General features: G+C 71.0%; 107 protein-coding genes and 1 pseudogene (2 of these 108 cut by a window edge). 68 read left to right on the forward strand and 40 right to left on the reverse strand.

The genetic code is table 11. From position 1 onward, the window contains the following. The 6 genes from ACZ55A_RS26410 to ACZ55A_RS26435 form a co-directional block, all read right to left on the reverse strand. Window positions 1-515 carry the start of a lasso peptide isopeptide bond-forming cyclase gene (locus ACZ55A_RS26410; RefSeq protein WP_468844744.1) on the reverse strand. The gene continues 1,321 nt to the left of window position 1, outside the view, so 515 of the gene's 1,836 nt are visible here — the first part of the coding sequence; the start codon lies at window positions 513-515; the stop codon falls past the left edge of the window. Between the two features lie 33 nt (window positions 516-548). Continuing rightward, window positions 549-683 (reverse strand): lasso RiPP family leader peptide-containing protein, encoded by a 135-nt coding sequence (locus tag ACZ55A_RS26415; protein WP_468844747.1) that lies wholly within the window; start codon window positions 681-683, stop codon window positions 549-551. Between the two features lie 345 nt (window positions 684-1,028). Continuing rightward, entirely contained in the window at window positions 1,029-1,913 is an 885-nt protein-coding gene (locus tag ACZ55A_RS26420) for a carbohydrate ABC transporter permease (RefSeq protein WP_468844749.1), read from the reverse strand. Further along, window positions 1,910-2,821: a carbohydrate ABC transporter permease gene (locus tag ACZ55A_RS26425; protein WP_468844752.1), complete on the reverse strand. Its 912-nt coding sequence runs from the start codon at window positions 2,819-2,821 to the stop codon at window positions 1,910-1,912. The genes ACZ55A_RS26420 and ACZ55A_RS26425 overlap by 4 nt, the downstream gene beginning before the upstream one ends. Window positions 2,822-2,843: 22 nt before the next feature. After that, complete coding sequence (locus ACZ55A_RS26430) at window positions 2,844-4,262, reverse strand: extracellular solute-binding protein (protein WP_468844754.1); 1,419 nt, start codon at window positions 4,260-4,262, stop codon at window positions 2,844-2,846. Further along, window positions 4,259-5,236 carry a GNAT family N-acetyltransferase gene (locus ACZ55A_RS26435; protein WP_468844756.1) on the reverse strand — a complete coding sequence of 326 codons (978 nt, stop codon included), beginning with the start codon at window positions 5,234-5,236 and terminating at the stop codon, window positions 4,259-4,261. The genes ACZ55A_RS26430 and ACZ55A_RS26435 overlap by 4 nt, the downstream gene beginning before the upstream one ends. A gap of 247 nt (window positions 5,237-5,483) precedes the next feature. Between ACZ55A_RS26435 and ACZ55A_RS26440 the strand changes: the two genes are divergently transcribed. Together ACZ55A_RS26440 and ACZ55A_RS26445 are read left to right on the forward strand one after the other, a co-directional pair. Then, window positions 5,484-6,368, forward strand: a complete 885-nt coding sequence (locus ACZ55A_RS26440) for a glycerophosphodiester phosphodiesterase (RefSeq protein ID WP_468844758.1) — start codon at window positions 5,484-5,486, stop codon at window positions 6,366-6,368. Between the two features lie 446 nt (window positions 6,369-6,814). Beyond that, window positions 6,815-7,951: an acyltransferase family protein gene (locus ACZ55A_RS26445; protein ID WP_468845061.1), complete on the forward strand. Its 1,137-nt coding sequence runs from the start codon at window positions 6,815-6,817 to the stop codon at window positions 7,949-7,951. Between the two features lie 271 nt (window positions 7,952-8,222). On the opposite strand, the gene ACZ55A_RS26450 is transcribed toward ACZ55A_RS26445, so the two are convergent. Both ACZ55A_RS26450 and ACZ55A_RS26455 read right to left on the reverse strand, forming a co-directional pair. Beyond that, window positions 8,223-8,711: a RidA family protein gene (locus ACZ55A_RS26450; RefSeq protein ID WP_468844760.1), complete on the reverse strand. Its 489-nt coding sequence runs from the start codon at window positions 8,709-8,711 to the stop codon at window positions 8,223-8,225. 162 nt (window positions 8,712-8,873) lie between these two features. After that, a complete protein-coding gene (locus tag ACZ55A_RS26455; RefSeq protein WP_468844762.1) occupies window positions 8,874-9,566 on the reverse strand; it encodes a spheroidene monooxygenase in 693 nt (230 codons plus the stop codon). 150 nt (window positions 9,567-9,716) lie between these two features. Between ACZ55A_RS26455 and ACZ55A_RS26460 the strand changes: the two genes are divergently transcribed. After that, complete coding sequence (locus tag ACZ55A_RS26460; protein ID WP_468844765.1) at window positions 9,717-10,343, forward strand: TetR/AcrR family transcriptional regulator; 627 nt, start codon at window positions 9,717-9,719, stop codon at window positions 10,341-10,343. A 153-nt stretch (window positions 10,344-10,496) separates the two neighbouring features. Here the strand turns inward: ACZ55A_RS26460 and ACZ55A_RS26465 are convergent, their stop codons facing one another. From ACZ55A_RS26465 to ACZ55A_RS26475, 3 genes are all read right to left on the reverse strand, one after another. Beyond that, window positions 10,497-11,540: an alpha/beta hydrolase gene (locus ACZ55A_RS26465; protein ID WP_468844767.1), complete on the reverse strand. Its 1,044-nt coding sequence runs from the start codon at window positions 11,538-11,540 to the stop codon at window positions 10,497-10,499. 163 nt (window positions 11,541-11,703) lie between these two features. After that, complete coding sequence (locus ACZ55A_RS26470) at window positions 11,704-13,386, reverse strand: bifunctional 3'-5' exonuclease/DNA polymerase (protein ID WP_468844770.1); 1,683 nt, start codon at window positions 13,384-13,386, stop codon at window positions 11,704-11,706. Between the two features lie 160 nt (window positions 13,387-13,546). Continuing rightward, on the reverse strand, window positions 13,547-14,665 hold the full coding sequence (locus ACZ55A_RS26475) for a winged helix DNA-binding domain-containing protein (protein ID WP_468844772.1): 1,119 nt from the start codon (window positions 14,663-14,665) through the stop codon (window positions 13,547-13,549). Between the two features lie 359 nt (window positions 14,666-15,024). Between ACZ55A_RS26475 and ACZ55A_RS26480 the strand changes: the two genes are divergently transcribed. The 7 genes from ACZ55A_RS26480 to ACZ55A_RS26510 all read left to right on the forward strand — a co-directional run bounded on the left by ACZ55A_RS26480 (window position 15,025) and on the right by ACZ55A_RS26510 (window position 20,184). After that, a complete protein-coding gene (locus tag ACZ55A_RS26480) occupies window positions 15,025-15,408 on the forward strand; it encodes a rodlin (protein WP_468844775.1) in 384 nt (127 codons plus the stop codon). A gap of 364 nt (window positions 15,409-15,772) precedes the next feature. After that, complete coding sequence (locus ACZ55A_RS26485; protein ID WP_468845063.1) at window positions 15,773-16,006, forward strand: chaplin; 234 nt, start codon at window positions 15,773-15,775, stop codon at window positions 16,004-16,006. 275 nt (window positions 16,007-16,281) lie between these two features. Then, window positions 16,282-16,569 (forward strand): hypothetical protein, encoded by a 288-nt coding sequence (locus ACZ55A_RS26490; protein WP_468844778.1) that lies wholly within the window; start codon window positions 16,282-16,284, stop codon window positions 16,567-16,569. Between the two features lie 333 nt (window positions 16,570-16,902). Next, window positions 16,903-17,286: a rodlin gene (locus tag ACZ55A_RS26495; RefSeq protein ID WP_468844781.1), complete on the forward strand. Its 384-nt coding sequence runs from the start codon at window positions 16,903-16,905 to the stop codon at window positions 17,284-17,286. 480 nt (window positions 17,287-17,766) lie between these two features. Further along, the gene (locus ACZ55A_RS26500; RefSeq protein ID WP_468844783.1) at window positions 17,767-18,147 is read left to right on the forward strand and encodes a rodlin; all 381 of its coding nucleotides are present in this window, start codon (window positions 17,767-17,769) and stop codon (window positions 18,145-18,147) included. 144 nt (window positions 18,148-18,291) lie between these two features. Further along, window positions 18,292-18,927 (forward strand): chaplin, encoded by a 636-nt coding sequence (locus tag ACZ55A_RS26505; protein ID WP_468844785.1) that lies wholly within the window; start codon window positions 18,292-18,294, stop codon window positions 18,925-18,927. Window positions 18,928-19,338: 411 nt separating this feature from the next. Further along, complete coding sequence (locus tag ACZ55A_RS26510; RefSeq protein WP_468844787.1) at window positions 19,339-20,184, forward strand: nitrilase-related carbon-nitrogen hydrolase; 846 nt, start codon at window positions 19,339-19,341, stop codon at window positions 20,182-20,184. Between the two features lie 18 nt (window positions 20,185-20,202). Here the strand turns inward: ACZ55A_RS26510 and tatA are convergent, their stop codons facing one another. Both tatA and rpsN read right to left on the reverse strand, forming a co-directional pair. Further along, a complete protein-coding gene (gene tatA / locus ACZ55A_RS26515) occupies window positions 20,203-20,400 on the reverse strand; it encodes a Sec-independent protein translocase subunit TatA (RefSeq protein ID WP_468844789.1) in 198 nt (65 codons plus the stop codon). Window positions 20,401-20,623: 223 nt separating this feature from the next. Then, window positions 20,624-20,929: a 30S ribosomal protein S14 gene (gene rpsN, locus ACZ55A_RS26520; RefSeq protein ID WP_468844791.1), complete on the reverse strand. Its 306-nt coding sequence runs from the start codon at window positions 20,927-20,929 to the stop codon at window positions 20,624-20,626. Between the two features lie 159 nt (window positions 20,930-21,088). Here rpsN and rpmG point away from each other — a divergent pair, with 159 nt between their 5' ends. From rpmG to ACZ55A_RS26560, 8 genes are all read left to right on the forward strand, one after another. Further along, a complete protein-coding gene (gene rpmG / locus ACZ55A_RS26525) occupies window positions 21,089-21,253 on the forward strand; it encodes a 50S ribosomal protein L33 (RefSeq protein WP_468844794.1) in 165 nt (54 codons plus the stop codon). A gap of 8 nt (window positions 21,254-21,261) precedes the next feature. Next, entirely contained in the window at window positions 21,262-21,516 is a 255-nt protein-coding gene (locus ACZ55A_RS26530) for a type B 50S ribosomal protein L31 (protein ID WP_468844796.1), read from the forward strand. Continuing rightward, complete coding sequence (locus tag ACZ55A_RS26535; protein ID WP_468844799.1) at window positions 21,516-21,695, forward strand: hypothetical protein; 180 nt, start codon at window positions 21,516-21,518, stop codon at window positions 21,693-21,695. The genes ACZ55A_RS26530 and ACZ55A_RS26535 overlap by 1 nt, the downstream gene beginning before the upstream one ends. Continuing rightward, complete coding sequence (locus ACZ55A_RS26540; protein ID WP_468845065.1) at window positions 21,695-22,843, forward strand: CobW family GTP-binding protein; 1,149 nt, start codon at window positions 21,695-21,697, stop codon at window positions 22,841-22,843. Before ACZ55A_RS26535 ends, ACZ55A_RS26540 begins: the two co-directional genes overlap by 1 nt. 65 nt (window positions 22,844-22,908) lie before the next feature. Further along, on the forward strand, window positions 22,909-23,145 hold the full coding sequence (gene rpsR, locus ACZ55A_RS26545) for a 30S ribosomal protein S18 (RefSeq protein WP_468844802.1): 237 nt from the start codon (window positions 22,909-22,911) through the stop codon (window positions 23,143-23,145). A 176-nt stretch (window positions 23,146-23,321) separates the two neighbouring features. After that, window positions 23,322-23,639 (forward strand): metalloregulator ArsR/SmtB family transcription factor, encoded by a 318-nt coding sequence (locus ACZ55A_RS26550; RefSeq protein WP_468845067.1) that lies wholly within the window; start codon window positions 23,322-23,324, stop codon window positions 23,637-23,639. Beyond that, a complete protein-coding gene (locus ACZ55A_RS26555; RefSeq protein ID WP_468844805.1) occupies window positions 23,636-24,118 on the forward strand; it encodes an SRPBCC family protein in 483 nt (160 codons plus the stop codon). Before ACZ55A_RS26550 ends, ACZ55A_RS26555 begins: the two co-directional genes overlap by 4 nt. Window positions 24,119-24,223: 105 nt before the next feature. Next, complete coding sequence (locus ACZ55A_RS26560; protein ID WP_468844808.1) at window positions 24,224-24,463, forward strand: DUF397 domain-containing protein; 240 nt, start codon at window positions 24,224-24,226, stop codon at window positions 24,461-24,463. Window positions 24,464-24,661: 198 nt separating this feature from the next. On the opposite strand, the gene ACZ55A_RS26565 is transcribed toward ACZ55A_RS26560, so the two are convergent. Further along, complete coding sequence (locus tag ACZ55A_RS26565) at window positions 24,662-25,144, reverse strand: ATP-binding protein (RefSeq protein WP_468844811.1); 483 nt, start codon at window positions 25,142-25,144, stop codon at window positions 24,662-24,664. Between the two features lie 313 nt (window positions 25,145-25,457). On the opposite strand from ACZ55A_RS26565, the gene ACZ55A_RS26570 reads away from it, so the two are divergent. The 6 genes from ACZ55A_RS26570 (at window position 25,458) to ACZ55A_RS26595 (ending at window position 31,715) form a co-directional block, all read left to right on the forward strand. Then, entirely contained in the window at window positions 25,458-26,321 is an 864-nt protein-coding gene (locus ACZ55A_RS26570) for a helix-turn-helix domain-containing protein (protein WP_468844814.1), read from the forward strand. Between the two features lie 83 nt (window positions 26,322-26,404). Next, the gene (locus ACZ55A_RS26575; RefSeq protein ID WP_468844816.1) at window positions 26,405-27,862 is read left to right on the forward strand and encodes an aldehyde dehydrogenase family protein; all 1,458 of its coding nucleotides are present in this window, start codon (window positions 26,405-26,407) and stop codon (window positions 27,860-27,862) included. Window positions 27,863-28,559: 697 nt separating this feature from the next. Further along, complete coding sequence (locus ACZ55A_RS26580; protein ID WP_468844818.1) at window positions 28,560-29,117, forward strand: DinB family protein; 558 nt, start codon at window positions 28,560-28,562, stop codon at window positions 29,115-29,117. A gap of 70 nt (window positions 29,118-29,187) precedes the next feature. After that, a complete protein-coding gene (locus tag ACZ55A_RS26585) occupies window positions 29,188-29,829 on the forward strand; it encodes a PadR family transcriptional regulator (RefSeq protein WP_468844821.1) in 642 nt (213 codons plus the stop codon). 132 nt (window positions 29,830-29,961) lie between these two features. Next, window positions 29,962-30,930 (forward strand): ATP-binding cassette domain-containing protein, encoded by a 969-nt coding sequence (locus ACZ55A_RS26590; protein WP_468844823.1) that lies wholly within the window; start codon window positions 29,962-29,964, stop codon window positions 30,928-30,930. Next, window positions 30,927-31,715 carry an ABC transporter permease gene (locus tag ACZ55A_RS26595; protein ID WP_468844826.1) on the forward strand — a complete coding sequence of 263 codons (789 nt, stop codon included), beginning with the start codon at window positions 30,927-30,929 and terminating at the stop codon, window positions 31,713-31,715. Before ACZ55A_RS26590 ends, ACZ55A_RS26595 begins: the two co-directional genes overlap by 4 nt. A 112-nt stretch (window positions 31,716-31,827) precedes the next feature. Here ACZ55A_RS26595 and ACZ55A_RS26600 read toward each other — a convergent pair whose 3' ends face one another. The 3 genes from ACZ55A_RS26600 to leuE all read right to left on the reverse strand — a co-directional run bounded on the left by ACZ55A_RS26600 (window position 31,828) and on the right by leuE (window position 34,713). Further along, window positions 31,828-33,243: a glutamate decarboxylase gene (locus tag ACZ55A_RS26600; RefSeq protein WP_468844829.1), complete on the reverse strand. Its 1,416-nt coding sequence runs from the start codon at window positions 33,241-33,243 to the stop codon at window positions 31,828-31,830. A gap of 16 nt (window positions 33,244-33,259) precedes the next feature. Continuing rightward, window positions 33,260-33,883, reverse strand: a complete 624-nt coding sequence (gene wrbA / locus ACZ55A_RS26605; protein ID WP_468844832.1) for an NAD(P)H:quinone oxidoreductase — start codon at window positions 33,881-33,883, stop codon at window positions 33,260-33,262. 161 nt (window positions 33,884-34,044) lie between these two features. Continuing rightward, a complete protein-coding gene (leuE, locus tag ACZ55A_RS26610; RefSeq protein ID WP_468844834.1) occupies window positions 34,045-34,713 on the reverse strand; it encodes a leucine efflux protein LeuE in 669 nt (222 codons plus the stop codon). A 115-nt stretch (window positions 34,714-34,828) separates the two neighbouring features. Between leuE and ACZ55A_RS26615 the strand changes: the two genes are divergently transcribed. After that, window positions 34,829-35,587 (forward strand): MerR family transcriptional regulator, encoded by a 759-nt coding sequence (locus tag ACZ55A_RS26615; RefSeq protein ID WP_468844837.1) that lies wholly within the window; start codon window positions 34,829-34,831, stop codon window positions 35,585-35,587. Between the two features lie 180 nt (window positions 35,588-35,767). Here the strand turns inward: ACZ55A_RS26615 and ACZ55A_RS26620 are convergent, their stop codons facing one another. Then, on the reverse strand, window positions 35,768-36,136 hold the full coding sequence (locus ACZ55A_RS26620) for a YbjQ family protein (protein ID WP_468844840.1): 369 nt from the start codon (window positions 36,134-36,136) through the stop codon (window positions 35,768-35,770). A gap of 195 nt (window positions 36,137-36,331) precedes the next feature. Here ACZ55A_RS26620 and ACZ55A_RS26625 point away from each other — a divergent pair, with 195 nt between their 5' ends. Further along, entirely contained in the window at window positions 36,332-37,048 is a 717-nt protein-coding gene (locus ACZ55A_RS26625; protein WP_468844842.1) for a DedA family protein, read from the forward strand. Between the two features lie 97 nt (window positions 37,049-37,145). Next, complete coding sequence (locus ACZ55A_RS26630) at window positions 37,146-38,858, forward strand: threonine/serine exporter family protein (RefSeq protein WP_468844845.1); 1,713 nt, start codon at window positions 37,146-37,148, stop codon at window positions 38,856-38,858. A gap of 127 nt (window positions 38,859-38,985) precedes the next feature. On the opposite strand, the gene ACZ55A_RS26635 is transcribed toward ACZ55A_RS26630, so the two are convergent. After that, entirely contained in the window at window positions 38,986-39,477 is a 492-nt protein-coding gene (locus ACZ55A_RS26635; RefSeq protein ID WP_468844848.1) for an inorganic diphosphatase, read from the reverse strand. 86 nt (window positions 39,478-39,563) lie between these two features. Here ACZ55A_RS26635 and dacB point away from each other — a divergent pair, with 86 nt between their 5' ends. The 6 genes from dacB to folE all read left to right on the forward strand — a co-directional run bounded on the left by dacB (window position 39,564) and on the right by folE (window position 47,515). Beyond that, a complete protein-coding gene (gene dacB, locus ACZ55A_RS26640) occupies window positions 39,564-41,135 on the forward strand; it encodes a D-alanyl-D-alanine carboxypeptidase/D-alanyl-D-alanine endopeptidase (RefSeq protein ID WP_468844851.1) in 1,572 nt (523 codons plus the stop codon). Window positions 41,136-41,579: 444 nt separating this feature from the next. Beyond that, a complete protein-coding gene (locus ACZ55A_RS26645; protein WP_468844853.1) occupies window positions 41,580-42,722 on the forward strand; it encodes a zinc-dependent metalloprotease in 1,143 nt (380 codons plus the stop codon). 190 nt (window positions 42,723-42,912) lie between these two features. Further along, entirely contained in the window at window positions 42,913-43,920 is a 1,008-nt protein-coding gene (gene tilS / locus ACZ55A_RS26650) for a tRNA lysidine(34) synthetase TilS (protein WP_468844856.1), read from the forward strand. Window positions 43,921-44,005: 85 nt separating this feature from the next. Continuing rightward, window positions 44,006-44,545: a hypoxanthine phosphoribosyltransferase gene (hpt, locus tag ACZ55A_RS26655; protein WP_468845070.1), complete on the forward strand. Its 540-nt coding sequence runs from the start codon at window positions 44,006-44,008 to the stop codon at window positions 44,543-44,545. Window positions 44,546-44,780: 235 nt separating this feature from the next. Next, window positions 44,781-46,793 carry an ATP-dependent zinc metalloprotease FtsH gene (gene ftsH / locus ACZ55A_RS26660; RefSeq protein WP_468844859.1) on the forward strand — a complete coding sequence of 671 codons (2,013 nt, stop codon included), beginning with the start codon at window positions 44,781-44,783 and terminating at the stop codon, window positions 46,791-46,793. Window positions 46,794-46,909: 116 nt separating this feature from the next. Next, complete coding sequence (gene folE / locus ACZ55A_RS26665; RefSeq protein WP_030414981.1) at window positions 46,910-47,515, forward strand: GTP cyclohydrolase I FolE; 606 nt, start codon at window positions 46,910-46,912, stop codon at window positions 47,513-47,515. A gap of 47 nt (window positions 47,516-47,562) precedes the next feature. Here folE and ACZ55A_RS26670 read toward each other — a convergent pair whose 3' ends face one another. After that, complete coding sequence (locus tag ACZ55A_RS26670) at window positions 47,563-48,678, reverse strand: alpha/beta hydrolase (RefSeq protein ID WP_468844861.1); 1,116 nt, start codon at window positions 48,676-48,678, stop codon at window positions 47,563-47,565. Between the two features lie 141 nt (window positions 48,679-48,819). On the opposite strand from ACZ55A_RS26670, the gene ACZ55A_RS26675 reads away from it, so the two are divergent. From ACZ55A_RS26675 to ACZ55A_RS26700, 6 genes are all read left to right on the forward strand, one after another. Further along, a complete protein-coding gene (locus ACZ55A_RS26675; RefSeq protein ID WP_468844864.1) occupies window positions 48,820-50,667 on the forward strand; it encodes a phosphatidylglycerol lysyltransferase domain-containing protein in 1,848 nt (615 codons plus the stop codon). A 136-nt stretch (window positions 50,668-50,803) separates the two neighbouring features. Beyond that, window positions 50,804-51,742 carry a dihydropteroate synthase gene (gene folP / locus ACZ55A_RS26680; RefSeq protein ID WP_468844866.1) on the forward strand — a complete coding sequence of 313 codons (939 nt, stop codon included), beginning with the start codon at window positions 50,804-50,806 and terminating at the stop codon, window positions 51,740-51,742. Window positions 51,743-51,747: 5 nt separating this feature from the next. Beyond that, window positions 51,748-52,221: a nuclear transport factor 2 family protein gene (locus ACZ55A_RS26685; protein WP_468844869.1), complete on the forward strand. Its 474-nt coding sequence runs from the start codon at window positions 51,748-51,750 to the stop codon at window positions 52,219-52,221. Window positions 52,222-52,640: 419 nt separating this feature from the next. Then, on the forward strand, window positions 52,641-53,015 hold the full coding sequence (gene folB / locus ACZ55A_RS26690; protein WP_468844871.1) for a dihydroneopterin aldolase: 375 nt from the start codon (window positions 52,641-52,643) through the stop codon (window positions 53,013-53,015). Continuing rightward, on the forward strand, window positions 52,999-53,595 hold the full coding sequence (folK, locus tag ACZ55A_RS26695; protein ID WP_468844873.1) for a 2-amino-4-hydroxy-6-hydroxymethyldihydropteridine diphosphokinase: 597 nt from the start codon (window positions 52,999-53,001) through the stop codon (window positions 53,593-53,595). Before folB ends, folK begins: the two co-directional genes overlap by 17 nt. A 180-nt stretch (window positions 53,596-53,775) precedes the next feature. Further along, window positions 53,776-54,261, forward strand: a complete 486-nt coding sequence (locus ACZ55A_RS26700; protein WP_468844876.1) for a DUF3180 domain-containing protein — start codon at window positions 53,776-53,778, stop codon at window positions 54,259-54,261. A gap of 72 nt (window positions 54,262-54,333) precedes the next feature. Here the strand turns inward: ACZ55A_RS26700 and ACZ55A_RS26705 are convergent, their stop codons facing one another. After that, a complete protein-coding gene (locus ACZ55A_RS26705; protein ID WP_468844878.1) occupies window positions 54,334-55,563 on the reverse strand; it encodes an ABC transporter ATP-binding protein in 1,230 nt (409 codons plus the stop codon). Between the two features lie 174 nt (window positions 55,564-55,737). On the opposite strand from ACZ55A_RS26705, the gene ACZ55A_RS26710 reads away from it, so the two are divergent. The 4 genes from ACZ55A_RS26710 (at window position 55,738) to ACZ55A_RS26725 (ending at window position 59,586) form a co-directional block, all read left to right on the forward strand. Next, a complete protein-coding gene (locus ACZ55A_RS26710; protein WP_468844880.1) occupies window positions 55,738-56,472 on the forward strand; it encodes an ABC transporter permease in 735 nt (244 codons plus the stop codon). Continuing rightward, window positions 56,472-57,251, forward strand: a complete 780-nt coding sequence (locus ACZ55A_RS26715; RefSeq protein ID WP_468844883.1) for an ABC transporter permease — start codon at window positions 56,472-56,474, stop codon at window positions 57,249-57,251. The genes ACZ55A_RS26710 and ACZ55A_RS26715 overlap by 1 nt, the downstream gene beginning before the upstream one ends. Before the next feature lie 12 nt (window positions 57,252-57,263). Further along, window positions 57,264-58,229, forward strand: a complete 966-nt coding sequence (locus tag ACZ55A_RS26720; protein WP_468844886.1) for an ABC transporter substrate-binding protein — start codon at window positions 57,264-57,266, stop codon at window positions 58,227-58,229. A gap of 64 nt (window positions 58,230-58,293) precedes the next feature. After that, the gene (locus tag ACZ55A_RS26725) at window positions 58,294-59,586 is read left to right on the forward strand and encodes a hypothetical protein (RefSeq protein ID WP_468844888.1); all 1,293 of its coding nucleotides are present in this window, start codon (window positions 58,294-58,296) and stop codon (window positions 59,584-59,586) included. Between the two features lie 282 nt (window positions 59,587-59,868). On the opposite strand, the gene ACZ55A_RS26730 is transcribed toward ACZ55A_RS26725, so the two are convergent. Beyond that, a complete protein-coding gene (locus ACZ55A_RS26730) occupies window positions 59,869-60,363 on the reverse strand; it encodes a DUF1453 domain-containing protein (RefSeq protein WP_468844891.1) in 495 nt (164 codons plus the stop codon). A gap of 75 nt (window positions 60,364-60,438) precedes the next feature. Between ACZ55A_RS26730 and ACZ55A_RS26735 the strand changes: the two genes are divergently transcribed. Next, window positions 60,439-61,071, forward strand: a complete 633-nt coding sequence (locus ACZ55A_RS26735; protein ID WP_468844894.1) for a TetR/AcrR family transcriptional regulator — start codon at window positions 60,439-60,441, stop codon at window positions 61,069-61,071. Window positions 61,072-61,199: 128 nt separating this feature from the next. On the opposite strand, the gene ACZ55A_RS26740 is transcribed toward ACZ55A_RS26735, so the two are convergent. Both ACZ55A_RS26740 and ACZ55A_RS26745 read right to left on the reverse strand, forming a co-directional pair. Continuing rightward, on the reverse strand, window positions 61,200-62,342 hold the full coding sequence (locus ACZ55A_RS26740) for an NADH-quinone oxidoreductase subunit D (protein WP_468844896.1): 1,143 nt from the start codon (window positions 62,340-62,342) through the stop codon (window positions 61,200-61,202). A gap of 44 nt (window positions 62,343-62,386) precedes the next feature. Next, window positions 62,387-63,430, reverse strand: coding sequence for an SAM-dependent methyltransferase (locus tag ACZ55A_RS26745; protein WP_468844898.1), 1,044 nt, complete (start codon window positions 63,428-63,430; stop codon window positions 62,387-62,389). A 172-nt stretch (window positions 63,431-63,602) separates the two neighbouring features. Here ACZ55A_RS26745 and ACZ55A_RS26750 point away from each other — a divergent pair, with 172 nt between their 5' ends. Together ACZ55A_RS26750 and ACZ55A_RS26755 are read left to right on the forward strand one after the other, a co-directional pair. After that, window positions 63,603-64,811 (forward strand): sensor histidine kinase, encoded by a 1,209-nt coding sequence (locus ACZ55A_RS26750; RefSeq protein ID WP_468844899.1) that lies wholly within the window; start codon window positions 63,603-63,605, stop codon window positions 64,809-64,811. A gap of 74 nt (window positions 64,812-64,885) precedes the next feature. Further along, window positions 64,886-65,569, forward strand: a complete 684-nt coding sequence (locus ACZ55A_RS26755; protein ID WP_468844901.1) for a response regulator — start codon at window positions 64,886-64,888, stop codon at window positions 65,567-65,569. 80 nt (window positions 65,570-65,649) lie between these two features. Here ACZ55A_RS26755 and ACZ55A_RS26760 read toward each other — a convergent pair whose 3' ends face one another. Beyond that, a complete protein-coding gene (locus ACZ55A_RS26760) occupies window positions 65,650-66,759 on the reverse strand; it encodes a DUF5937 family protein (RefSeq protein WP_468844903.1) in 1,110 nt (369 codons plus the stop codon). Window positions 66,760-66,859: 100 nt separating this feature from the next. Between ACZ55A_RS26760 and ACZ55A_RS26765 the strand changes: the two genes are divergently transcribed. Further along, entirely contained in the window at window positions 66,860-67,096 is a 237-nt protein-coding gene (locus tag ACZ55A_RS26765) for a hypothetical protein (protein ID WP_468844906.1), read from the forward strand. Here ACZ55A_RS26765 and ACZ55A_RS26770 read toward each other — a convergent pair. Continuing rightward, window positions 67,072-68,310, reverse strand: a complete 1,239-nt coding sequence (locus tag ACZ55A_RS26770; protein ID WP_468844909.1) for a threonine aldolase family protein — start codon at window positions 68,308-68,310, stop codon at window positions 67,072-67,074. The genes ACZ55A_RS26765 and ACZ55A_RS26770 overlap by 25 nt on opposite strands. A gap of 222 nt (window positions 68,311-68,532) precedes the next feature. On the opposite strand from ACZ55A_RS26770, the gene ACZ55A_RS26775 reads away from it, so the two are divergent. The 10 genes from ACZ55A_RS26775 to ACZ55A_RS26820 all read left to right on the forward strand — a co-directional run bounded on the left by ACZ55A_RS26775 (window position 68,533) and on the right by ACZ55A_RS26820 (window position 77,213). Next, a complete protein-coding gene (locus ACZ55A_RS26775; protein ID WP_468844912.1) occupies window positions 68,533-69,522 on the forward strand; it encodes a Rossmann-like and DUF2520 domain-containing protein in 990 nt (329 codons plus the stop codon). 11 nt (window positions 69,523-69,533) lie between these two features. After that, entirely contained in the window at window positions 69,534-70,760 is a 1,227-nt protein-coding gene (gene panC, locus ACZ55A_RS26780; protein ID WP_468845073.1) for a pantoate--beta-alanine ligase, read from the forward strand. Continuing rightward, window positions 70,757-72,562, forward strand: coding sequence for an L-aspartate oxidase (locus ACZ55A_RS26785; protein ID WP_468844915.1), 1,806 nt, complete (start codon window positions 70,757-70,759; stop codon window positions 72,560-72,562). The genes panC and ACZ55A_RS26785 overlap by 4 nt, the downstream gene beginning before the upstream one ends. Window positions 72,563-72,629: 67 nt before the next feature. Then, entirely contained in the window at window positions 72,630-73,700 is a 1,071-nt protein-coding gene (gene nadC / locus ACZ55A_RS26790) for a carboxylating nicotinate-nucleotide diphosphorylase (protein ID WP_468844918.1), read from the forward strand. Between the two features lie 5 nt (window positions 73,701-73,705). Then, a complete protein-coding gene (locus ACZ55A_RS26795; protein WP_030081646.1) occupies window positions 73,706-74,503 on the forward strand; it encodes a type III pantothenate kinase in 798 nt (265 codons plus the stop codon). Window positions 74,504-74,596: 93 nt separating this feature from the next. Then, a complete protein-coding gene (locus ACZ55A_RS26800) occupies window positions 74,597-75,238 on the forward strand; it encodes a hypothetical protein (protein ID WP_468844921.1) in 642 nt (213 codons plus the stop codon). 79 nt (window positions 75,239-75,317) lie between these two features. After that, window positions 75,318-75,497: a hypothetical protein gene (locus tag ACZ55A_RS26805; RefSeq protein ID WP_468844924.1), complete on the forward strand. Its 180-nt coding sequence runs from the start codon at window positions 75,318-75,320 to the stop codon at window positions 75,495-75,497. Window positions 75,498-75,686: 189 nt separating this feature from the next. Next, window positions 75,687-76,190: a BlaI/MecI/CopY family transcriptional regulator gene (locus ACZ55A_RS26810; RefSeq protein WP_468845076.1), complete on the forward strand. Its 504-nt coding sequence runs from the start codon at window positions 75,687-75,689 to the stop codon at window positions 76,188-76,190. A 9-nt stretch (window positions 76,191-76,199) separates the two neighbouring features. Further along, entirely contained in the window at window positions 76,200-76,718 is a 519-nt protein-coding gene (locus ACZ55A_RS26815; protein WP_468844927.1) for an amino-acid N-acetyltransferase, read from the forward strand. Window positions 76,719-76,874: 156 nt separating this feature from the next. Beyond that, window positions 76,875-77,213, forward strand: coding sequence for a histone-like nucleoid-structuring protein Lsr2 (locus ACZ55A_RS26820; protein ID WP_468845079.1), 339 nt, complete (start codon window positions 76,875-76,877; stop codon window positions 77,211-77,213). Here the strand turns inward: ACZ55A_RS26820 and ACZ55A_RS26825 are convergent. Beyond that, on the reverse strand, window positions 77,144-77,833 hold the full coding sequence (locus ACZ55A_RS26825; protein ID WP_468844930.1) for an SCO3374 family protein: 690 nt from the start codon (window positions 77,831-77,833) through the stop codon (window positions 77,144-77,146). The genes ACZ55A_RS26820 and ACZ55A_RS26825 overlap by 70 nt on opposite strands. 498 nt (window positions 77,834-78,331) lie before the next feature. On the opposite strand from ACZ55A_RS26825, the gene ACZ55A_RS26830 reads away from it, so the two are divergent. Beyond that, window positions 78,332-80,857, forward strand: coding sequence for an ATP-dependent Clp protease ATP-binding subunit (locus ACZ55A_RS26830; protein ID WP_468844933.1), 2,526 nt, complete (start codon window positions 78,332-78,334; stop codon window positions 80,855-80,857). A gap of 294 nt (window positions 80,858-81,151) precedes the next feature. Here ACZ55A_RS26830 and ACZ55A_RS26835 read toward each other — a convergent pair whose 3' ends face one another. Continuing rightward, window positions 81,152-83,779: an NACHT domain-containing protein gene (locus ACZ55A_RS26835; RefSeq protein ID WP_468845082.1), complete on the reverse strand. Its 2,628-nt coding sequence runs from the start codon at window positions 83,777-83,779 to the stop codon at window positions 81,152-81,154. Between the two features lie 2,055 nt (window positions 83,780-85,834). Beyond that, window positions 85,835-87,088 (reverse strand): annotated as a pseudogene (locus ACZ55A_RS26840) (NACHT N-terminal Helical domain 1-containing protein); the annotation flags it as partial. Between the two features lie 571 nt (window positions 87,089-87,659). Here ACZ55A_RS26840 and ACZ55A_RS26845 point away from each other — a divergent pair. Then, window positions 87,660-88,352 carry a M23 family metallopeptidase gene (locus ACZ55A_RS26845; RefSeq protein WP_468844936.1) on the forward strand — a complete coding sequence of 231 codons (693 nt, stop codon included), beginning with the start codon at window positions 87,660-87,662 and terminating at the stop codon, window positions 88,350-88,352. On the opposite strand, the gene ACZ55A_RS26850 is transcribed toward ACZ55A_RS26845, so the two are convergent. Next, complete coding sequence (locus tag ACZ55A_RS26850) at window positions 88,334-88,948, reverse strand: TetR/AcrR family transcriptional regulator (RefSeq protein WP_468844938.1); 615 nt, start codon at window positions 88,946-88,948, stop codon at window positions 88,334-88,336. The two genes, ACZ55A_RS26845 and ACZ55A_RS26850, sit on opposite strands and share 19 nt — an antisense overlap. A gap of 142 nt (window positions 88,949-89,090) precedes the next feature. On the opposite strand from ACZ55A_RS26850, the gene ACZ55A_RS26855 reads away from it, so the two are divergent. Then, a complete protein-coding gene (locus ACZ55A_RS26855; protein WP_468844941.1) occupies window positions 89,091-90,716 on the forward strand; it encodes an MDR family MFS transporter in 1,626 nt (541 codons plus the stop codon). Window positions 90,717-91,131: 415 nt separating this feature from the next. Here ACZ55A_RS26855 and cseC read toward each other — a convergent pair whose 3' ends face one another. The 5 genes from cseC to ACZ55A_RS26880 form a co-directional block, all read right to left on the reverse strand. Beyond that, window positions 91,132-92,436 carry a two-component system sensor histidine kinase CseC gene (cseC, locus tag ACZ55A_RS26860; protein WP_468844944.1) on the reverse strand — a complete coding sequence of 435 codons (1,305 nt, stop codon included), beginning with the start codon at window positions 92,434-92,436 and terminating at the stop codon, window positions 91,132-91,134. 8 nt (window positions 92,437-92,444) lie between these two features. Beyond that, the gene (cseB, locus tag ACZ55A_RS26865; RefSeq protein WP_468844947.1) at window positions 92,445-93,155 is read right to left on the reverse strand and encodes a two-component system response regulator CseB; all 711 of its coding nucleotides are present in this window, start codon (window positions 93,153-93,155) and stop codon (window positions 92,445-92,447) included. A gap of 9 nt (window positions 93,156-93,164) precedes the next feature. Further along, window positions 93,165-93,773: a hypothetical protein gene (locus tag ACZ55A_RS26870; protein WP_468845084.1), complete on the reverse strand. Its 609-nt coding sequence runs from the start codon at window positions 93,771-93,773 to the stop codon at window positions 93,165-93,167. 232 nt (window positions 93,774-94,005) lie between these two features. Further along, window positions 94,006-94,557, reverse strand: coding sequence for a SigE family RNA polymerase sigma factor (locus ACZ55A_RS26875; protein ID WP_127155366.1), 552 nt, complete (start codon window positions 94,555-94,557; stop codon window positions 94,006-94,008). A 919-nt stretch (window positions 94,558-95,476) separates the two neighbouring features. After that, complete coding sequence (locus ACZ55A_RS26880; RefSeq protein ID WP_468844950.1) at window positions 95,477-96,436, reverse strand: HhH-GPD family protein; 960 nt, start codon at window positions 96,434-96,436, stop codon at window positions 95,477-95,479. Window positions 96,437-97,053: 617 nt separating this feature from the next. On the opposite strand from ACZ55A_RS26880, the gene ACZ55A_RS26885 reads away from it, so the two are divergent. The 3 genes from ACZ55A_RS26885 to ACZ55A_RS26895 all read left to right on the forward strand — a co-directional run bounded on the left by ACZ55A_RS26885 (window position 97,054) and on the right by ACZ55A_RS26895 (window position 100,092). Continuing rightward, on the forward strand, window positions 97,054-97,602 hold the full coding sequence (locus tag ACZ55A_RS26885) for a pyridoxamine 5'-phosphate oxidase (RefSeq protein ID WP_468844952.1): 549 nt from the start codon (window positions 97,054-97,056) through the stop codon (window positions 97,600-97,602). A gap of 504 nt (window positions 97,603-98,106) precedes the next feature. Next, window positions 98,107-98,922, forward strand: coding sequence for a hypothetical protein (locus ACZ55A_RS26890; RefSeq protein ID WP_468844955.1), 816 nt, complete (start codon window positions 98,107-98,109; stop codon window positions 98,920-98,922). 183 nt (window positions 98,923-99,105) lie between these two features. Beyond that, window positions 99,106-100,092, forward strand: coding sequence for an NAD-dependent epimerase/dehydratase family protein (locus ACZ55A_RS26895; protein ID WP_468844957.1), 987 nt, complete (start codon window positions 99,106-99,108; stop codon window positions 100,090-100,092). A gap of 219 nt (window positions 100,093-100,311) precedes the next feature. Here the strand turns inward: ACZ55A_RS26895 and disA are convergent, their stop codons facing one another. Further along, window positions 100,312-101,436, reverse strand: coding sequence for a DNA integrity scanning diadenylate cyclase DisA (disA, locus tag ACZ55A_RS26900; protein WP_468844959.1), 1,125 nt, complete (start codon window positions 101,434-101,436; stop codon window positions 100,312-100,314). 125 nt (window positions 101,437-101,561) lie between these two features. Next, window positions 101,562-102,974 (reverse strand): DNA repair protein RadA, encoded by a 1,413-nt coding sequence (gene radA / locus ACZ55A_RS26905; protein ID WP_468844962.1) that lies wholly within the window; start codon window positions 102,972-102,974, stop codon window positions 101,562-101,564. A 245-nt stretch (window positions 102,975-103,219) separates the two neighbouring features. On the opposite strand from radA, the gene ACZ55A_RS26910 reads away from it, so the two are divergent. After that, entirely contained in the window at window positions 103,220-104,977 is a 1,758-nt protein-coding gene (locus ACZ55A_RS26910) for a BACON domain-containing protein (protein ID WP_468844965.1), read from the forward strand. A 123-nt stretch (window positions 104,978-105,100) separates the two neighbouring features. Here the strand turns inward: ACZ55A_RS26910 and ACZ55A_RS26915 are convergent, their stop codons facing one another. Continuing rightward, the gene (locus tag ACZ55A_RS26915) at window positions 105,101-105,964 is read right to left on the reverse strand and encodes a DUF3109 family protein (RefSeq protein ID WP_468844968.1); all 864 of its coding nucleotides are present in this window, start codon (window positions 105,962-105,964) and stop codon (window positions 105,101-105,103) included. A gap of 77 nt (window positions 105,965-106,041) precedes the next feature. On the opposite strand from ACZ55A_RS26915, the gene ACZ55A_RS26920 reads away from it, so the two are divergent. From ACZ55A_RS26920 to ilvD, 4 genes are all read left to right on the forward strand, one after another. Further along, on the forward strand, window positions 106,042-106,968 hold the full coding sequence (locus ACZ55A_RS26920) for a Ppx/GppA family phosphatase (RefSeq protein WP_468844971.1): 927 nt from the start codon (window positions 106,042-106,044) through the stop codon (window positions 106,966-106,968). A gap of 333 nt (window positions 106,969-107,301) precedes the next feature. Further along, the gene (locus ACZ55A_RS26925; RefSeq protein ID WP_468844974.1) at window positions 107,302-108,126 is read left to right on the forward strand and encodes a sugar phosphate isomerase/epimerase family protein; all 825 of its coding nucleotides are present in this window, start codon (window positions 107,302-107,304) and stop codon (window positions 108,124-108,126) included. Further along, a complete protein-coding gene (locus ACZ55A_RS26930) occupies window positions 108,123-108,752 on the forward strand; it encodes a TetR/AcrR family transcriptional regulator (RefSeq protein ID WP_468844976.1) in 630 nt (209 codons plus the stop codon). The genes ACZ55A_RS26925 and ACZ55A_RS26930 overlap by 4 nt, the downstream gene beginning before the upstream one ends. 206 nt (window positions 108,753-108,958) lie before the next feature. Continuing rightward, window positions 108,959-110,809 (forward strand): dihydroxy-acid dehydratase, encoded by a 1,851-nt coding sequence (gene ilvD / locus ACZ55A_RS26935; RefSeq protein WP_468844979.1) that lies wholly within the window; start codon window positions 108,959-108,961, stop codon window positions 110,807-110,809. A gap of 50 nt (window positions 110,810-110,859) precedes the next feature. Here ilvD and ACZ55A_RS26940 read toward each other — a convergent pair whose 3' ends face one another. Both ACZ55A_RS26940 and ACZ55A_RS26945 read right to left on the reverse strand, forming a co-directional pair. Then, a complete protein-coding gene (locus ACZ55A_RS26940) occupies window positions 110,860-111,777 on the reverse strand; it encodes an RNA polymerase sigma-70 factor (protein WP_468844982.1) in 918 nt (305 codons plus the stop codon). Further along, window positions 111,774-112,316: the 3' end of an NAD(P)/FAD-dependent oxidoreductase gene (locus ACZ55A_RS26945; protein ID WP_468844984.1), read on the reverse strand. 651 nt of this gene lie beyond the right edge of the window; the window shows 543 of its 1,194 coding nt (coding positions 652-1,194); the start codon falls outside the window, past its right edge; the stop codon is at window positions 111,774-111,776. The genes ACZ55A_RS26940 and ACZ55A_RS26945 overlap by 4 nt, the downstream gene beginning before the upstream one ends.

Below are 112,316 nucleotides of genomic sequence, written 5' to 3' on the forward strand. Positions count from 1 at the left end.
AGGACTCCGGACCACAGGGGCTGGTCGCTCAGCGGGGCCGGAACGAGTCCTCCGCAGGCCACCCGTACGGCCAGGGCCCGTTCGTCGATGCCGGCGCCGGTCATCGCGGCGAGTACGTCGGCCCGGTCGGCGGCCACCGTCAGGCCGTTCATCCGGGTGTGGAAGATCCGGTGCAGGCCGGTCACGCTGCCCTGGACACGGACCTGCCCGTCGACGGAGGCGATGACATGGCAGGAGCCGGGCAGGGCCGCCGCGAGTGCGTCCACGTCGGACACCGTCCGTACCCGCGCGGTGAGTTCGGACAACCGCGTGGCGGTGACCGGGCAGATCCCGATCACCGCCACTCGTACCGGGCCCGCCGTGGCCACCTGCACTGCGTCAGGTAACCACCGTCCCACCAGCCATGGCCGCCCTGATGCATGCGAGAGCACCCGCGGAGACGCCCAGGGCGCCGCCGCACGAGCCTCGCTTGCAGCCGCCGTGTCCGGCAGAACCACGAACCCAGCACCGGTCATCTATGCGTGCTCCTGAGAGTCAGCTGTCGACGGTCAGCCGCCGTAGTGGCCGAAGATGTCCTTGCCCCAGCCGATGAAGCCCAGGGTGTCCTCGCTGAACTCGCCGACCTCGACCAGCATCGGGGGCGCGTAGGGCTCCACGGTCGACAGCTCGGTCTGCTCTTCCATAACAGCCTCCTTTGGTGCAAAGCGGTAGTCATCCGACCACCCGCGCTCAACTTAACACCCGGGTAGGCGACTTGATCGAACTTTTTTACGATTCGGTGGAGGGGGTGGGGTGTTGGGGGGCGTGAGTGGGGAAACGCCGCAGGTGAGGGGCGTATTTAACTCTGAAGTTAAATGAACTGGGCGGCCGGTTCGGCGAGTTGCACGGCCGTCGTCAGGGGGAGGGAGGCGGCTTCTCGAGGCGTTTCCGGAGAGCCGGTGACGGCTGGAGCCGTCGAGGAGTGTCCGCGCCGCGGGGCCGTGGGGCGCGGCATCGGTGAGGAGCCGAGGCCGGTGTACCGGGAGCGGTCATTTCAGGCCGCTGAGCATCACGCCGCGAAGGTAGTGCTTCTGGAGCAGGAGAAAGAGCAGCAGGACCGGCAGGGTGCTCAGCACGAGGCCGGCCATCATGACCGGGACCATGCGGTCGGGGTCGAGATGGCTCTGGAGCAACTGGATTCCCACCGGCAGGGTCATCAGCCGCGGATTGGCGGTGGAGACCAGCAGCGCCCAGATGTACTCGTTCCAGGCGTTGACGAAGGTGAGCAGGGCCAGGGTCACGGCCACCGGCTTGGTCTGCGGCAGGACGATGCGCCACCAGACGGTGAATTCGCCGGCGCCGTCGATACGGGCCGCTTCGAGCAGCTCGTCCGGGATGGTGACCATGAATTGCCGCATCAGGAAGATACCGAAGCCGGAGACGAGGAACGGCAGTACGAGGGCGGCGAGGCTGACGGTGAGACCGGCGCCGCCGCGGCCCAGCAGATCGTTGCCGCCGGCGCCGGGCCAGTGCACCAGGATCAGAAAGTGCGGGATGAAGAAGAGGAACGGCGGGATCATCATCGTGGACAGCACGAGGCGGAAGAGGACCTCCCGGCCGGGAAAGCGGAGTTTGGCGAGTGCGTAGCCGGCGAGTGCGGACGTCAGCAGAATGGAGCCGGTGATCAGGGCGGTGGCGAGGACGCTGTTGCGGAAGAGCAGCGGAAGGTCCAACTGCTGTATCGCTCTGCGGTAGTTGGTGAGATCGAAGGCCTGTGGCAGGAAGCGGTAGGGGAGTCTGCCGAATTCGCCGGGTCCTTTGAACGAGGTCAGCAGCATGTCGAGGAACGGGATGAGGGTGAGGGCCGCACCGGCGGCCACCACGGCGTAGGAGCCCCAGGGGCGGTGGTGGCCGGGGCGCCCGGATCTGCTCATGATGCCTCGCCTTTCCGGCGGAAGAGCCACAGTTGCAGTGCGGTGATCACGGCAATGACCAGGAACAGCACGAAGGCGGCCGCACCGGCGATTCCCCAGTCGCCGTAGGTGAACGCCTGCTGGTACATCTCCAGGGCCGCGACATCGGTCGCACCGCCCGGTCCGCCGTCCCCCGTCATCACCTTGATCAGGGCGAACGACTGGAGCCCGGTGATGAACTGGGTGATACACACGAAGAGCAGGAACGGCCGGAGCAGCGGCAGTGTGATGCAGCGGAAGACGGTGCCGCGGCGGGCGCCGTCGAGCTCGGCCGCCTCGTAATAGGCCTCGGGAATCGCTTTCAGGCCCGCGGTCAGAATGAGGATCGCGGTGCCGAGGGAGGCCCATGCCTGCACCACGATGACGGAGGGCAGCGCGGTGCCGGGTTCCTGGAGAAAGGCGAGCGAATCGAGGCCGATTCCGTTGAGCAGCCCATTGATCAGGCCGCCCGGTTCGTACATGTACTTCCAGACGTTCCCCACCGCCACCACGGTCGTCACGAGGGGGAGGAAGTAGAGGGTGCGCCAGAACCCCTGGAAGCGAAGGTTGTTGAGACAGTTCGCAATGACCAGGGCGCCAAAGAGGGCGATGGCGACGGTGCCGAGGGCGTAGAGCAGCGTATTGGTGAGGACGGGGGTCAAGAATGTCGAGCCGCGGGCGAAGAGCTCGGTGAAATTCGCCATTCCGACGGGGTGGATATCGGCGAGGTCGAAACCGGCCCAGCGGGACTGGGCGAGCAGGGCCGCGAACAGCAGCGGCAGGGCGAGGAACACCGCGAAGAACAGCAGGGCCGGCGTCAGGAACAGATAGGCGAGGGCGGTCTGCCGCCGCCGTACCGCCCGGACGGGACCGCCGCCGGCTGGAGCCATGGGGCATCACCTCTCGAGGTGCTCACAAGGGCCGGGAGAGTTCCTGGTCGAGCTGTCCGGTGAGAGTTCCCAGCGCCGTATCGACCGAGGTGCGGCCCGTCCAGACCTCCTCGATGGTCCTGCGCAGCAGCGCCGTGACCTGCTGGGCGCGCGGACCGTTCGGTTCCGGAACGGCGTAGCGCAAGGCGTCGAGAAACGGGGCGAGGTTCCCCGCACCGGGGCCGGTCTCGGTGCCGGAACGGCGGCCGTGGTCCGCGTCCCCCAGCAGCGCCCGCATGTCCTCGGCGCGGCCGGTCATCGACCCGACCGCCACTTGCAGCGCGCTCATCCTGGACACCGCGACCCGCCGCCCCGATGCCCCTCCCGGCCGGGCGGCCGGCACCTTCACCGCGTTGAGCCAGTGCAGGAACTCCCACGCCTCCCGCGGATATCTGCTGCCGGCATTGACGCCCAGCAGAAAGCCGGTGGCCAGGGTGCCGCGGTCGGCAGTGGTCCGGCCCGGCACGGGCGCCACCCCCACATCGCGGTAGTCCGGCCCCATTGCGCTCCGCAGACTCGCCGTCCACCAGCCCGCGTTGACAGCCATCGCCACCCGGCCGGACGGAAAGGCCCTGAAGAGCGAGAGGCCCGGATCCGCGGCACCGCGGTCGATGAGCCGGCGCTCCAGGCCGAGGACCTCCCGCCCGGCCGCCGACCCGAGGGCGGCCCGCCGGCCGTCGGGGGAGAGCAGCGCGCCACCGCCCGCGGCCAGCAGGGCGAGGGTCTGCCCCACGACGGTCGAATCGTCGGCCCGGGACAGCCCGAACCCCTGCACCAGGGTGTTGCCGTGCCGGTCGCGCCGGGCCGTGCGGTACGCCGCGTCCTCCAGCTCCTGCCAGGTACGCGGCGGCTCCCCGATGCCGGCCGCCCGTAGCAGCCGCCTGTTGTAGTAGAGCGCGTAGGTCTGCACCTCGGTGGGGTAGCCGTAGACCGTGCCGTCCACGGATGACGCGGCCACGGCCGGCGCGGAGAAGTCCCTGCGGACCGCCCGTGCCACCTCGGGCGGCGCCGGCCGCAGCACCCCCGCCCGTACCAGCTGGCCGGCCCAACGGCAGGAAGGGTGGAGGATGTCGGCGCCCCGGCCCGCGGTCTGCCGCACCATGTACGTGGTCAGCAGATCGGCGAAGGTGACCGCGGTGGTGCGTACCTGGACCCGCGGGTGGGAGGCGTTCCAGCCGTCGACGGCGGCCCGTAACGCCGATCTGAGGGGTTCACTCGCGTAGTGCGTCAGCAGCGTCAGGGTGACGGGGGCACCGGACCGGCCCCCCTCGTAACCCTCGTCGCCGCCGTGGCCGTAGCCCTCCCCGTACGCCTCGCCACCAGGTGCCTCGCACCCCGCGGCGGCCAGCAGGGCGGCGCCCGCCGCGCCCGCGGCCCCGGCCGTGAACGTACGCCGCCTCACACCGCCTCCTCCCGCACCAGCACCGCGAAGGTCCGGGTCGTGGTGAACCCGCTGCTGCGGTACAGGTGCCCCGCCGGGGTCTGTTCGCCCGTCCACAGGAACCATGCCCCGTGCGCGCCGAGTGCCCGCATCCGTTCCAGCGTCAGATGCAGCAGGACCCTGCCGAGGCCGGCGCCGCGCAGCTCCCGGCGTACGCCGAAGGGCCCGAACCGCTCGGCCATACCGTCGTACGCCCCGTGCATGGCCCAGCCCGCCAGCCGCCCGTCCGGTGCCCGGGCGATGACGATGCGCTCCAGAGGGGCGCCGCCGGTCAGACACTGCCGGATCGCGCGGGCCCAGTCGGGGGTGAACTCCTCGGCGGCCAGCCGGACGAGGTCCACCAGATCGTCGTCGGACGGTGTCCCCCACCGGTACCCCTGCGCCGTCAGCGCCTCCTGGTGCCGGCGCACCGGGTCCGGCATCCGGTAGCCGACCAGTCCGCGGTCCATCGCCGCGGCCTCATAGCGGGTCCGGAAGCCCAGGCTCTCCAGCAGCCGGGCGGCCTGCGGGTACGCGGCCCGGTCCAGGCCGGGCAGCACGTAGTTGGGCGCGTACGGGGCGAAGCCCACCCGGGTACGGCCCTGTTGGCGCAGCCAGTCGAGGGCCTCGGTGAGCAGCCGGCGGCCCAGGCCCGTCCGGCGGTGCGGAGGATCGACAAAGAAGAAAAGGATCCAGCCATCCTTCGGCTCCAGATCGGTGCCGCTCAGCGGGGTGCGGCGGCGCACCGCGTAGGCGGCCCCCACCACCTGACCGCCGCTGTCGGCCACCCGTAGACCCTCGGGGTCGAAATTGGGATCGAGCAGGATCAGCGTGCGGAAACGGGCCGCGGTGATCGGGTCGTCGGGGGCGCTGCGGCACCAGGCCGCCAGCAGCGAGGGGCCGTCCCCGGGGCGGAAGGCCCGGAGGACGGGGTGCGGTCTGGGGGCGGCGGACACCTCCACTACGTACCGCAGCCACCGCCTCCCGGCCAGGGGAAGCGCCCGGATGGCGGGTACGCAGGGAGACCGTCCAGGCCCCCGCCGCCCTGCGGGTCACCCATGCTGACCTGGGGAAAGCCGGCAGTGGTGGGCCGCTGTGCGGGGCGCTCGGGTGGCTCTTCGCGTGGCGGGTGCGCCGGGACGAAGGCATGTTGAGGAAGAGACAGCCCGGCCGGCCGGCGGACGGGAACCTGGAGGCTCCCGCATGCTTCGGAGATCGTTGCGGATCCCCGCCGCCGGCGTCGCGTATCTGGTGACGGCGGCGGTGTCGTCGTCGGCGATGGCGTTCCGGCCGGAGGAGTTCACCGACAGCGCCGTCAGCCGCACCGTGCGGACCGCTTCCGCCGGCAGGCCGGCACTGGTGATCGCGCACCGCGGCGCCTCCCATTACGCACCGGAGAACACGCTGGCCGCCGTGGACGCCGCACACCGCCGCGGTCTCGTATGGGTGGAGAACGATGTGCAGCGCACCAAGGACGGCCGGCTGGTCGTCCTCCACGACACCACCCTGGAGCGGACGACGAACGCCGCGAAGGTGTTTCCCGGGCGGGCGCCGTGGCGGGTGGGGGACTTCACGGCCGCCGAGATCGCGCGGCTGGACGCCGGGAGCTGGTTCGGCAAGCGGTTCGCGGGGGAGCGGGTGCCGACCCTCGCCGCCTATTTGCGCCGGCTGGACCGCAATGGGCAGCGCCTTCTTCTGGAGATCAAGGCACCGAAGGAGTATCCGGGAATCGAGGCAGGCGTCGTCCGGGAACTCCGCGCACACGGTTGGCTGGATTCCGCCCATGTACGGAGCCGACTGGTGGTCCAGAGCTTCTCCGCCGCCTGCGTCAAGACCGTGCATGGACTTGTGCCCCAGGTGCGTACGGGAATTCTGGGAGCGCCCGGTGTGCGGCAACTGGCGCGCTATGCGCGTTTCGCCGATCAGATCAACCCCCGTCTGTCGGCGGTCAGTTCACGCTGGCTCGCGGCCGTGCACCGGCTGCGCGGACCGCACGGCCGGCCGCTGGAGGTCTATGTGTGGGACGTGGCGAAGAACACCAACACGCGGGCGGTGCGGGCGCGGGGGATCGACGGCGTTATTGAATAGGGGGGTGAACGCCGCGGATTGCGGACGGATTGCCCGGATAGTGTGGGGCATGATGGAGGGCCGCGGACGGCGGCGTGCGCACACAGCGGCTCATGACGGGTGAAGGAGCTGTGGAGGGCGGACGCGCGGTGTGTGGCCGCGACAGGCGGGGATTTACGGGATTCCCGCCGCGGAGCTAAGGTGCCTGAGATGTTCGACGCCGCCACCCTTCCCGTAAAAGAACAAAGACGCAGGATTTGGCTTTTGGGTTCCTATTTGCGGCCCGGTGCGGGCCAGCGTCCAGCCCCTCCCCTGGGTTTGCTCCGGGAGGCTCCTTGAACAACGACTTTGCGGCGTACGGCGGCGAACGGCGGGTGCCGCTTCCCCCGCCGCGACAGATGCCGCAGGACACGTCGGGCGGTGCGGGCGCACCTGCGCGCGCCGGGACGGGCGGTGCGACGGCGACCATGGCGCCGGCCACGGCCAACGCCCCGGCTCCGGCGCCCGTCTCGCACGCCAGGCCCAGAGGCCGCGCCAAGGTCCGGAACAGCGGCCGGGCCGCCACGGCCGATGCCCAGGCGAAACCGCGCGACGCATTCTTCGACAATGCGAAGTACCTGGCCATCGTGCTGGTGGCGATGGGGCACTGCTGGGAACCGCTGCGGCACGGCAGCCGTTCGGCGGCGGCGCTCTACATCACCGTCTACGCGTTTCATATGCCGGCGTTCATCATCATCTCCGGCTATTTCTCGCGCAGTTTCGATATGCGCAAGGACCGGCTGCAACGCCTCATCACCGGGGTCGCGGTCCCGTACATCCTCTTCGAAGTCGCCTATACGCTCTTCAAGAAGTGGGCGGACGACGATCCGGGCTATCCGATCAGCCTCACGGACCCGTGGTACCTGACCTGGTTCCTGCTGGCGTTGTTCATCTGGCGGCTGACCACCCCGCTGTGGAAGATCGTGCGGTGGCCGGTCCCGCTCGCGCTGACCATCGCCGTTCTGGCCTCCGTGTCACCGGACGTCGGCGACGGTCTGGACCTCCAACGGGTGCTCCAGTTCCTGCCGTTCTTCGTGATCGGGCTCTCGCTGCGGCCTGAGCACTTCAAGCTCGTACGCCGCAAGAAGGCGCGCATCCTGGCCGTACCGGTCTTCGCCGCCGCGCTGGTCTTCGCGTACTGGGCGGCGCCGCGGATGAACGCCGCCTGGTTCTACCACCGTGACGCGGCGCAGGAACTGGCCGCCCCGTGGTGGAGCGGTGCGGTGATGACGCTGGCGATGTTCGGCTGCTCGCTGGTACTTGTGGCCTGCTTCTTCGCCTGGATCCCGGGCCGCACGATGTGGTGCACGGCGCTGGGCGCGGGCACGCTCTACGGCTATCTGCTGCACGGCTTCCTCGCCAAGGGCTCACGCTTCGGGGACTGGTACGACAACCCCTGGATGCATACGCCCTGGGGCATGGTGCTGATCACCCTGATCGCGGGCGCCGTCGTCACGGTGCTGTGCACCCCGCCGGTGCAGCGGGCCTTCCGGTGGGCGATGGAACCCAAGATGACCTGGGCGTTCAAGAAGGACCCGGTCGGGGCGGCCCGCAGCCGGAGCTGACCGGCCGGAACCGAGCGGCGCGCCAGGGGCGCCCGTGCCACCGGGAGACCGGTGCACGGGCGCCTCTGCTGTGTACGGGGGCGGGGCGGGCGTACGGGAAGCCGACGGTGGCGTAGGGGACGTGGCGGACGTACGAGGGGCACGGCGGGCGTACGAGGGCGCGGCGGGCGTGCGAGGGCGTGGCCGGCGTACGAGGGCGCGGCGGGCTTACTACGCCCGACTCGCACGTATCGCCTACGAGGGCGACCGGCGCCCACCGCGGAGACGCGCCTCAGGGCGTGTCCTGGCGCACCACGGCGATGCCCTCGATCTCGACCAGTGCCTCCTCGTCCCACAGCCGGGTGGCGCCGATCACCGCCATCGCCGGGAAGTCGCTGCCGACCAGCCGCTTCCACACCCGGCCGAGGTCCCGGGCATGCCGGCGGTAGTCGGCGACATCGACGGCGAAGACCGTGAGCTTGGCCAGGTCGGACGGACCGGCCCCGGACGCCGCCGCGACGTCCAGCAGATTCCTCAGCGCGCGCTCGAACTGCTCGACGATGCCGTCCCCGACGATCCGGCCCGATCCGTCCAGGGCGGTCTGTCCGGCGAGAAAGACCAGGGTGCCCGGGGCCGCGCGGACGGCATGGCTGAAGCCGGTCGGCGGCGCGAGATGCGGCGGATTGATCCGCTCCAGGCCGCTGCCGTCCGCGCCGGACTCTCCGCGGCAGCCGCCGGGCTCCACCTGGTCCTCGCCACTCCTCGCTGCCTCAGCGCTCATCCGCCGACTCCCTTCCACCGCCAACGCGTCCCGGACCCAGCGATTGAAGCGCGTCCGGCTTGTCTTGGGGAAGCAGGTCGTCGACACGGCCGTCGCGCCGCCGAACCCCTCGGCCGTTGAAGGCCGTCAGTCCCGTCCGGCGAGATCCGGCGAGTTCCGGAGTCACCGGGGTATCGCGGCCGCCACCGGCTCCTGGCCGTCCAGCGTGCCCTGGGCGCCGTAGGGGCGGCAGCGCAGGAAGGCCGCTTCGTGGTGGAAGGGCTTCGCCTGGTGCGCCCTGACGGCCTCCTTGTGCTGGGGCTCGGCGGAGCCGTAGGCGTAGCGGCACATGGCCGAAACGCTCTGCCACAGGGAGAACGTGCCGACGAAGCGGGGCGGTCTGGCCAGCGCGACGGAGGTGACCAGCGCAGGATCCGCCGCGGCCCGCCCGGACGCCTGGGAATTGGCGCGCAGGAACGGCAGCGCCCGGCGCAGTCGCAGCCGGCCCAGGGTCAGGACCGCGACCGGGCCGTCCTCCTCGCTCAGCGCGGAGTCGGCGCCGGACTCGATCTCGACCGGCATCGGGCTCCATGCGCCGATGAGCCGCACCGGCTGCAACCGCACATGCCAGCCGCCGGCCAGCCGCCTCGCGAGCGGGCTCTCGGCGAGGAAGCGGTCCAGCGCCGCGTCGTCCTCCCACGAGGCGAGCAACGCGGCCCGGCCGGGGCGCAGTTTGGGTGGACCGGAGGCGATCGCGCCGGTGAGCATCGTTCGGGCATAGCGGAGGCCGGGAGTATCGCCCGGCCCCGGGCGTTCGCGGAGGACGGCGCGCACGGAGCGGACGCCGAGGTCGGCGAGGTGGACGGAAACGATCACGGTGAGCCCCCGTAGCTCGGCCTTACTGGACCATGAACAGAAGTTACTGGTGCGTATACCAAGTGGTACACGGCCTAGTATCCTTCATCGCGTGGACAATTGCGAGCCGAATGCGCCGACGAGAATGAGCCAGATCGCGAGGGGGACCGTATGAGCGGGATCGACCGGAGCCGCGCAGCGCGCGCCGAGACCAGGACGCGCATCGAGGACACCGCCGCCCGGCTGTTCGCCGAGCGCGGCTTCGCGGGTACGACCATCGGGGAGATCGCTGCCGAGGCCGGCCTGAGCAAACCGATGCTCTACCGCCACTTCGACTCCAAGCAGGAGCTGCACCTGGCCCTGCTGGAGCGCCACCGTGATGAGCTGGCCGCCGCGCCGATCCAGGAACTCCTGCACGGTGAGGGCGACTTGGACGCCCGGATGACGGCGATGTACGACGCCTGGTTCGGGTATGTGCAGAGCCACCCGTACACCTGGCGCATGATGTTCCGCGACACGACCGGCGACGCCGAGGTGCAGGCCTTCCATCGGGAGTTGCAGCGCAGACAGCGCGAGACGGACATCGCACTGCTCCGCGAGTTCGCGCCCGGCCTCCCCGAGGCCGAGCTGGAGCCGCTGGGCGAGGCGATCCGCAGTGCGCTCTACGGCCTCGCGCTGTGGTGGCTGGACCACCCCGACCGGCCCCGCGAGCCGCTGGTCGCGGCGATGGTGCGGATCACCCGTGGCCTGATCTCAACGGTCGAGGGCCCCGGTGGCCGCGGGCCGGCCGGGGCGTGACCAGTCGGGGCGTGACTTGTCGGGGCGTGACCGGCCGGTGAGTGACCGACTGGCGAGTGACCGACCGGCGAGTGGCCGGCCGGCGCAGGGCCGGGCGACCGGGGTCCCGCCACCTCCACGCCCGGTCGACCCAGCCCCCGCTCAGCCCCGCGTTCAGTCCACGGCGGCCGGACCCGCATCCGGCTGACCCACGCCCGGCCGCCCCGCGCCCGGCTGACCCGCACCCGGATACAGCGCCGTCCGCAAGTGCCCCGTCCAGTGCGCCGACATCTCCTGCGCGAGCCGGGTCCCCGGTGCGTACAGCTCGAAACCGTGCCAGGCACCGGGCACATTGCGGACCGTGACCTGGACCCCCGCGTCCATCAGCCGCCGCGCATACGCCAGCCCCGCATCCCGCAGCGGATCGAGATCGCAGACCAGGACATAGGCCGGCGGCAGACCCGAAAGGTCGGTGGCGCGGGCCGCCGCGGCGTAGGCGTCCGCCGCCGTCCCCTCAGGCAGATAGTGCGGCCACGACCGCCGGATCGTGCGCAGGCTGTTCACCCACGGGTCCGGCGCGGCATCCGCGTCCGCCGGGACCGGCTCCTCGGCGACCCGGTCGTCCAGGTCCGGGACGCACAGCGACTGATGGACGAGGGCCGGGCCACCGCGGTCGCGGGACATCAGCGCGACGGCCGCGCTCAGCCCGCCGCCCGCGGACTTCCCGGTCACGGCGATCCGTTCGGGGTCGATGCCGAGCTCGGCCGCATGCCGGGCCGTCCACTCCAGCGCGCGATAGCAGTCCTCCACCCCCGCCGGGTAGCGGTGCTCGGGGGCGAGGCGGTACTCGACGGTGACGGTGACGGCGGGCAGTTCCCGGCAGAGCCCGATGGCCGTCTTGTCCTGGCCCGGCAGCGCGCGGCCGAGGGCGTACCCACCACCGTGGAAGTGCAGCACGGCAGGCAGTACGCCCCCGTCGCCGGCGCCCCCGTCGCCCTCCGGGTGGTACACCTCGACCGTCAGCGCACTGCCGTCCGCCCGCGGAATGTCGTACCGCTCGCTGCGGATCCCCGAGCGGTCCGGCGGGGTCGCGGCCAGCATCTCGCGGAACCGCGCCCGGGCCGCCTCGATGTCCTTGAACGGATCGGAGTACGGCGGCAACGCGTCAAGAAACGGCGCGAGTTCAGGATGAACGGCTATTCCCGGCGGGAGTGGCATATGAGGTCTCCTGTGATCACGTAGGAGCCCTGCATTCTGCTCATCGCGACCCCTCCCCGCCATCACCGACACCACCTCACGGACACCGCTCCACGGACATCGCTTCACCGGCACCGCCTCACCGACACTGGTTCACCGGCACCCCCGGTCACTTCGCTTCCGGTCACTTCGCCTCCGCATAGCACTCCACCACCGCCGTCGTGAACGGGAAGCGGACCGGCGTCGGCCCGAAGGCGATCCGCCCCGCCGCCGCGGCCGCGGCGTCGATCGCCTCGGAGACCGCGGCCGCCTCCTGCGCGGGGCAGTGCACGATCACCTCGTCGTGCTGGAAGAAGACCAGCTCGGCACGGAGACCGCCCTCCCACAGCGAGCGGCGCAGCGCGGCCAGCATCAGCAACGCCCAGTCGGCGGCGCTGCCCTGCACGACGAAGTTACGGGTGAACCGGCCGCGGGCGCGGGCCGCCGCCGAGCCCGCCCCGTACCCCGCCGGCTGCTCCTCCTCCTGCGGCAGGCCCGCCTCGTCGGGCGGCGTCACGGACGCGGGCGGGCAGGTACGGCCCAGCCAGGTGCGCACCAGGCGGCCTTCCTCGCCCGCGCGGGCCGCCTCGTCCACGTAGGCCACCGCGGCCGGATAGCGGCGGCGCAGATCGGCCAGGTGCTTGAGGGCGTCGCCGGACGTCTGCCCGTAAATGGCGCCCAGCAGACCGAGCTTGGCCTGTGCGCGGTCGCCACCGAACGCGCGGGCCGCCAGATCCGCGTACAGATCCTCGCCACTGCCGGCCACCTCCATCAGTCCCCGGTCGCGGGAGACGGCAGCCAGCACCCGCGGCTCCATCTGGTCGGCGTCGGCGACCACCAGACGCCAGCCCGGATCGGCGCGCACCGCCTGCCGGATCACCTTGGGGATCTGTAGCGCGCCGCCGCCGTTGGCCGTCCAGCGGCCGGAGACCGTGCCGCCGGGCAGATACTCGGGCCGGAAACGGCCGTCGTGCACCCACTGCTGGAGCCATGACCACCCATGGGCGGTGTGCAGACGGTAGAGCTTCTTGTACTCCAGCAGCGGTGTCACCGCCGGGTGATCGATCTGCTGAAGCTCCCACTTACGGGTCGAGGTCAGGGAGATCCCGGCGCGGGCGAAGGCCTTGACGATGTCGTGCGGCAGATCGGGGCGCACCCGCTCGCCCGGTCCGAAGGCCCGCGACACCTCGTCCGCCAGCTCCGCCAGCCGCCGGGTCTCCAGCCCGCCCGGATAGCGCTCGCCCAACAGCCCGTCGAGCAGGGCACGGTGCACATCAGCCCGCCAGGGCACCCCGGCCCGGCCCATCTCCGTCGCGACCAGCATGCCCGCGGACTCGGCAGCCAGCAGCAACCGCATCCGCTCCGGATGCCCGGCCTTCTCCGTACGCGCCACCTGGCCGGCATAGACCTCCAGCAGCGCGGCCAGTTCGTCCGTGCCGGGCGGCAGCGGCACCGGGCCCCGCTCGAACAGGGACGGCTGGGTCTCGGCCGTACGCACCGGAGCGTCCTGCGGGACGGGCAGACCGTGCAGCCGCGCCCAGGCTGCGGCCAGCGAACGCGGCTGGCCCGACTGGCCCTCCTCATGGCCGATCAGCAGCGCTTCGGCGGCCTCCACGTCATAGCAGCGCTCCACCCGCACCCCCGCCGACAGCAGCCGGCGGTAGATCTCCGCGGTGGACCGCCACACCCACCGCTCGACCTCGGGACGCGCGCGCACCGCCTCGGCGAGAGACGGCTCCTGCACCACCGGCCCCGCGGGCCGGCCGTCCTCGGCGAGCGGGCAGAGACGAGCACCCCCGTCGCCCGTCTCCGCCACCGCCCATCTCATGCCTTGAGTCTTGCACCAGGGTCTGACAATCGCCCTGACCAGCAGATACGACACGAACTGCCGGATCTACGGGCCCGCCCCCGGTCCACGGCCCCGGCCCCGGCCCCGGCCCACGAGCTTGCGGGGCGGCGCGGGCCAGACGGGACTTTGCGGATACTCCCTAGCCCGTCCGCACCTCCAGCCGGCGTTCGCGCCCCGTGCAGCGGGCGAGATGGCCGGCCTCGGACTCCAGGCCGGACCGCGGTACCTCGCCGTGCTCCGCGAACAGCGTCACCGCCACCGTCTCCTCGGTGAACTCCCACACCCCGGCCACCCGGCCCTCGTACACCACCACCGGCGAGATCCAGCCCCCGGTCCGGCTCACGGCCTTGCGCCGGCCGGCCGCGATCAGACGGGTGTCGGACGTGCCGGGCCCCAGGACGAACTGGTCGAAGCCGGCCAGCAGCCGGACCTCCCGCGACGGCTTGGTCCGCGCCAGTGCCGCGGCGTCCTCGCTCCGTACGAACGCCCCGCCCTCGCCGTCCACCTCGACCTCCGTCAGCCGGTCGCCCAGCGCCTCGAACCAGCCGCGCAGCACCGCCTTACGGGTCGAGCCGCGCAGCAGCCAGGCATCGAACGCGGCGGGCGTCGCCGGGCCATGAGCAGCCAAATACGCGGAGATCACCGTCGGGACGGCCGTCTCCGGGTCGGGCACCCCGCGCCATCCGGGCAGCCATGACCGCGGCGAGGTGAAGGTCACGTGCTGCCCCCGGGGCGGCCCCTGGCACAGCCGCCCCGTCCAGGCGAGCGGTTTGAGGACGGTGCTCCACCCGGAGGACAACTGCTCGCCCAGCCCCTCCAGGCCGGGCCGTGCGAGCACCGCCTCGGTCAGCTCCTGTCGGGTCAGCAGCCGGCCGTCCAGGATCTCGTCGACGGCCTCCCCGAGGGCCGCCATCTGGTGCGGGGTGACCCCGAACGTCCGCTGCCAGGACGGCTTTTCCCAGGTCCGCGCGGCCCCCAGCAGCGCAAGATAGTCGGCGGCGCACCCGGCCGGCAGCAGATGCAGCGTGCCCCGCATCGCCCAGGTCCTGATCAGCGCACGCGCCGCGAGCGCCTGCGGCACGGCATCGGCGCGCGGGGCCTTCTGCCGTATGGCCAGGGCGAGTTCGGCAGCGGAGGTGACCTGCGCCTGTACGCCCGCCAGCCGCACGACGAGCTCCTCTGCCGAGGCGGTCGTCCGCGGCACCAGGCTCTGCTGCCGCAACCGCCAGGTCAGCACCTGTGCGTATGTCACCTTCATGACGCCATTGCACACGACGTCACTGACAACCGGCCGCGCCCGTAAGCGGGTTGAGTGGACAGGAAGGGGCAGCAGGGATGGACGGATGTGTGGCACACCTGCCTCAACCCCTGATCGCCCCCTGGCGCTTGAGGCATGATCCGCATGTGAGCGGGCCTCCTCGGTCAAAGGCCGGTACGAATTCTTCGTACCGGCCTTTGATCTGCCTGAATCGCTGCCGGAGTCGAAACACCGCCCGGATGCAGTGATATGTGTTTATGGTTGCGCGGCATATGGGTGAATGGGCGAAACCGCACCCTCAGAAGCGAGTTGACCAGTGCGCTCCGGATACGGGCACTCCGCTTCGAGAAGGGTAAATCGTGATCAAGAAGGTCCTGGCCACGACGGCTGTAGCCGCGTCCGTCGTCGGAATTTCGGCGACGGCCGCCCCCCAGGCGATGGCGATCGGCAACGAGCACGGCACGTCGACGGTCAACGGTAACGGAGCCAAGAGCGCGTTCGGCAACTCCGTCACCCACGGCAAGATGAGCCCGCAGCTGGAGCTCATCCAGGGTTCGCTGAACAAGCTCTGCATCGCCCTTGGTAATTTGAACCTTGGCCTCGCGCAGGACATCAACGTGCTGTCCTCGCGCCAGAACCAGCAGTGCACCGAGAACTCGACTCAGGCAAAGGGCGACGATCCGCTGTCGCACATCCTCAGCGACATCCCGATCCTGTCGGGGAACGGCGTCGGTAACCACTGAGCCGGCCATCGGCCGCAGGCCCGGACCGCCGGCTCTCACTTCCAGAGCGGTCCGGGGCCTGTGGCACCCCGTTGCGAAACGTAGGGGCGGAATTTCTCGATCCCCCTTTCGGTAGGAATTCGTATTCGGCGGATACCTCGTCTGTTCGAACCCCGGTGTTTTTTCCGCGTCGTATGCGCGGTGGCAATCTCTTGAAACGGTCTTGCACCCTTCGAGCGATTCCTCCGAAAACCTCCGGGCAAGGGTTTCGTCCACGAGGGTAAATCGTTACCAATATCGGCAACGGCGTTACGGGCGAGCAGATCACCGCCCGAGCGACACGACGGTCGTGTTCGCTACGGACCCGTTGCAGGAAGGGCTGAAAGTGAAGTACGCAAAGGTCGCAGCAGTCACTGCCGGCACGCTCATGGCGGTGGGCTCGGCGGCGCCGGCGTTCGCCGACGCGGGCGCCGCAGGCGGCGCCAAGAACAACCCCGGTGTCATCTCCGGGAACGTCATTCAGGTTCCGATCCACATTCCGATCAACCTGTGCGGCAACACCATCAACCTCGTTGGTCTGCTTAACCCGGCGTTCGGCAACACCTGCCTCAATCACTGACTCGAAGGAATTCGAGCCGTGTTCATGTGACCCGGCCCCGGTGCGCGGTCCCCTGCGCATCGGGGCCGGTCGCGATCCGTTTCCCGGTAGACCGGCGCAAAAATGCCCGCACTTTTCGGGTGGCCTGATATAGAAGGACGAAAATTCAGGGTTTCTCCGGGCCGAGGAACTCGTTAGTCCCGGTGAAAGCGATGATCCGAGCAGCGAAGTGATTTGCTCACGCGGCGCTGATGTCGCGGGACCGTCGAAGCACCGCCCGAGAAGGGACAGTTCAAGTGAAGTTCGCAAAGTCTGCTGCGGTTGTTGCCGGTTCCGTCATGGCGCTGGGGGCCGCCGCGCCCGCTTTCGCCGCCCAGCCCGGCGCGCCGACCATGAGCCTCAACGGCGGACTGACCGACGCGCTCAGCAGCGACCAGCTGGACGGCCACCAGCTCGCACCGCTGGTCAAGACGGTCAAGACCACCGAGGGCAAGGTCAGGTCGACCAATGCGAAGAAGGTGCTCCGTGGCGTCACCGGGGCGGCCAAGAAGGCGCAGCTGCTCGGTGGACTTCCGCTCAAGTAATTCCTGGCGTGCGGCGTCGCCGCCGGCGGGCGGGCATCGGTGCCGTCCGGCCCCGGATCGGCGACGCGGTCCGGACTGCACTGTCTCCCGGCCGGGCCCCGGTGAATTCGACGCGGCAGCGGAATTTCGCGGTATCCGGCCTCGGTGGTGGGGTTCGGCGAAGCCTCACCGCACCTCGGCGATTCCTCACCTCCGATGCCGGTGCTGGCCACGATGCCGATCGGTGAAACGGATCAGGGCGCCGCTGTTTGAGTGAATGAGAACAACCAAAATAATCCTTGTGAGTTGGGCAGATTGCCCGGCCCAAGGCATCCCGAAACACGAAGGACCAAAATGATCAAGAAGGCTCTGGCGACCGCAGCCGCGGCTGCGTCCATCGTCGGCGCGGCCGCCGCTGCCGCCCCCGAGGCGATGGCGATCGGTAACCAGCACGGAACGTCTTCCGTCAACGGTAACGGCGCCGCGCAGTACTTCGGCAATTCGACTACTTACGGCTACATGAGCCCGCAGATCGGCCTGATCCAGGGCTCGCTGAACAAGCCCTGCATCGCTCTGGGCAAGCTGAATGCCGGCGCGCTGCAGGACCTCAACATCCTGTCGTCGGCGCAGAACCAGCAGTGCACCGAAAACTCAACCCAGGCCAAGGGTGACGATCCGCTGTCGCACATCCTGGACAACATCCCGATCCTCTCGGGCAACGGCGTCCACAACCACTGACCGGCCCAGTAGCACCCGGGCCGCCCGGTCCTCCTTCTTCCGGGCGGCCCGGGTTTCTGCCGTCGGCGGCGTATGCAGAAGAACGACCGGCGGCGGAGCGAAAATGTTATTCGCTCGTGACTGAACTCCGGTGCACCGGATCGTTAGGAAGAGTGTGTGGAGGGAAGCATGCCAATGCCCTTGCGAGACTGATGGGGCTGCCAGGGCATTGGCATGCCGTCTGTAGCGAGCGCAGGGCCTGCGAAGCCGGTCACCGGGATCGCAGGCCCTGCTTCGTACAAGGGAATTGACGCGACGAGCCGACAAGTCGCATGGTCTGTATGCGAATTATCGCGACAGTGGTGGCAGCAGGCGCCGAGGGTGTCTTCGCGGAAGGCTGGTGCGAGCTATTCGGGTGATGGTGCGGAACTCAAGCCGTTGTGGCGGGTTGTTCAAATAGGGCTCCCGTATCGGGAGTTCCTTCTCCTGAAGGGTTTCGTGATGAACAAGATGATCGCGGGCGCGGCTGTGGCGGCGTCGTTGGTCGGCATTTCCGCTGCGGCCGCTCCGCAGGCCATGGCGATCGGTGACCAAGAGGGCACCAGGACGGTCAACGGCAACGGGGCGGCGTCGGTTTACGGTAACTCCACCACACACGGCAATCTGAGCCCTCAGCTCGGGCTCGTCCAGGGCTCGCTGAACCAGCTGTGCCTCGCTCTGGGCAAGCTGAATCTCGTCGGGCTGCAGGACATCAACATCCTGTCGTCGGCGCAGAACCAGCAGTGCACCGACAACTCGGTGCAGGCCAAGGGCGACGACCCGCTGTCGCACATCCTCGACGACATCCCGATCCTCTCGGGCAACGGTGTCGGCAACCACTGACGGCCAACGGCTTCGGCCGTATCACCGCTTGCGTCCCCGGGCGGTCGGCGCCGCGTTCGCGCTGCCGGCCGCCCGGCCGTGTGAGCACCACGGGGGGTGCGGGCGGCGAGCCCGTACGCAATGACTGCAGACGAGGAATGAGAGATGCGACAGAGCCTGAAGACGTGCGTGCTCGCCGCGGCGGCGGCGTCGGGAGTGCTCGGCGCGAGCGGCGGGGTGGCGTACGCGGACGCCGGTGCCGCGGGGGGCGCCAAGGACTCTCCCGGGGTGCTGTCCGGGAACTCGATCCAGGTGAGCGTGGACACCCCGGTCAACGCGTGCGGCAACTCCGTGGACGCGGGCGCGGCGCTCAACCCGGCCTTTGGTAACGGGTGCGCGACCGGCGGCGTACCCGTGCCGGCCGCCCGGCCCCCGCTGGCGGCGGCCCCGGGGGTGGCCTTCCGCAAGGCCCCGGAGCCGGACCAGCGCCGGGCTCCCGAGCCGGAGCACCGCCCAGGCCACCGGCCGGCCGCACACCGGGCCGCGCCCCCGGCCGCGCCCGCCCACAAGCCCGCCGCTCCGGCTGCCCACACACCCGCCCGAGTGCCCGCCCAGAAGCCCGCTCCGCACCCCGCGCAGGATCCACGGGTGGGAGCGGTGGCACGGGCCGGGGCGTCCGCGGGCTCCGCGCTGCTGGCCTCCACCGGCGCGGACGAGCTGGCCCTGCTGGCCGGCGCGGGCGGCGGGCTGCTGCTGGGCGGGGCGCTGCTGCTGCGCAGGTCCCGGACCCGGCGCAAATGAGTGGGAGTGGTCGAGGCTGCCCCGGGCCGCCCGGGGCAGCCTCGGGGCGCGTGGGGCTCGGCGGCCGGCCGAGCGGGTCCGGCGGGCCGCTCGGCCGGGGCCGCCCGGTCGAGGCGGCCGTCGGCATCGCCGGCCGCCTCGACCGTAGGCCGTCGTACCGCGTTCCGGCGGGCGGTGCTGCGGCTGGAAGCCGCCCTGCGGGGGTACGGCGGATCGTGCGGATCAACGTCTGAAAGCCCGGGTCAGGCACGGGAAGGATCGTTCTTTCGCTCATTGGTGGGACCCGGCTCCCGGGGCGTTTGAAGCGGCCGGAAACGGCCGCACCGCGGGGTCGTGCCGGTCTGCATCGCCTCTGGAAGAATGGCCATGAAAGCCGCAAATGAGTCGATGATGAGCCGATGAGGTGCGGACATGCTCATTGCGCTGGCGCAGACCGATTGTGTGCTGGGCGAGGTTCCGGAGAACCTCAAGATCGCCCATGAGCAGATCGAGCAGGCCGCGGCCCAGGCCGCCGACCTCGTCGTCTTTCCCGAACTGAGCCTGCACGGCTACCACTTGGGTGCGCTCAAGCGCGACGAGTCCATCGAGGCGAGCGATCCGCGGCTGCTGGAGCTGAGTACCCTCGGCCCCGACACGCTGGTCGGCTTCCACGAGCACACCAGCCTGCGCGCCTACAACACCGCGGCGCACTATACGGCCGGCACGCTGCTGCACGCGCACCGCAAGCTCTACCTCCCCAACTACCTGGCCTGGGAGGAGCGCAAGCACGTCAGCCCAGGGCAGTCCATGCGCGCGTACGAGCTGAAGCGGTCCAGGAGCGGCGGCCGGGGCGCGACCCTGGTGTGCAATGACGCCTGGCAGCCGGTGGTGCCCTGGATGGCGGTCCAGGACGGCGCGGAGGTGCTGTTCGTGCCGACCAACAGCGCGGCGAGCCTGGACCCGGAGGCGATGGACACCGGCCTGTACTGGGACACCCTGCTGTCCTATACGGCGCGGATGCTCCAGTGCTGGGTGGTCTTCGTCAACCGGGTCGGCAATGAGCTCGGCGCGACCTTCTGGGGCGGCTCACGGGTGGTGGACCCACGGGGAGCGGTGGTGGCGCAGGCCCCCAAGTGGGAGCCCTCGCTGGTCACCGTGGAGATCGATCTCGCCGAGGCGCGCCGGCAGCGGCGGGCCGTGCCGCTGGTCGCCGAGGCCCGGCTGGGGCTGATCGACCGCGAGGTGCGGCGGCTGATCGACGAGGGCGGCGACCACTGACAGTCGGGCCGCCGGGCGTCAGCGCCCGCCGGCGGACTCCGGGCGGGGCGCCTCGGCGGGCCGGTCGTCCTTGAGGGCCGTGGCCTCGGACTTGAGGATGCGCATCGAGCGGCCCAGGCCGCGCGCCATGTCGGGCAGCTTCTTCGAGCCGAAGAGCAGCACGAGGACGGCGAGGATCAGGATCAGGTGCCAGGGCTCGAAGGCGTTGCGGAGCATGAGCGCGCTCGCTTTCGTCGGGGGCCGGCGGACGTTCTGTCCAGTATTACCCGAACGGTCCGGCCGCCCGGTCCAGGGGGCGCCCCCGGGCCCGGACGGCTGATGGAGACGCCTGCCCTCGGGGTGGCCGGACTAACAGCTGGACTTGCGGAGCCTGGTGGCGTTGTGGCGGTGGGGCTGGCGGCTGGACTTGCGGGTGGCTGGTGGTGTTGCGGCGGCCGGACTACCAGCTGGACTTGCGGAGGCCCGGCAGATGCCCCGCGTGCGCCGGTTCGCGCAGCCGTACGCGGGAGAGGCCGAAGGTGCGGAAGCAGCCGCGCGGGCGCCCGTCGGCGCTGGCGCGGTTGTGCACCCGGCTGGCGTCGGCCTTCCGCGGCCGGCGGGACAGCCCGTGCTGGGGGGCGGTGCGCTCCTCCTGCGGGGTGTGCGGACTGCGGATGACGGCCTTGAGGACGGCCCGCCGGGCCGCGTAGCGGGCGACGGTCGCGCGCCGCTTCCCGTTCTTGGCGATCTTGCTCAGCTTGGCCATCAGGCCTGCTCCCTTCGGGCGCGGATGCGGGCCACAGCCGCCTCGATGCCGTTCGTGTCCACGTTCTTGACGCCCTTGACGCCCTTGGCGCTCAGCGTGAGCCGGGCGTGCCCTGGGGCAGCTATTGAAAATGGAAACCATTTCCGTATACTACCTCGCATGGCCCGCAACGAACTACGCCCGGTCGTCAAGCTCCGGTCCACCGCCGGCACCGGCTTCACGTACGTCACCCGCAAGAACCGCCGCAACAACCCCGACCGCCTGGAACTGCGCAAGTACGACCCGGTGGCCGGCCGGCACGTCACCTTCCGAGAGGAGCGCTGAGGACCGCCATGAAGCCTGGAATCCACCCCGCCTACGGGCCCGTCGTCTTCCGCGACCGGGCCGCCGACTACGCCTTCCTGACCCGCTCGACCGCGACCAGCGACAAGACCGTCGAGTGGGAGGACGGCAACACCTACCCCGTCATCGACGTCGAGATCTCCTCGGCGAGCCACCCCTTCTACACGGGCACCGCACGGGTGCTGGACACCGCGGGCCGTGTCGAGCGGTTCGAGCGCCGCTACGGCAAGCAGGGAGGGCGCTGATGGTTGGCGCAGCGCCGTGGTTGCGCATGCGCGAGCAGGCGCCGATGCCCGGCGTAGTGCCGTGGTTGCGCGTGCGCGAGCAGGCGCCGATGCCCGGCGTAGTGCCGTGGTTGCGCGTGCGCGAGCGGGCGCTGATGCGTGGCGTCGCGTCGCCGTTCGGTGAGCGCGGGGGATGCTGATGCAGCCGCTCAACGTCGTGCTGGTGGGCGGTCTGCACGCGGACGCGCGGCGGGCCGCCGTCGAGCACCTGCTGCGCTCCGTGCCCGGCAGTGTCGCCCTCCATCACGACCTCGCCTCGGCCGCCGACGGCACCGTACGGCGCACCGTCCGCGACACCGGCGGCACGCTCAACGCGGGCGAGGCGCCGCTGATCAACGACTGCGCCTGCTGTGCGCTGCGCGAGGACCTGGTGCCCGAGCTGGAACGGCTGGCCGCGGGCCGGACCTGCCGGCTCGCGGTCGTCGAGCTGTGGGACTCCGTCGAGCCCAGGGCGATGGCCGAGGTGATCACCGGCTGCGGCAGCGAGAACCTGACCCTGACCGGCGTGATCACGGCCGTCGACCCGGCGCTGGTGTTGCCTTACCTCGGGTGCGGTGACGACCTCGCCGAGGCCGGTCTGGCCGCCGCGGCCTCCGACCAGCGCACGGTCGCCGACACCTGGGCCCGGCAGCTGGAGTACGCGCCCGTACTGGCGCTCGCGACGGGGGAGGAGGAGGCCGACCCCGCCGACCTCGCACTGCTCGCCCAGCTGCACCCGACGGCCCGCCGAATACCGCTCGCATCAGGGGAGTTGGCGGCCGCGGCGATGGCCGGCTTCGATGTGGAGGCGGCCGCGGCCCGGCAGCACCCCGCCTGTGCGCTGCTGCCGCAGGAGGCCGACGAGGACGGTGTCGGCACGCTCGTGTGGCAGCGCACCCGGCCCTTCCACCCCGAGCGGCTCTACTCCGCGCTGGAGGACCTGACCTGCGCCGCCGCGCGCAGCCGGGGCCGGTTCTGGCTGGCCGACCGGCCGGACACCCTGCTGGCCTGGGACGCGGCCGGCGGTGCGCTGTGCGTGGAGAGTGCGGGGCCGTGGCTGGCCGCACTGCCGGACGCCGCCTGGGAGATGGTGCCGCCGGTGCGCAGGGCCGCCGCCGCGCTGGACTGGCACCCCGAGCACGGCGACCGCGCCCAGCACCTGGTCTTCACCTCGCCGGGCCTGGACCACGAGGGCCTGCGGTCCCTGCTGGAGTCCTGTCTGCTCACCGACGCCGAGTACGCGGGCGGCCCGTCCGCCTGGAAGAGCCTGCCGCCCGCCTTCGACGCCCTCCTCGACCCCGTTTCCTAGGCCCTGGCGTCGAACTCCCGCCTGCCCCGCGCCCCGCACACCCGTACATGGACAAGGACCTTCCCGTGCCCCGTCGCCACGACCCGCGCCGCAAGGCCACGCCCCGCCGCAATCCGCTGGACGCGGCGGGCATCACCTTCATCGACTACAAGGACACCGATCTGCTGCGGAAGTTCATCTCCGACCGCGGCAAGATCCGCAGCCGGCGGGTCACCCGGGTCACCGCGCAACAGCAGCGGCAGCTCGCCCGGGCGATCGAGAACGCACGGGAGATGGCCCTGCTCCCGTACGCGTCACGGTGACGGCCGCCGCTCGGTGGCCGACGGCCGTCCCGTGACGGGTAGGAGATTCCCTACGTTTGACGCGTAGGGAATCTCCTACATATCTTTGCGGTGTGAACGCCACTTCTGTACGGCATGACGACGCCGCCCCGTCCGCCCCGTCCGCCCCGTCCGCCCCGTCCGCGGCGGACCAGGACCTGGTCTTCGGGGCGCTGGCCAACGCCACCCGGCGCGAGGTGCTGCGGCTGCTGCGTGAGGGCGGCCCGCAGCCCGTCCAGGGGCTGGCGGAGCACTTCGCGATGCGCCGCCCCAGCCTGTCCGAGCATCTGAAGGTGCTGCGGGAGGCCGGACTGGTGAGCGAGGAGCGGGCCGGCCGGCAGCGGATCTACCGCCTGGAGGCCGCACCGCTCAGCGAGGTCCAGGAGTGGCTCGGCCCCTACGAGCGGTTCTGGCGCGCCAAGCTCGCGGGCCTGGGGGAACTGCTCGACCGCATCCCCGAGGAAGAGGCGCAATGAACACCCCAGCCTTCGAGGCCGCCGGCGACGATCCGGTGGACCTGACGACCCTCCGCGTCGCGCAATTCGTGGCGCACCCTCCTGGCAAGGTCTGGCGGGCGCTGACCGAGCCCGAGCTGATCGCCCAATGGCTGATGCCCGGCGACTTCCGGCTGGAGATCGGCCACCGCTACGAGATGGCCGGGCTGCCGCGGCCCGGCACCAACTTCTCCGGCACGGTCGTCGCCGAGGTGCTGGCCTTCGAACCGGAGCGGATGCTGCGGCTGCGCTGGCAGGACGCCGACGAGGGGCAGGGTAACCGGGCCGACTGGACGATCACCTGGACCCTGGAACCCGAGGGGAGTGGCACACGTCTCTTCCTCGTCCATGAGGGCTTCGACCCCGACGATCCGTACCAGGTGCAGGCGCACCGCATCATGGGCGGCGGCTGGCGGTCGATGGTGCAGGAGCGTCTGGCGAAGGTGCTCGACGAGCTGTGACCGCCCCGGCACCCGCTGTCGTGCACGTGCATCTGCGCATGCATTCGCACGTGAACGCCGCTATGATCCGGGGCAGTTGACACCATTTATCACCGGGAGATCCCAGTGCCCCACGCATACAACGGCATGGCCGCAACGGATCTCCACGAGGTGACATGGCAGAAGAGCAGGCACAGCAACTCCCAGGGCTCCTGCGTGGAGTTCGCCAAACTCCCCGATGGCGAGATCGCGGTACGCAACTCGCGCTTCCCGGACGGCCCCGCGCTCATCTACACACCGGCCGAGGTCCGGGCGATGCTGCTCGGCGTCAAGGACGGGGAGTTCGACCACCTCGTACGGGACTGAAGGCGCCTGGTGCAGGTGGCGCAGGTGGCGCAGGTGGCGCAGGTGGTCCTGTAGGGCCCGTAGGACCCCGTAGGGCTCTCGTGGGGCCCTACCGGCCCGAGGGAAGACGAGCGAGCGGCCGGGTGCCCGTTCCTCACGGGTACCCGGCCGCTGCTCACTCGCGGGATGGCCGGCCACGGCTCGCTCACATGCGGCCGGTCACGGCAGCCGGAAGAGCGCCCACACGATCTTGCCGTGGCTGACGCCGGCGAGCGGATGCCAGCCCCAGCTGTCGCTGAAGGACTCCACCAGGTACAGCCCCCGCCCCGACTCCGCGGCCGAATCGGCCTCCCCGGCCACCGGCGAACCGTCGCTCGGGTCCCGTACGGCACAGATCAGCCGCTGTGACCAGCGCATCAGATGGAGCCGGGCGGGCGGAGTGGTATCGGCGTGCTCCGGGGCGGCGAGGACCGCATGCCGCAGTGCGTTGGTGACGAGTTCGGAGACGACCAGGGCGACCGAGTCGAAGAGCTCGTCCAGCTCCCAGCCCTGCAAGGTCTCGCGGGTGAAATTCCGTGCGCAACGCACCGATTCATAGCGCGGAGGGAGCGTGCACGACACGGATCCGGAGACGGCCGGCGGGTCGACGGGAGGAAGGCCCTGCCATAACGGCTCGAGCATGGTCAAAACCTTGGTCCCCATGCGAGGCACTCCTGGCGTTCGCGGACGTCATGACCCTGGCCGGGCAGCCGGATCAGGCGGATCTTTCACGAGCGTGCATGCGTGCGACGCCTATGGTTCCCAATGTGCGAGACAGATGCAAGGGCAGATGCACGTGCACGTGCCGCGATTGCGGCAACTCGCTCCGGTTTACGGGGAATTATTGGCGTGGGTTCTTGTAAAGGCCTTGCGGGGGCCTCACACATCCGTAACCGGATGAGCACTCAACGAAGCCTGAACATGGCAGACTGCGGCCCACTGTTGGACTGGTGGGGGTCACAGGAGGGTCTGAGAGGTGTCCGCAAGTGAGTCGAGCGGGTCGGTGGTGCGGCGGATCCTGCTCGGGTCGCAGCTTCGCCGACTGCGTGAATCCCGCGGGATAACCCGCGAGGCGGCCGGCTACTCGATCCGTGCGTCGGAATCGAAGATCAGCCGCATGGAGTTGGGCCGGGTGAGCTTCAAGGCACGCGACGTCGAGGACCTGCTCATGCTGTACGGCGTCACCGACGCCCAGGAACGCGAGGCGTTGCTGTCCCTCGCACGCGAAGCCAACGTCGCGGGCTGGTGGCACAGTTACACCGATGTCCTGCCCAGCTGGTTCCAGACGTATGTGGGCCTGGAAGGAGCCACTTCCCTCATCCGCGTCTACGAAGTCCAGTTCGTACACGGCCTGTTGCAGACCGAAGCCTATGCCCAGGCCGTCGTCAGACGGGGCATGCCGGACGCCTCCGCGGCCGACGTCGAGCGCCGGGTCGCGCTGCGCATGGAGCGCCAGAAACTCCTCGTGGCCGAACGGCCCGCCCAGTTCCACTGCGTACTGGACGAAGCCGCACTGCGCCGCCCCTACGGCGAACGCCAGGTCATGCGCGAACAGTTGAGACATCTGATCGAGGTCTCCGAACGGCCCAACGTACGTCTTCAGGTCATGCCGTTCAGCCTGGGTGGGCACGCGGGCGAGTTCGGTGCGTTCACCATGCTCGGATTCCAGGAATCGGGACTGCCGGACGTCGTCTTCCTGGAACAGCTGACGAGCGCCCTGTATGTCGACAAGCCCGAAGAGGTCGCCCAGTACGGGCGGGTGATGGACCGCCTCCAGGAGGAGGGACCCAGCCCCGCAGAAACAAGGGATCTCCTTCGTGGTCTACTCCAACTCATGTGACGCGTCGGTAGGATGGCGGACCATCAGGAGTCAGCACCCCCCAATGCGGCGCCCTGAGCGCCCTTTCTCCAGATCGGGATGGCATGTCCTACTTCGACGAGTTGGCATATCAGTTCATCGACGGTGAGTGGCGCTCCGGAAGCGGCTCATGGGACATCGTCGACTTCAATCCTTACAACGGCGAGAAGCTGACCTCCATACCCGTCGCCACGGTCGAGGAGATCGACCAGGCCTACCGCGCCGCCGAGCGCGCCCAGCGGGAATGGGGCGCCGTCAACCCCTACACCCGGCGGCTGGTCTTCGAACGCGTGCTGCGGATCATCGACGACCGCGAGGCGGAGCTGTCCGAGGCGATCGCCGCCGAGGTCGGCGGCACGCTCGCCAAGGTGGGCTTCGAGCTGCACCTGGCCAGGGAATTCCTGCGCGAGGCGATCCAGCTGGCACTGCGCGCCGAGGGCCGCATCCTGCCCTCGCCCATCGACGGCAAGGAGAACCGGCTCTACCGGCTGCCGGTCGGCGTCGTCAGCGTCATCAGCCCCTTCAACTTCCCCTTCCTGCTGTCGATCAAGTCCGTCGCGCCGGCCCTCGCGCTCGGCAACGCGGTCGTCCTCAAGCCGCACCAGAACACCCCGATCTGCGGCGGCGGGCTGGTCGCCAAGATCTTCGAGGAGGCCGGGCTGCCGGCCGGCGTCCTCAACGTCGTGGTCACCGACATCGCCGAGATCGGCGACGCGCTGATCGACCACCCCGTCCCCAAGACCATCTCCTTCACCGGCTCGGAGAAGGTCGGCCGGCACGTCGCGACCGTCGCCGCCGCCAACTTCAAGCACGCGGTGCTGGAACTGGGCGGCAACAGCGCGCTGGTGGTCCTCGACGACGCCGACCTCGACTACGCCGTGGACGCCGCCGTCTTCAGCCGCTTCGTCCACCAGGGGCAGGTCTGCATGGCCGCCAACCGGGTGCTCGTGGACCGCGCCGTCGAGCGCGAGTTCACCGAGAAGTTCGTCGCCAAGGTGGCGTCCCTGAAGGTCGGCGACCCCACCGACCCGCAGACGCACATCGGCCCCCTGATCAACGAGGGCCAGGCCGAGGCCGTCTCCTCACTGGTCGACCGCGCCGTCGCCGAGGGCGCCTCGGCGCTGCTGCACGGGGAGGCCCGCGGCACACTCGTCGCGCCGAGCGTGCTCAGCGGCCTGCCGGTGGACTCCCCGCTGCTCACCCAGGAAATCTTCGGCCCCGTCGTCCTGCTGATCCCCTTCGACGGCGACGAGGAGGCCGTACGGCTCACCAACTCCACGCCGTACGGACTCAGCGGTGCGGTGCACACCGGCGACATCGAGCGGGGCGTGCGCTTCGCCAAGCAGATCGACACCGGGATGTTCCACGTCAACGACGCCACGGTGCACGACGAGCCGATCGTGCCCTTCGGCGGCGAGAAGAGCTCCGGCGTGGGCCGGCTGAACGGCGATGCGATGGTCGAGGCTTTCACCACCACCAAGTGGATCTCCATCCAGCACGGTCGGTCGCGGTTTCCGTTCTAGTTGGTTCGGTTGCGGGCTTCGGTCTGGTGGGCGTCGGTTCTGTTTTTAGTGGCCGCCGGTCCCGTTCTGTTGGGGCGATCGGTCCCGTTCTGGGGGTTGGCAGGTCCCGTTTTGGTCGGTCGTGGGCCTCGCTCCGGTCGGCTGGTCGGGCGTAGGCCTGGTTTTTCGTAGGCCTCGTTCTGGTGGGTCGTAGTGCTCGTCCTCGGGGGTGGCGGGGGCGGGTGTGGTTCCGGTGGCTGGGTGGTGGGGGCGGGTCCGGGCCGGCGTGCGGGGTGGGCGGGAGTTGTGCGGGGTCGGGGCGGGTGTGAGTGGTCTGCGCCGGGTGGGCGTGGGCGGGGGCTCTGGGCTGGGCGGGGCGCTTGGCGGAGTCGCTGTGGCGGGGCTTCGTGCTGCGGCTGGTGCCGCGTTCGGCTTTGTAGGGCGGCTGGTGCGTTCGTGGGCTTGGTGGTGACTGGGCGGGTGGATTGCCTGTGCCTGTTTGCCGTGTGTGCCTCCTTTCCTGTTTCGGCAACGATTACTTAGCGTAATCAGTTCCCGCGGAGGGTGACGGTATGTATGCGTGGCGAGAAAGGGGGAGGGGTGGGTGCGGGTTGCGGACAGGAGTTGTCCGCAAGGGGTCATAGCTTGAGGGGTGTCGGAAGGGCGGCGGCGGGCAACGGCCCGGTCGCTCAGGGGTGTTGGACGGAAGGTGGACGTTGTGCCTACTCATGTGCTTGCCGAGGCTCACGGGGACGAGACCGGTGCGCTGCTGGCCTTTCTGGAGGCGCAGCGGGGCGGGTTGCGGCGGGCGGTTCTCGGGCTGACCGACGGCCAGGCGGGCGAGCGGCCGAGTGCCAGTGAGCTGTCGCTGGCCGGGCTGGTGAAGCATGTCGCGGAGACCGAGCAGGGCTGGATCGAGACGGCACAGCAGCGGCCGCACTCCATCCAGCGGGACCAGGGCAACTGGCATTTGAGCTTCCAGCTGGCGGACGGCGAGACGCTGGCGGGGGTGCTGGAGTTCTGGGACGGTGTGGCGCGGCGGACCGAGGAGTTCATCCGGGCCGTACCGAGCCTGAACGACACCTTTCCGCTGCCCGAGGCGCCGTGGTTCCCGCCGGGGGCCCGGCAGTCGATGCGCTGGCTGCTGCTGCATCTGATCGGGGAGGTCGCCCGGCACGCCGGTCATGCCGACATCATCCGTGAGTCCCTGGACGGCAAGACGGCCTTTGTGCTGGTGGATGAGGAGCGCGCGGCCCGGGAGCGGCAGGCGGGTTGAGCCCGGGCGATGACCTGGGTGCGGCGACCTGGCCCCGACGGCGCGGGCCCGGCGCAATAACCTGGACCGCATGTCAGCGATCCGTCTCCTGGTGCTCGGCGCCGTACGGCAGCACGGCCGGGCTCATGGCTATCAGGTCCGCAACGACCTGGAGTACTGGGGTGCCCACGAGTGGTCCAATGCCAAGCCGGGTTCGATCTACCACGCGCTCAAGCAGATGGCGAAGCAGGGACTGCTGCGCGCGCATGAGACGGCGCCGTCCACGGCAGGTGGTCCACCGCGTACCGAGTACGAGATCACTGAGCGGGGCACGCAGGAGTATTTCGCCCTCCTGCGTGCATCCCTGACTGCCTACGATCAGAAGCCCGATGTGCTCTCGGCCGCGCTCGGCTTCCTCGTCGACCTGGACCGTGCGGAGGCCCTTGAGCTTCTGGAGGAGCGGGTGCGGGGGATCGAGGAGTGGCGCAGTGCGGTCACCGAGTACTACACGCCCGAGGAGGGGCCGGGGCAGCTCGGCCACATCGGCGAGATCATGAACTTCTGGGTCCACTCGGCGGACGCCGGTGCGGAGTGGACCCGCGGGCTCATCGAGCGGATCAAGGCCGGGGCGTATGTCTTCGCCGGCGAGGGGGAGCCGTTCGTCGGGGTGCTCGCGGAGGGGCAGGAGAACCCGTACGCGACGAAGGATCTGCATCCCGGGGACGGGCAGTGAGCGGGCGGGGCAAGCCGGGTGCATGGAGGCCGAGCTGAATCGCCCGGCTCGTTAATCAAGTTTGATTAGTGGGGTGGTCGGGGTTATCTTCGAGCCGAGTAGTCAAACTTGACTATCCTGGGAGGGGATGGCGTGACTGAGCGCGATGCCGCGATCGTCGTCGAAGAACTGCGCAAGAGTTACGGGAAGAAAGCGGCCCTGGACGGGCTCGATCTGACCGTCCGCTCCGGGACCGTGCTCGGAGTCCTCGGGCCCAACGGTGCCGGCAAGACCACCCTCGTACGGATCCTGTCGACCCTCCTGCGGCCCGACGGCGGCCGGGTCGAGGTGGCCGGGTTCGATGTCCGGCGCCGTCCGGACGAGGTGCGGCTGCGGATCGGGCTGCTCGGCCAGCATGCGGCGGTCGACGAGGAGCTCAGCGGGCGGCAGAACCTGGAGATGTTCGGGCGGCTCTTCCACCTCGGTGCGCGCCGGGCGGGGGCGCGCGCGGACGAACTGCTGGAGCGGTTCGGACTTGCCGACACCGGGCGGAAGGCGGTGGGCAAGTACAGCGGCGGTATGCGGCGCCGCCTCGATCTGGCGGCGTCACTGATCATGGCGCCGCGGATCCTCTTCCTCGACGAGCCCACGACCGGGCTGGATCCGCGCGGCCGTACGGAGGTGTGGAACGCGGTGCGCTCGCTGGTCGACGGCGGTACGACGGTGCTGCTCACCACGCAGTATCTGGAGGAGGCGGACCAGCTCGCGGACCGGATCGCGATGGTGGACGGCGGCCGGGTTGTCGCGGACGGGACACCGGACGAGCTGAAGACCGCGACCGGCGGTGACCGGATCGATGTCGTCGTGCGTGACGCAGGCCAACTGTCCCGGGCGGCCGAGGTGCTGGCGGCGGTTCCGGGTGCGGGTGCGGTCCGTACGGACGCGGACGCCCGCCGGATCGGTGCCGCCGTCGCCGGGCGGACGGCCGCGCTGACCGAGGCCGTACGAGCCCTGGACGCGGCCGGCATCGAGGCCGAGGACCTCGCGCTGCGGCGCCCCACGCTGGACGAAGTCTTTGTGCATCTGACCCGCGACAGTGCCGAGGAGGCCGCGACCGTATGAGCATGGCGTGGGCGGTTACCGATTCCTGGACGATGACCCGGCGCGGGCTGGCGCACTGGGCGAGGCAGCCGGTGCCGGTCGTGGTCGCCCTGGTCTTCCCGGTGATGATGCTGCTGATGTTCGGGTACTTCCTGGGCGGCGGCATGGCGGTACCCGGTGGGGGTGACTACAAGGAGTACCTGGTTCCCGGGATGTTGGCGCTCACCATGGCGTTCGGGCTCGAATCGACGATGATCGCGGTGACCCAGGACCTCGGCAAGGGGGTGCTCGACCGTTTCCGGTCGATGCCGATGGCGTCGTCCGCGGTGCTGGTCGGCCGCAGCGTGCTGGACATGCTGCAGTCCGCGCTGAGCCTGCTGGTGATGATCGGTGCCGGTCTGGCGATGGGCTGGCGCTGGCACGGCGGTGCGGGCAGCGCGCTGTACGCGGTGGGGCTGCTGCTTCTGCTGCGGTTCGCGATGCTGTGGATCGGTATACATCTGGGTCTGGTCGCGGGCCGGCCCGAGCTCGTCCAGGCGGTACAGATCCTGGTCTGGCCGGTGGGCTTCCTCTCCAACGCCTTTGTCTCCGCGGCGTCGATGCCCGGCTGGCTGGGGTCGGTCGCGGAGTGGAACCCGATGTCGGCGACGGCGGGCGCGGTACGTGAGCTGTTCGGCAACCCGCGCTGGGTGGGCGACAGCTGGGCGTCCACTCATGCCGGGCTGCTGGCCGTGGTGTGGCCGCTGGTGCTGCTCGTGGTGTTCTTCCCGCTGGCGGTACGGCGGTACCGGAGGCTGGGCTGCTGAGGCGGTGGGCCGGTGGGTCGGTGAGCCGCTGACGGGCGGGGCCGGGCCGGTGGGGCGCGCCGCCCGGCCCGGCGCCCCTTGCCCGGCCCCGTACGGCTGGGCGCGCCCGGCGTCAGTGGTGGAACGCCGTCGCGACGCTCTCCGGCCGTTCCAGCGGGCCCTGCTGTTCCCGTAGTTCCGTCAGGAGCTGTTCCAGGTCGGCGAGGAAGAGGTCGGCGAGGTCCTGCGAGAAGCCGTTGCGGCAGACGACCCTCAGGACGGAGAGGTCCTCGCGGTCGGGCGGGAAGGTGTAGGCGGGGAGCAGCCAGCCGCGTTCCTTCATGCGCCGGGAGACGTCGAAGACGTCGAAGGCCTTGATGTGGTCGGCGGTGGTGAAGGCGAAGACCGGTAGCTCGTCGCCGTGGGTGAGGAGCGTGAAGTCGTCGATGGCGCCGATGCGTTCGGCCATCGAGCGGGCCACGTCCCGGGTCGCCTGCTGTACGGCGCGGAAGCCGGCCCTGCCCAGCCGCAGGAAGGTGTAGTACTGGGCGGCGACCTGGGCACCGGGGCGGGAGAAGTTGAGGGCGAAGGTCGGCATGTCGCCGCCCAGGTAGTTGACGCGGAAGACCAGCTCCTCGGGGAGCGCCGTCTCGTCGCGCCACAGGGCCCAGCCGACGCCGGGGTAGACCAGGCCGTACTTGTGGCCGGAGGTGTTGATGGAGGCGACCCGCGGGAGCCGGAAGTCCCACATCACCTCCGGGTCGAGGAACGGCGCGATCATGGCGCCGGATGCGCCGTCCACGTGGACCGGGATGTCCCAGCCCTTCTTCTCCTGGACCTCGTCGAGCGCCGCGCAGATCTCGGCCACCGGCTCGTAGGAGCCGTCGAAGGTCGAGCCGAGGATCGCCACCACGCCGATGGTGTTCTCGTCGCACAGCTCCGCTGCGGAGGCGGCGTCCAGGTGGAAGCGTTCGCCTTCCATCGGGACCTGGCGGGCCTCGACCTCCCAGAAGTTGCAGAACTTCTCCCAGCAGACCTGGACGTTGGCGCCCATGACGAGGTTGGGCCGAGCCTTGCCCGGGTACCGGTCGCTGTTGCGCTGCATCCAGCGCCGTTTGAGGGCCATCCCGGCGAGCATGCAGGCCTCGCTGGACCCGGTGGTCGAGCAGCCGACCGCGGCCGAGGGGTCGGGGGCGTGCCACAGGTCGGCGAGCATCGCCACGCACCGCTTCTCCAGTTCGGCGGTGCGCGGGTACTCGTCCTTGTCGATCATGTTCTTGTCCCGGCACTCCGCCATCAGGACGCCGGCCTGCGGCTCCATCCAGGTCGTGACGAAGGTGGCGAGGTTGAGCCGGGCGTTGCCGTCCAGCATGAGTTCGTCGTGGACGAACTGGTAGGCGGTGTGCGGGGAGACCGGGCCGTCGGGCAGGGTGTGCCGCGGCGGGGAGGTCTCCATCCCGGCGACCGGGTCGGCCTCGCCGTAGAAGGGGTTGACCTGGTGTCCGGTCTGTTTGCGGTCGCTCGGTGATGCGCCTTTGTGGAGGGTCATCTGTCGCCTCTCCCCGTCAACTCTCTTGCGAAAGGCCGTGCTTGATGGCTTTTGTGAACTTCACGACGCGTTCGGCCTGGATACGGGCGGCGGTGCGCGCGTCGTCGTCGAGCGGGGTTTCCGGGCCGCCGACATGGGAGGTGCCGTAGGGGTTGCCGTCGGCGTACTTCGCCGGGTCGGTGTAGCCGGGGGCGATGAGGATGCCGCCGAAGTGGTGGATGGTGTGGTACAGCGCGAGCAGGGTGGATTCCTGGCCGCCGTGTTTGGTGGCGGAGGCGGTGAAGCCGCTGTAGACCTTGTCGGCGAGCCTGCCCTGCTGCCAGAGGCCGCCGAGGGTGTCGAGGTACTGCTTGAGCTGGGAGGTCACATTGCCGAAGCGGGTCGGGGTCCCGAAGATCACGGCGTCCGCCCAGAGCATGTCCTCGTGTGTGGCCTCCAGGATGTCGGCGGTGGCGGCGGCGTTGGCGGCCCAGGCCGGGTTGGCGTCGATGGCGGTCTGCGGGGCGAGTTCGGCCGTCCGGCGCAGCCGTACGTCGGCCCCGGCGTGCTCGGCGGCGTCCGCGATCCGCCGGGCGAGCTCGGCGACGGTGCCGGTGGACGAGTAGTAGATGACGGCGACATGGACGTCGTGCACGGGCATGGATCTGCGCACCTCCCTCCGGGAGCCCACGAGATCCGACAATACGTGCATAAGGGGCGTATGGCGTGCGGAGTGCGTCCGGGGGGTGGCGCCTGGTGCGCGTCGCCCGGGTGCCGCCCCGCCCGTCCGGCCCGTCCCCGTCCGGCCCGTCCTCGCGCCCCCTAGCCCGCGCTCGCCAGGGACAGCTTCGCCGCGAAGCTGAGGAACGCCGCGCCGGCGCCCGCGGACAGTCCCGCGGTCAGCCGCCGGCGGCGCCGGAAGGTGGCCGCCAGGAACGTCCCGCTGAAGATCAGGACCGACAGATAGCTGAAGCTGAACAGCTGCGCCCAGGCGCCCAGCGTCAGGAACGACAGCACCGGGTGGGCGTACGACGGGTCCACGAACTGCACGAAGAACGAGACGAAGAACAGGATCGCCTTCGGGTTGAGCAGACTGACCACCAGTGCCCGGCGGAACGGCCGCTCCGCGGTCTCCCTGGGCGCCGCGGGGGCGTCCTCGCCGGATCCCGCGGCCCGGCGCGCCTCCCGGCCCCGCCACAGCGCCCAGGCGCCGCGCAGCATCCCGACCGCGAGCCACGTCAGATAGCCCGCACCGGCGAACTTGACCACCGCGAACAGCACCGGGCTGGCCTGGAGCAGCGAGGCCACCCCGCCCGCCGACAGCGTCATCAGCACCGTGTCACCGCACAGCACACCGGCCGCCGCCCGGTACGCCACCCGCGGTCCGCGGCGGGCCGCCACCGAGACGACGTAGAGCGAGTTCGGGCCCGGCAGCAGAATGATCAGCGCAAGCCCCACCAGATACGTCGGCAGATCCGTTATCCCCAGCATGAGCGGCAGGATCTCACCGCCCGGCCGGCCCGCTCACCGGTTTTTCAGCATGCGGACTTGCACCTCACGTGACGTGAGGACACATCGTGAAGTGCGTACCGAGAAGGGAGCGGAAGTGAGCTATTCGGTAGGGCAGGTCGCCGCCCTCGCCGGGGTGACGGTGCGCACCTTGCACCACTACGACGAGATCGGGCTGCTGGAGCCCGGCGAACGCAGCCACGCGGGCCACCGGCGCTACGGCGACGAGGACCTGGACCGGTTGCAGCAGATCCTGTTCTACCGGGAGCTCGGCTTCCCGCTCGACGAGGTCGCGGCCCTGCTCGACGACCCGGACGCGGACCCGCAGGACCACCTGCGGCGCCAGCACCATCTGCTGACCGCCCGGATCGAGAAGCTGCAGAAGATGGCCGAGGCCGTCGAACACGCCATGGAGGCACGGAAGATGGGTATCAACCTCACGCCCGAGGAGAAGTTCGAGGTCTTCGGGGACTTCGACCCGGACCAGTACGAGGACGAGGTGCGGGAGCGCTGGGGCCACACGGAGGCATACCGGGAGTCGCGGCGGAGAACGGCCTCCTACACCAAGGAGGACTGGAAGCGCGTCATCGAGGAGCTCGACGCGATCCACGGGCGGATGGCCGACCTGATGTCGGCCGGCACCCCCGCCGACTCCGAGGAGGCCATGGACACGGCGGAGGACCACCGCCGCTTCATGTCGAGCTCGTACTACGACTGCACGCACGCGTTCCACACCTGCCTCGGCGAGATGTACGTCGCCGACCCGCGGTTCACCGCGACGTTCGAGAAGATCCGCCCCGGCCTCGCGGCCTACCTGAAGGACGCGATCCTCGCCAACGCCGCCCGGCACGCGTAGCGGCACGGCTGCGCTACGCGGGCGCTTCACGGGCGCTGTAGGGGTGCGGGCCCCGCCGTCCGCGGTTCCGGCAGGGCAGTTCCAGGCAGAGCAGTTTCAGGACTGCGGTTTCACGACGGCGGTTCAGGACTGCCGTTCTCACGACTGCCGTGTCACGCCTGCCGTGTCAGAACTGCCGTGTCAGGACTGCGGGGCCAGCACCACCGCGGTGCCGTACGCGCACACCTCGGTGCCCACGTCCGCCGCCTCCGTCACATCGAAGCGGAACATCAGGACCCCGTTCGCCCCGCGCGAGCGGGCCTGCTCCACCAGCCGCTCCATCGCCTGGTTACGGGTCTCGACCAGCGTCTTGGTCAGCCCCCGCAGTTCGCCGCCGACCAGCGACTTCAGGCCCGCGCCGATCTGGCTGCCGAGGTGCCGGGAGCGCACCGTCAGGCCGAAGACCTCGCCGATGACCCGCTGCACATGGAATCCCGGCACGTCATTCGTCGTCACGACCAGGACGTCGGACTGTGCGTGCTGTCCGCCGCCGTACTCATCGATGCCCATGGGCGCACCTCCTTGACGCCAGCATCACCCGGCCCCGCGGGCCCGGCCAGCGGTCGGGGAGCGGTCGGGTGGCGGTGCCGGTGCCCGCCTGGAACCGCGGGCGGTCGTCCTGCGTTGATAGTTTTGGGCCGCACCCGCGCCTGCATCCCCGTCGCTCGTACGATCCGGCGCCCTCGACCCAGGAGCCTTCACCCCGTGAATACTCTCGCGCTCGGCCCCCAGTGGCTGGACCCGGACTACCTGATCTCGACGTTCGGCCTGATCGGCGTCCTGGTCATCGTCTTCGCGGAGTCCGGTCTGCTGATCGGCTTCTTCCTGCCGGGTGACTCGCTCCTGTTCACCACGGGCCTGCTGGTGACGGCGGGCAAGCTGGACGTGCCGCTGTGGGCGGTGTGCAGTCTGGTCGTGCTCGCCGCCGTCCTCGGTGACCAGGCCGGCTACCTCTTCGGCCGCAAGGTCGGCCCCTCGCTCTTCACGCGCCCCGATTCCCGCCTCTTCAAGCAGGAGAACGTCGAGAAGGCGCACGAGTTCTTCGAGAAGTACGGCCCCAAGTCGCTGATCCTGGCCCGTTTCGTGCCGATCGTCCGGACCTTCACGCCGATCGTCGCCGGTGTGAGCCGGATGAACTACCGGTCCTTCATCACCTTCAACATCATCGGCGGCGCGCTGTGGGGCGCCGGTGTCACCGTGCTCGGCGCGCTGCTCGGCAACATCGAGTTCGTCCACAAGCACATCGAGATGATGCTGGTCGCGATCGTGCTGATCTCCGTGGTCCCGATCGTGATCGAGTTCCTGCGGGCGCGCGGCAAGGCGAAGAAGGCGGGGCCGGCGCCGGTCGCCCCCGTGGAGCCGGGCCGTCCGCACGGCGCCACCGCGGACAGCACCCGCCGCGGCCGGCACGCCAAGCGCTGACGCTCTTCGCCGGCGGCAGCTGGGGAGGCGGCGGGGCGCAGCGAAATGGCATCGTGTCCTTGACCACCCCCCAGGAGGCCAACAAGGAGCGAAGCCCGTGGCGTCGGACCCACCCGCACCGGAGCACGGCGGCGGATCCCCGGAGGACCGCAAGCCGGCATCGGACGAGGCGCACAGCGCCTTCACCCCACCGCTCGGGGTCCCTTACCCCCCGCTCCCTGAGGACGAGCACCCGACCTCCGAGTTCGCCCTCCCGGCCGGTCTGCGTCCGGAGGCGCCCCCCGAGCCGGAGGGCTCCGCGTTCGCGCCGCCCGGATCCACCACCGGTCAGACCCCGCTGCCCGCGCCGGTCGGCGCCACGGCCATGGGCCTGGCCTTCACCCCGCCGCACGGCATACCCGCCATCCGCCTGACCAAGGAAGCGCCCTGGCAGGACCGGATGCGCACGATGCTGCGGATGCCGGTGGGGGAGCGCCCGGTCCCCGAACGCTTCGGCGGCACCGAGGAGGAGACCGGCCCGGCGGTGCCCCGCGTCCTCGACCTGACGCTGCGTATCGGCGAGATCCTGCTGGCCGGCGGTGAGGGCGCGGAGGACGTCGAGGCCGCGATGTTCGGCGTCGCCTACGCCTACGGGCTGGAGCGGGTCGAGCCGACCGTCACCTTCACCCTGCTGTCGATCTCGTACCAGCCGTCGCTGGTCGACGACCCGGTCACGGCCAGCCGGACGGTCCGGCGCCGCGGCGTCGACTACAACCGGCTGTCCGCCGTCTTCCGGCTCGTCGACGCCATCACCTCCGACGGCATCACCCTCGAAGAGGCCTACCGCGGCCTCGCCGAGATCCGCCGTAACCGCCACCCGTACCCGAGCTGGGCGCTGACGGTGGCCTCCGGGCTGCTGTCCGGCGCCGCCTCGATGCTCGTCGGCGGCGAGCTGCTGGTGTTCGTGGCGGCCGCGGTGGGCTCGATGCTCGGCGACCGGCTGGCCTGGCTCGCGTCCGGCCGGGGGCTGCCGGAGTTCTACCAGTTCGTGGTCGCCGCGATGCCGCCGGCCGCGGTGGGCGTCGGCTTCGGTCTGGCGCACTTGGGTGTGCAGGCGTCCGCGGTGATCACCGGTGGGCTGTTCGCGCTGATCCCGGGGCGGGCGCTGGTCGCCGGTGTGCACGACGGGCTGACCGGCTACTACATCACCGCCGCCGCCCGTCTGCTGGAGGTCGGCTACCTCATCGTCGGCATCGTCGTCGGTGTGCTCAGCGTGCTGTACCTGGGTCTGCGGCTGACGCCGGGCCTCAAGCGGCTCAACCCCGAGGAGGCGCTGGGGGTCTACAACGAGCCGCTGGTGCAGATCATCGCGGCCATGCTGCTGGCGCTGGCGTTCTGTGTGCTGCTCCAGCAGGAACGTCACACCGTGGCCTTTGCGACCCTGAACGGCGGTGTGGCCTGGGTGGTGTACGGCGCCCTGGCCTATGTCGCCAAGATCAACCCGGTGCCGGCCACCGCCATCGCGGCCGGACTGGTGGGCCTCTTCGGCCAGTTGCTCTCCCGCTACCGCTACGCCTCCGCGCTGCCGTACGTCACGGCCGCCATCGGTCCGCTGCTGCCCGGTAGCGCCACCTACTTCGGCCTGCTCAACTTCGCCCAGGGGCACCTGCCGGAGGGCCTGACGTCGCTGGTCCAGGCCGCCTCGCTGGCGCTGGCCATCGCCGTCGGGGTCAACCTCGGCTCCGAGGTCGCGCGGCTGTTCCTGCGTGCGCCCGGCGCCCAGGAGGGCGGTGCGGGGCGCCGCGCCGCGAAGCGGACCCGCGGCTTCTAGGGCGGGCCCGGGAAACGCACGACGGGCGGCACCCGACTGGGTGCCGCCCGTTCGCGTACGAAAATCAGTGCGCGGATCCCGGCGTGCGGGGCCGTGAACGACCCCGCCGAGGTGCCGGGGCGTTACGTCAGTGGCCGCCCTGCGACTCGTAGCGCTTGTACGAGGCCTCGATCTCGGCCTCGGCCTCCGTGCGGCCGACCCAGTTGGCGCCCTCGACGGACTTGCCGGGCTCCAGGTCCTTGTAGACCTCGAAGAAGTGCTGGATCTCCAGGCGGTCGAACTCCGACACGTGGTGGATGTCGCGCAGGTGCTCCACACGCGGGTCGGACGCCGGGACACACAGCAGCTTGTCGTCGCCGCCGGCCTCGTCCGTCATCCGGAACATGCCGATGGCGCGGCACTTGATGAGGCAACCGGGGAAGGTCGGCTCGTCCAGGATGACCAGTGCGTCCAGCGGGTCGCCGTCCTCGCCCAGGGTGTCCTCGACAAAGCCGTAGTCGGCCGGGTAGCTGGTCGAGGTGAAGAGTCGACGGTCCAGGCGGATCCGACCGGTCTCGTGGTCCACCTCGTACTTGTTCCGCGAACCCTTCGGGATCTCGATGGTGACGTCGAACTCCACGGGTGGCTCCTCCATGATCAACACATACGTCTGGTGATTAAGTGTCCCCCACGCAGGTGTGTGGTGGCGAAAGGGGCTGGTCCGAGGTGCCGGAGACCAGATCGTGGCAGGTCAGATGGCAGTCGGTGCAGCGTTCCGCGCAGGCGGCGACGCGCACGGCGGTACGGTCCGCACGGACGGCGGCCGACGCCGCACGGCTGGCCTGGCAGGCCACGCCGCGCCACACCCAGCAAACCTGGCGGCTGACGGCGGTCTCCGCAGCCACCGGGCTGGCGGTCGCGATCGTCGCGGTGGCGGCGGCCGGCCCGTGGGACTCGGGTCAGCGTACGGCCGAGCGCACCGAGGCGGCCGTCGTGGACGGCGCCAGTGGCGAGCATCACGCCGCCCCGGCCCGCCCCGCGCCCAGCGCACCGCCCGTACTGCCCGCCCTCGGCGGCCCCGCGACCGGCGCCGCGGGCCGCGGAGCTCCGGTCCCCACCGACGCGGGGCTGGCCGACGCCCTCGACCCGCTGCTCGACGACCCGGCGCTGGGCCCGCTGCGCACCGCCTCCGTCCTCGACGTCGCGGCCGGCCGGGAGGTCTTCGGCGCCGGCCAGGACAAGGCGGCCACCCCGGCCTCCACGGTCAAGCTCGCCACCGCCGTCGCCGCGCTCTCCACCCGGGGCCCCGACCACCGCATCGACACCACCGTCGTCCTGGCCGGCAAGGACCGCATCGTGCTCGTGGGCGGCGGCGACCCCACCCTCACCGCCCGCGCCCCCCGGCCCGGCGCCGCCGAGCAGCCCGCGAACCTGCGCACCCTCGCCGACACCACCGCCCGCGCCCTGCGCCAGCGCCACCTCACCAAGATCAGCCTCGGCTATGACGCGTCCGCCTACACCGGTCCCGTCGAGCACCCCATCGGCCCCAACGAGAACATCGCCCCCGTCACCGCGCTGATGACCGACGAGGCGCGCCTGGACGACAGCGACCACGGACCCGCACCCCGCGAGTCCGACCCGGCCGGCGCCACCGCCCGCACGTTCGCCGACCTCCTCCACCAGCGCGGCATCACCGTCACCGGCGCCCCCACCACCGCCAAGGCCCCCCACCGCCCCACCCGCCTGGCCACCGTCCGCTCCCTCCCCCTCTCCGCGCTCGTCGAGCGGATGCTCACCTACTCCGACAACGACATCGCCGAGGCGCTGGCCCGCCAGACCGCCCTCGGCTCCCGGCAGCCGGCCAGCTTCGCCGGCGCCGCCAAGGCCGTACGCACCGCCCTCGCCCGCCAGCGCCTCCCGCTCGCCGGCGCGGTGTTCGCCGACGGCAGCGGCCTGGACCGCGCCGACAAGGTCTCCGCGGCCCTCCTCTCCCACCTCCTGCTACAGGCCTCCGCCCCCGGCCAGCCGGCCCTGCGCCCGGTGGTCACCGGCCTGCCGGTGGCCGCCTTCACCGGCACCCTCAGCAACCGCTACACCGGCCAGAGCGCCGGCGCCGGCGCCGTACGCGCCAAGACCGGCACCCTCACCGGCGTCAACACCCTCGCCGGCACCGTCGTCGACGCCGACGGCCGCCTCCTGGTCTTCTCCTTCATGACCTCCGGCACGACGGACCCACAGGGCGCGCAGCGGGCCCTCGACAAGTTGGCTTCGGCAGTGGCCAATTGCGGGTGTCGTTAGCCCCACGTTTTTGTCCGTCCCGCCGTGGTGGTTGCTCGCCGTTGCGCCTGGCGGCGGGCGTGGGTTGTCGGGTGCGGTGCCGCTCCTCCGGACTTCGTCCTGCGGCGCGGCCCCTCCCGTGGGTGGGTGGGAAAACCTGAGTGGGGGCGGGCGTTGAGTGTCCGGTTGCTGTGAATGGATCCATGAGCGTGCACCCGCCCGCCTACGTGCACCCCCACGGTCTTCTTTCCCCCCACCCACGGGAGGGGACGGGCCGGAGGGGCCTGGTGTGTGGACGTAAAGCGAAGCAGTCCACACACCAGGCCCCGGAGGACCGTCACCGCACCCGACAGCCCCGCGCAGCGGCACCGCCCGCCGCAGGCGCAACGGCGAGACGAGGCACGGCGGGACAGACAAGTACGTGGTCGGCTACCCCCTAGCGGAGCGGCCCCGTACGGTGAACTCATGACGAGCATCGGTGGGACCGAGATGGTCGACTGGAATCTCGCGGTTGCGACCGCGACCCGTTTCGTGCGGCCTGGGCCCGAGGTGAGCCGGGACGAGGCGCGGGCGATCGTCGCCGAGCTGCGCCGGCACGCCAAGTCCTCCGAGGCGCATGTGCGCGCGTTCACGCGGATGGCACAGCCTGATGCGCTGGGCGAGGTGCCGCACGACACCCCGGTCCTGGTCGTGGACCGGCCGGGCTGGATCAGGGCCAATGTGGCCGGGTTCCGGGCGGTGCTCAAGCCGCTGCTGGCCAAGATGGAGGAGCGCCGCTCGACGGTCCCCGGTGGTGCGGTGCTCGGTGCGGTCGGCGGCAAGGTGACCGGCGTGGAGCTCGGGATGCTGCTGTCGTTCCTGGCCTCGCGGGTCCTCGGGCAGTACGAGACCTTCGCCCCGGCCTCCCGTGACCTGCCGGCCGCGGCGCAGGGTGGCCGGCTGCTGCTGGTCGCGCCGAACATCGTCCACGTGGAGCGCGAGCTGGACGTGGAGCCGCACGACTTCCGGCTGTGGGTGTGCCTCCACGAGGAGACCCACCGCACGCAGTTCACGGCCGTGCCCTGGCTGCGCGACCACATCGAGGGCGAGATTCAGTCGTTCCTCTCCGAGACGGATATCGATCCGGGCACGCTGCTGGAGCGGCTGCGCGAGGCGGCCCAGTCGCTGGCCGGTGCCAGGCCGGAGGGCGAGGAGGACGAGGGCAGCCGCTCGCTCGTCGATCTCGTCCAGACGCCGGCACAGCGCGAGATCCTGGGGCGGCTGACCGCGGTGATGTCCCTCCTGGAGGGGCACGCCGATTACGTGATGGACGGTGTGGGGCCCGATGTCGTGCCGTCGGTCGCGGAGATCCGGGAGAAGTTCCAGAAGCGCCGGGCCAGCGGCGCCGGCCGGCTCGACCAGGCGCTGCGTAAACTGCTCGGCCTGGACGCCAAGCTGCGCCAGTACCGCGACGGGGAGCGGTTCGTCCGGGCGGTTGCCGAGGAGGTCGGCATGGACGGTTTCAACCGTGTGTGGACGTCGCCGAACACCCTGCCCACCAAACAAGAGATCGCCAAACCGGCGGACTGGATCGCGCGGGTGCACCGCAAGAGCGACGGGGCACCGTAGGCGAAGGTTGTGAGCCGGGCACGTCGCGTGGCAGAAGAGCGCCCCTTCAATCACCCGTCTGAGGGACCGTTACCAAGGGATAGGCGTGCAATGCTCGGGGAACCGCTCGCCTCTGTCACCATCTAGGCACTCTGTGTGACGAAAACGCCCTCACCGGCGAGGCTCCCCAGCTGAACGATTGGAAACGGACATGGGTCCCCATCCAGCGGTCGCCGCGATACGCCTGGCGGTCCGCCGCGTACTCCACGACGTGCTCAACCACCACTGCGCACAGGACCGGCACGAGCCCCCGCTCGTGCTCGTCGCGTGCTCCGGCGGCGCCGACTCGATGGCGCTCGCCTCCGCTCTCGCATTCGAAGCCCCCAAGCTGGGCGTCCGCGCCGGGGGCGTCACCATCGACCACGGCCTCCAGGAGGGCTCCGACCTCCGCGCCTCCGAGGTCGCCCTGCGCCTGCGGGCCCTGCGGCTCGACCCGGTAGAGGTCGTCGCCGTCACGGTGGGCCGCGAAGGCGGCCCCGAGGCCGCCGCCCGGGACGCCCGCTACGCCGCGCTGGACGCCGCCGCCGAGCGCCACGGCGCCAGCGCCGTCCTCCTCGGCCACACCCGCGACGACCAGGCCGAGACGGTGCTCCTCGGCCTCGCCCGCGGCTCCGGGACCCGCTCGCTCTCCGGGATGGCCGCGACCAGCGGCCGCGGCGGCCGCTACCGCCGGCCCTTCCTGGACGTCGACCGCCAGACCGCCCGTAAGGCCTGTCTGATCCAGGCGCTGCCCGTCTGGGACGACCCGCACAACTCCGACCCCGCGTACACCCGCTCCCGGCTCCGCCACGAAGGCCTGCCCGCCCTGGAGAAGGCGCTCGGCAAGGGCGTCGTCGAGGCGCTGGCCCGTACCGCCCAGCTCTCCCGTGACGACGCCGACGCCCTGGACGCCTGGGCGGCCGCGGCCGAGGGCACGGTCCTCGACGACACCGGCTCCCTCGATGTCGCCGCCCTGTTCGCGCTGCCGCCCGCGGTGCGCCGCCGTGTGCTGCGCCGGGCCGTGATCGGCGCGGGTTCCCCGGCCGGTTCGCTCTTCGCCCGCCACATCGAGGAAGTGGACCGGCTGATCACGGCCTGGCGGGGCCAGGGCGCCATCAACCTCCCCGGGCGGGTGGGTGTGCGACGGCAGGGTGGCAGACTTGTCATCCGGCAGGGCTGAGGCGAGACGCCGCCTTGCATCCGAAGTCTCACGACTGACGTGAACACCGAACCGAGCGAGAGTGGCACGGGTGGACGACAAGGACATGGGCTCCGACCTTCAGTCGGTACTCATCACCAAGGAAGAGATCGACGCCAAGCTGGCCGAGCTTGCCGCGAAGATCGACGCGGAGTACGCGGGCAAGGACCTGCTCATCATCGGTGTCCTCAAGGGCGCGGTGATGGTGATGGCGGACCTGGCGCGCGCGCTGTCCACCCCCGTCACGATGGACTGGATGGCCGTGTCCTCCTACGGCGCGGGCACCCAGTCCTCCGGTGTGGTCCGCATCCTCAAGGACCTCGACACCGACATCAAGGGCAAGCACGTACTGATCGTCGAGGACATCATCGACTCCGGCCTGACGCTGTCCTGGCTGCTGTCGAACCTCGGCTCGCGCGAGCCGGCCTCGCTGGAGGTCTGCACGCTGCTGCGCAAGCCGGACGCGGCCAAGGTCGCCATCGACGTGAAGTGGATCGGCTTCGACATCCCCAACGAGTTCGTCGTCGGATACGGCCTGGACTTCGCGGAGAAGTACCGCAATATGCCGTTCGTCGGTACCCTCGCGCCGCACGTCTACGGCGGCTGAGGGGCTTCTGAGGCCCGGCGGGAACCCTTTGGGGCCTCCCGCCGTTGGAGCAGGGAGAACGGAATCCTCAGCTGTCTGTTCACTGTCGGCGCAGGCGCCGGGTGACAATGCTGGGGTACCGTCCGAAGGCAGTTCTTTTTCGGACCAGTAATACACCGTACGCACGACCAGCCCTCCCGAGGGCGTTGTGCCTCACTGTGGCAGGAGGGACGGGGCCGCAAACGGCTCCGTATGGATGGACGTGAAGCGATACTTCCGTGGGCCGGTCATGTGGATCGTGCTGGCCGTCCTCGCCGTGGTCGTGTTGATGCAGGTCGTCGGCTCGTCCGGCGGCTACAAGACGGTGGACACCGGTCAGGTCGTCAAGGCGATCGCTGACAACAAGGTGAAGTCCGCCGAGCTGACGACCGGTGACGAGAACAAGATCAAGATCGAGTTGTCGGGCTCCAACAAGGTCGACGGCTCCAACAAGATCCAGGCGAGCTACATCGGCGACCAGGGCGTCGATCTGGCGAAGAACCTGCAGGCCAAGTACCAGACCGGCGAGATCAAGGACGGGTACACCGTCTCCCCGTCGAAGCAGAACCCGTTCGTCGGCGTGCTGCTTTCGCTGCTCCCCTTCGTCCTCATCGTGGTCGTCTTCCTGTTCCTGATGAACCAGATGCAGGGCGGCGGCTCCCGGGTGATGAACTTCGGGAAGTCGAAGGCGAAGCTGATCACCAAGGACACCCCGAAGACGACGTTCGCGGACGTCGCGGGGTCGGACGAGGCCGTCGAGGAGCTCCACGAGATCAAGGAGTTCCTCCAGGAGCCGGCCAAGTTCCAGGCCGTCGGTGCCAAGATCCCCAAGGGCGTGCTGCTGTACGGCCCGCCCGGTACGGGCAAGACGCTGCTGGCGCGCGCCGTCGCCGGCGAGGCGGGCGTGCCGTTCTACTCGATCTCCGGCTCCGACTTCGTCGAGATGTTCGTCGGTGTCGGTGCCTCCCGGGTCCGTGACCTCTTCGAGCAGGCCAAGGCGAACGCCCCGGCGATCGTCTTCGTCGACGAGATCGACGCCGTCGGTCGGCACCGCGGTGCGGGCCTGGGCGGTGGCCACGACGAGCGTGAGCAGACCCTCAACCAGCTGCTGGTCGAGATGGACGGCTTCGACGTCAAGGGCGGTGTGATCCTGATCGCCGCCACGAACCGTCCGGACATCCTCGACCCGGCGCTGCTGCGCCCCGGCCGTTTCGACCGGCAGATCGCCGTCGACCGCCCGGACCTCCAGGGCCGTCTGGAGATCCTCAAGGTGCACCAGAAGGGCAAGCCGGTCGCCCCGGACGTCGACCTCTCGGCCGTCGCCAAGCGCACCCCCGGCTTCACCGGTGCCGATCTGTCGAACGTCCTGAACGAGGCCGCGCTGCTGACGGCCCGCAGCGACGAGAAGCTGATCAACAACCACTTCCTGGACGAGGCGATCGACCGCGTCGTGGCCGGCCCGCAGAAGCGGACCCGGATCATGTCCGAGAAGGAGAAGAAGATCACCGCGTACCACGAGGGCGGACACGCCCTGGTCGCGGCGGCTTCGCCGAACTCCGACCCGGTCCACAAGATCACGATCCTGTCCCGCGGCCGGGCCCTGGGCTACACCATGGTCCTGCCCGACGAGGACAAGTACTCCACCACCCGCAACGAGATGCTCGACCAGCTGGCGTACATGCTGGGCGGCCGCGCGGCGGAGGAGCTGGTCTTCCACGACCCGACCACGGGTGCCGCGAACGACATCGAGAAGGCCACCGCCACGGCCCGCGCGATGGTCACGCAGTACGGCATGACCGAGCGGCTCGGTGCGATCAAGTTCGGCACGGACAACTCCGAGCCGTTCCTGGGCCGTGAGATGGGTCACCAGCGCGACTACTCCGAGGAGGTCGCCGCGCTGGTCGATGAGGAGGTCAAGAAGCTCATCGAGACCGCGCACAACGAGGCGTGGGAGATCCTGGTCGAGAACCGCGATGTGCTCGACAACCTTGTGCTGACGCTCCTGGAGAAGGAGACGCTGGGCAAGGAGGAGATCGCCGAGCTGTTCAAGCACGTGGTCAAGCGTCCGGCCCGCCCGGCGTGGACCGGCTCCTCGCGCCGTACGCCGTCCAGCCGCCCGCCGGTGCTCTCGCCCAAGGAGCTGGCCCCGGCCAACGGCACGGTGACGACGTCGGCCACCGTCTCGACGGAGAAGGCGGAGGCTCCCGAGGAGCCGCGCACGGAGAGCTGACCGCGGGCCGCACCGGCCCCGGAATAAATGCCGCGCCCCTCAGGTTTAGCCTGGGGGGCGCGGCATTCCGCGATTCAACCGCGCTTCCGCGCGGCGCAGAAGGAACGAGGCACCACATGACCGACCCTGTGACGCTGGACGTCGACGGCACGATCGGCACGTTCGACGAGAAGCGCGCTGAGAATGCCGTGCGCGAGCTGCTCATCGCGGTGGGCGAGGACCCGGACCGCGAGGGTCTGCTGGAGACGCCGGCGCGGGTGGCACGGGCGTACAAGGAGATCTTCGCCGGTCTGTGGCAGAAGCCGGAGGACGTGCTGACGACCACCTTCGACCTCGGCCATGACGAAATGGTGCTGGTCAAGGACATCGAGCTGGTCTCCAGCTGCGAGCACCACCTGGTGCCGTTCGTCGGTGTGGCACACGTCGGCTACATCCCGTCCGCCGACGGCAAGATCACCGGTCTGTCGAAGCTGGCCCGGCTGGTCGATGTGTTCGCCCGCCGGCCGCAGGTGCAGGAGCGGCTGACCACGCAGATCGCGGACTCCCTGATGGAGATCCTGGAGCCGCGCGGCGTGATCGTCGTCATCGAGTGCGAGCACATGTGCATGACCATGCGCGGGGTCCGTAAGCCGGGTGCCAAGACCACGACCTCGGCCGTCCGCGGCCAGCTGCGGGACGCGGCGACGCGCGCCGAGGCGATGAGCCTGATACTCGCGCGCTGACACTCCTCCGCCGCGGCAGGGCCTCCCACCGCGGCGGCCGGCTTGGTTCAGGCCTTGAGGTGGTTGCCCAGCCACTGAAGCGCCGCCGGGATCTCGCGGCGCCAGGTGTTGAAGTTGTGGCCGCCGCTGTCGAGGATTATCGACGAGATGCGGGTGGGCGACTTCGTCTGCTGGATGAAGCGCAGCGTCTGGTGGTAGTTGCTCTCGCCCTGCTTGCTGCTGGTGACCAGCAGGTTCACCGGGGGAGCGGGCATATTGCGCTGGCGCCACAGCAGGTTGTTCTCCCGCTCCAGCTGCGGGCTGCCGCCGAAGAGGTCACCGGTGGTGCCGTCGAGCGGGGCCTTGTACACCCCGGAGAGCGCCACCGCGGTGGAGTACGCCTCGGGGTGGCGCATGGTCATCTTCAGCGCGCAGTAGCCGCCGGTGGAGTCGCCGATGACGCCCCAGCTCTGCGCCCGGCTCCCTATTCGGTAGTGCTCGGCGATATCCGCGCGCAGGTCCTTGGTGAAGAACGTCTCGGTCTGCGGGCCGTTCGGTATGTCGACGCACTCGGTGTCACGCGGCGGTGCCACCGTCGGACGCATCATCACCAGGACGGTCGGCCGCATCTTGCGCTGTTTCAGCAGACCGTGCTGGGTCTGCGGGAAATGCAGCTTTTTGTAGAGCGCCTCGGCGGTGCCCGGGTAGCCGGTGAGCACCAGCGCCGCCGGGAATTTCTGGTTCGCGTATTTCTTCTGGAAGTACTGCGGCGGCAGATAGACGAATGCCGGGCTGGCGATCTCTGAATGCTCGCCGCGGATCAGCACCTTGTCGATCCGGCCGGCGGACTTCGGCCGCGACCCGTTCTCGACGCTGATCCGCTCGGTTCCCAGCATCTGCAGCTTGGTGCCGTTCGGCCCCGACCGGTAGTCCGTCACCACACCGGGCTCCTGCTCCTGGCCGAACAGATCGGCCCAGGAGGCGTAGAAGCCGAAGGAGTTGTTCGCGAACAGGCCGATTGCGGCGAAGATCGAGAGCTGCGTCGCCAGCAGAAGTCCGATACGTCCGAGGACGGCGCGCCAATTGCCCTTGGACAGGCGCGGCCAGAGCCAGACGGTGAGGATGAACAGTGCCACCGCGACGAGGACGGCAAGAAGCAGCACTTTCTTGCTGGTGAGACCCATGTGGTGCTTTCTTCCGGGCGGCCGGGTCATCCGTACCGCTGATGGAACCCCGAGCCCTGAAACGCCGTCATACAGGGCGCAAAAAGTCCAGATGCTGCGACAAGGCTCGCACGTTCTCTCGACCGGGGCGACGGGAAAGTGATGTCTGACAGGCTAGATGGCGAAAAGTCGGAGAAGGTTGCGTGGCGAACGCCACGCTGGCTCCGCGGCCCACGGCCCGAATCGGTGCCGTGGCTCGTCGGAACGGCCGGAGTGGTCGTCGGCCTGCTCAACCTGGCCGCCGGGGTGTTCGCGCGGTTCCGGCACAGCCGGGTGCACGCCCTGGCCGAGGTGCTGCCGGGTGCGGTGAGCCCGCTCGCGGCCGCCGCGTCCATCGTCGTCGGTATTCTGCTGCTCCTTTTGGCCCACGGGCTCAAACGGCGTAAGCGGCGGGCCTGGGGGGCGGCGGTGGCGCTGCTCCCCGTCGGGATCGCCGCCCAGCTCGTCTACCGCCACTCCGTCGTCGGTGCGGTGCTCTCGTGTGCGCTGCTGGTGTTCCTGGTGTGGCACCGCAGGGAGTTCGCGGCGCTGCCCGATCCGCGCAGCCGCTGGAAGGCGGTGGCCAACTTCGTCGTCCTCGGCGGCGCGAGCTTCGCCATCGGCATGGTGATCGTCAGCTCCCACCCCCACAAGACCCTCGGCTCGCCGTCCTTCTGGGACCGCGCCCAGCACGTCCTGTGGGGCCTGTTCGGCTTCGAGGGCCCCATCGGCTACACCAACCGGGTCGACTACACCGTCGGCTACTCGCTCGGCGCGCTGGGCCTGCTGACCGTCGCCACCACCGCCTACCTCGCCTTCCGCCCCGAGCACCCGGCGGCCCGGCTGACCGACGAGGACGAGCACCGGCTGCGCGAGCTGCTGGCCAGGCACGGCGCCCGCGACTCGCTCGGCTACTTCGCGCTGCGCCGCGACAAGGGCGTGGTCTTCTCCCCGACCGGCAAGGCCGCCGTCTGCTACCGGGTGATCTCCGGGGTGATGCTCGCCAGCGGCGACCCGATCGGCGATGTGGAGGCCTGGCCGGGCGCCATCGAGCGCTTCATGGAGGAGGCCAGGGCGCACTCCTGGACCCCCGCGGTCACCGGGTGCAGCGAGACCGGCGGCCAGGTGTGGACCCGGGAGACCGGTATGGACGCGCTGGAACTCGGCGACGAGGCCATCGTGGACGTCGCCGGCTTCACCCTCACCGGCCGCGCGATGCGCAACGTACGGCAGATGGTCAAGCGGATCGAGCGCAACGGCTACCACACCCGGGTGCGGCGGGTGCGCGATCTGGAGCCGGCGGAGCTGGAGCGGATCCAGCAGGCCGCCGACGCCTGGCGGGACACCGACACCGAGCGCGGTTTCTCCATGGCGCTGGGCCGGATCGATGCGGTGGCCGACGGTGATGCGGTGATCGCCACCGCCCATCTCCCGGCCGGCGAGGGCGAGGAGCCCGGCCCGTACGGAGACCTGAAGGCGATGCAGCACTTCGTGCCGTGGGGCGACAGCGGGATCTCCCTGGAGCTGATGCGGCGCGACCGCAGCGCCGACCCCGGCATGAACGAGCTGCTGATCGTCGCCGCGCTCCAGGCCGCACCGGACCTCAAGATCAAGGAGGTGTCGCTGAACTTCGCGGTCTTCCGCTCCTCCCTGGAGCGCGGGGAGAAGCTCGGCGCCGGACCGGTCCTCCGGGTCTGGCGGGCCATGCTGATCTTCCTGTCCCGCTGGTACCAGATCGAGTCGCTCTACAAGTTCAACGACAAGTTCCGGCCGCGCTGGGAGCCCCGCTTCGTGGTCTTCCGCAACAGCCGCGACATCCCGCGCATCGGCCTGGCCGCGCTCCAGGCCGAGGGCTATCTGGAGCTGAGCCTGCCGCGCGTCCTGCGCCGCAGGAAGGCCGCCGAGCCGCGGCCGTGCGTGCACACCGTGGAGCCGGCCCGGACCGCGGGCGCGGTCGAGCGGGCGGCCTGACGAGCGGCGGGCCCGACGAGCGGCCGGCCGTCCGGACAGGAGCGGCGCAGGACGTTGCCGACGGCCGGCGTCCCGGCCGTTCCCCGCACGCGGTGGCCGCAATCCGGCCGGTCGGCACACGGCCTACGCTGGTGCCATGAGTACCTTGCGTGGCCGGGTGGCCGGACTGCCGGACTGGGACCGCTGCGCGGTGCTGGGCGTCGTGAATGTGACGCCCGATTCGTTCTCCGACGGCGGTCAGTGGTTCGACACCGAACTCGCCGTCAAACACGGTCTCGACCTGGTGGCGCAGGGCGCCGACATGGTGGACGTGGGCGGTGAGTCGACCCGGCCGGGCGCGGCGCGGGTGGACGAGGCCGAGGAGCTGCGCCGGGTCGTCCCGGTCGTCCGGGAGCTGGCCGCGGCGGGCGTGGTGGTCTCCGTCGACACCATGCGCGCCTCCGTCGCCGAGCAGGCGGTCCTGGCCGGGGCGCGGCTGGTCAACGATGTGAGCGGGGGCGCCGCCGATCCGGCCATGGTGCCGGTGGTGGCCGCCCATCATGTGCCGTTCGTGGTGATGCACTGGCGCGGCCAGTCCATCGACATGAACAACCGCGCCGTCTACGGGGACGTGGTCGCGGAGGTCGTCGACGAGCTCACGCAGTCCATGGAGCGTGCGGTGGCCGGCGGCATCGACCCCGAACGGATCGTCATCGACCCCGGGCTGGGCTTCGCCAAGGAGGCCGGGCACGATCTCGCGCTGATCGCCCACCTGGCGCGGCTTCGGGCGCTGGGCCGGCCGCTGCTGGTGGCCGCTTCGAGGAAACGGTTCCTGGGCAGGGTGCTGGCGGGCGGCGAGGGAGCCGCCCCACCGCCGGCCCGGGAGCGTGATGCCGCGACGGCGGCGGTCTCGGCGATGGTGGCGCGAGAGGGGGCCTGGGCGGTGCGGGTGCACGAGGTCAGGGCGAGCGCGGACGCGGTACGGGTGGCCCGTGCCGTGGAGGGCGCGGCGGCAGCGGCCGCCGAGGGCGACGCCGCCGGACGGTCCGGCGGTGCGGCGTACGACACGACGGCGAAGACGACGGGAACGGTGTGAGCGGCTTGGGCCCACAGACGGACATCGAGCTGGTCGAGCAGGCGAATACGACCCTGTACGAGACCATCGAGCGCGGCGATCACGAGGCGCTGTCCGAGCTGTGGCTGGACGGTCAGGTGAGTGTGGTGCACCCCGGGTGGCCGGTGTTGCGCGGGCGTGGCGAGGTGCTGCGCTCGTACGCCCTGATCATGGCGAACACCGAGTACATCCAGTTCTTCCTCACGGACGTGGAGATCGACGTCATCGGGGACACCGCCCTGGTGACCTGCACCGAGAACATCCTCAGCGGCGGCCCCGCGGAGGACGACGGCTCGGTGGGACCGCTGATCGGCCAGCTGGTCGTGGCGACCAATGTCTTCCGGCGTACGGAGGACGGCTGGCGGGTGTGGTCGCACCACGGGTCGCCGGTGCTGGCGGACCGCGAGGACGAGGAGGACGAGGACGGGGGCGACGGCGAGGGCGAGGAGGACGCCCTCTGAGGGGCCCGGTGAAGGGGCACCCTCCAAAGGGGCGGTGCCCGCGCCGCCGGGGCTGCGGGCGGCGTGTGAGCCTTGCCATGGCCCCCCGCCCTTGCGCGTACGGCAAGGGCCTGCGCAAAGCGTCAGCTGCGTTCGTCAGCCATCCGGGCGAGGGCGCACCCGTTCGAGCCAAGTGCGGCACGGGTAGGGGTGGGGCGTGGACAGGGGGGTAAGAGGCCGCGCGGACGATCTCCCGGCCCGTAAGGTGCGCCGCTTTTAGCAGCAGGGCGGGGAATTGTCCATAGCCCCCGTGGGCGAGGACTGTCGGTGCTCGAAGGTAGATTCGATGGCGGGGCAGTGTTGCCGGATCGCTCCGGCGTCTGCCCGGAACCGACGAACAGTGGCGCCAGAGGTGCCGTGGACCAGTGGGAGTGATTCGCGTGGACCGTGTCGCGCTGCGGGGGCTGAAGGCCCGGGGCCACCACGGGGTCTTCCCCCGTGAGCGCGAGGAAGGCCAGACCTTCATCGTCGACCTGGTTCTCGGTCTGGACACCCGGCAGGCGGCCGCCTCCGACGATCTCGCGAAGACCGTGCACTACGGCGTTGTGGCCGAGGAGGTGGTGGCCGTCGTGGAGGGCGAGCCCGTCGACCTCATCGAGACCCTGGCGGAGCGCATCGCCGACCGCTGCCTCGAGCACGCGGCCGTGCAGGAAGTGGAGGTGGTGGTGCACAAGCCGGACGCGCCGATCACCGTCCCCTTCGACGACGTGACCATCACCATCACTCGGAGTCGAGTACATGAACACCAGCAGTGACCCGACCGTACAGCCGGTGCCCGCCTCCGTCGTGGAGCAGGTGGACGCCGCCGATGTGACGCTCTCCAACCCCAAACGCGCCGTGATCTCCCTCGGCAGCAACCTCGGCAACCGCCTGGAGACCCTCCAGGGCGCCGTCGACGCGCTGGAGGACACCCCTGGGCTGCGGGTCAAGGCGGTCTCCCCGGTGTACGAGACCGAGCCGTGGGGTGTGACGCCGGGCAGCCAGCCCTCGTACTTCAACGCCGTGGTGCTGATCAAGACGACGCTGCCGCCGGAGTCCCTGCTGGAGCGCGGGCACGCGATCGAGGAGGCCTTCGAGCGGGTCCGCGACGAGCGCTGGGGACCGCGCACGATCGACGTCGACATCGTCGCCTATCAGGACGTCGTCTCCGACGACCCGCGGCTGACGCTGCCGCACCCGCGCGCCCATGAGCGGGCGTTCGTGCTGGTGCCGTGGCACGACATCGACCCGGAGGCGGTGGTCCCCGGGCGCGGCGCGGTGGCCGAACTGCTCTCCGCGGTCGGCCACAGCGGCGTGATGCCGCGGGCCGACCTGGAACTGCGGCTGCCGGAGTAGTCGTTAGGGTTGCGGGTCGGTTGCGTAGCGAACGGCTCCGTACGGCAGGGTGCGTACGGACCGGTGCCATGCGGGATGCATGCCTACGGAACGGACAGTGCGGCCGTCGCGGCAAGACGGCCGTGACGACAGGATCGTGACGGCAGGGATGGTCATGACGGTGCGAGGGGCGATCGCTCGGTGAAGCAGCTACACATCAGGGTGCTGGTCGGGCTGTTCGTGGCGGCCGGGGTGCTGGCCTGGGGAGGCGCCCGGCTGTGGGACTCCTTCGGCACCCTGCCCAGCGTTCCGGTGGCAGCGCCGATCGTGCTGGCGCTGATCGCCGCCGTGCTCGCCGCCACCGCCCTCTCGCTCCGTTCGCGGCTGCGCGCCCAGCGCGAGCGCCGGCCCGGCGCCAAGGGCGTCGATCCGCTGGTGGCCGCCCGTGCGGTGGTCTTCGGCCAGGCGAGCGCGCTGGTGGCGTCGCTGGTCGCCGGGCTGTACGGCGGCGTCGGCGTCTTTCTGCTGACCTCAGGACTCGACGTCGAACCCCGCAGGGACCAGGCGATCTACGCCGGGCTGTCGGTGTTCGCCGGCGCCGCGGTGGTCGCCGCGGCGATCTTCCTGGAGCGGGTGTGCAAACTGCCGGACGACGAGGGCAAGGGCGGGGTCGACGCGGCGGTCTGAGCGACCGCCCGGCGGCGGCCCGGCCCTGCCGCGCAGGGGCCGCGGCGGCCGTACGCGGCAGCCTCCCGCCGGTCAGGCGCCGGGGGCCGGGACGCTGTCGAGCGACACCTCACCGCGCGCCAGGCTCGCGGCGTCCGCGGCCGCGGAACGGCGCAGCGCCCGGTGCAGCCCGGCGGGGGTCAGCACCCCCAGGTGACGCTCGCCGTCCCGGACCGCTATCCAGCCGGCGTCATGCTGGAGCATCGTGCTGAGCGCCTGCTTGAGCGGGGCGCCGAGCGGCAGCCAGGCGGCCATCGGCCGGGCGTACGCACGGACGGTGCCCTGCGGGGCGGCCTTCGCGGCGCCCGCTGACTTCTTCTTGAGGTCCGGACCGGACCCCGGGCCCGCTCCCGCGCCCGTGAGCGCCGCGGCCGCGACCCAGCCGTACGGCGACCCGTCGGCGTCCAGGACGACCGCCCAGGGCGCACCGTCGGCGGCCAGCCGGGCGGCGGCCCGCTCCGCGGTGTCGTCGAGCCGGACGACCGGGGGCGCGTCGAGGTCGCCGGACTCGACGGGGGTGACCGAGAGCCGCTTCAGGCCCCGGTCCGCGCCGACGAACTGGGCGGCATACGGGGTCGCCGGGGCGCCCAGCACCGTTGCCGGGGTGTCGAACTGCTCGATCCGGCCGGCCCCGTAGACCGCGATCCGGTCGCCGAGCCGGACCGCCTCCTCGATGTCATGGGTGACGAAGAGCACCGTCTTGCGGAGCGTGGACTGGAGGCGCAGGAACTCGTTCTGGAGATGCTCGCGGACGACCGGGTCGACCGCGCCGAACGGCTCGTCCATCAGCAGCACCGGCGGATCGGCGGCCAGTGCCCGGGCCACGCCGACGCGCTGGCGCTGGCCGCCGGAGAGCTGATCGGGGTAGCGGTCGCCGTACACCGAGGGGTCCAGCCCGACCAGGTCGAGGAGTTCGGCGGCGCGGGCCCTGGCCTCCGTGCGCGGCCGGCCGAGGAGGTGCGGGACGGTGGCGGTGTTGTCCAGGACGGACTTGTGGGGGAAGAGCCCCACCTGCTGGATGACGTAGCCGATGCGGCGCCGCAGTTGGACCGGGTCGAGGCCGGAGATGTCCGCGCCGCCGAGGAGGATCCGCCCGCTGGTGGGCTCGATGAGCCGGTTGACCATCTTCATGGTCGTGGTCTTGCCGCAGCCCGACGGTCCGACGAGCGTGACGAGTTCCCCCTCGGCGACCTCGAAGGAGAGGTCGTCCACGGCGGTGGTGCCGTCGGGGTAGCTCTTGGTGACGTGCTCGAAGCGGATCATTCTTCCCCCTGTGTGGACCGGTCCATTGTGGCCGGGCGGTCGTGAACACGGTGTTGCGGGTCGATGGCGATACGGCCGGTGGGCTGCCGGGCCGGGACGATTGTCAGTGGTGGGGTTTAGGGTCGCAGACGGTAACCGAAGAAGTGAGCGACAGGGCGGGGGAGGTGACGGGCCATGAGCGGAAGTGCCGCCGGGCCGGGCTGTCTGGAGGCGAACGACTGGATCTGCGGTGAGTATCTGCGCACCCGCAGCCAGGAGTTGGTCGACGCCACGGTCCAGCACATCGGCATCACCGCGGTATCGGTGGCGCTCGGGCTGCTGATCGCCTTTCCGCTCGCGCTGCTGGCGCGGCACCGGCGGGGCGCGGCTGGCCCGGTCCTGGGGCTGACGACGGTGCTCTACACGGTCCCTTCGCTGGCGATGTTCGCCCTGCTGACACCGGTCTTCGGGGTCTCGGCCGCCGTGGTCGTCACGGGTCTGGTGCTGTATTCGCTGACGATCCTGGTGCGCAACATCCTCGCCGGTCTCCAGGCCGTGCCCGCCGAGGTGCGGGAGGCCGCCCGCGGGATGGGGTACGGCCCGGCCCGGCTGCTGTTCGAGGTGGAACTCCCGCTCGCGCTGCCCGCGTTGGTGGCTGGGGTGCGGATCGCCACGGTCTCGACGGTGGCGATGACGACCATCGGCTCCGTCGTCGGCTACGGCGGCCTGGGCAATCTCATAGCCAGCGGTATGGAGGGCTTCTTCAAGGCGGAGGTGCTGACCGCGTCGGTGCTGTGTGTGCTGCTGGCGCTGCTCGCCGATCTGCTGCTGATGGGCCTTCAGCGGCTGCTGACGCCCTGGACCCGGGCGCAGAAGCGGACGAAGGCCCCGGCGCGGCGCGGGGTCCCCACGGCGAAGGCGGCGGGCTGATGGAGGCGATCACGGGCGCCTGGCAGTGGCTGACGACGGCCGCCAACTGGGCGGGGGAGAAAGGCGTGTGGCACCGCCTGACCGAGCATCTCTGGCTCAGCGCGCTGTGCCTGGTGCTGTCCTGCCTGATAGCCCTGCCGGTCGCGCTGTGGCTCGGACACCTCGGCAAGGGCGGGGCGCTGGCGGTCAATCTCGCCAATGTGGGGCGGGCGGTGCCGACCTTCGCGGTGCTGGTGCTGCTGACGCTCAGCCCACTGGGCAAGTACGGGGACTGGCCGACGGTCATCGCGCTGGTGCTGTTCGCGGTGCCGCCGCTGCTGACCAACGCCTATCTGGGCATGCGGGAGGCGGACCGCGATGTGGTCGAGGCCGCCCGCGGGATGGGCATGTCGGGGCCGCAGCTGCTGCTGCGGGTGGAGATACCGCTCGCCTTCCCACTGATCATGACCGGTCTGCGGTCGGCCACCGTCCAGGTGGTGGCGACGGTGACGCTGGCCGCGCTCGCCGGCGGCGGCGGGCTGGGCCGGATCATCACCGCGGGCTTCGGCAACTACGACACCGCCCAGGTCGTCGCGGGCGCCCTGCTGGTGGCCGGGCTCGCGCTGGCCGTGGAGGGCGTCCTCGTCCTCGTGGAGCGGCTGCTCGACCCGATGCGCGGGCGGCGGCGCGCCGCGCGTACCGCCCCGGCCCCGCGTGCCTCCTCGCGTACGGCCACGGCCTCGCGTACGGCCCAGGGCCGACCCGACTCGACCGGACCAGACCTGATCCGAACGGACTGAATGGTGGCATTCATGAGCAGCACCTCACGCGCGGCGCGTACCGCGCTCGTCGCGGGCACCGTCGTCGCACTGGCAGCCGGGCTGGCCGCCTGCGGTGGCCAGAGCCTGGAGGAGAAGGGCGGCGGCAACGGCAAGGGAGGCAAGGGCGAGATCGTGATCGGCTCGGCCGGATTCACCGAGTCGAAGGTGCTCGCCGAGATCTATTCCCGGCTCCTGCAAGACGCCGGTTACCGCACCCGCGTACAGACACTCGCCAATCGCGAGCTGTATGAACCGGCCCTGGAGAAGGGCCAGATCGATGTGGTTCCGGAATACGCCTCGACCCTCGCCGAATTCCTCAACGCGAAGAAGAACGGCGCCAAGGCGAAGCCCGTCGCCTCCAGCGACATCGGCAAGACGGTGACGGCGCTGAAGAAGCTCGCCGGACCGCGCGGACTCAAGGTGCTGCCGGCGGGCGAGGCGACGGACCAGAACGCCTTCGCGGTCAGCAAGGAATTCGCCGCCGAGCACAAGCTGAAGACCCTCTCCGACCTCGGCGCATCGAAGCAGAAGATCAAACTTGCCTCGGGTGAGGAGTGCGAGACCCGGGTCTTCTGCAAGCCGGGCCTGGAGAAGACCTACGGCATCGACATCACCGGCCTGGACCCCAAGGGAGTCGGGACGCCGCAGGCCAAACAGGCGGTCAAGGACGGCACCGACCAGATGGTGCTCACCACGACCACGGACGCCACGCTCGACAACTTCGGGCTGGTGCTCCTCCAGGACGACAAGAAGCTCCAGAACGCCGACAATGTGCTGCCCGTGGTGAATGCCAAGAGCGCCGGTGACAAGGAGATCGAGACCGCCCTCGGGAAGCTCGCCCGGACGCTGACGACCGAAGACTTGATCAACTTGAACCGCAAGGTCGATGCCGAACGGCTCAAGCCCGCGGATGTCGCGCGGGCTTATGTGGACTCCAAGGGATTGGTCGAGAAGTAACCAGCGTGAAACGGATTGGCGTGCGGGGCCCCATAGGTCCCGCACGCACGGTAAGTTTCTGGCCATGCCACGAGGACGCCACCGCCAATCACCACCCCTCCACCGGCTGCTTCCTCCCTCGACGGTCGCCGGTGTGTCCCTCGCCTGCGCCGCGGGCGCGTGGTGTGTCGGCGACGATCTGGTGCAACGGGTGCTCGCCGCGGGCGCAGCGGCCGCCGCACTCACCGGCGCCGTCCTTCTGCGGACCTGGGACCGTAAGGCCGGCCGGCAGGTCGCCGAACTCACGCGCGCCCGGGTGCGCGACGAGTGGCGCACCGAGGAGCGGATAGCCGAGCTCGAGACGGATGTCGAGGAGTCGCGCGAGCTCCGCGCCGGCCTGGAGGCCAAACTGCGGGCCAAGCGCGCCGAATTGGCCCGGCTGCGCAGCGAACACGCCGAGCTGCTGCGCCGTTACGCCACCGCCGAGACCGAGCGGGCCAGCGCCCTGGAGGGCCGACGGCTGCTCGCCATCGAGGCGGCCGCACCGGCTCCGGCTGCGGCCGGCCTGCCCCGGGCTCTCAACTTCGTGCGAGCAGCGGAGACCCCCGGCCCGGCCCGGCACGAGCCCGCCACAGGCCAGGGCCTCCCCGCCCCCGCCTCCCCCACCCCCGCCGCCTACGCCCAGGCCGACCAGGCGCTCCGTCAGCTGGCCCGCAACGCCGCCCGCCAGCGCGCCGCGCAGAACGGCGACCGCGGCGCCGGGCAGAACGCGGGCCAGAGCGCAGGCCAGAGCACAGGCCAGAGCACAGGCCAGAGCGCAGGCCACGGCAAGGACGGTGAGAACGGCCGGGGGAATGCCGAGGCGGCCGCAGCCGGGCGCACGGATGGCGCGCGCCAGGACGGTACGGCACCCTCCGCCGGCTCCGCGCTCCGTTCGGTCCCCGCCACCGCCGCCGCCATCACCCCGCCGCGCCCCGCCCCTTCCCGCGAACTGGGCGGCTTCGACTTCTTCGGCAATGCGGCCGCCCCGAGCCCCCGGCAGCTGACCGCGCCGCTGGAGGACGATCTGGCGGACGTCGTCGGCGACGAGGCCGTCGCGGAGCAGTCCGCACGCGCCGGGGACCGCCCGGGAGCGCGTAAGGCCCGTACCCAGGCCCGTGCGCAGCTGTCGGCGGGCGACACCACCGACGGCGAACAGGCCGATGGCGAACAGCCCGACGGTGTGACGGCCGCTGCCGGGACACCGGATGACGCCGCGGACGCCGCTCTTGTCGCGGACGGGGAGACCACCAGCGGCGCGGGCGAGGTCATCGACCTCACCGCGCACGACGAGACCGAACAGCTCGACCTCGGCGTCCTGCGCAGCGCCATCTCCTGACCCGTCCGGCCGCCGCGCCGGTACGTCCGACCGCTTGGCCCCGAAGCTCCCTGAGCTCCGGGGCCAAGCGCCTTTCGGGCGGCCTGTCCCGAGGCCCAGCGGGGGTGGGGGGAGCCGATGGCGGTGGCTGCGGCTACGGCTGGGTCTGGGGCCGTGGCTGGGGCGGCAGCGAGGCCTGTCCACAGGGTGTGGGCGGTGCGGCCTGCGTGCGCCGTGTGGTCGGTTGCCCGGTGGGGCGGTCAGCTCGGCGCTGTGCCCGCAGGCCGGGTGTCGCCGGCGGTGCTAGAGGCGGCCGCTCAGTATGCGGCGGCGCTCCGGCGCGAACGGTATGCCGCTCGCCAGCCCGCGGTGGCCGACCGCCAGTGCCTCGCCCAGGAAGCTGACACCGATGGCCAGCTGGACCGGGCGGGCGGCTTCGTGCATGCCCATTTTCACCGCCAGCAGCCCGAAACCGGCCATGCCGAGCAGGGATATGACGGCCACCGCGAACGTCCGCCCCGTATAGCGCTGCCACAGCACGCCGTCCCGGCCGAACAGCTGGACCGTCGCACCGCGCAGTGCGCCCAGCGCGCAGCCCAGGACGGAGCCGGCCGCGGCCCAGACGAGGTCCGTACCGGTCAGATGCTCGGCCTTGGCCACGGCGAGGACGCCGATGGCGATGAGGATGACCGGTGGGGCGAACAGCTCGCGGCCGTTGACCGGTTCGCCCCGCAGCCGTTTGGTGATCAACGCGACGACGGCGGCGAGGATCAGCGCCGCCAGCAGCCAGCCGTTCATGGGTCCCCCTGCGAATCGATGATTTAGCACAGTCGTGCCAGAAATAATTTAGCGCGGGTGTGCCACAATCGCAATATGCCGAAGATCGTCGATGCCCGGGCCCGTCGTCGCGCCGTCGCCGAAGCCGTCCTGCGTGTGGTGCGCCGTGAGGGGGTGGAGGGTGCCTCGCTCCGTAATGTCGCCGAGGAGGCGGGGCTGGCCGTCGGATCGGTCCGCCACTACTTCAGCAACCACGACGAAGTGATGATCTTCGCGATGACGGAGCTGAGCGCCCGTATCGAGTACCGGGTGACGGACCACGCCGAGCGGCTGCTCGACCCCGGAGCCGCCGGTGAGCGCCGTACCCGCGCCGAGCAGCTGCTCGCCGAATTCCTGCCGCTGGACGACGAGCGCAGGGAGGAGGGCATGCTCTGGCAGGCCTTCACGACCGCGGCCCGCACCCGGCCCGAACTCAGACCGCACGCCGTCGAGTTGGAGTCCGGTATGCGGGAGCTGCTGAAGCGGATGCTGCGCGGTGGCCAGGAGGCCGGCAGTCTGCCCGACGACCTGGACCTGGAGCTGGAGACGCTACGGCTGTCCGCCTTGCTCGACGGCCTCACCTTCCAGGCCACCCTGGAGCCGGACCGCGTCACCCCCGACAAGCTCCGCAGCGTGCTGCGCCGTCATCTGGAGACCCTCCGCAAGGACGGAAGCGACCAGGACGGATAGCGACCAGGTCGGAAGCCACCAGGACGGATCGCGGCAAGGGTGGGCAGCGGCCAGGGTGGACGGGACGGACGGCGACGTGCCGGGCCGCCCTCCTGGCCGGTCAGGCGGCGGTGCCGGCTACTTGCCGCCTACTTGTCGATGTCGCCCACCACGAAGAACAGCGACCCGAGAATGGCGACCATATCGGCGACCAGCGTCCCGGGCAGCAGCTCCACCAGCGCCTGGATGTTGTTGTACGACGCCGACCGCAGTTTGAGGCGGTAGGGGGTCTTGTCGCCCTTGGAGACGAGGTAGTAGCCGTTGATCCCCAGCGGGTTCTCGGTCCAGGCGTACGTCGCGCCCTCCGGCGCCTTGAGGACCTTGGGCAGCCGCTGGTTGATCGGGCCCGGCGCAAGCTCCGCGATCCGGTCCAGACAGGCATCGGCCAGATCGAGCGCATTGTGGCTCTGCTCCAGCAGGCACTCGAAACGGGCCAGGCAGTCGCCCTCCTCACGGGTGACGACCTTGAGCGTGGACTGGAGCTCCCCGTAGGCCAGATACGGCTCGTCACGCCGCAGATCGAAGTCGACCCCCGAGGCGCGGGCGATCGGCCCGGAGACGCCGTACGCATGCACCGTCTGCGGCGCGAGCACCCCGACCCCGCGGGTCCGGCCGCGGAAGATCTCGTTGCCCAGCACCAGATTGTCGAAGACGTCCATCCGGGAGCGCACATCGGCGATCGCCTGCCGTGCCCGGCCCAGCCACCCCGCCGGCAGATCCTCCTTGAGGCCGCCGACGCGGTTGAACATGTAGTGCATCCGCCCGCCGGAGATCTCCTCCATGACGGTCTGCAGCTCCTCGCGTTCACGGAACGCGTGGAAGACGGGGGTGATACCGCCCAGCTCCAGGGGGTACGAGCCCAGGAACATCAGATGGTTCAGCACCCGGTTCAGCTCGGCCAGCAGCGTCCGCGTCCACACCGCACGCTCGGGCACCTCCATGCCCAGCATCCGCTCGACGGCCAGCACCACGCCCAGCTCGTTGGAGAACGCCGACAGCCAGTCGTGCCGGTTGGCGAGCATGATGATCTGCCGGTAGTCGCGCGCCTCGAAGAGCTTCTCGGCACCGCGGTGCATATAGCCGATCACCGGCTCGGCGTGCTGGATGCGCTCGCCGTCCAGAACCAGGCGCAGCCGCAGCACGCCGTGCGTCGAGGGGTGCTGCGGACCGATGTTCAGCACCATGTCGGTGCTCTCCGCCGCTCCGCCGATGCCGACCGTCGTCTCCGTCATGGGAACAGTCTCGCAGGACGCCGCTCCGGCGGGCCCCGGGGCCCTCAGGCGTCCCACTCCTTGAGCAGCGCCGCACACTCCGCTCCCACCGGCTCCAGGAGCCAGCCGAAGCCGCCCAGCCCCGCGGGGTCGGTCAGCTCCGCCGCCGCGCCCGCCGTGCCGAGGGCCCGTACATAGCCGGCCGGGTCGGTGGAGGCCATCGCGAGGGGCGGACGACGGCCGTGCACGCCCAGAGCGTGCAGCGCCGCCCGCTGGGTCATCCGCACCGCCGACGGCCCGGCGCAGGCGTCGAGCGCCACATGCGCCGTGATGTCGCAGCTGCCGTCCGGCACGGGGCGCACCTCGCGGCCGTCGCGGAATCCGGTGAGGGTGCCGAAGAGCGGACGGGCACCGCTCTCGTGCGCATAGTCGGCGGCGACCGCCAGCCCGGCGCGCAGCGCACCGACGGCCCGCGCCCAGGCCTCGTCCCGGGGGCGGCCGATCTCGGCCCGCAGCCCAGGGGTGCCCACCGGGTACGCGGTGCCTTCGGGGGCCTCCAGGGGCGGCGCCCACCAGCGGCGGAGCCACCGCGCGTCCGCACCGTCGACGGGGTCCCCCAGCCGCTCGGTGCCGTCGGCCCGCACCAGCACCCGGCGCGCCACACCGTCCGCATCCGTCTCGACGACCTCGACCGGCACATTGTCCAGCCACTCGTTCGCGAACAGCAGCCCGGTGACCGTCCCCGGGGCGGGCAGCTCGTCCAGCCAGCCGATCCGCGGATCCAGCCCCTCGGGGCGTGAGGCCCGCTCGACGGCGTACGGGCGCAGCCGCCCGGCGACCTCACCGGGCAGCGCGGCCAGCACCGCCGTCAGCAGCTCCCCGCGCCCCGCCCCCACATCGACCAGCGCCAGCCCGTCCGGACGGCCGAGCGCGGCATCGACGCGGCAGAGGAGCGCGGCGACCGCACCGGCGTAGAGCGGGGAGACATGCACCGAGGTACGGAAATGTCCGGCCGGCCCCGAACCGCCGGGCCGGGTGTAGAAGCCGTCGTCCGGCCCGTACAGCGCCCGTTCCGTCGCGTCCCGCCACCCGCACCACTCGTTCGTCACCTGCCACACGGTACGGCCGGGCGCCGCGCAGGCCCACGGCCCGGTGCACCGGCCGTCCCCCGGTCCGCCACATTTGGCGCATAGGGTCTCCACCTTGGGGAGTAGGCCCGGCGCAGAGGATCGCTCCTCCGGTTGACCCGTACACCTATTCACGCTGCCTACGCTGGGTTACGTGCAGCGCCTCTACGACTTCCTCCGCAGGCACCCGACGGGAGTGGACACCTTCTGGGCCGTCCTGCTCTTCGGGTTCACCCTCCTGTGGACCGCCTCCGAGGTCAGCGGCTCCCACCAGCCCATCGCCGTGTTCTTCGCCATCGGCCTAGGCCTCGTCGTCGCGCTGCGCCGCAAGGCCCCGGTCAAGATGCTCCTGCTGACGGCCGCCATCGGCGTCGGCCAACTGATCTTCGGCGTCCCGCCCAACATCGGCAACTTCGCGATGCTGGTGATCGCCTACACCGTCGCCTCCTCCCCCTCCGCCCCCCGCTGGGCCTCCCGGTGCGCCCTCCTCGGCGCCCTCCTCGGCCCCGCCATGTCGGCGGTCCGCTACGCCCCGGGCATCAGCCAGGCGTTGCTGGAGGTGGAATCGCTGTTCTACGTCACCCTGCTCACCGTGCCCTTCGTGCTGGCCTGGGTGCTCGGCGACTCCATGCGCACCCGCCGCGCCTACTGGGCACAGCTCGAGGAGAGGGCCGCCCGGCTGGAGAAGGAGCGCGAGACGCAGTCCCGGATCGCGGTCGCCGCCGAGCGCGCCAGGATCGCCCGCGAGCTGCACGACGTCGTCGCCCACAACGTCTCGGTGATGGTCGTCCAGGCCGACGGCGCCGCGTACGTCCTCGACGCCGCTCCCGAACAGACCCGGCAGGCCCTGGAGACCATCTCCGGCACCGGCCGCCAGGCGCTGGCCGAAATGCGGCGCCTGCTGGGCGTCCTGCGCACCGGCGAACAGCCGGAGAGCGGCGAATACGTCCCCCAGCCCGGCGTCGAGCAGCTCAGCGACCTCATCGACCAGGTCCGCGGCGCCGGACTCCCGGTCGACTTCCGGGTGGAGGGCGAACCGCGCCCGCTGCCCAGCAGCGTCGAACTGACCGCGTACCGCATCGTCCAGGAAGCGCTCACCAACACCCGCAAACACGGCGGCCCCGATGCCGGCGCCACCGTCCGCCTCTTCTACAAGGACGACAATCTCGATCTGCTCGTCGAGGACGACGGACGGGGCGCACATCGCGGGCTGTACGACGAAGGCGGCGCGGACGGCCTCGGCCACGGTCTGATCGGTATGCGGGAACGGGTCGGCATGGTCGGCGGCAGCCTGACCGCCGGCCCGCGGCCCGGCGGCGGCTTCCGCGTCAGCGCCGTACTGCCGCTCAAACCCGCCCAGTGACCACCCCCGAAGCCACCCCGCCCCGTACGCTCGGCCCCGCCGCTTCCGAACCCGCTCGAAGGGATCTCCCTGCCATGACCATCCGCGTGATGCTCGTCGACGACCAGGTGCTGCTGCGCACCGGCTTCCGGATGGTGCTGGCCGCGCAGCCCGACATGGAGGTCGTCGCGGAGGCGGGGAACGGCGTGGAGGCCCTGGAGATGCTGCGCTCCACCAAGGTCGACGTGATCCTCATGGACGTCCGCATGCCGCATCTGGACGGGGTCGAGGCCACCCGCCGGATCTGCGAGGGCGGGCAGAAGGAGGACGCCCCGAAGGTCCTCATCCTGACCACCTTCGACCTGGACGAGTACGCCTTCTCCGCCCTGAAGGCGGGGGCCAGCGGCTTCATGCTCAAGGACGTGCCGCCCGCCGAACTGCTCGCCGCGATCCGGGCGGTGCAGAGCGGCGACGCGGTCGTCGCACCGTCCACCACCCGCCGGCTCCTCGACCGCTTCACCCCGATGCTGCCCGCGACCGCCGGCGAGCCGTCCCGCCCCGAGCTGGAACGGCTGACGGACCGCGAGCGGGAGGTGCTGCTGCTGGTCGCCCAGGGGCTGTCGAACGGGGAGATCGCGGCGCGGCTGGTGCTGTCCGAGGCCACCGTCAAGACGCATGTCGGCCGCATTCTCACCAAGCTGAACCTCCGGGACCGGGTCCAGGCGGTGGTGCTCGCATACGAGACGGGGCTGGTGCGGGCGGGGGGAGCGGGGGCGTAGGGACGCCTGTGCCCGGGGCGGTGCTGCGGCCTACGGCCGGAGTACGTACGGGCCAGGGGTGCGTGCGACCGTAGACGCCCTCAGCGCAGTACGCCCTCGAGGAAGTCGCTGCCCAGCCGGGCCACCACCTGGAGGTCCAGCTGGTGGAGCACATAGCGCCCACGGCGCCGCGTCCGGATCAGCCCCGCCTTCTTCAGCGTCGCGACATGCCGCGACACCTCAGGCGACGTGATGCCGTACGCGTTCGCCAGCTCGCCGGTCGTATGCGGCCCCCGCGACAACGTGCGGCACAGCTGCATCCGCATCGGATGCCCCAGCGCCTCCAGCCGCTGCTGTACGAGCTCCAGCGCCGCCGGCGCCGGCAACTCCGGGCCGGCCACCGGGTACTGGATCACCGGGCGCCAGCCCGGGGCATGACTGACCAGCAGATGCGGCCAGCCGAAGGACGTCGGAAGGAAGGTGATGCCGGGGTCGTCGGCGGCGGCGAACGCCGTCGTACGGCCGCCGGCCAGCTTGTCGACGACGATGCGGGCGCCGCCGGTGCCGTCCTGGGCCTCCTCCAGCGAAAGCGCCGCCGAGGTGGCGGACAGCGTCTCGGACAGGCCCTTGTGACGCAGCATTTCGGTCTTGTGCCGGGCATCGGCCGCCAACTGGATGCCCACCCGGCGCCAGATGTCCCCGAAGAACGCCTCCTCGCAGTCCTCGAACAGGCGGCGCAGCCACACCCGCAGACCGTCGGGGTCGGTGAGCATCCGGTCGGTGAACGCCGCCTGCCGCGGACCGCGCGCGGCGGCCTTCTCCCGTACGCGCGCCCGCTCGGCCGCGTCGACCAGCGGCGAGGGAGTGGCCCGGGTGTACGTCGCCGAACAGGAGATCTCGAACGCGGCGGCCACGAACCGCTCGTCATCGACCCTGTCCAGCTCGTCCAGCTCCTCGGCCAGCGTCGCACCGGGACGGGCCGGCAGCAGGATGTCGGAACGTGAGGACCGCCAGAGGAAGTCCGCCTCGCACAGCCGGTCGGCTAGGTCGGTCTTCAGCGCCGCGTTGGTGGCGGTGACCCAGCCGTGCAGCCCGGGGTGGTGCCCCGGCTCGGACAGCGCATGCAGCGCGGCGCTCAGCTCCGCCAGGGGTGAGGGGGAGAAGAGGACGCGCTCCGGCGGCAGCCCGGTGATGTCGATGACGTTGGCCATGCGCCCATCATGCGCGAGCCCACGACCTGCACGGTTGTCGTTTGACGGCTCCCGTCAAATGACGCGCCCCAGCCCGCCGGGCCGCCGCACAGTGAGACATGTGAACGCCACTCAGCAGCACCTCCTCGACATCTATCGCGCCACCCGGCAGGCCGAAGCCACCCCGCCGCCCCCGGGCGCCCACCTCACCCGCACCCTCCGCGAAATCCTCCGATGGCGGCGCCTCCAGGCCGTGATCAGGGGGCGGGCCGGGCACCTTCCGGCCGGTAGCCGCCGCGCCCGGCAGCACCCCGCCCCCGAAGGAGCCCACGCTCATCCGCGGACCAGCGCCACGTAACGCAGGAACTCCGCGACCGCCGCGTGCACGTCTCCGGGCGTCCACTCCATGGCGGAGGCGGCGACCGTCACCTCCGTCAGCGCCACTCCGGGTGGCCCGGTCAGGTCCGGTTCGAACCACTTGCGGAACAGCGTCGTTCTCGTCTCCTCCGCCTGTCGGACGACGGCCTCGTTCAGCACCTCCGGCGGGTGCGGCAGCCACACCTGGAACTGGTGGGTGTGCGGGACCTCCGGGTGGATCCTGAACCACGGCACCCCGGCTTCGGCCAGTCCCTCACCCAGCGCCTGGGCGACGGCCTTCGCATGGGCGACGTACCCGGGGAGGCGCGGCAGCTCACGGTCCATCCCGGCCAGGGCGGCCAGTGCCGCCGGCCACTGCTGGAACAGCTGGCCGCCGTACCGGTGCCGCCAGGCCCGGGCCTCCGCCACGAAGTCCCCGCTCCCCGCGAGCGCGGCGCCCGATATGCCGTCCAGCGACTTGTAGTAGGACACATACACGCTGTCCGCGAGCTCGGCGATCTCCGTCAGCGGGCGGCCGAAGTGCGGGGCGCACTCCCACAGTCGGGCGCCGTCGAAGTGCACCACCGCGTCACGGTCCCGGGCCGCCGCCACGACCGCGGTCAGCTCCTCCCAGGCCGGCAGTACGAACCCGGCGTCCCGCAGGGGAAGCTCAAGGGCGAGGGTGCCGAACGGCTCCTCCAGGTCGTGGATCTCCTCGGCGGTCGGCAGCCGTGGCGCGTGCGTCGGATGCACCATCCGCAGCCCGCTGACCACCGCATAGGCATCCCGTTCGTGCATCTCCAGATGGGAGAGCGGGTGTCCGGCGACCGTCGCATTGCCGGTGCGCCCCGCCCAGCAGCGCAGCGCCACCTGCTGGGCCATCGTGCCGGTAGGGAAGAAGGCGGCGGCCTCGGTACCCAGTGCTTCGGCGGTCCGGCGCTCCAGTTCGCCGACCATGCCGTCGTCGTTGCCGTAGATGTCCGTCCAGTTGTCCAGGTCGTACGCGCCGGGAGCGTCGGCCACCAGTCGCCCCAGCCGTTCACGGACGGTCTCGACGGACACGCCGCCCGCCAGCACCCGCGTCGAGCCGTGGAACGCCGCGAGCATCCGGGCCCGCCCGGCCGGTGCGGCTGCCGAGCCGCCGCCCGGAGGGTCCCCGGCGCCCCCGTCCGGTGTCCTGCCCGAGCCGTCGGATGTCGTGCCTGCATTCCTCATCTGTGTCGCGCCCCCCGCCTGGTCTTTTCTTCGCGCCTCCCGCGCGCCGTCGCACCGATCATCACCCGGCCCGTCGCGGCACCGCGACCCCTGTGGATAACTCTCGCGCGAGACCCATGTCTCACCGTCCGCAGAGCTCTGAATCCCGCCGGAAACACTCGCGTAGCATGGCGAGGAATCGTCCGGTCCCCCCCGCGGACTGGAACGGAAGGCCGTCGCCGCGTGAACTCAACACCACCCACCGAGGCCCAGGACCGCCCCGCCCGGCTGACCGTCGGAGTCGTCGGCGCGGGCCGTGTCGGGCCCGCCCTCGCCGCGTCACTACAGCTCGCAGGGCATCGCCCGGTCGCCGTGTCGGGCGTCTCCGACGCCTCCGTACGGCGCGCCGCCGAGCTGCTGCCGGACGTCCCGCTGGTCACCCCGGCCGAGGTGCTGGCCCGCGCCGACCTGGTCCTGCTGACCGTCCCCGACGACGCGCTCGCCGACCTGGTGAGCGGGCTCGCGGAGACCGGCGCCGTACGGCCGGGCCAGCTGCTGGTGCACACCTCCGGGCGCTATGGGACGGCGGTGCTGGACCCGGCAACCCGGGCCGGTGCGCTGCCGCTTGCCCTGCACCCGGCCATGACCTTCACCGGTACCTCCGTGGACGTGCAGCGGCTGGCCGGCTGTTCCTTCGGGGTCACCGCGCCCGAGGAGCTGCGGATGGCCGCCGAGGCGCTGGTCATCGAGATGGGCGGGGAGCCCGAGTGGATCGCGGAATCCGCCCGGCCGCTCTACCACGCGGCGCTCGCGATCGGCGCGAACCACCTGGTCACGCTCGTTGCCCAGTCGATGGAGCTGCTGCACGACGCGGGCGTGCAGGCACCGGACCGGATGCTGGGCCCGCTGCTCGGCGCCGCGCTGGACAACGCGCTGCGGTCCGGCGACGCCGCGCTGACCGGGCCGGTCGCGCGCGGTGACGCGGGCACCGTCGCCGCCCATGTGGCCGAGCTGCGCCGGCACTCCCCGCAGAGTGTCGCGGGGTATCTCGCCATGGCCCGTACGACGGCGGACCGCGCACTGGCCCACGGACTGCTCAAGCCGGAGCTGGCCGAAGACCTGCTGGACGTGCTCGCGGACGCGGGCGACGGACCCGCCACCGGCCATGGGCCCGACGCCCCCGACCACGACCCCGACACCCCCGACCATGGCCCCGAAGGAGGCGACCGATGACCTCCTCGCCCATGAGCCCCGAGCCCTCCCCGGCTTCGCAGCCGTCGGCGGGCGGGATCCGGCTGCTCCACACCGCCGCCGCCCTGCGCGATCTGCCGCGCCGTAGTGGCGCGCGCGCCGTCGTCATGACCATGGGGGCGCTGCACGAAGGCCATGCGTCCTTGATCCGCGCCGCTCGTGGCCGGGTCGGGCCCGAGGGACAGGTCGTCGTCACGGTCTTCGTGAATCCGCTCCAGTTCGGGGCGGGGGAGGACCTGGACCGCTACCCGCGGACCCTGGACGCGGATGTCGAGCTGGCCGGCGCGGCGGGCGCGGACGTGGTCTTCGCGCCCTCCGTCGACGAGGTCTATCCGGGCGGCGAACCGCAGGTCCGGATCACCGCGGGGCCCATGGGCACGCTGTGGGAGGGCGCCAGCCGCCCCGGGCACTTCGACGGTGTGCTGACCGTCGTGGCCAAGCTGCTGCATCTGACCGCACCGGACCTCGCGTTCTTCGGCCAGAAGGACGCCCAGCAGCTCGCCGTCATCACGCGGATGGCCGCGGACCTGAACTTCCCCGTCGAGATCGTCGGGGTTCCCACGGTGCGCGAGGACGACGGCCTCGCCCTCTCCAGCCGCAACCGCTATCTGTCCACCCCGGAGCGGCGCACCGCGCTGGCGCTCTCCGCCGCCCTGTTCGCGGCCCGCGACCGGCTCACCGCCGAAGAGGCGCTGCGCGCCCGTGCGGCCTCCACGGGCCACCGGGCGCAGGACCGTTCCGTGGCGCTGGCCGCCCTCGGCGAGGACCGGGCGGCCGCCGATGCGCACGCCGTCGCCTATGCCGCCGCGGGCTCGCTCCACGGCCCGTCCGTGGCGCGCGCCGCGGCCCGTACGGTCCTGGAGGACGCCGCAGGCCTCCAACCTCCGCTGGTGCTCGACTACCTGGCGCTGGTCGATCCGTCCGACTTCACCGAGATCCCGGACGCCTACGAGGGAGAGGCGATCCTCGCGGTCGCCGCCAAGGTCGGCACCACCCGGCTGATCGACAACATCCGTCTCACCTTCCGGGCCAACCCCCCGGCGACCACGGCCGTCCCTCAGGACGCGACGGCCGGCCACCGGAACACCACCGGTGCCGGCCCGGCCACGACGGACCGCACCACCACCGGCACCACAAGCACCACAGGCACCTCCGGCACCACCGCACCACCCGATACACCCCCCACCAGCCCCCAAGGCCCCCTTGGAGCGACCCGATGACCGACACCGGAACAGGCCCTGCCACCACGACAGGCACCGGCCCCGGCCCCGTACCCGGCACCGGCATACGCCTGAACGCCCCCGACCCCGGCTGGTCCATCGAGGCCGACGTGGTCGTCGTGGGCTCCGGTGTGGCGGGCCTGACCGCCGCGCTGCGCTGCGCCGCGGCCGGCCGCCGGACCGTCGTGGTCACCAAGGCCCGTCTGGACGACGGCTCCACCCGTTGGGCCCAGGGCGGCATCGCCGCGGCCCTGGGGGACGGCGACACCCCGGAGCAGCATCTGGCCGACACCCTGGTCGCCGGTGCCGGCCTGTGTGACGAGGCGGCCGTACGGACCCTGGTCACCGAGGGCCCGGACGCCGTGCACCGGCTGATCGCGGCCGGTGCGCGCTTCGACACCACGCCGGACAGCGACGAGATAGCGCTCACCCGTGAGGGCGGCCACCACCGCCGCCGTATCGCGCACGCCGGCGGGGACGCCACCGGCGCCGAGATCTCCCGCGCGCTGGTCGAGGCGGTCCGCGCGGCCGGACTGCGCACCATCGAGAACGCCCTCGTCCTCGACCTGCTCACGGACGCCGAGGGCCGTACCGCGGGCGTCACCCTGCACGTCATGGGGGAGGGCCAGCACGACGGCGTCGGCGCCGTGCACGCCCCGGCGGTGGTGCTCGCCACCGGAGGCATGGGCCAGGTCTTCTCCGCGACCACCAACCCGGCCGTCTCCACCGGGGACGGGGTGGCCCTGGCGCTGCGCGCCGGCGCCGAGGTCTCGGATCTCGAATTCGTCCAGTTCCACCCCACCGTCCTGTATCTGGGCCCGGAGGCGGAGGGCCAGCAGCCGCTGATCTCCGAGGCCGTACGGGGCGAGGGCGCGCACCTCGTCGACGCCGACGGCGTCCGCTTCATGGCCGGGCAGCACGAGCTCGCCGAGCTGGCGCCGCGCGACATCGTCGCCAAGGCGATCCTGCGCCGGGCGCAGGAACAGGGCGTCGAGCACATGTACTTGGACGGCCGGCACTTCGGCGCCCAGATGTGGGAGCACCGCTTCCCGACCATCCTCGCCGCCTGCCGCAGCCACGGCATCGACCCGGTCACCGAACCGATACCCGTCGCCCCGGCGGCGCACTACGCCTCCGGCGGCGTCCGCACCGACCTGCGCGGCCGTACGACGGTCCCCGGCCTCTACGCCTGTGGAGAGGTCGCCTGCACCGGCGTCCACGGTGCCAACCGCCTCGCCTCCAACTCCCTTCTGGAGGGCCTGGTCTTCGCCGAGCGGATCGCCTCGGACATCGCCGGGGGACCCGCGCCGCGGACCTCCGCGGGTCCCGCCCCGGTGGTCCCCTCCGCGCCCCGTACCACCCTTCCGCTGCTCGCCCCCGAGACCCGTACGGCCGTGCAGCGGATCATGACCGCAGGCGCCGGCGTGCTGCGCAGCGCCGGAAGTCTCGCCAAGGCGGCCACCGAACTGGACCGCCTCCACCGTGAGGCCACCGAGGCGGCCGCCAACGGCGCCCGCCGCAGCGCCGGCACCGACGACGAGCCGGCCGACCGGACCGCCCAGAAGAGCCCCGAGCCGGGCGTGGAGGCCTGGGAGGCCACCAACCTGCTGTGCGTCGCGCGGGTGCTGGTCGCGGCGGCCGAGCGCCGTGAGGAGACCCGCGGCTGCCATTGGCGCGAGGACCACCCGGACCGCGACGATGCCGACTGGCGCCGGCACTTCCGCATCACCCTCGGCGCGGACCGTGCGCTGACCATCCGTACGACGGAGACCGCCGGCTTCCCGCCGGCGCTCACCCCGTAGCCACCGGCGCACCACCCGCCACAACAGCCCACAGACCACCCCTCTCCCCGGATACGGAGCCCATCCCGTGAGCAGCACCCCCGACGACCTCCCCCTCCTCCAGATCGGCGGGCCCACCGGCGGCGCCCCCACCGGCGGCGGCTGCGGCGATGCCTGCGGCTGCGCCGGCGATGACGACGGCTCGTCCGAACTCGACCCGCTGACCTGCGGGCTCGACCCCGACCTGGCCGCGCTCCTGGTGGCCGCCGGGCTCGACCCCGTACAGGTCGAGGACATCGCGCACCTCGCCGTCGAGGAGGACCTCGACCAGGGCGTGGACGTCACGACCGTGGCGACCGTCCCCGAGGACGCCATCGCCACCGGCGACTTCACCGCCCGTGAGGCCGGTACGGTCGCCGGGCTGCGGATCGCCGAGGCGGTGCTGTCCATCGTGTGCACCGACGAGTTCGCGGTCGAGCGGCACGTCGAGGACGGCGACCGGGTGGAAGCCGGCACCAAGCTGCTGAGCGTCACCACCCGCACCCGCGACCTGCTCACCGCGGAGCGCAGCGCGCTGAACATCCTGTGCCGGCTGTCCGGTATCGCGACCGCCACCCGGGCCTGGGCGGACCTGCTGGAGGGGACCGGGGCGAAGGTCCGCGACACCCGTAAGACGACGCCCGGGCTGCGTGCCCTGGAGAAGTTCGCGGTGCGCTGCGGCGGCGGCGTCAACCACCGGATGTCGCTGTCGGACGCGGCGCTGATCAAGGACAACCACGTGGTCGCGGCGGGCGGCGTGGCCGCGGCGTTCACGGCCGTGCGGACGGAGTTCCCCGGTGTACCGATCGAGGTGGAGGTCGACCGGCTCGACCAGATCCCGCCGATCCTGGCCGAGGGCGCCGACCTGATCCTGCTGGACAACTTCACCCCGGAGCAGACCCGCGAGGCCGTGGAGCTGGTCGCCGGGCGCGCGATGCTGGAGTCGTCGGGCCGGCTGACCCTGGACAACGCCCGGGCGTACGCCGAGGCCGGCGTCGACTACCTGGCGGTGGGTGCGCTCACGCACTCCTCGCCGATCCTCGACATCGGCCTCGACCTGCGCGAGGACGAGGGCGAGGACACCGGCTCCCCGGGCGCCGGTCTGCGTGAGGACCGCTGATCGCCATGCTGCTGACCATCGACGTAGGCAACACCCACACGGTGCTCGGTCTGTTCGACGGTGAGGAGATCGTCGAGCACTGGCGCATCTCCACCGACGCCCGCCGCACCGCCGACGAGCTCGCCGTCCTCCTCCAGGGCCTGATGGGCATGCACCCGCTGCTCGGCGACGACCTGGGCGACGGCATCGAGGGCATCTCCATCTGCTCGACGGTGCCCTCGGTGCTGCACGAACTGCGCGAGGTCACCCGCCGCTACTACGGGGACGTGCCGGCGGTCCTGGTGGAGCCGGGCGTCAAGACCGGAGTGCCGATCCTGATGGACAACCCGAAGGAGGTCGGCGCCGACCGGATCATCAACGCCCTGGCCGCCGTCGAGCTCTACGGCGGTCCCGCGGTGGTCGTCGACTTCGGCACCGCCACCACCTTCGACGCGGTCAGCGCGCGCGGTGAGTACGTCGGCGGGGTGATCGCGCCGGGCATCGAGATCTCCGTGGACGCGCTGGGCGTCAAGGGCGCCCAGCTCCGCAAGATCGAACTGGCCCGGCCGCGCAGCGTCATCGGCAAGAACACCGTCGAGGCGATGCAGTCCGGCATCCTCTACGGCTTCACGGGCCAGGTCGACGGGGTGGTCCAGCGGATGGCGCGGGAACTGGCAGAGGACCCGGACGAGGTGACCGTGATCGCCACCGGCGGGCTGGCGCCGATGGTGCTCGGCGAGTCCTCGGTGATCGACGCGCACGAGCCCTGGCTCACCCTCATCGGGCTGCGGCTGGTCTACGAGCGCAACATCGCCCGGTCGTGAGCGGCTGACCGGTGCGGGGGTGGCGCGGCTCGCGGCCGCGCCACCAGTCACGAATTAAGCGGCTTTTGTCGGAATTGGTCGTAAAGTCGCCATATGCCAATGCCAAACGGAACCCGCGGCGGCATGGCGTTCAGCGCCGATGAGTTGCGTGTGCTCCGTCGCGCCCTCGCCCATGCCCTCCAGACGACGGACCACTCCGCGCCGCTCGCCGCCCTCGGCCCGGAGTGGCCGCAGGACATCCAGGAATACCTCCGGCTGGCCGAGGCCGTCGACGAAGCGGTCCGCGAAGGCGGCCGGCTGCGCGCCTTCCTCCTCGCCGACCTCGCCCGCTACCGCGAAGCCCTGCCCGGCTCGGCCGCCGGCTACCTCGCGCAGCTGAAGGAGGCGCTGGCGGACGGGTACGTCCCCGGCGCCGACGACCTCGCCGCCCTGCGCTCACTGCGCACCGGGCGCACCGGGACGGCGGAGCGGGAGCGCCGCAGCGCCCTGCTGCGCCACTGCGAGCAGCTGGCCGAACAATCCGTCCGGGTGCGGCTCCGCGCGCTGCCAGGCGGCCGCTCAGCGGCCCGCAGCGGCCGCGAGCGGGAACCCGAGAAGGAGCCGCCGCCCGCCCCGCAGCCGCAACGCGAACCGGCGCCGAAGCCCCCGCGCCCCGACCGGCCGATCCCCACCCCGGGGGAGGTCTTCCCGCCGCGCCGCAAGCCCGCCCCGCCCCCCGAGAGCCGCACGGCCTGAGCACTGCGTACCCTTGCTGCGTACTTTTCGAAGGCTCCGCCCTGTCGAAGGCTCACGCCCTATAAGGAGGCCGCACGCCATGGATTACGTCGCAGCGCTGCTCCCGCCCGCGGTGATGGCCGTGGCGTTCACCGCCCTGATCGTGACCATGATCAAGAGCCAGGGCGGTGCCAACAAGTCCAAGGAGGACGCCGCCGTGGACGCCGCGCTCGCCCGCGCCGAGTCCACCGGCCAGGAGGCCACCGCGCACGGCGCCTGATCCGCCCGGCCGTCACGGCGGCCGGCGTGCACCGTCACGGCCCGGGACCCACCGTCCCGGGCCGTAGATCGTTTCCCGCCGGCCGCGACGAGACGGCGCAAACGCGGGGCGAGATCAACGGGCATTCGGGACATTTCCCACTATTGTTCTTGTGTGCCGAGACCATTGGGTGATCTGGAAGACGCGGTCATGACGCGGGTCTGGGAGTGGAACCGCCCGGTCACCGTTCGAGAAGTCCTGGAAGATCTTCAGAAGGAACGGTCGATCGCCTACACGACGGTCATGACCGTATTGGACAACCTCCATCAGAAGGGCTGGGTGCGCCGCGAAGCAGAAGGCCGCGCCTATCGATATGAGGCGGTCTCCACTCGCGCCGCCTACGCGGCCGCACTGATGAACGAGGCATGGTCCGCCAGCGACAACCCCGCGGCCGCTCTTGTCGCCTTCTTCGGCATGATGTCGCCGGAACAACGCCATGCCCTGCGCGATGCCGTACGGATGGTGCAAGCCGACGAACCGGAAGACCCGGAAGGCGCACCGGCCGCGGAAGGCGCACAACAAGAGGCACCAGAGGCACAACCGGTGGCAACCGCGGAAGAAGACGAAGCACAAGGCGTCGCGGAAGCGGACCGGGAAGCCGGTTCCGCGGAAGGGGATGAACCCGGAGCGAACGCCGGCGGCAAGGGGCGATAGCGTCCCGGCATGCCTCCGCATTCAAAAGGGCTCACCGTCCGTCGCGCCAGGACCAGCGATGTACCGGCCGTACGCCGTCTCATCGACTCCTACTCACGTGACGGGATCCTGCTCGACAAAGCCACCGTCACGCTTTACGAGGACATCCAGGAGTTCTGGGTGGCGGAGCGCGACGAAGATGCCGAGGTCGTCGGCTGCGGAGCACTCCACGTGATGTGGGAAGACCTGGCGGAGGTCCGCACCCTGGCCGTGGACCCGCGGCTGAAGGGCACCGGTGTCGGCCATCAAGTGCTGCACAAGCTCCTGGCCACCGCGCGCTGGCTCGGAGTACGGCGCATTTTCTGTCTCACCTTCGAAGTCGACTTCTTCGTCAAGCACGGCTTCGTGGAGATCGGCGAGGCTCCCGTAGACGGTGATGTCTACAGTGAGCTGCTGCGTTCCTATGATGAGGGCGTTGCGGAGTTCCTTGGCCTCGAACGAGTGAAGCCGAACACCCTGGGTAACAGCCGGATGCTTCTGCACCTGTGATGAGTGTTCTATGTCCGAATCGCTCCCCTATCTCATGGCTACGGAAGCATGCGTTCCCCGGTCTGCGGGCAACTGAACCCTACCCAAGGGTTTGTGTTTTTCCCGGAAAAGCGGTTTGCTTTCCGTCGTAATCCGCATTCGATGAAAGGGAAACCGGTGGCACAGAAGGTTCAGGTTCTTCTTGTCGACGACCTCGACGGCGGCGAGGCGGAGGAGACGGTGACGTTCGCTCTCGACGGCAAGTCCTACGAGATCGACCTCTCCGACGCGAACGCGCAGAAGCTGCGTGACTCGCTGGCGGACTTCGTCAAGGCCGGTCGCCGCACCGGTGGGCGTTCCGCCGGGCGCGGCAAGGCGCGTGCGGCGGCGGCTTCCGGCGGCAGCCAGGACACTGCGAAGATCCGTGCATGGGCGAAGGAGAACGGCTACAACGTCAATGACCGCGGCCGTGTCCCCGCCGACATTCGCGAGGCATTCGAGAAGGCCAACGCCTGATCGCCGCCAGAGCGGTCCGATTGGGCATTACGAGCACACAACAACCGGGCACGGTGGCACTCCGTCGCCGCCGCGCTCACGAGCCGTACGAGGTCGGGGGCGGCCGCACCGTCCCCGAATCCTGTCCCGAACCCCGTGGTGGGCAGGGAATTCTCCACCTCGTACCCCGGCCGGGGAGGTCGCAGCCATCCCGCGGCCTCCCTCGAGCCGAATCCGCAGGGCAGTGATGGCGGTGAAGTGCCAGTGGGGATCGCCGGTGCGGGCATCCGGTCTCCGGATCCACGCGCCGTGAGATCCGGCGCAAGACCGCCCCACTCGAGCCATTCCAGGATTCCCGGGAGTTCCTCGGCACCGCCGACCGTGATCAGCATGAGCAATTTCGGCCGATCACCGGGCTGATTCCCGTCGCGTCCGGCCCTGAGGAGCGCCACGGGGCCGGTGCGCAGTCCCCGGTGCAATACGGCGCGGCCCGCCTCGGCCGGCATCTCCAGGACGTCGAAGCGCAGCCCCGTCAGCAGCTCGACCGGTTCCGGTCCGGTGGTCGGCCAGCCCAGCTCGTCCTCGTACCACTCGCGGACGGCGGTGAGGGGGCTTCTCGGGCGCGGGAGGACGCGGGCCATGACCGGTGCAACTCCCCACAACCCGGGAAGTTACGCTGGGTGTAAGCGTAGATGCGGAGTGTGTTGGCGAAGGGGGCGTTGCGGAGCATTCGGCGGCGCGCGGATGTTCGCCCGTAGCGGATGGAAGCGGCCCGCGCCGCATGGAGTGTCAGTGGCAGCGGGTAAGACAGTCTCAGTGGGAAGAGACGGTGTGACCGGCGTACAAAGCGCTCAGGCCCGGCCGATGGCGGGATGCGGGCGGCGTGTCGGGGAAGGTCGCGTTCGCCACGGGCGTAGTGGCGGAGGGCGTATATGCCTGGCCTGCGGGAACATCGTCTCGCACCATCGAGTTGGAGCAGATGTCAGCTGTTCGGCAGTAAATTTCCCCGCCGGAGCGGGGGTGATCCGGACGGGTGTCGGCAGTTGGAATGAGCTGTCCCGCCCCGCGGGACTAGCATGCGGAAGGACAGGGAGGGGACCGACCCCTAACTGCCTGACCGCTCTGAGGAGCGATTAACGATGTTCGAGAGGTTCACCGACCGCGCGCGGCGGGTTGTCGTCCTGGCTCAGGAAGAAGCCCGGATGCTCAACCACAACTACATCGGCACCGAGCACATCCTCCTGGGCCTGATCCACGAGGGTGAGGGTGTCGCCGCTAAGGCCCTGGAGAGCCTCGGGATTTCGCTCGAGGCGGTCCGCCAGCAGGTGGAGGAGATCATCGGGCAGGGCCAGCAGGCTCCGTCCGGGCACATTCCCTTCACCCCCCGTGCCAAGAAGGTCCTGGAGCTTTCGCTCCGCGAGGCCCTCCAGCTCGGCCACAACTACATCGGTACGGAGCACATCCTGCTCGGCCTGATCCGCGAGGGCGAGGGCGTCGCAGCCCAGGTCCTGGTGAAGCTGGGCGCCGATCTCAACCGGGTGCGGCAGCAGGTCATCCAGCTGCTCTCCGGCTACCAGGGCAAGGAGGCCGCCACCGCGGGCGGCCCCGCCGAGGGCACGCCCTCGACCTCCCTCGTCCTGGACCAGTTCGGCCGCAACCTCACGCAGGCCGCTCGCGAGACCAAGCTCGACCCGGTCATCGGGCGCGAGAAGGAAATCGAGCGGGTCATGCAGGTGCTGTCGCGCCGTACCAAGAACAACCCGGTCCTCATCGGCGAGCCCGGCGTCGGCAAGACGGCGGTCGTCGAGGGCCTGGCGCAGGCCATCGTCAAGGGCGAGGTGCCCGAGACCCTCAAGGACAAGCACCTCTACACCCTCGACCTCGGTGCCCTGGTCGCCGGCTCCCGCTACCGCGGTGACTTCGAGGAGCGCCTGAAGAAGGTCCTCAAGGAGATCCGCACCCGCGGCGACATCATCCTGTTCATCGACGAGCTCCACACCCTGGTGGGTGCGGGCGCCGCCGAGGGCGCGATCGACGCCGCGAGCATCCTCAAGCCCATGCTGGCGCGAGGTGAGCTCCAGACCATCGGTGCCACCACGCTCGACGAGTACCGCAAGCACCTGGAGAAGGACGCCGCGCTCGAGCGCCGCTTCCAGCCGATCCAGGTCGCGGAGCCGTCGCTGCCGCACACGATCGAGATCCTCAAGGGTCTGCGGGACCGCTACGAAGCCCACCACCGCGTGTCCATCACGGACTCCGCGCTGGTCGCGGCGGCCACCCTCGCCGACCGCTACATCTCCGACCGCTTCCTGCCGGACAAGGCGATCGACCTGATCGACGAGGCCGGCTCCCGGATGCGCATCCGCCGGATGACCGCGCCGCCGGACCTCCGCGAATTCGACGAGAAGATCGCCGATGTGCGCCGGGAGAAGGAGTCCGCGATCGACTCGCAGGACTTCGAGATGGCCGCGGGTCTGCGCGACAAGGAGAAGCAGCTCCTGGCCGCGAAGGCGAAGCGGGAGAAGGAGTGGAAGGCCGGCGACATGGATGTCGTCGCCGAGGTGGACGAGGAGCTGATCGCCGAGGTCCTGGCCACGGCCACCGGCATCCCGGTCTTCAAGCTCACCGAGGAGGAGTCCTCGCGTCTGCTCCGGATGGAAGACGAGCTGCACAAGCGCGTCATCGGCCAGAAGGACGCCATCAAGGCGCTCTCCCAGGCCATCCGCCGTACCCGCGCAGGCCTGAAGGACCCCAAGCGTCCCGGTGGCTCGTTCATCTTCGCCGGCCCGTCCGGTGTCGGTAAGACCGAGCTGTCCAAGACGCTGGCGGAGTTCCTCTTCGGCGACGAGGACGCGCTGATCTCCCTCGACATGTCGGAGTTCAGCGAGAAGCACACCGTCTCGCGGCTGTTCGGCTCGCCTCCCGGCTACGTCGGCTACGAAGAGGGCGGCCAGCTCACCGAGAAGGTGCGCCGCAAGCCGTTCTCCGTCGTGCTCTTCGACGAGGTCGAGAAGGCCCACCCGGACATCTTCAACTCGCTGCTGCAGATCCTGGAGGACGGTCGCCTGACCGACTCCCAGGGCCGGGTCGTGGACTTCAAGAACACCGTCATCATCATGACGACGAATCTCGGCACCCGGGACATCTCCAAGGGCTTCAACCTCGGCTTCGCGGCCCAGGGCGACACCAAGTCCAGCTACGAGCGGATGAAGAACAAGGTCAACGAAGAGCTCAAGCAGCACTTCCGCCCCGAGTTCCTCAACCGTGTGGACGACACCGTCGTCTTCCACCAGCTGACCGAGGACGACATCATCCAGATCGTCGACCTCATGATCGCCAAGGTGGACGAGCGGCTCAAGGACCGCGACATGGGCATCGAGCTCAGCGGCACTGCCAAGTCGCTGCTGGCCAAGCGCGGGTACGACCCGGTGCTCGGCGCCCGTCCGCTGCGCCGCACGATCCAGCGTGAGATCGAGGACGCCCTCTCGGAGAAGATCCTCTTCAGCGAGCTGCGTCCGGGTCACATCGTGGTCGTCGACACCGAGGGCGAGGGTGAGAGCGCCAAGTTCACCTTCCGCGGCGAGGAGAAGTCCGCACTGCCGGACGCCCCGCCGATCGAGTCCGCCACCGGCGGCTCGGGCCCGAACCTGAGCAAGGACGCCTAAGCGGAACCGCGCCCGCGCGGATATTCGCAGTCGGCACATAGGGCACATACGGCACTGCCCGGGAATCGTTTCTCACGGTTCCCGGGCAGTGCCGTATGCGCATCACGTGGCCAAGACGTTCTTCGGACTTGCTTGGCTTTCCCAGGCGTTCCTTCCCGATACTCCGCGTTCCGTATGGAACCCGGCCGTAGGGAGCCGGAAATGCAGCCCGGTATCTTCAAGGGGCATTTTCGGCCGCATGCGCCGGAGCGTCCGGATCCCACCCGGCAACCGGACTCACTCCCTCCGAGCGCACTACATCTGAACGACGCGAATTCCCTCGGGAACGCCGTCCACCGGCGGAATGCGGCGGCCGATCCGCAGGGTGTCCAGTTCCGGAAAGGCGGACAGCCACTCCATCGAGACGCCCAGGTCGTACGCGAGCCACAACCGCGTCAGCCCGGCGGCCGGTGAGATGCCCTCGATCAGCTGGTCCGGGGTGAAATACCCGGCGATCCGCAGCTGGGGGCGGCCGCCCAGCCGGCGCAGGGCATGCAGCTCCTCCAGGTCGGAGACCGGGAAGTACAGCTCGGCCGGTTCGAGGTGGGCGATGATCTCGCGGGCGTAGCGGGCGGTGTCATGGCGTCGCCAGGCCCCGGCGAGCTGCGCACGGATGTCGTGGTGCGCCCGGTCGCGCAGCCCCGTCAGATAGTCGATCGCCCGGTCGTCCGCGATCGAGGTGGCGGTGATCGCCAGCAGATACGCCTCCCGGTCCGGGACCCCGGCGGGGTCGGGAAGCATCTCCAGCACGATCGGCCCGATCCAGCCCAGGGCGCGGGCCGCCGACGGCGTGGCGGGCCGCACCATGTCACGGGTGAAGCGCTGTACCCGCGCCCGGACCGCCGGATCCAGTTCGGTGGCGTGCTCCAGACAGGCGGCCGCCAGCAGCTTGCGGTGCCGGGCCTCGGTGGCCCGTAGGCCCGGATGCGGGGCGAGCAGCCCGTCCAGGAGGGCCGCGCACTCATCGGGCCGGGCCAGCGCCACGGCCATCCGGATGACGTCCTCCCAGTCGTCGTGGTGGGCGTGGTCCAGCAGCAGCCCGAAGTCATGCCGCTGGACCGTGGCGCGGGCGGACAGATAGTCCTGGAACGTGCGGTGCACGAAGTCCACGGTGCCGGGGGTGGGCTCGCGCAGCAGCCCCGTCCGGTTGAGCAGATGCCGGAAGACCTCCTCCGGCCCGCCCTGGCGGGCCGCGTCCGGGATGGCCGGCAGATGCCGGGCGAGGGTGTCGATCGCCGTCGCCCGGTCCATCTCCGAGCGGCCGTTGACCAGCATCCAGTGGGCGAGCTTCTGCAACAGCTGGATCTTGGGTTGCCGGGTCAGCTCGACCCCGTCGGTGGGAACCATCGCCCGCTCCCGGTCGCGCCGCTCCAGCAGCATCGACAGCGCCGCGTCGTAGAGCTCCTTACGGCCGTTGGGCAGATAGCCGCGCCGGTCCCGGTGCAGGGCGCACAGCAGCCCGCACATCAGCGGATTGGTCGCCAGCCGCCCCAGGTCGCGGGTGATGCGCACGGCATTGAGCAGCGTCCGTTCGTAATGCCCGAGCCGGTCGAGATCGGCCGGGTGCTGCTGGGTGGCGGCCCGGTGCCAGCGCTGGATGAACGCCGCGACGTCCTCCCGGCTCATCGGGGCCAGCGACAACTCGCTGAACCCCTCGTCCACCAGCCAGTTGCCCGGCACGGCGGACGGCCGGGACGTGACGATCCAGACGTTGCCCGGGTAGCGGGCCGTCCACTCGCCGAGCCGGCGGCGCAGCTCCGCCCGGTCGCTCTCCGGCGCCTCGTCCACCCCGTCGACCAGCAGCAGCGCCCGCCCGGCGCCGAGCACCCGCTCCGCCCAGCCGTCCGGCGCCTCCCCGGCATCCCGATAGCCGACGGCGACCGGGAACGTCCCCGGGGAGGGCAGGCCCTCACGGGCGAACCGGCGCACCGGCAGCAGGAACGGGACCCGGCCGCGCAGCGCCGCCAGCGCCTCGGGCAGATCGTCGCGCGCGGCGGCGACCGCCAGCCACTGGAGCAGCGTGGTCTTGCCGGACCCGGCAACGCCGCGGACCAGCACCCGGCTGCGGCCGGCCAGCGCCTGTTCGGCGGGGAGCGGCGGCTCGTCCTGGCCCGGGCCCTCCCCGCCGCCCTCGCCCCCGTCCGCGAGCACCCCGTCGGAGTCCTGGCCGCCGGGTTCGCACTGAAGCCCCAGATAGGCGGCGTCCAGCGGCCAGCTGTCCGGGGAGTGCGCCAGGTCGATACCGAAGATCGTGAGGTGGTTGTGGAGGGCCGCGGTGTCACGGGCGTAACGCGCCTCGAAGGCGGTGTCCCGGGCCTCCTCCTTGGCCTCGCCCACCTCGTCGGCGGTGCCGTACCGCGGTGGGGCCGTGGTGGCCTCCGGCCCGTGGACGAGCTCGGCGAGGGTACGGGTCTCCTCGGGCAGGGTGCAGGCCACGTACGCCGACCGCTGGGTAAAGAAGTACAGGATGTGCCGGGCTGCGGCGTCCACCAGCAGACCGTGCAGCCGGGCGTTCTCACCGGCGAGGTGCTGCGTGACCCCCGGCACGGCCCGGCTCAGCCGCCGGGCGAACTCGGCGGGCAGCAGCCGGGCCGCGTCCAGGTCGTCCATCTCGATGTCGCCGAGGGCCCGCAGGGTGCGGGCGAGGGCGGCGGCGAGCGTCCGGTCGGGGCCTCCCGACGCCTGCTCGACGAGGGCCCCGGCGATGTCCGTCAGCTCCTGCCCGCTCAGGGCCGGCTTCTCACCGGCGAAGGAGACCAGCCGGGCGATACGCACGGGCCGGTCGACCGGCGCGGTGTCCGGCCCGTCGGTGCGGAAGAGCCGGCGGATCAGCGGGGCGACGGTGTGCGGGGTGAGGCGTGCAGCGATGACGGTGGGATCCATGGACTTCCGTAACTGCGGTGTCGGGCGGAGGAGTTGGGAGCGCTGACCGATCCGGGCTAGGTGCGGGGGCGGGGGTGCCGGATGAGTCTGACGTGCGGCGGGAGTTCGGGGGCGGGCTCCGGACGGAGGTAGGTGAGGTGGACCTCTTGGAGATCGGGCAGGCCGGTCAAGGGGGGGCAGGGCCGGCGAGGCGTCGAAGGCGGCCTCGTCCCTTCCGTAGAGCCGGAGTTCGCGGAGGTGGGGGAGGGCAGGGAGGGCGGTGCGAAGCAGGTCGGCCAGGCGGGAGAAGGAGGTGGGCCACGCGGTGATGCTGAGGGACCGCACCTGAGGAAGCCGGAGGCCGGGCGGCAGGTGCAGGGTGACGCTGTCGTCCGCCGCGCTGAACGTGAGGCGCTCGAGTTGGTCCAGGGACGCCAGGGCGCGCCACTGGTCCTCGGTGAAGTCGTCGGTGAGCCCCAGAATTTGCAGGCTCAGCAGGCGGGACCAGGGCAGTGCGCCGGTGAAGGCGGCGCCGAGGTGCCCGGTGAGGGTCAGATGATCCAGCGGTGCCTGGGCGGGGAGCGCCGCCAGGCCCTCCGGCGGGAGGGCGCAGGAGAGAAACAGGTGGCGCAGGTGGCGCAGGCGACGGAGTCCGCGCGGCGCCGGTAAGGGCTCGTGGGACGGTCCGGAGACGGTCAGTGTGCGGAGGGTGTGGTCTTCGAGCGGGGTGACGCTGTCGACCGCGGGACAGTCCCAGAGGGACAGCCACTCCAGCGCCGGGAACGCGTGGAGGAAGGCGAGGCTGCTGATCTCCGGGTTCTTCGAGAGGGTCAGACTGCTGATCGACTCCGGCAGCAGCTCGTCGAGGAGTTCACGAGCGGTGAAGGGGCCCCATACCTCGATGCGGGGCCGGCCGCCGAGGGCCTTGAGCGCCCGCAGTTCGGCGAGGGTCGAAACGGTGACGGTGGCGTCGGGGTCGAGGTGCTGGATCACCTCCCGGGCGTACCGGTCCGTGTCGAATTGAGGCCAGGAGGCGGCGAGTTGCCTCTGGGCGCCCTGCGAGGGATGGCTGCGCATCCGCTTGGCGACCTCGAGTGCCGCGTCCGAGCCGATGGCTGCGGCGGTGACCACCACCTCCTGCGCCTCGTCGTCCTCCAGGCCGTCCGGGCCGGGCAGCAGCTCCACGACGAGCGGGCCCACATCGGCGAGCAGATTCGACTCCTCGCGGCTACGAGGCGGCAGGATCGTCCTGGCCCGCTCGTTCACCAGCTCCCGCACCCGCGGATCGAGCTCCGTGGCGTGCTCCAGACAGGCCAGGCCGAGCAGATGGACGCGCAGGCGGGTCCGTGCGTCCTCCAGACCGTCGCCGTGGGCGGTCAACTCGCGCAGTATCTCCGCCCGTTCCCGCGGCCGGGCGTGCGCCACCGCCATCCGGATCACGTCCTCCCACTGGGAGTCGGCGGCATGCCGCACCAGCAGCCCGAAGTCCCCGTCCTCGACGGCCGCCTTGGCGCCCAGGTAGTCCTGGAAGGTCCGGTGGACGAACTGGACCGATCCGGGTGCCGGCTCCAGCAGCAGCCCACTGCGCAGCAGCAGATGGCGGAAGACGGCCTCGGCGCCGCCCTGCTCCGCCGCCACCGGCACGGCCGGCAGCGCCTCACCGATGATCCGCTCCGCCCGCTCCCGGTCCAGCTCCGTACGGCCGTTGCGGATCAGCCAGTACGCGAGCCGTTGCAGCAGCTGGATCTGCGGCTGGTCGCCCAGCTCGATGCCGGTGGGGGCGGCCATATCGCGTTCGCGGTCGCGGCGGGAGAGCAGCATGCCGAGCGCCGCGTCGTACAGCTCCTTGCGGCCGGTGGGCAGATAGCCGCGGCGGTCGCGGTGGAGGGCGCAGATCAGGCCGCACATCAGGGGGTTGGTGGCGAGCCGGGCGAGGTCCTGTTTGGTGTGTACGGCGGTCAGCAGGGACTGCTCGTAGGCGTCGAGGCGTTCGGTGTCCTCGGCGTCGTGGCGGGCCGCGTCGTGCCAGCGGCCTATGAACGCGGCGACCTCGCCGCGGCGCATGGGGCTCAGCGTCAGCTCGTCGAAGCCGTCGGAGGCCAGCCAGTCGTCGCGTACGGCGGAGGGGCGGGTGGTGACCAGCCACAGGTTGTCCGGGAACGCGTCGATCAGATCGCGCAGCCAGTGGCGGACCTGTTCGCGCTCGCCGTCGGGGATTTCGTCCAGGCCGTCGACGAGCAGCAGCGCGCGCCCGGAGGTCAGTACGCGGTCGGCCCAGCCGTCGGGCTGCGAACCGGAGACGGGGCAGCCGACGGCGGTGAGGAACCCGCCGGGGACGGGCAGGCGCGCACCGTCGCGGGTGAGGGTGCGCAGCGGGAGGACGAACGGGATCCGGCCGTAGAGGTGGGGCAGTGGCGTCTCGCCGGGAGTCTTGGCGCAGGAGACGGCGAGCCACTGGACGAGGGTGCTCTTGCCGGAGCCCGCGACACCGCGCAGCAGGACGCGGTCGCGGCCGGCCAGGGACTGGTCGGCGGGGAGGGGAGCGGGCGTGTGCGCACGGGCCGCGAGGTCGGGGTTGGCGACGACGTCCTGGTAATCGAGGACGGTGGCGGCCGGCGCCGTCGCCTCCAGGCTCATGTACGCCGCGTCCAGCGGCCACCGGTCCGGGGAGTGGGCCAGGTCGATGCCGTAGATGGTGAGTCTGCCGTGCCGGCGGGCGACATAGGCGAGGTAGCTGCGCTCGAAGGCGGTGTCCGCGGCCCTCGGCGACGGATGGCGTGCGAGGAGTGCGTCCATGGCCGTGATCAGGCCGTCCAGGGTGCGGCTCTGCTGGACGAGGGTGCGGGCGACAAAGGCCGAGCGCTGGGTGAAGAAGTGCACGATGTGCAGGCAGGCGATGCCGAGCAGGGTGGTGTGCAGCAGCGCGGCGTCCCGGGAGAGGCCGTCGGCGGCGTGCGGGACGGCGGCTGCCAGGCGGGCGGCGAGGGCGTCGGCGCCCAGCTGCACGGCCTGTACGTCGTCCATGTCGAGGTCGCCGAGGCCGCGCAGGGTGGCGGCCAGCGCGTGGGCCACCGCGTCCGCCTCGTCGTCGGGGACCGGCCGCTCGCCGGGCCCGGCGGTGCGTAACGCCCGGTCGACGAGCTCCGCGGCGAGTTTGTGCAGGTCACGGTCGGACAGCGTGCGCTTCTCGCCCTTGAAGGAGACCAGTCCGGAGAGGCGTACGGGTCCCGTGACCAGGCCGGCGCCCGGTCCCTCCTTGACGAAGAGCTTTCTGACGAGCGGTGCGACCACGCCCGAAGCGAGCCGGATTCCTGCTGCTGACGGGTCCATGGTGCGCTCCGCCCTCCCCGTGGCCGGTGTGCTCGTCGTCCGGGCCAAGGCTAGCCGGGAAAGGTGTGGCGGCGGTCACGAATTCGACGTTCCGGTGCCGCCCGGAATTGATATCCGAGGGGTGCTGAGTAACCCGCGTCACAGATATCCGAGTAACCCGGGTCACAAGGAAAAGGCATTGGATCTTGCCTGCGAGTGACATGACGCACAGCGAAAAGTGGGCCTACTAAAAGAATTAGGGGAAGTGCGGTGCCGTGCGGCGGGGGCGTACGGGCCCGGAAGCGGGGGAGGCGGGCGGTGAGTGCGGCCGGGTGGCCGATCGCCGTGCAACGTGCGGGTAAAAGGCCTGATCAGAGCCTGCTTGACGGTCGTCAGCGGTGTCCGAATTGAAACGTTTCGACGGTTTCGTGCGCCCGGCGGGGCGGGGCGCAAGGGGCCCTTTTCCGTCCTCGGTAATACGGGGCGGGGTAGTAGAAAGGCCCCTTGGCGGGTCGGCGGATGCGGGTTACCAAGGAATGGCGATCCCGGACCGCAGCCGGGAAACCAATCAATTTCTGGAGGCAAAACCCGCATGTCGAAGTTCACCGCCATACGTAATGCGAAGAAGTCCGTTCTGCGTAACCGCGTCGCCGTTGTGGCCGCCGGTGTCGGTATGACCGCCGCGCTCGGCGCCGGTGTCGCCTCCGCCGCCGACGGTGGTCTGCTCAGCCTCACCTCGGGCGTCGGTTCGACCGTCGCCGCGCAGGCCGACGCACAGGCCAAGGCCGCCGCCGACGCCAAGGCCACCGCGGTCAAGGTCAAGAAGCACGCGGTCAAGGCCAAGGCTTCCCCGGCCAAGAAGGCCAATGCCTGGGTCAAGCCGGTCGACAAGTACACGCTGGGCTCGACCTTCGGCCTGGCCGGCAGCCACTGGTCGCACAACCACAGCGGTCAGGACTTCGTGGTGCCGACCGGTACCCCGGTCAAGTCCGTCCACAAGGGCACCGTCGTCAAGGCCGGCCCCTGGGGTGGCGGTGACGGCCCGGCGTACGGCAACGCCATCGTGGTCAAGCACGACAACGGCATGTACACCCAGTACGCCCACCTGTCACAGATCAAGGTCCAGCCCGGCCAGCAGGTCGGCTCGGGCCAGCAGATCGGGCTCTCCGGCAGCACCGGTAACTCCACCGGTCCCCACCTGCACTTCGAGGTCCGCACCGGTCCCAACTACGGGACGGGCATCGAGCCGACCGGATTCCTGCGGGCTCACGGCGCCGCCGTCTGAGCTGAATCCGGCCGGACTGGCCGGCGGTTCGGCGGGTTTGCCGCCGTGACCAGTTCTGTGGCGACCTCGAGGATGGCCTTGCGCTTCTCCTCGGGGTCGCCCTCCACGTTCTGCATCGCGAACATCCCCGCGTGCATCGAGAACAGCGCGGTGATGCAGCGCACCTGATCCGCCAGCTCCGCGTCGGGCTCCTTCAGGAGGCCGAAGAGCGTCAACATCCGCGCCTTGAAGGTCTCGCCGATGCTCAGATCGCGCACCGTCGCCTGGTTCTCCTGCATGAAGCGGAAGAGCGGCTCGGCCGAGCGCAGCGACTCGCTGTAGCGCCGGATCAGCTCCTGCTTGGTCTCCAGGGTGCGCGGCTGCTCCTCGGCCCAGCTGATCAGCTCGTCGATCGGCCTGGTCAGGTCCTGGAACAGGCTGATGACGATGTCTTCCTTGGTCTTGAAGTGGTAGTACAGCGCCGCCTTGGTGACCTCGAGCTTCTCGGCGATCTCCCGCAGTGAGGTCTTGTCGTAGCCCTGCTCGGAGAACAGCTCCAGAGCGACGTCCTGAATGCGCTGGCGGGTGTTTCCCCTGCGCGCTTGCGGTGTGCTCATCGTGCTCTCCTGCGTTGTCGGTACTGGTCAGAGGGCTGCCCAGGGGGGCGCCGGAGAAACTTACTTGACGCCCGGCTAGTTGGTCTCCTACCTTTCCTTACTGTACTGAACTAGCCGGGCGGCAAGTAAGTGGGAGTGAACGATGGGGAAGTCGCAGTCTGCGACCCCGACGGGGGACGGAGAGATAACGGTGACGGGGGACAACACACAGACCGTGCCGGGCAAGGGCAAGCCGGCCGCAAGCGTGCGGCTGGTGCTCTTCGCGCTGATGATCGCGATGCTGCTCGCGATGCTGGACAACATGATCGTCGGCACCGCGATGCCGACCATCGTCGGTGAACTCGGCGGCATGAACCACCTCTCCTGGGTGGTCACCGCCTACACCCTGGCGACCGCCGCCTCCACGCCCATCTGGGGCAAGCTCGGCGACATGTACGGACGCAAGGGGGTCTTCCTCACGTCCATCGTGATCTTCCTGATCGGCTCGGCGCTCTCCGGCATGGCCCAGGACATGAGCCAGCTCATCGGCTTCCGCGCCGTCCAGGGCCTGGGCGCGGGCGGCCTGATGGTCGGCGTCATGGCGATCATCGGAGATCTCATTCCGCCGCGGGAGCGCGGCAAGTACCAGGGCATGATGGCCGGTGTCATGGCCGTCGCCATGATCGGCGGACCGCTGGTCGGCGGCACCCTCACCGACCACCTCGGCTGGCGCTGGAGCTTCTACATCAACCTGCCGCTCGGCGCCATCGCACTGATCATGGTCACCACGGTGCTGCACCTGCCGAAGAAGCGCTCGCAGACCCGGATCGACTACGCCGGCGCCGCACTGCTCACCCTCGGCATCACCGCCCTCGTACTGATCACGACCTGGGGCGGCACCGAGTACGACTGGCTCTCCACCCAGATCATCGGCCTCGGCATCCTCGGCGTGCTCGCACTCACCGCCTTCATCCTGGTCGAGCGCAAGGTCAGCGAACCGGTGCTGCCGCTGCACATCTTCCGCAACGGCAACTTCTCACTCGTCACCCTCATCGGCTTCCTGGTCGGCTTCGTGATGTTCGGGTCGATGACGTTCCTGCCGCTGTTCCAGCAGACCGTCCAGGGCGCCTCGGCGACCAACTCCGGTCTGCTGCTGCTCCCGATGCTCCTGGCGATGATGGTGGTCTCACTGTTCGCCGGCCGGGTCACCACCCAGACCGGCAAGTACAAGGTCTTCGTCGTGGTCGGCGGCGCCCTGATCACCGCGGGCCTGGCACTGCTCTCCCTGATGGACACCGACACCACCCGCTTCACCTCGGGCGCCTACATGGCCGTACTCGGCGCCGGCATGGGCTTCCTGATGCAGACCACCATGCTCATAGCCCAGAACAGCGTCGAGATGAAGGACATGGGCGTCGGCTCCTCCTCCGCCACCCTCTTCCGCACCATCGGCGGCTCCTTCGGCGTCGCCATCCTCGGCGCGATCTTCACCAGCCAGGTGCAGTCCACGATGATCGAACGGATCGGCAAGGCCGCCGGCGAGAAGATGACCAGCGGCGGAGCCCAGATGGACCCCAAGGGCCTGGCCCAGCTCCCGCCGGCAATCAAGGACGCCTACTCCCACGCGGTGGCCACCGGCACCCACCACGTCTTCCTGTGGGGCGCCCTGATCAGCATCATCGGCTTCGCCGCCGCCTGGTTCCTCAAGGAGGTCCCGCTGCGCGGCGGCCCCACCACCAAGCCGGAGCGCCCGGAGGGCGCGGAGGCGCGGGTGCCGGAGGCTGTTTGATCCCACGTTTTTGTCCGTCCCGCCGTACCTCGTCTCGCCGTTGCGCCTGCGGCGGGCGGGTGGGTGTTGGGTGCGGTGACGGTCCTCCGCGGGTGGGTGTCCGGACTGCTTCGCTTTACGTCCGGACACCCACCCGCTCCGGCCCGTCCCCTCCCGTTGTGGGGATGACGGAAGGCCGGTGGGGGTGCACGTGATCACTTACGTGCACCCCCACCGGCCTTTTCTCTTACCCACTCACGGGAGGGGACGGGCCGGAGGGGCCTTGTTTGTGGACGTAAAGCGAAGCAGTCCACCAACAAGGCCCCGGAGGTCCGTCACCGCACCCAACAACCACCTGGCCCGCCGCAGGCGCAACGGCGAGCAACAACCACGGCGGGACAGCCGAAAACGTGGGAAGGAAGCCCAAGCGCAGCGGTTAGCGCTCAGGGAGGTGGATGACCGGAAAGCTCCCCGTATTCGTAGGCGCGTTCTCCGGGAGCCACAGCACGGAGATCGCGCCGGTCGAGCCGTCCATGAGCTCATCGGCGTTACGGAAGGTGAGCCGGGCGCCCAGCACCCGCGCCTGCCCGGCCGCGATCGTCAGGCCCAGACCGTGGCCGCGGCCGGCCCGGTCGCTGCTGCCGGTGCGGAAGCGGCTGGGGCCCTCGCGCAGCAGCGCCTCGGGGAAGCCGGGGCCGTGGTCGCGTACCCGCAGCACCCGGCCCTCGACGGTGACCTCGATCGGCGGCCTGCCGTGCCGGGCCGCATTGGCGATCAGATTGCCCAGGATCCGCTCCAGGCGGCGCGGATCGGTGGTGACCTCGGCCTCCCGTACGACATCGATGGTGATGTCCGGGTCCAGGGCACGCACCCGGCGGCTGACGAACTCGCCGAGCGTGACGTCCTGGAGCTCGGCGCGCTCGGCATAGCCGTCGAGCCGGGCCACCTCCAGAACATCCTCGACGAGGGTGCGCAGCGCCTGCGCCCGGTCCCGTACGAGCTCCGAGGGGCGGCCGGGCGGCAGCAGCTCGGCCGCCGTCAGCAGTCCGGTTACCGGGGTGCGCAGCTCATGGGCGATATCGGCGGTGACCCGGCGCTCGGCCTCGATCCGCTCCTGAAGGGCGTCCGACATGGCGTCCACGGCCCAGGCCAGATCGTCGGTCTCGTCGTACACCCGGCCGCCGCCGACCTCGTCGCGGATCCGCACCGAAGTGTCACCGTCGGCCAGCTTGCCCGCCGCCGCGGCCGCCTTGCGCAGCCGCTTGGAGAGCCGCCCGCCCACCAGAACACCCAGCGCACAGCCACCGACCACCACCGCGGTCGAGCCGAGGAGCAGCGCCTCGTCCAGGGCGTCGAGAACGGCGAAGCGGTCGGGGAAACGGTCGTGCATGGACAGCACCCGGCCGTCGCCCAGCGGCGTCGCGGCCCACACCTCGGGGGCGGTCTCCCCGGTGTCCTGGAGGTAGGTGGCGCGCTCGTTCTCGGAGACTTCCTTGCGCAGCGCCGGCGGCAGCGCCGGATCGTCGATCTTCGCGCCGAACTGAAGCCGGTTGGTGGACTCGAAGATCTTCTGCGTGAAGTTGAGCCGTTCGACCTGCACATCGCGGCTGTTGTTGAGCATGGCGTGCCGGGCGGCGTTGTGCACGACAAGGCTCAGCGCGATCGCGACCAGCGCTCCGACGAGCGCGATCGCGGCGCTGAGCTTCCATCTCAGCCCCGTCCGCAGGGCAAGCCTGACCACCGGAGGTGTCAGCCTCTCAGCTTGTATCCGAAGCCGCGGACCGTCTCGATCCGGTCCTGGCCGATCTTGCCGCGCAACCGCTGGACATGGACGTCCACGACCCGGGTGTCACCGCCCCAGCCGTAGTCCCAGACCCGCTCCAGCAGACGGTCGCGCGAGAGGACCGTACCCGGCGCGTTGGAGAACTCCAGCAGCAGCCGCATCTCGGTGGGCGTCAACGCGACGTTCTCGCCGCCCTTGCGCACCTCCATGCCCTCGGTGTCGATCTCCAGATCGCCGAAGCGCAGCACCGCCTCGCCCGGAGCGTCCTCCCCGGCCGCGGCCGGCCGGCCCCCTTCCGGGCCGCTGGCGTGCCCGAAACGGCGCAGCACGGCACGGATCCGGGCCACCAGCACCGCACCGTCGAACGGCTTGGTGACGTAGTCGTCCGCGCCCGCCTCCAGCCCGAGCACCACATCGATCGAGTCGGCGCGCGCCGACAGCATGATCACCGGCACCGTCGACTCATCACGGATCCGGCGGCACAGGCTCACCCCGTCGAGGCCCGGCACCATCACGTCGAGCAGCGCGATATCGGGGCGGTTGGCGCGGAACGCCTCCAGCCCCGCCAGCCCGTCAGGCATCGCGGTGACCACGAAACCGTCCCGTTCCAGGGCCAGCTGCGTGGCCTCGCGGATGACGTCGTCGTCCTCGACGAAGAGCACATGGGTCTCGGCCATGCGGTTCTCTCAACCCTCCGATGCCGTACCGTCGCCCGGCTCATCGCCCTCGACGGTCGTCTTGCTGTAGTCGGTGTGGTACGAGTCGTACTCGGTGAAGCGGCCACCGGTCCAGCGGAACGTCGTCACATCCTCACCGGACGGACAGCACACCTTGTCACCCGTCGCGTACGTCTGCTTCGAGACCTCCAGCCGGCCCTTGTTGACCCCGGCATGGACCAGCGGCTGCTCGTTGGCGTACACGTTGTCATACCCGCCCTTCGCACCGCTGTCCCTGCGATAGACGTACGAGCCGATACCGACGGAATCCGCGCAGGTCATGACGTTGACGATGACATCGGGAGAGGTGCCTCCGGTCAGCGACGCATACGCCACATCGACCGGGTACTCGTCGGCGGCACACGGCTTGTAGAGGGACTTCTTCACATCCGCGCTGACCTTCGGGTCGTTCTTCATCAGCTGGACGGCGTCGACCTTCTTGTAGGCGGCCGTCGACGTCGGACTCGGCGCACTGCTCACCGCACCCTTGGGCGGGGGAGCGCTGCTCGCCGTCCCCTCACTGCGGACGCCCTCGCCCCCCGGATTGCATCCGGCCAGCAAAAGGCCGACGGCGGCCACACCTGCCGTGGCCGCGCCGCCTTTGGTCAACCCGATCCTGGTCAACCTGTTCCTGGACAATCCGCTCCCGCTCACCGTGCTGCTCGCACAGCTGCCGATCCCGCTGCTGTTCCTGATGTGATTGTCGCGCGTTCAACTGTGAAGCGTACGGGGTCGGCGGGCGTGACCGCTTTCACACGTAATGACGCGCCGTTCCCGGTCCCGCTTCCCGCCGGATGCCGTGGGCCGCCGGTCAGGCCGCGCACCGCTCCCGCTCCTGCTCGCCACGCTCCAGCATCCGGGCGTCGATGTCCCGCATCTGAAGCTCCTGGCGCAGCCGGGCCAGCGCACGGTGCAGCGTGCTCTTGACCGTACCCGTGGACATACCCAGCGCGGCAGCGGTCTCCTCCGTGCTCATCTGCTCCCAGTGCCGCAGGACGACCACGCTCCGCTGCTTGGGCGCCAGCACCCCGAGTATGTCCATCAGCAGGGCGCGGTCGGCACGCTGCTCGGTGCCGTCGTCCACACTCGCGTCCGGAAGCTGCTCGGTGGGCACCTCCTCCAGCTTCCGCGCCCGCCACCACTCCGTCCGGGTGTTGATCATGACGCGGCGGAGGTAGGCGTCGGCCAGCGACTTGTCCGCGATGCCGTCCCAGCGCCCGTACGTGCGGACCAGGGCCGTCTGCAACAGGTCCTGTGCGTCCACCGGGTCGGGCACCAGGCGCCGGGCGCTGCGCAGCAGGGCCTCCTGCCGCGTACGAACGTACTCTTCGAAGTCCAGTACCTTGCCGCCGCTGGTCGCCATTTCCGACGCCTCCGATCCGCTTGCGTTTCCCCACGTTGACCGTGCCGGCAGTCATCTCCAGCACGAGGAAGACGCTACGGAGGGGGTGTTGCGGCGTAATGTGCGTGGGCCCCACAAGGAGTGCACGGAAAACCCTCGGTTGTGTAACAGCGCGCCGGGGGTCATACCTCGGACGGACAGCGGGCCTACGCAGGTCATACTCCGGAGGGAGACGCGCCCCACCACAAGGCCTACAGGGCGCGTTGGGACCACAACCGGCCCACGCAACCCCCTCCATCAAGCCAAACCAGCGACACTTTCCCGCCGCCCCACCCCACGCCTGTCAGTAAGTCAGACGTGCTCACGGCCCTTCAGGTCACACCCTCCGCCCATATAGATCACGCGCTACGCCCATACACATGGACGCCCATACACATGGACGGTCTTACGTGTGGACGCTCTTACGCGCGGACGCCTTACGCGTACGGCTCCGCACCTCCGCGCTGAAGTGGGGCTGTCGCCTGCCCAAGGGAAGGCACGTACAGGGGAGCAGGGCCGCATCCGTACAAGAGAACAGCCGGGCGGGCGGCCGGTAGCGCCCATGGCACAGCGGCCCGACGGCAACAGGGGGGAGTGGGGGAGCCGGTGGCGCACGCACACCCGCGGGTGCCGGAGGGGCAGTCGATGACGCTCACCCGCCGGTGGGTTTCGGCGGGGTGGCGGGGGGCTCACGCACACCCGTGGGTACCGGCGGGGCGGTGGCCGGCGCACATGCACCCGTGGGTGCTGGCGGGGCGGTGGCTGGCGCGCTCACACCCGTGGGTGCTGGCGGGGCGGCCGGGGGCGCGCACGCACATCCATGGGCGTGCACGCGCCGGCGTCAGCGGGCGGGAGCTAACCCCGCGCCCTGGCCCCTCCCACCCGCGCTAGCCCGACGACCTCAGGACGTCGGCAGCCGGTAACGCCCACCGCCCAGCGGCTCGACCAAGCCGTCCGAGACCAAGCCGTCCAGCGCCCGGGCCCGCTGCACCGGCTCGTCCCACACCGCGTCCAGCACTACCTGCGGCACCGGCGCCACAGCCTCACGCAGTACGGCGAGCAGCTTGCCGCGCACCTGCCGGTCGGTACCGGCGTAGGCCTGGGTGCGCCGCGGCGGACCGTCGTGCGCCGGGGAGCCCGCCAGCCGCCAGGCGCACTGAGCGGCGATCGGACAGCGATGGCACTCCGGGGCACGCGCCGTGCACAACAGCGCACCCAACTCCATCGTGGCCGCCGCCCAGCGCGCGGCCAGCCCTTCGTCATCGGGCAGCAGCTGACGGGCGAGCTTGCGCTCGGCGGCGGTGGTGGCGTTCGGCGGGAACTGCCGGCCGGCCACCGCGCGGGCGAACACCCGGCGCACATTGGTGTCCAGCACCGCGTGCCGCTGCCCGTACGCGAAGGACGCCACCGCCGCGGCGGTGTACTCGCCGACGCCGGGCAGCGCCAGCAACTGGCTGTGCTCACGCGGTACGTCACCGCCGTGCCGCTCCTGTATGGCGGACGCGGCGGCGTGCAGTCGGAGCGCACGCCGTGGATAACCGAGCCGGCCCCAGGCCCGAACCGCCTCGCCCGGCGCCTCGGCGGCCAGGTCGGCGGGGCGCGGCCAGCGGGCCAGCCACTGCTCGTACACCGGCAGCACTCTGCTCACCGGCGTCTGCTGCAGCATGAACTCACTCACCATCACACCCCAGGCGCCCGCCTCGGGGCGGCGCCAGGGCAGATCGCGGGCGTGCGTGTCGAACCAGTCGGTGACCGGGCCGTGCAGCGCGGTCCCGTCTACGGCCCCCGCGGCCGGGGCGGCGGCGGAAGCGGTCTCGGCGGCGGCGGTCGTGGCAATGGAGGTGACAGGCGTCGAAGTCATGGCACCGCCGATCCTGGCACGTCCGCGCGCGCCCAGGAAACGCACCGGGCCCGCCCCGCCGCACGCCCACCCGCACGCAGGACGGCCACATGCGCACGGTTGGCGGCTACCGGCGGTACGGCAGGACGCCGACCATGACAGCCGGTTACAATCCGAGGGAACTGATTACTCTCCGTAATCGTTGCCGGAATAGTGGAGGCGGCGGGCGAGGATACGGACATGGCGGAGACAAGCGAATGAGCGCTACGCACGACAAGGGAACCGCGGGCGACGACGGACAGGCAGATCCAGGCCCGACCAAGGAAGCGAGCGCCACGCCGGAAGCTACGGGCAGAGCGGCGGCTATGGGCGGCGGCGTGGTGGCTATGGGCGACGCGCCAGGAACTCCGGGCGACGCTGCGGCTCAGGGTGGTGCGGCAGGTGCCGGTGGCGCGCCGGAGCCGGCGGCGGGCGCGCCGAAGCCCACGGCGGGCGCGCCGGAGCCGGCGGCCGGCGCATCGGAGGCGGGGCGGACGGTGGGCGCATCGGAGGCGGGGCGGACGGTAGGCGCCGCGGTGGGCGCAAGGGGTACGGCCTGCCCGCCCGCGATCCGCCGGGCGCTGGCCGCGCATACGACGATGACGCTGGCTTACGTGGACGAGGACGGACCACAGGCCTGTGCGGTCCTCTACGCCACCGAGGCGCTGGAGGACGCCGAGGCGGTGGGGGCCGGCGAGTCGGCCGACTCCGGCGAGCCGGGCGGCCCCGGTGAGGCGGGCAGCCCCCGCCCTGGCTCCAGCCCCGGCGCCGGTGGCGCGGGCGGCTCCGCCCCCGCATCCGCTGCCCCTGCGCTCTACTTCGTCACCGCGACCACTACGCGGCATGGCCGGGCCCTGGGCGAGCCCGGCGCCCGGGTCGCGTTCACGGCACAGCGGGACGGCCAGGAGTGGAGCGCTCTGACGGGGCTTCAGGGCCGGGGTCGATGCCGCATCCTGACGGGCGCCGAACGGGAGGCCGGCTGGCGCATCTACACCGCGCGTTTCCCCTTCGTCGAGGACAGTGACCGGCTCAGGGCGGCGCTGGAGCGCACCGCCCTGTGGGAGCTGCGCCCTGACTGGCTACGGCTGGTCGACAACGCGCAGGGCTTTGGTCACAAGGAGGAGTGGCACCGGCCAGAGGCCCCGTAGCGCGGGGAGTCCGCGGAGCCCGCAGGGTGGGGAAGCGCGCAGGCCCGTGGGGCAGGGAAGGCCGGAGGTCGTGGGGCAGGGAAGCTCAGGCCCGGGGGTAGGGAGCTCGCACGCCTCGCGGGGAAGCTCGCAAGCCCCGCAGGTGGGGGAGTTGGGCGCCATGGGGAGGGGGTGGAGAGGCCTGCGAGGGCCCGAAGGGGAGGGGCTTGGGGGTGTGCGTGGTCGTTGGGTCTCGACCGGGGGCGCCACCGGCCGGCGCGCAGGGGTTGGTCGTGATCCTTGACGGTAGGGGGCCGGGTGGGGTGGCACAGCTGGCGGAGGGCAGAGGGCGTAACTGGCGAAAGTGAGGGCGGGGCGGGGCAGATGCTGTGTATCGGGGCATTGGGTGCGTTACGGGGGGAAACGCGGGTGGGCGGTCGGCTGCGGGCTGATGATGGGAAAAGTTGCAGCCTGAAGCGGCGGGTAGTGGCCGGTGTGGCTGCTGATCTCTCGTAGAGTTTCCGCGTGGGATCACTGCGCAATCCGATCGGGCCGCTTCCCTCCTCCATCTACTGGCGGCGGAGGGCCGTTGCGCTGGCCATCGTCGTACTGCTCACCGTTCTGGTCGTCTGGGCCCTCAGCCTGGGCGGGGACGGCGGCGGGAACAGCGATGAGGGCAAGGGTGGTTCGCACGGAAAGGGACCCGCGACCTCCATCACGCCCGGGCCCTCCTCCCCTGGACCGGCGATCAGCCAAAAGCCGGGCGGGCGTGGGGAGTCGGGTGACGGCGGGGACTCGGGCGAGGGTGACGGTTCGGGGGGTGGCTCGGGCTCGTCGGGTGGCAACGGGGGCTCCGGGGGTGGTTCCGGTTCGGCTTCCGGTGGCGGCGGGGCGCTCGGCTCGGGCTCGGGCAGTGTGGTTCCGGCCGACTCCTCACTTCCCAACTGCACTTCTCCGAAGGTGGAGTTGGTCCTGCACAGCGTCAAGGGCTCCTATGCGCCGGGGAAGAAGCCGACGTTCGAGCTGACGGTCGAGAATGCCTCCGACGCGGCCTGCAAGGTGGATCTCGGGCAGAAGGCCGCGGTGCTCTCCATCACCGACTCGGCCGGTGACGATCCCGTGTGGGCCTCGAACGATTGCCCGTCGAGCACTGCGCCGTCGCTGCTGCGGGTGCCGGCCAAGGGGTCGGTGAAGCGCACCGTGGAGTGGGACCGTCATGCCAGTGGTCCGCAGTGTGCGACGCCGAGTTCGGCCGTGGTGCCGGCCGGGAAGTATGTGATCGAGGCGAAGGTGCCGGGCCTGGAGACGGCCAGTACGTCCTTCGTGCTTGCCAAGGACTGAGGCCAGGCCAGGCCAGGCCAGGCCAGCCCAGGGCACCCACTCACGGAGCAAGGTTGGGGCCAAGGCCCGACGCCTGAAGCCCGAAGCGTGAAGTCCGAGGCCTGGAGTCTGATCGCTCTTGGCGATTCTGCTGAGAGCGTGCGGTAGTGGTTCTGCCGTTGCTCGTCCGGCAGAGTCGCCGGCATGAAGCTACTGATGCTGGGTGGAACGGAGTTCGTGGGCCGGGCGGTCACCGAGGCGGCGCTGGCGCGGGGTTGGCAGGTGACGGTCTTTCATCGTGGCAACCATGCGCCGCCGGAGGGCGCGCGTGCGCTGCACGGTGACCGGAGGGACCCGTTGGGGCCGGCGGCCCTGGCGGAGGGGGAGTGGGACGCCGTCGTCGACACCTGGAGCGGTGCGCCCTCGGCGGTACGGGACACCGCGCGGCTGTTGGCGGGCCGGGTCGGGACGTATGCGTATGTTTCCAGCCGGTCGGTGTATGCGTATCCGGCCGCGTACGGGCTCGATGAGGACGGCCCGTTGGTGGCCGGGTCGGCGGACGCCACGGACGGTGACGACTATGCGGAGGCCAAGCGGGGCGGTGAGCTGGCCGCGACCGATGCCTTCGGGGACCGGGCGCTGCTGATCCGCGCGGGGCTGATTCTGGGGCCGTACGAGAACATCGGCCGGCTGCCGTGGTGGCTGGGGCGGATCGCCCGTGGTGGGCCGGTGCTGGCGCCGGGGCCGCGGGAGATGGCGTTGCAGTACGTCGATGTGCGTGATCTGGCCGAGTGGACCCTCGACGCGCTCCAGGCGGGTCGCGGTGGTGCCTACAACGTGGTGAGCGAGGTCGGGCATGCCACGATGGGTGAGCTGCTGGAGAGCTGTGTGCAGGTCACGGGGTCGGATGCGGAGTTGCGCTGGACCGCTCCGGAGGACGTGATCGCCGCCGGTATCGAGCCGTGGACCGAGCTGCCGGTCTGGCTGACTCCGGGGGAGCTGAGGGATGCGATGTACGGGGCGGATGTGTCCAAGGCGGTGGCGGCCGGGCTGCGTTGTCGCCCTGTCGGCGAGACGGTGGCCGATACCTGGGCCTGGCTGAAGAGCATCGGCGGGGTGGCGCCGCAGCGGCCGGACCGGCGGGTGGTGGGGCTGGCGGCGCGGAAGGAGGCGTCCGTGCTGGGTGGTTAGGGTGCGCCGCACCGTGTGAGGTGGGGCCACGCCGCGTCCCCGGCGGACGCGTCACGGGGCAACGCCGGCCATTGGCGGACGTGGCAGGCAAGGTCCCGGGCGGACGTCGCAGGGCAACGCCGCCGAACGCTCCCCCCGGCGGACATCGCCGCTGGCCGCCGGGGACAGCGCCGCGCCGCGCACCGCAGCCGCAGGACCGATCCTGCGGCTGCCGTGCGGCTACACGTACCGTTCGAGGATTGACGATTCGGCCAGGCGGGAGAGGCCTTCGCGGACCGAGCGGGCGCGGGCCTCGCCGACGCCCTCGACGGTCTGGAGGTCGTCGACGCTGGCGGCGAGGAGCTTCTGGAGGCCGCCGAAGTGGTCGACGAGGCGGTCGATGACGGTGCCGGGGAGGCGGGGGACCTTGGCCAGCAGGCGGAAGCCGCGGGGGGAGACCGCGGAGTCCAGGGTCTCGGGGGCGCCGCTGTAGCCCAGGGCGCGGGCCACGATGGGGAGTTCGAGCAGTTCGGTGTGGCTGAGGGCGTCCAGTTCGGCGAGCGCTTCGGCGACGGTGCGGGAGCGCTTGGCGGTGGGCTCGGGGACGTAGTCGCGGACGACCAGTTCGCGTTCGGGTTCGACGCCGGCGATCAGCTCTTCGAGCTGGAGGGCGAGGAGCCGGCCGTCCGTGCCGAGCTCGACGACGTACTCGGCGATCTCGGTGGCGATCCGGCGGACCATCTCCAGGCGCTGGGCGACCGCGGTGACGTCGCGGACGGTGACCAGGTCCTCGATCTCGAGGGCGGAGAGGGTGCCGGCGACCTCGTCCAGGCGGAGCTTGTAGCGCTCCAGGGTGGCCAGGGCCTGGTTGGCGCGGGAGAGGATGGCGGCGGATTCTTCGAGGACCCGGCGTTCGCCGTCCACGTAGAGCGCGATCAGCCGCATGGACTGGCTGACGGAGACGACCGGGAAGCCGGCCTGGATGGAGACGCGCTGGGCGGTGCGGTGGCGGGTGCCGGTCTCCTCGGTGGGGATGGAGGCGTCCGGGACCAGCTGGACACCGGCCCGGAGGATCTTGGTGATGTCCTTGTCGAGGACCAGTGCGCCGTCGAGCTTGCACAGCTCGCGCAGGCGGGTGGCGGTGAATTCGACGTCGAGGACGAATCCGCCGGTGCACATGGATTCGACGGTCTTGTCGAAGCCCAGCACGATCAGTCCGCCGGTGTTGCCGCGGAGGATGCGCTCCAGGCCGTCGCGCAGGGCGGTACCGGGCGCGACGGCGCTCAGCGAGGCGCGCATCAGGCTCTCGGTGCCGGGGTTCCCACCGGACCTGCCGGGAGTCGATGCCCGGTCGTTGGCTGCCACTGCACTCCTCCGTCGCAAGGTCACTCGGTCCGCAGGCCGCCCGGCCCATGCTGTGGTTGACGTACCACCGGAGCGTACGTGGCCGACAGGCAATTCTGCGGTGACGGGCGAGACCAGGGCAAAGTCTACCGGCGCGCGCCCTCTTCCTGTGGGGCCTCCCGGCGCTTCCGCTTGGGCAGGACGCTGAGCGCCTGTCCGACGTCGGCGACCTCCAGGACCCGCATGCCGTCGGGGATCTTGCCGGGGTCGGAGGGGACGAGGGCGTGGGTGAAGCCGAGGCGGGCCGCTTCGGAGAGCCGTCGCTGGACGCCGGTGACCCGTCTGACCTCGCCCGCGAGGCCGACCTCGCCGATGGCGACGAGGTTCTTCGGGAGGGGGGTGTCGCTGGCGGCGCTGGCCAGGGCGAGGGCGACGGCGAGGTCGGCGGCGGGTTCGGTGAGCTTCACACCGCCGACGGTCGCGCTGTAGATGTCGCGTTTGCCGAGGGCGCTGATCCGGCCGCGCTGCTCCAGGACGGCCAGCATCATCGAGACGCGGGAGGTCTCCAGGCCGGAGGTGGTGCGCCGGGGGGAGGGGATCTGGGAGTCGACGGTCAGTGCCTGGACCTCGGCGACCAGGGGGCGGCGGCCTTCCAGGGTGACCGTGAGGCAGGTGCCGGGGACGGGTTCGGCGCGGCGGGTGAGGAAGAGGCCGGAGGGGTCGGCGAGGCCGGTGATCCCTTCGTCGTGGAGTTCGAAGCAGCCGACCTCGTCGGTGGTGCCGTAGCGGTTCTTGACGCCGCGGACCAGGCGGAGGCGGGCGTGGCGGTCGCCTTCGAAGTGGAGGACGACGTCGACGAGGTGTTCCAGGAGGCGGGGGCCGGCGATCGCGCCGTCCTTGGTGACGTGGCCGACGAGGAGGGTGGACATGCCGCGTTCCTTGGAGGCCCGGATCAGGGCGCCGGCGACTTCGCGGACCTGGGCCATGCCGCCGGGCGCCCCGTCGATCTCGGGGGAGGCGACGGTCTGCACCGAGTCGAGGACGAGGAGGGAGGGTTTGACGGTGTCGAGGTGGCCGAGGACGGCGGAGAGGTCGGTCTCGGCGGCCAGGTAGAGGTGGTCGTCGATGGCGCCGATGCGGTCGGCGCGCAGCCGTACCTGGCTGGCGGACTCCTCACCGGTCACGTACAGGGTGCGGTGGTCGTCGGAGGCGGCCTTGGCGGCGGCGTCCAGGAGGAGGGTGGACTTGCCGACGCCGGGTTCGCCGGCGAGGAGCACGACGGCGCCGGGGACGAGTCCGCCGCCCAGTACCCGGTCGAGTTCGTCGACGCCGGTGGAGCGGGCGGTGGCCTGCCGGCCGTCGACCTGGCCGATGGGCAGGGCGGCGGTGGTGACCCGGCCGGCGGCGGTCGTGCGCACGGCGGGGGCGCCGCCGAACTCCTCGACCGTGCCCCACGCCTGGCACTCGGGGCAGCGGCCGAGCCACTTCGCGGTGGTCCAGCCGCACTCCGTGCAGCGGTACGAGGGACGGTCCTTGCCCGGCGATTTACGAGTTGCCATGGGGTCACCGTAGCGGCGGGGTCTGACAGTGCCGCCGCCGCGCTGTAGGCGTGCGGGGCGCGGGCGCCGGCTCGTCGTCGGTTGCGCCGAGGGGGCGTACACCGACCGGGTGGCTTACACGAGGTGTGGGGCTGGGGGAAAGGCCCGCTCGTGTCCTCTTTTGAGGGAGATGGTCACCCGTAAGGGTTAAAACTGTCCGAGGCGAGCAGGCCTGGCTGCATCATCCCCCTACCGTCGCCGGGGTGATGAGCAGCAGGCCCGAGCACCCCACGCACTCCACCGGCGCACACCGGTCGCGCGGCGACGACCGGCGCCGGAGCCGCCCCCAGCCGCCGCAGCGGTCCGCGCCGCGCGCCCCGGGTGACCGGGGCGAAGGCCACGAGCCGTATCTGGACGGGCTGTTCACCTACTGCCTGTCCGTGCTGTGCGACCACGACGAGGCGACCGCCGTGCTCGGCGAGACCCTGGCGCTGGCCGAGCGGCACCGCGGCCGGTGCCCGGCCGACAAGGCGCTGCACCGCTGCTGGTTCTACGCCCTGGCCCGGTGGGCCTGTCTGCGCCGGCTCGCCGAGCGGTCCGGCGCGGAGTCCGGGCGGCCGGCCGCCAAGGGGGTGGGCGATGCCGAGCGGCGGCAGCGGGAACTGGCCGCGCTGGCCTGGCCGGAGGCCGCCGGCACCACCCCCGAGCAGCGTGAGGCGCTGGAGCTCTCGGTGCGCCACCACCTCTCCGCCGACGAGGTCGCCGCGGTGGTCGGTGCCGACCCGATCGCCACCCGCGCGCTGCTGGCCACCGCGTCCTGCGAGGTCGAACGGACCCGGGCGGCGCTGGCCGTCGTCGAGTCCGGGCGCTGCCGTGAGGTCGCGCAGCTGGCGGGCGACAGTCAGATGCTGCTGGGTGCGGCGCTGAGCCGGGAGCTGGTGCGGCATGTCGACGACTGTGCCGAGTGCCGGCGGACCGCCGAGCGGGCCACCGTCCCGGGGACCTGGCCGGGTACCGCGCCGGCGCAGGGCAGTCTGCCGTTGGTCAGCGCGCCCCGGGACGCCGTGCGGGGCGCGCTGGCGGCGGCCCGGCGTGCCCGTTCGGGGCGCGCAGAGGGGGTGCCCGGCGCCGGCCGCGGGGGCCGGACGAGTGGGCCAAACGGTTCTCCTCGCTACAACCGCAGCGGTTTCCCCGTCGGCACCCCCACGGACCGGGCCGCCCGGCGCCGCAGGCTGCGCGCCCGGGCGCTGACCACCACCATCGTCGCCACGGTGATCGCGGCGCCGGTGCTGGCCCTGTGGGCGGCCTACCGCGGTGGCCCCGCCACGGACGAGGCCGCGGACGCCACGCCCTCGGTGGCCGCCAACGACACCGAGGCCGGCCCGCGGCTGGGCGGCCGTCCGTACGAGAACGCCGGCAATGCCCATACGACGCCCGCGCCCGGCTTCACGGCCGGGGACGGGACGCCCGATGTGTCGGTGGAGGTGGTCAGCCCGGGCAGCAGCCCGCGCGCGTCGGTGGGCCGGGTGGAGAAGGGGCCGGGCCGGCTGACGGTCGCCGCGCAGCCGAGCGGCGGAACGACGGTGATCACGCTCAGCGCGTCGGGTGGCGCGCCGGTGCACTGGACCGCCGCGGCGGGTGCGGCCTGGCTCCAGATGAGCCGTACGGCGGGCTTTCTGCGGCCGGGGGAGACCACCACGATCATGGTCTCCGTGGACCACGACCGGGAGCCGGCGGGCCACTGGCGGGCCAGGATCGCCGTCGAGCCCGGCGGGACCGCCGTCACGATCCACGGCCACGGCACGACCGCCCCGGCGCCGGGCCCGCACGAGCCGCAGCCCACCCATCCGACGCCGGTCCCCTCGCATCCGAAGCCGACCCGTCCGTCCACGCCGACGCCGACGGATCCGACGCCCACGCCGACGCCCACGAGACCGTCGCCCACCAACCCGAGCCCGAGCCCGACCACGAGCGGCCCCACCCCGCCCTCGACCCCGTCGAACACGACGCATCCGGCGCGCTGACCCGGCCGCCGTGGCGGGAAGCCCGCGGCGCCGGCGCGCTGAGGGGCCACGGCGGCAGGAGGCCACAGCGCCGGCGCGCTGAAGGGGCCACCGTGGCAGGTGGCCCCCGCGGCGCCCCGGCGGCTACTTCTCTGCCTTCTCCGCCTTCTGCGGCTTCTTGGGGTCCGCCGGATGCGGTGCCATCGGCAGCGTCGCCGCCAGCCGCTCCTCACACAGTTCGGCGAGCCGGGCGTAGCCCTTCTTGCCCATCAGCTCGGTCAGCTCCGGCTTGTACGAGACGTACACCGGCTCGCCCGCGCCGTGCGCCGACGTCGCCGAGGTGCACCACCAGTGCAGGTCATGGCCGCCCGGGCCCCAGCCGCGGCGGTCGTACTCGCCGATCGTCACCTGGAGCACCCGGGTGTCGTCCGGCCGGTCGATCCACTCGTAGGTGCGCCGGATCGGCAGCTGCCAGCAGACGTCCGGTTTGGTCTCCAGCGGCTCGCGGCCCTCGCGCAGGGCGAGGATGTGCAGCGAGCAGCCCGCGCCGGCCGCGAAGCCGGGGCGGTTCTGGAAGATGCACGAGCCCTGCCAGCGGCGGGTCTGCCGCTCGCCGTCCTCGTCGACCTCGACCCAGCCGGTCTCCGTGCCCACGTCGTGGAACTGCCACAGCTCGGGCGTGAGCCGTGCCACATGCCCGGCCACCCGCTTCTCGTCGTCCTCGTCGGAGAAGTGCGCGCCGAGCGTGCAGCAGCCGTCGTCGGCCCGGCCGGCCTGGATGCCCTGGCAGCCGCTGCCGAAGATGCAGGTCCAGCGGGACGTCAGCCAGGTCAGGTCGCAGCGGAAGAGCTGTTCGTCGTCGGCGGGGTCGGGGAAGGTGACCCAGGCGCGGGCGAAGTCGAGTCCGACCTCGTCGGCCGGGGACTGTTCGCCGCCGGCCGCCTGGGCGCGCCGCTTTTCTTCCTTCTTCAGCGCTTTTTCGTGCTTCGCCTTTTTCGTCTTTGCCACGAGTCCAGCGTACGGGGCCGCCACGTGGACCGACCGCGCCGAGAGGAGTGCGCCGTCCGCGCAGTAGGTTTCCCCGTATGAGACTCGGTGTCCTCGATGTGGGTTCGAATACGGTCCATCTGCTGGTGGTGGACGCACACCCGGGCGCGCGCCCGCTGCCCGCCTATTCGCACAAGGCGGAGCTGCGCCTTGCCGAACTCCTCGACGAGGGCGGCGCGATAAGCGATGCGGGGGTGGAGCGGCTGGTGGCCACCGTGCTGGAGGCGCTCCAGGTGGCCGAGGACAAGGGTGTCGAGAGCGTGCTGCCGTTCGCCACCTCCGCGGTGCGCGAGGCCTCCAACGGTGAGGAGGTGCTGCGCCGGGTCGCCCTGGAGACGGGTGTCGAGCTTCAGGTGCTCTCCGGGGAGGACGAGGCGCGCCTCACATTCCTCGCCGCCCGCCGCTGGCTGGGCTGGTCCGCGGGCCGGCTGCTGGTCCTGGACATCGGCGGCGGCTCGCTGGAGATCGCGTACGGCCTGGACGAGGACCCGGACGTGGCGGTGTCGCTGCCGCTGGGCGCGGGCCGGCTGACCGCGGCCGATCTGCCCGGGGACCCGCCGGAATCCGAGGACGTACGGACCCTGCGCCGCCGGGTGCGCGCCGAGATCGCCAAGGTGGTGAGCGAATTCAGCCGCTACGGCACGCCGGACCAGGTCGTCGGCACGTCCAAGACGTTCAAGCAGCTGGCCCGGATCGCGGGCGCCGCGCGGTCCGCCGAGGGGCTTTACGTCCAGCGTGAACTGACCCGCAAGAAGCTGGAGGAGTGGGTGCCGCGGCTGGCCGGGATGTCCGCGCAGGAGCGGGTGGAGCTCCCTGGCGTGTCCGAGGGGCGGTCGCGGCAGCTGCTGGCCGGGGCGCTGGTCGCCGAGGCGGCGATGGACCTGTTCGGGGTGGAGACGCTGGAGATCTGCCCGTGGGCGCTGCGGGAGGGCGTGATCCTGCGGCGGCTGGACCACCTGCCGTAGGGCTTACGGCGGCTGGACGACCTGCCGTCGGGCTTACGGCGGCTGGACGACCTGCCGTAGGGCCTACCGGGACTGGACCACCTGCCGGAGGGCTTCCACGGACCGGTCCACTGCCCATGGGCCTACGGCGGCCGGGGCCGTCGTCCATACGTCTGCCGGGGCCGCCGGTCCGCGTGAGACTCGTCACGTCCGCTGGGGCGCGCCGTCACGCCCGTCGCGTCCGTCCCTGCCTCCCCTGGCCTGTGGGGAGCCGGTCGGCCCGCGCGCAGCGCCGTGCCGCGGCGGTCCGAACCTCCTGCCCTGTGCGCACGTCCGGCCCGTACGCTGTCCCTCGTGACAGAGCCAGTGGTGCGCATCCCGGATGCGAAGATCGCGCTGTCCACCGCCTCGGTGTATCCGGAGTCGACGGCGACGGCCTTCGAGATCGCCGCGCGCCTGGGATACGACGGCGTCGAGGTCATGGTGTGGACCGACCCGGTCAGCCAGGACATCGAGGCGCTGCGCCGGCTGTCCGACTACCACGGGGTGCCGGTGCTCGCCGTGCACGCGCCGTGTCTGCTGATCACCCAGCGCGTCTGGTCGACCGACCCCTGGGTGAAGTTGCAGCGGGCCCGTAATGCCGCGGAGAAGCTGGGCGCGTCGACCGTGGTCGTGCACCCGCCGTTCCGCTGGCAGCGCAGCTATGCGCGGGAATTCGTCCGCGGGGTGTGGCGCATGGCGGGCGAGACGGATGTGAAGTTCGCGGTCGAGAACATGTACCCGTGGCGCTACCGGGACCGCGAGATGCTGGCGTACGCCCCGGACTGGGACCCCACCAACGACGACTACCGGCACTTCACGGTCGATCTTTCGCACACCGCGACCGCGCGCAATGACGCGCTGGAGATGGTCTCGCGGATGGGTGACCGGCTGGCGCACGTCCATCTCGCCGACGGCAACGGCTCCGCCAAGGACGAGCATCTGGTGCCGGGGCGCGGCAGCCAGCCCTGCGCCGAGGTGCTGGAGCGGCTGGCCGCCAATGGCTTCGCCGGGCATGTGGTCGTCGAGGTCAACACCCGCCGGGCGATGTCGGCCGCGGAACGGGAGGCGGACCTGGCGGAGGCACTGGCCTTCACCCGGCTGCATCTGGCCTCGCCGAGCCGGGTTCCCGGTTCGTGACCGAGCAGCCGCGGCCCCCGCGGCCGGCCCGCCGTCGTGGCCGGCCCGCGCGGGACGAGGCCGGTGACGGGCCGGGCGCCCGGGAGCGGATCCTGGCCGCGGCCCGTACGCAGTTCGCCGAGCGCGGTTACGACAAGACCTCGGTCCGCGGTATCGCGAAGGCGGCCGGGGTGGACGCGGCGCTGGTGCACCACTACTTCGGCACCAAGGAGCAGGTCTTCGCCGCGGCCATCGAGCTGACCTTCGCGCCGGCCCTGACCATGCCGGACGCCCTCGCGGGCGGCGACGAGGCCGGGGTGGGCGAGCGGATGGCCCGCTTCGTGTTCGGCATCTGGGAGAACCCGGTCAGCCGGCCGCCGCTGCTGGCGATCATGCGCTCGGCGCTGACCAATGACACCGCCGCGACGGTGCTGCGCGGGCTGGTCGAGCGCCGTCTCCTGGAGCGGGTGGCGGGCGAACTGCACGTACCGGACCCGAAGTTCCGGGCGCAGCTGGCGGCGAGCCATCTGATCGGGATCGCCATGCTGCGCTATGTGATCAAGATGGAGCCGATGGCTTCGGCGGAGCTGGAGGAGATCGTCGCGATGGTGGCGCCGACACTTCAGCGGTATCTGACGAGCCCCTAAGGGGCGGTCGAACGGATGCTCTAGGGGTTCCGGGCTCCCCTTGCAGGGCCACAACGTGGCGGGCCGGGGCGGTATTCCTCGGTGGCATCGGCGGGGTGCTGTCCGTAGTGCGGGCGGGCATCTCACATACCGGAGTCGGTGTCCGGATCTTGGATCAAGAGCGTAACCTCGAATGAGCTGCTACGTATCCCGAGGGAGTGACCATCGTGCCTGAGCTGAGGTCCCGCACCGTTACCCATGGCCGCAACATGGCGGGCGCCCGCGCCCTTATGCGGGCCTCGGGTGTAGCGAGCGAGGACATCGGCAAGCCGATCGTCGCGGTCGCCAACTCCTTCACCGAGTTCGTGCCCGGTCACACCCACCTCGCCCCGGTCGGCCGGATCGTCTCCGACGCCATCCGCGCCGCCGGCGCCGTTCCGCGCGAGTTCAACACCATCGCCGTGGACGACGGCATCGCCATGGGCCACGGCGGCATGCTGTACTCCCTGCCCTCCCGCGACCTGATCGCGGACTCGGTGGAGTACATGGTCGAGGCGCACTGCGCCGACGCGCTGATCTGCATCTCCAACTGCGACAAGATCACCCCCGGCATGCTGATGGCCGCGATGCGCCTCAACATCCCGGTGGTCTTCGTCTCCGGTGGCCCGATGGAGGCCGGTCAGGCCACCCTCGTCGACGGTACGGTCCGCAAGCTCGACCTGATCAACGCCATCGTCGACTCGGTCAACGACAGCGTCTCCGACGAGGACGTCCTCCGCATCGAGGAGAACGCCTGTCCCACCTGCGGTTCCTGCTCCGGCATGTTCACCGCCAACTCGATGAACTGCCTCACCGAGGCCATCGGTCTGAGCCTCCCCGGCAACGGCTCGGTGCTCGCCACCCACACCGCCCGCCGCGCGCTGTACGAGAACGCTGGCCGCACGGTCGTGGAGATCACCAAGCGCTACTACGAGGACGGCGACGAGTCCGTCCTGCCGCGCAACATCGCCACCCAGGCCGCTTTCGAGAACGCCATGGCCCTCGACATCGCCATGGGCGGCTCCACGAACACCATCCTCCACCTGCTCGCCGCCGCCCAGGAGGCCGAGCTCGACTACGACCTCAAGCACATCGACGCCGTCTCGCGCCGCGTCCCGTGCCTGGCCAAGGTCGCCCCGAACGTCGCCCCCGGTGGCACGTACTACATGGAGGACGTGCACCGCGCCGGCGGCATCCCCGCCATCCTCGGCGAGCTCTACCGCGGCGGCATGCTCAACGAGGACGTGCACACCGTCCACTCGGCCACCCTCGCCGACTGGCTCAAGACCTGGGACGTGCGCGGCGGTTCGCCGTCCGCCGAGGCCGTCGAGCTGTGGCACGCCGCCCCCGGCTGCAAGCGCTCCGCCACCGCCTTCTCGCAGTCCGAGCGCTGGGCGTCGCTGGACGTGGACGCCGAGGGCGGCTGCATCCGCTCCGTCGAGCACGCCTACTCCCAGGACGGCGGCCTGGCGGTCCTCAAGGGCAACATCGCCGAGGACGGCTGCGTCGTGAAGACCGCGGGTGTCGACGAGTCCATCTGGACCTTCGAGGGCCCGGCGGTCGTCTGCGAGTCCCAGGAAGAAGCCGTCGACAAGATCCTCAACAAGCAGGTCAAGGAAGGCGACGTCGTCGTCATCCGCTACGAGGGCCCCAAGGGCGGCCCCGGCATGCAGGAGATGCTGTACCCGACGTCGTTCCTCAAGGGCCGCGGTCTGGGCAAGGCCTGCGCCCTGGTCACCGACGGCCGCTTCTCCGGCGGCACGTCGGGCCTGTCCATCGGCCACGCCTCCCCGGAGGCAGCGTCCGGCGGCACCATCGCCCTCGTCGAGGACGGCGACCGGATCCGCATCGACATCCCGCACCGTTCGATCGAACTCCTGGTGAGCGACGAGGAGTTGGCGGCCCGCCGCGAGGCCCTGGGCGGCGTCTACGCCCCCAAGTCCCGCGAACGCAAGGTCTCGGCGGCCCTGCGCGCCTACGCTGCCATGGCCACCAGCGCGGACAAGGGCGCGGTCCGGGACGTGACCAAGCTCGGCTGATACGGGGCGTACGTACGCAGACCCCAGCCTGCCCGCCACGATCGGGCAGCTCAGGAGAGTTCGTGCCGAGTGCCGTCGGCGACGGCGTGGAGCTTGTCCGGGTTGGCCACGTTGTGGATGGTCGAGATGCGGCCTTCCCGGTCGAAGTCGAAGGTCAGCGTGGCGACCACGCGGTCCGGGCCGCGGAAGACCACGCCCGGGCCGCCGTTGATCCAGGTGAGCTCTGCCTGCATCTGCCCGGGCTCGATGCCCTGGTAGGTCACGGTGCCGAGCGCGGCGAACCAACGGGCCACGGTCTCCAGGCCGACGACCGGCTTGAGGGCCTGGCGGACCTTGCCGCCGCCATCGGTCCACAGCGTCACGTCCGGGGAGAGCAGCTCCATGAGGGTGTTGATGTCGCCGCCCGACGTCGCCGCGAAAAAGCGCTCGGTGACGTCGCGTTGGCGGGCGCGGTCCGCGGGGAATCGGGGCCGGCGGGCCTGGACGTGCCCGCGGGCGCGGTGCGCGGCCTGCCGGACCGCCGGCTCCGAGCGTTCCACCGTCTCCGCGATCTCCGCGTAGCTGAAGGCGAAGACCTCCTTCAGCACGAAGACTGCGCGCTCCAGGGGGCTCAGCGTCTCCAGGACGACCAGCAGGGCCATGGAGACCGAGTCCGCCGTGGCGACGCCGTCGGCGGTGTCCGGGCCGGTGAGGATCGGCTCGGGGAGCCATGGCCCGACGTAGGTCTCACGCTGGTGGCGGGTCGAACGGAGCCGCTCCACCGCCAGGTTGGAGACGATCCGGGTCAGATAGGCCTTGGGGTCGGCGACCTGGGAGCGGTCGACCGCCGACCACTTGAGCCAGGCGTCCTGGACCGCGTCCTCGGCATCGGCGGCGGTGCCGAGGAGCCGGTAGGCGACGGAGAAGAGCAGGTTGCGGTACTGCTGGAAGGCGAGCTGGTCGGGGCCGGCCTGCTGCGGCTGGGTCACTTGGCGCTCCGTATCCGGGTGTAGCGGCCGCCGTGCGGCCAGAACGCGCCCGAGGCGGGCATCTTCTTCATGCGGGCGAAGGTCGGCCACGGCGCGGCGGTGACCGTCTCCTTGTACTTCGCGGCTCGCTTGCCGGTCAGCACGAGCCGGCGCGGGCTGTCGTCGGGGTGGGTGAACTGCACGACGGCATCGTTCCGGCCCAGGCTGACGGGTGTGTGGTAGTAGCCGAAGCGGAAGGGCTTGGGCTCCTTGCCGGCCAGCACCCGCAGGATCGAGAGGGCGGCGTGCACGCCGGTGGGCATGCCGCCCTGGCAGGTCCCGTGCATCACGCCGTAGCCCTGACGGATCGCCGCCGCGTCGCCCACGGCGTAGACATCCGGGTGGGAGACCGAGCGCAGCGCACTGTCGGTGACCACATGGCCGCGCTCGTCGACGGTCAGGCCCGCGGTGGCAGCCAGCGGCGAGACGCGGGTGCCGCTGGTCCACAACACCGCGGCCGCCGGGATGCCGGAGCCGTCCGCGAGCTCGACGCTGTCCGG

The organism is Streptomyces sp. NPDC034111 (assembly GCF_055575375.1).

Excerpts from the sequence above, each read along its gene's own strand:
- ACZ55A_RS26830 (WP_468844933.1), top strand. The coding sequence starts at position 78,332 with ATGTTCGAGAGGTTCACCGACCGCGCGCGGCGGGTTGTCGTCCTGGCT.
- rpmG (WP_468844794.1), top strand. The coding sequence starts at position 21,089 with ATGGCCCGCAACGAACTACGCCCGGTCGTCAAGCTCCGGTCCACCGCC.
- ACZ55A_RS26770 (WP_468844909.1), bottom strand. The coding sequence starts at position 68,310 with ATGAGGAATGCAGGCACGACATCCGACGGCTCGGGCAGGACACCGGAC.
- ACZ55A_RS26895 (WP_468844957.1), top strand. The coding sequence starts at position 99,106 with ATGAAGCTACTGATGCTGGGTGGAACGGAGTTCGTGGGCCGGGCGGTC.
- ACZ55A_RS26720 (WP_468844886.1), top strand. The coding sequence starts at position 57,264 with ATGAGCAGCACCTCACGCGCGGCGCGTACCGCGCTCGTCGCGGGCACC.
- ACZ55A_RS26460 (WP_468844765.1), top strand. The coding sequence starts at position 9,717 with ATGAGCGGGATCGACCGGAGCCGCGCAGCGCGCGCCGAGACCAGGACG.
- radA (WP_468844962.1), bottom strand. The coding sequence starts at position 102,974 with ATGGCAACTCGTAAATCGCCGGGCAAGGACCGTCCCTCGTACCGCTGC.
- ACZ55A_RS26845 (WP_468844936.1), top strand. The coding sequence starts at position 87,660 with ATGTCGAAGTTCACCGCCATACGTAATGCGAAGAAGTCCGTTCTGCGT.
- ACZ55A_RS26495 (WP_468844781.1), top strand. The coding sequence starts at position 16,903 with ATGATCAAGAAGGCTCTGGCGACCGCAGCCGCGGCTGCGTCCATCGTC.
- ACZ55A_RS26705 (WP_468844878.1), bottom strand. The coding sequence starts at position 55,563 with ATGATCCGCTTCGAGCACGTCACCAAGAGCTACCCCGACGGCACCACC.
- ACZ55A_RS26800 (WP_468844921.1), top strand. The coding sequence starts at position 74,597 with ATGCCAATGCCAAACGGAACCCGCGGCGGCATGGCGTTCAGCGCCGAT.
- ACZ55A_RS26475 (WP_468844772.1), bottom strand. The coding sequence starts at position 14,665 with ATGAAGGTGACATACGCACAGGTGCTGACCTGGCGGTTGCGGCAGCAG.
- ACZ55A_RS26510 (WP_468844787.1), top strand. The coding sequence starts at position 19,339 with ATGCTCATTGCGCTGGCGCAGACCGATTGTGTGCTGGGCGAGGTTCCG.
- ACZ55A_RS26920 (WP_468844971.1), top strand. The coding sequence starts at position 106,042 with ATGAGACTCGGTGTCCTCGATGTGGGTTCGAATACGGTCCATCTGCTG.
- ACZ55A_RS26885 (WP_468844952.1), top strand. The coding sequence starts at position 97,054 with ATGACGCTGGCTTACGTGGACGAGGACGGACCACAGGCCTGTGCGGTC.
- ACZ55A_RS26470 (WP_468844770.1), bottom strand. The coding sequence starts at position 13,386 with ATGAGATGGGCGGTGGCGGAGACGGGCGACGGGGGTGCTCGTCTCTGC.
- ACZ55A_RS26910 (WP_468844965.1), top strand. The coding sequence starts at position 103,220 with ATGAGCAGCAGGCCCGAGCACCCCACGCACTCCACCGGCGCACACCGG.
- ACZ55A_RS26875 (WP_127155366.1), bottom strand. The coding sequence starts at position 94,557 with ATGGCGACCAGCGGCGGCAAGGTACTGGACTTCGAAGAGTACGTTCGT.
- ACZ55A_RS26440 (WP_468844758.1), top strand. The coding sequence starts at position 5,484 with ATGCTTCGGAGATCGTTGCGGATCCCCGCCGCCGGCGTCGCGTATCTG.
- ACZ55A_RS26740 (WP_468844896.1), bottom strand. The coding sequence starts at position 62,342 with ATGACGGAGACGACGGTCGGCATCGGCGGAGCGGCGGAGAGCACCGAC.
- ACZ55A_RS26880 (WP_468844950.1), bottom strand. The coding sequence starts at position 96,436 with ATGACTTCGACGCCTGTCACCTCCATTGCCACGACCGCCGCCGCCGAG.
- tilS (WP_468844856.1), top strand. The coding sequence starts at position 42,913 with ATGGGTCCCCATCCAGCGGTCGCCGCGATACGCCTGGCGGTCCGCCGC.
- ACZ55A_RS26575 (WP_468844816.1), top strand. The coding sequence starts at position 26,405 with ATGTCCTACTTCGACGAGTTGGCATATCAGTTCATCGACGGTGAGTGG.
- ACZ55A_RS26760 (WP_468844903.1), bottom strand. The coding sequence starts at position 66,759 with ATGGCCAACGTCATCGACATCACCGGGCTGCCGCCGGAGCGCGTCCTC.
- folK (WP_468844873.1), top strand. The coding sequence starts at position 52,999 with ATGAACACCAGCAGTGACCCGACCGTACAGCCGGTGCCCGCCTCCGTC.
- cseB (WP_468844947.1), bottom strand. The coding sequence starts at position 93,155 with ATGGCCGAGACCCATGTGCTCTTCGTCGAGGACGACGACGTCATCCGC.
- ACZ55A_RS26710 (WP_468844880.1), top strand. The coding sequence starts at position 55,738 with ATGAGCGGAAGTGCCGCCGGGCCGGGCTGTCTGGAGGCGAACGACTGG.
- ACZ55A_RS26425 (WP_468844752.1), bottom strand. The coding sequence starts at position 2,821 with ATGGCTCCAGCCGGCGGCGGTCCCGTCCGGGCGGTACGGCGGCGGCAG.
- ACZ55A_RS26445 (WP_468845061.1), top strand. The coding sequence starts at position 6,815 with ATGGCGCCGGCCACGGCCAACGCCCCGGCTCCGGCGCCCGTCTCGCAC.
- ACZ55A_RS26585 (WP_468844821.1), top strand. The coding sequence starts at position 29,188 with ATGTCAGCGATCCGTCTCCTGGTGCTCGGCGCCGTACGGCAGCACGGC.
- leuE (WP_468844834.1), bottom strand. The coding sequence starts at position 34,713 with ATGCTGGGGATAACGGATCTGCCGACGTATCTGGTGGGGCTTGCGCTG.
- ACZ55A_RS26850 (WP_468844938.1), bottom strand. The coding sequence starts at position 88,948 with ATGAGCACACCGCAAGCGCGCAGGGGAAACACCCGCCAGCGCATTCAG.
- folE (WP_030414981.1), top strand. The coding sequence starts at position 46,910 with ATGACCGACCCTGTGACGCTGGACGTCGACGGCACGATCGGCACGTTC.
- hpt (WP_468845070.1), top strand. The coding sequence starts at position 44,006 with ATGGGCTCCGACCTTCAGTCGGTACTCATCACCAAGGAAGAGATCGAC.
- ACZ55A_RS26540 (WP_468845065.1), top strand. The coding sequence starts at position 21,695 with ATGCAGCCGCTCAACGTCGTGCTGGTGGGCGGTCTGCACGCGGACGCG.
- ACZ55A_RS26555 (WP_468844805.1), top strand. The coding sequence starts at position 23,636 with ATGAACACCCCAGCCTTCGAGGCCGCCGGCGACGATCCGGTGGACCTG.
- ACZ55A_RS26815 (WP_468844927.1), top strand. The coding sequence starts at position 76,200 with ATGCCTCCGCATTCAAAAGGGCTCACCGTCCGTCGCGCCAGGACCAGC.
- ACZ55A_RS26600 (WP_468844829.1), bottom strand. The coding sequence starts at position 33,243 with ATGACCCTCCACAAAGGCGCATCACCGAGCGACCGCAAACAGACCGGA.
- ACZ55A_RS26785 (WP_468844915.1), top strand. The coding sequence starts at position 70,757 with ATGACCGACACCGGAACAGGCCCTGCCACCACGACAGGCACCGGCCCC.
- ACZ55A_RS26565 (WP_468844811.1), bottom strand. The coding sequence starts at position 25,144 with ATGGGGACCAAGGTTTTGACCATGCTCGAGCCGTTATGGCAGGGCCTT.
- ACZ55A_RS26675 (WP_468844864.1), top strand. The coding sequence starts at position 48,820 with ATGTCTGACAGGCTAGATGGCGAAAAGTCGGAGAAGGTTGCGTGGCGA.
- ACZ55A_RS26595 (WP_468844826.1), top strand. The coding sequence starts at position 30,927 with ATGAGCATGGCGTGGGCGGTTACCGATTCCTGGACGATGACCCGGCGC.
- ACZ55A_RS26535 (WP_468844799.1), top strand. The coding sequence starts at position 21,516 with ATGGTTGGCGCAGCGCCGTGGTTGCGCATGCGCGAGCAGGCGCCGATG.
- ACZ55A_RS26500 (WP_468844783.1), top strand. The coding sequence starts at position 17,767 with ATGAACAAGATGATCGCGGGCGCGGCTGTGGCGGCGTCGTTGGTCGGC.
- ACZ55A_RS26420 (WP_468844749.1), bottom strand. The coding sequence starts at position 1,913 with ATGAGCAGATCCGGGCGCCCCGGCCACCACCGCCCCTGGGGCTCCTAC.
- ACZ55A_RS26835 (WP_468845082.1), bottom strand. The coding sequence starts at position 83,779 with ATGGATCCCACCGTCATCGCTGCACGCCTCACCCCGCACACCGTCGCC.
- ACZ55A_RS26855 (WP_468844941.1), top strand. The coding sequence starts at position 89,091 with ATGGGGAAGTCGCAGTCTGCGACCCCGACGGGGGACGGAGAGATAACG.
- ACZ55A_RS26715 (WP_468844883.1), top strand. The coding sequence starts at position 56,472 with ATGGAGGCGATCACGGGCGCCTGGCAGTGGCTGACGACGGCCGCCAAC.
- ACZ55A_RS26645 (WP_468844853.1), top strand. The coding sequence starts at position 41,580 with ATGACGAGCATCGGTGGGACCGAGATGGTCGACTGGAATCTCGCGGTT.
- ACZ55A_RS26415 (WP_468844747.1), bottom strand. The coding sequence starts at position 683 with ATGGAAGAGCAGACCGAGCTGTCGACCGTGGAGCCCTACGCGCCCCCG.
- ACZ55A_RS26530 (WP_468844796.1), top strand. The coding sequence starts at position 21,262 with ATGAAGCCTGGAATCCACCCCGCCTACGGGCCCGTCGTCTTCCGCGAC.
- ACZ55A_RS26465 (WP_468844767.1), bottom strand. The coding sequence starts at position 11,540 with ATGCCACTCCCGCCGGGAATAGCCGTTCATCCTGAACTCGCGCCGTTT.
- ACZ55A_RS26755 (WP_468844901.1), top strand. The coding sequence starts at position 64,886 with ATGACCATCCGCGTGATGCTCGTCGACGACCAGGTGCTGCTGCGCACC.
- ACZ55A_RS26825 (WP_468844930.1), bottom strand. The coding sequence starts at position 77,833 with ATGGCCCGCGTCCTCCCGCGCCCGAGAAGCCCCCTCACCGCCGTCCGC.
- ACZ55A_RS26505 (WP_468844785.1), top strand. The coding sequence starts at position 18,292 with ATGCGACAGAGCCTGAAGACGTGCGTGCTCGCCGCGGCGGCGGCGTCG.
- ACZ55A_RS26805 (WP_468844924.1), top strand. The coding sequence starts at position 75,318 with ATGGATTACGTCGCAGCGCTGCTCCCGCCCGCGGTGATGGCCGTGGCG.
- wrbA (WP_468844832.1), bottom strand. The coding sequence starts at position 33,883 with ATGCCCGTGCACGACGTCCATGTCGCCGTCATCTACTACTCGTCCACC.
- ftsH (WP_468844859.1), top strand. The coding sequence starts at position 44,781 with ATGGACGTGAAGCGATACTTCCGTGGGCCGGTCATGTGGATCGTGCTG.
- ACZ55A_RS26730 (WP_468844891.1), bottom strand. The coding sequence starts at position 60,363 with ATGAACGGCTGGCTGCTGGCGGCGCTGATCCTCGCCGCCGTCGTCGCG.
- ACZ55A_RS26795 (WP_030081646.1), top strand. The coding sequence starts at position 73,706 with ATGCTGCTGACCATCGACGTAGGCAACACCCACACGGTGCTCGGTCTG.
- ACZ55A_RS26670 (WP_468844861.1), bottom strand. The coding sequence starts at position 48,678 with ATGGGTCTCACCAGCAAGAAAGTGCTGCTTCTTGCCGTCCTCGTCGCG.
- ACZ55A_RS26810 (WP_468845076.1), top strand. The coding sequence starts at position 75,687 with ATGACGCGGGTCTGGGAGTGGAACCGCCCGGTCACCGTTCGAGAAGTC.
- ACZ55A_RS26620 (WP_468844840.1), bottom strand. The coding sequence starts at position 36,136 with ATGGGCATCGATGAGTACGGCGGCGGACAGCACGCACAGTCCGACGTC.
- ACZ55A_RS26725 (WP_468844888.1), top strand. The coding sequence starts at position 58,294 with ATGCCACGAGGACGCCACCGCCAATCACCACCCCTCCACCGGCTGCTT.
- ACZ55A_RS26450 (WP_468844760.1), bottom strand. The coding sequence starts at position 8,711 with ATGAGCGCTGAGGCAGCGAGGAGTGGCGAGGACCAGGTGGAGCCCGGC.
- folP (WP_468844866.1), top strand. The coding sequence starts at position 50,804 with ATGAGTACCTTGCGTGGCCGGGTGGCCGGACTGCCGGACTGGGACCGC.
- ACZ55A_RS26735 (WP_468844894.1), top strand. The coding sequence starts at position 60,439 with ATGCCGAAGATCGTCGATGCCCGGGCCCGTCGTCGCGCCGTCGCCGAA.
- panC (WP_468845073.1), top strand. The coding sequence starts at position 69,534 with ATGAGCCCCGAGCCCTCCCCGGCTTCGCAGCCGTCGGCGGGCGGGATC.
- rpsN (WP_468844791.1), bottom strand. The coding sequence starts at position 20,929 with ATGGCCAAGCTGAGCAAGATCGCCAAGAACGGGAAGCGGCGCGCGACC.
- tatA (WP_468844789.1), bottom strand. The coding sequence starts at position 20,400 with ATGCTCCGCAACGCCTTCGAGCCCTGGCACCTGATCCTGATCCTCGCC.